The organism is Citrobacter sp. L55 (assembly GCF_002850715.1).
Taxonomy (GTDB): domain Bacteria; phylum Pseudomonadota; class Gammaproteobacteria; order Enterobacterales; family Enterobacteriaceae; genus Citrobacter; species Citrobacter braakii.
Window position 1 is genome coordinate 57,172 of the sequence record NZ_KZ559401.1, and the last position, 115,343, is coordinate 172,514.

Below are 115,343 nucleotides of genomic sequence, written 5' to 3' on the forward strand. Positions count from 1 at the left end.
GGCATATCACTCTGCGTTTTGACGGACTGAGTGAAGCGGAATTTCCCGGCACCGTACACGTTGCGGGCCCCGTACCGGACGGTATCGCACCGGGCTGTATTTTGAAGTTTATTGCTTAAGATTGAAGGAGATAAAGATGAATCAGGTTGCCGTTGTCATTGGTGGAGGCCAGACCCTGGGGGCATTCCTTTGCCGTGGGCTTGCGACAGAAGGGTACCGCGTCGCGGTGGTGGATATCCAAAGCGATAAAGCCGCCAACGTCGCGCAGGAAATTAACGCCGAGTTTGGCGAAGGCACCGCCTACGGTTTTGGCGCTGATGCCACCAGCGAACAAAGTGTGCTGGCGCTGTCGCGCGGAGTGGATGAAATATTTGGCCGCGTCGATCTGCTGGTTTACAGCGCGGGTATCGCAAAAGCCGCGTTTATCAGCGACTTTCAGCTTGGGGATTTCGATCGCTCGTTGCAGGTGAATCTGGTCGGCTACTTTCTCTGCGCACGGGAATTTTCACGCCTGATGATCCGCGATGGCGTCCAGGGACGCATTATCCAGATCAACTCCAAATCAGGGAAAGTGGGCAGTAAACACAACTCAGGCTATAGCGCGGCAAAATTTGGCGGCGTAGGTTTAACCCAGTCGCTGGCGCTGGATCTGGCAGAGTACGGGATCACCGTGCATTCACTGATGCTCGGCAATCTGCTGAAATCACCGATGTTTCAGTCATTATTACCGCAATATGCGACCAAGCTTGGCCTTAAGCCAGACGAAGTCGAGCAGTACTACATTGATAAGGTTCCGCTTAAGCGCGGCTGCGATTATCAGGACGTGCTGAACATGCTGCTGTTTTACGCCAGCCCGAAAGCCTCTTACTGCACCGGTCAGTCCATTAACGTGACCGGTGGTCAGGTGATGTTCTAAGAAACATGATTGCCCGGTGGCGCTGCGCTTACCGGGCCTACACACACCTGGTCGGATAAGGCACAGCCGCCATCCGGCAAAATCAAAGGAGCACATTATGGTTTCCGCACTGATTACCGTCGCCGCTATCGCCTGGTGCCTGCAACTGGCGCTCGGTGGCTGGCAAATATCCCGCTTTAACCGGGCGTTTGATCAACTCTGCCAGCGGGGTCGGGTTGGCGTAGGTCGTTCCGGTGGACGGTTTAAACCCCGCGTGGTGGTCGCCATCGCGCTGGATGAGCAGCAGCGGGTTACCGATTCGTTATTTATGAAAGGTCTTACTGTATTTGCCAGGCCCGGTAAAATTGCCACGATAATGGGCAAACATCTTGATGATTTACAGCCTGATGTGATCTTTCCCCATGATCCGTTAGCGCAGAATGCACTATCATTGGCGCTTAAACTGAAACATGGGTAATTTCGTTGTGAATGCTAATAGCTTGCGAAATTATCATTTTGCAACCTAATAAGTCAGGGTAATCACGCCTATGAAACCTCGTCAGCGACAGGCAGCCATATTGGAGCATCTGCAAAAGCAGGGAAAATGCTCGGTTGAAGAACTGGCCCACTACTTTGACACAACCGGCACGACCATTCGCAAAGACCTGGTCATTCTGGAGAATGCCGGAACCGTCATTCGTACCTATGGCGGCGTGGTATTAAATAAAGACGAATCCGACCCGCCAATCGATCACAAAACGCTAATCAATACGCATAAAAAAGAGCAGATTGCCGAAGCCGCCGTCCGTTTTATTCACGATGGCGACTCGATTATTCTGGATGCGGGCAGCACCGTATTGCAGATGGTGCCGATGCTCACCCGCTTTAGCAACATCACCGTCATGACCAACAGTCTGCACATTGTTAACGCCCTTTCAGAGCTGGACAACGAGCAAACTATCCTGATGCCCGGCGGGACCTTTCGCAAAAAATCTGCGTCATTTCACGGTCAGCTGGCAGAAAACGCCTTTGAGCAGTTCAGCTTTGATAAACTCTTCATGGGCACCGACGGCATTGACCTCAATGCCGGCGTGACCACCTTTAATGAGGTGTTTAGCGTCAGTAAAGCGATGTGCAATGCCGCTCGCGAAGTGATTCTGATGGCTGACTCGTCAAAATTTGGGCGCAAAAGCCCCAATGTTGTGTGCAGTCTGGAAAGCGTCGACAAGCTGATTACCGATGCGGGTATCGACCCAGCGTTTCGTCAGGCGCTGGAAGCAAAAGGGATTGAAGTGATCATAACCGGAGAAACCAATGAGTGATGCACTACTGAACGCGGGCCGTCAGACGTTAATGCTGGAGCTACAGGAAGCCAGCCGACTGCCTGAACGACTGGGCGATGATTTTGTCCGCGCCGCCAATACTATCATCCACTGCGAAGGCAAAGTGATTGTCTCCGGGATTGGCAAATCAGGCCATATTGGCAAAAAAATAGCCGCGACCCTCGCCAGTACCGGCACGCCCGCCTTTTTTGTGCATCCGGCTGAAGCGCTGCACGGCGACTTAGGGATGATTGAAAGCCGTGATGTCATGCTGTTTATTTCCTACTCCGGCGGCGCAAAAGAACTGGATCTCATCATTCCGCGCCTGGAAGACAAGTCCGTCGCTCTGCTGGCAATGACCGGAAAACCGACCTCACCGCTGGGTCTGGCAGCCAAAGCCGTGCTGGATATTTCCGTTGAGCGCGAAGCCTGTCCGATGCGCCTGGCACCGACTTCCAGTACCGTGAACACTCTGATGATGGGCGACGCGTTGGCAATCGCCGTGATGCAGGCGCGCGGCTTTAACGAAGAAGATTTTGCCCGCTCGCATCCGGCGGGTGCGCTGGGCGCTCGTCTGTTAAATAAAGTGCATCATCTGATGCGCCGTGACGATGCCATTCCGCAGGTGACGCTCACCACCAGCGTCATGGACGCGATGCTGGAACTAAGCCGTACGGGTCTTGGCCTGGTGGCAGTCTGCGACGACGAGTCGCTGGTGAAAGGCGTCTTTACCGACGGTGACCTGCGCCGCTGGCTGGTTGGCGGCGGAGCGCTCACCACTCAGGTTAGCGAAGCAATGACCCATAATGGCATTACGCTGCAGGCGCAGAGCCGCGCCATTGACGCCAAAGAGATCCTGATGAAGCGCAAAATCACTGCCGCACCGGTGGTTGATGAAAACGGTAAACTCACCGGTGCTATCAACCTGCAGGATTTCTATCAGGCAGGTATTATCTAATCCTTCAGCCCCAGACGTTTCGCCAGCCGGTGCAGGTTGGCGACGTCTGTTTCCAGCGCCCGCGCACTTGCCGCCCAACTGTGATTATTTTGCGCCAACGCCCGGCGGATCATCTCCCGCTGGAATGACTCCGTTGCCTCACGCAGGTTGCGATGCTGCGGGATCTCCGCAACAACCTCCGCCTGGGGAGCCGGGTTTTCATCCTGCAGGGCAAAATGCTGCGCCTCAAGCACCACTTCATCCCCTGCCCTGGTGGCCCTTGCCAGAACAACCGCCCGGTGAATAGCATGTTCCAGCTCGCGCACGTTCCCGGGCCAGCCATAATTCAACAGATGGCTACGTGCGCCGGGACTTAACACCACGCGGGAAAGTCCCAGCCGCAGCCGACATTGTTCGCAAAAATAACCGGCCAGCAGCACCACATCTTCGCCGCGTTCACGAAGGGGCGGTACGGAAAGGGGAAAGACGCTCAGACGGTGGAACAAATCCGCACGGAAATTCCCGGCCAGCACCTCTTCCCGTAAATCACGGTTCGTTGCCGCCAGCACCCGAACATCCACGCGCAGGCTGCGATCGTCACCCACACGCTGAATATCGCCGTACTGCAACACACGTAGCAACTTAGCCTGTAACGCCAGCGAGAGTTCGCCAATCTCATCGAGAAACAGCGTCCCATTGTCAGCCATTTCAAACTTACCGCTACGATTGCTGATAGCCCCGGTAAAGGCGCCTTTTACGTGACCAAACAGCTCACTTTCCGCTACGGTTTCCGGCAACGCCGCGCAGTTCAGATACACCAGCGGATTCACCGCGCGCGGCGAACCTTCATGGATAGCCTTAGCTACCAGCTCCTTCCCGGTCCCCGTTTCGCCGCTAATCAGTACGTTGAGATCGGATCCCGCCACAATCTCAATCTCTTTTTTCAACTGCAGCATATTGGGCGACAGGCCAATCATTTGGGTTTCAGTCACCTGCTCGAAGGCCGTCGACGGGCCCGGCAACATATTCTGGCTTTCCAGTTGTTCAATCAGCAGCGCATTGCTCAGCGCGCCCGCCGCCAGCGCGGCAATCAGCCTAAGTTCTTCATCGCTGAAAACATCGAATTGATCGGGCTCCATGCCATCCAGCGTTAACGCGCCAATCAGATTTTGACCGGCGAACAGCGGTAAGCCAATGCAGGCGTGTACCTTCAGGCTCTCCTGGCCCGGAATCAGCCCATCGTAAGGGTCTGGCAAATCGCTGTCAGCAGGGAAACGAACCACGTCCCCGGCGCGGGCAATCGCCTCCAGACGAGGATGCCCTTCCAGGGTAAAGCGCCTGCCGAGAACGTCCTGCGCCAGCCCATCGATCGCCAGCGGAATAAACTGTCGCGACTCATAGCGCAGCAATGCCGACGCGTCGCACTCCAACACCTGACGCAAGGTGGTTATCAGGCGTTGAAAACGGTCCTGATGTCCAATACCGCTTTGTAATTCAATGGCGATACCCGCCAGCACGTCTACGGAAAAACTCATGACGACCTCATTGTCATTTTGACAATTCATATTGTCATATTGACAATAAAATGAATAGTCATTTTGACTACCACCTTATAGGCATTAAAAAACAAACCCTTTAAAATCAACAAATAAAAAGTTGGCACGCAACCTGCAATAAGCAAAACATCTTTTTTAGAAAAACGCTGAATTAATTACTGAGGTTGCTATGTCTATTCTGGTTAAAAATAACATTCATTGGGTTGGCCAACGTGACTGGGAAGTTCGTGATTTCCACGGGACTGAATATAAAACGCTGCGCGGTAGCAGCTACAACAGCTATCTCATCCGTGAAGAAAAAAATGTCCTGATCGATACAGTAGACCACAAGTTTAGCCGTGAATTCGTGCAGAACCTGCGCAGTGAAATTGACCTGGCAGATATCGACTACATCATCATTAACCACGCGGAAGAGGACCATGCCGGTGCGCTGACTGAGCTGATGTCCTGCATCCCTGACACGCCAATTTACTGCACAGCCAACGCTATTGACTCTATCAACGGGCACCACCACCACCCGGAGTGGAACTTCAACGTGGTGAAAACCGGCGACTCGCTGGACATTGGCAACGCTAAGCAGCTGATCTTCGTTGAAACGCCGATGCTGCACTGGCCTGACAGCATGATGACCTACATGACCGGCGATGCGGTGCTGTTCAGTAACGACGCCTTCGGCCAGCACTACTGTGATGAACGTCTGTTTAACGACGAAGTTGACCAGACCGAACTGTTCGAACAGTGCCAGCGTTACTACGCCAACATCCTGACGCCGTTCAGCCGTCTGGTTACACCGAAAATCACTGAGATTCTCGGCTTCAACCTGCCGGTGGATATGATTGCCACTTCCCACGGCGTGGTATGGCGCGACAACCCGACACAAATCGTTGAAATGTATCTGAAATGGGCGGCTGACTATCAGGAAGACCGTATCACCATTTTCTACGACACCATGTCCAACAACACCCGCATGATGGCGGACGCCATTGCCCAGGGCATCAACGAAGTTGACCCGAACGTGGCGGTGAAAATCTTTAACGTCGCCCGTAGCGACAAAAACGAAGTCCTGACTAACGTCTTCCGCTCTAAAGGCGTGCTGGTTGGTACTTCAACGATGAATAACGTAATGATGCCAAAAATCGCCGGTCTGGTAGAAGAGATGACCGGCCTGCGTTTTCGTAACAAACGCGCCAGCGCCTTTGGTTCACACGGCTGGAGCGGCGGTGCGGTAGACCGTTTGTCCACACGCTTGCAGGATGCCGGTTTCGAGATGTCGCTGAGTCTGAAAGCGAAATGGCGTCCGGATCTGGACGCGCTGGAACTGTGTCGCCAGCATGGCCGTGAAATCGCACGTCAGTGGGCGCTTGCTCCGCTGCCGGAAACAATCGTCAAAACGGCAACCAAAGAGGAAGAGTGCGCCTGTGCCGCTGCGGCTACCGCTGATCTTGGTCCAAGCATGCAGTGCAGCGTATGCCAGTGGATTTACGACCCGGCAAAAGGTGAACCGCTGCAGGATGTCGCGCCGGGAACACCGTGGAGCGACGTGCCGGATAACTTCCTGTGCCCGGAATGTTCATTAGGTAAAGACGTCTTTGACGTACTGGCAACGGAGGCAAAATGAGCCGCGGAATTGTCATTATTGGTTCAGGCTTCGCCGCCCGCCAGTTAGTCAAAAATATCCGTAAGCAGGATGCAGATGTCCCGCTGACCCTGATTGCTGCAGACAGTATGGATGAGTACAACAAGCCCGATCTCAGCCATGTTATCAGTCAGTCGCAACGTGCAGACGACCTCACCCGCCAGTCGGCGGGGGAGTTTGCCGAACAGTTTAATTTGCGCCTCTTTCCGCACACCTGGGTAACCGACATCGATGCCGATGCTCACGTAGTGAAAAACCAGGAGCAACAGTGGCCATACGACAAACTGGTGCTGGCGACGGGAGCGTCGGCGTTCGTACCGCCGATTACCGGACGTGAGTTAATGTTCACATTGAACAGCCAACAAGAGTATCGCGCCTGTGAAACACAACTGCGTGACGCCCAACGGGTGCTGATTGTCGGCGGCGGCTTGATTGGCAGCGAGCTGGCGATGGATTTTTGTCGTGCTGGTAAAGCGGTGACGCTTATCGACAACGCCGCCAGCATTCTGGCTTCGCTGATGCCGCCAGAAGTAAGCAGTCGCTTACAGCATCGTTTGACCGATATGGGCGTACACCTGCTGCTGAAATCGCAGCTTCAGGGGCTGGAGAAAACGGAGTCGGGGATTCGCGCCACGCTCGATCGTAGCCGCAGCGTAGAAGTCGATGCGGTGATCGCCGCTACGGGTCTGCGCCCTGAAACCGCGCTGGCGCGTCGCGCCGGATTGAACATCAATCGCGGCGTCTGCGTCGACAGCTACCTGCAAACCAGCCACCCGGACATTTATGCTCTCGGCGACTGTGCGGAAATTAACAGTCAGGTACTCCCGTTCCTGCAACCGATTCAGCTGAGCGCCATGTATCTGGCGAAAAACCTGCTCGGCGGCAATGCACCATTGAAGTTGCCTGCCATGCTGGTAAAAGTCAAAACGCCGGAATTACCCTTGCATCTGGCTGGGGAAACCCAGCGCCGCGATCTGAACTGGCATATTGCCGCCGAAGTGCAAGGGATGGTGGCCAGAGGGATGAACGATGCAGGCCAGCTATGTGCCTTTGTCGTCAGCGAAGACCGCATGAAAGAGGCCTTTGCGCTGCTGAAAACGCTGCCCGTGTAAGTACAGGATACCGTTGCTTGATTTATTAACCTCACGCACATGGATGTGCGTTGCCACTTGTCGGTATGCCCCGACCTGTTGTTCTTGCCCCGCCAGTCCCGGGGCTTTTTTTATTTTTGCGCCAACGCCCGCGCCGCGGCAATCACGCCCTGCCCCAACGACAACCCGCCGTCGCCCGCCGGTAAACGCTGTGGGAACAGTAAGGTAAAATCATGCAGATAAAACGCCAGCCGGGCTGACAATAAGCGGTTATGCATCACACCTCCGCTGAATACCAGCGTCTTAATCCCCCGCTCTTCGGCCTGCAAACGCATCAGGGTAGCAAACCCACGCGCCAGCGCGTCGTGAAACGCCCACGCTCTTTCGGCAGGTTTGGCCTGCCAGGTCAGCCATTGCTGCCAAAAAACCGCTAAGTCCAGCTGATTGCCATCAAGCGGCACCGTGACAGGGTGCTCAACGCCAGCACATTGCGATGCCATCGCCTCCAGCGCGCAGGCTGCCTCACCTTCATAACTCAGCGATTCCGGCGCACATTGAAGCGCGGCGGCAACGGCATCAAACAGCCGTCCGCACGATGACGCCAGCGGCGCGTTAATCCCCCGCTCAATGGCGCGCGCCAGCACGTTCCAGTTTTGATGTTGCAGCACCGATGTTTCCGGGTAGCGCTGCCAGTCAGGAACAAAACGCAGGCACTGCGCGAGCAAATTGCGCCACGGCTGTTTTGCCGCCAGATCGCCCCCCGCCAGCGCTACCGCTGGCAAGCCGCCAAGGTGTTCGCATTCACGATAGTTGACCCGCAAACACTCTCCCCCCCACAGCGCGCTGTTTTCCCCCATGCCGATACCGTCTAACGTCAGAGCAATCACGTCGCCACCCTCGAGCGACCAGCGTGCTCGGCCAGACACGCAGCGGCATGCGCATGGTGATGCAGCACCGTTTCGGTTGGCAGATTCATTTCGCTGGCCCACTGACTGGAAACATAACCAGGGTGTGCATCATGCACGATACGCTGCGGCGTAAAGTCATAAATGTTTTGGATCAGGCGCAGCGCATCACGCCACTGCTGCTGAATGCCGTCATCGCTGAGATCGCCCAAATGCTGGCTAATAACCGCCTGTTCACCACGCACCAGGCAGAAGGTATTTTTCAGATCTGCGCCCAGGCAAAGCATCGGCGGCACGTCGTGAAATCCTGGCGGCAGCGCCACCGCATCCGGCACGTAACCCCGTGAACGACGCAGCATCTCGCCACTGTCGCGTACCACAGAGTCATCCATCCGCTGCACAATTTCGCGGTTATGCAACAGGAAACCATCGGCAATTTCGTGTAAATCTTCCAGCGCCTGCGCGTTGGTAATAGCGGGCGGTCTGCCGCTGAGATTGCCGGAGGTCATTACCAACGGACACTTCATCTCTTGTAAGAGCAAATGCTGCAACGGATTCGCTGGCAGCATGACGCCCACTTCCGTTAACCCTGGCGCAATGCCCTCGCTCAATGCTGCGATATAGCGTTTCTGCACCAACACGATCGGCGCGGCTGGGGTTGTCAGCAAACGATGAGCGGGTTCAGGCAGTCCGTCATCACCGGGCAGCATCACTGCCAGAGGTTTTGCCGGACGGTGTTTGCGCAGCCTGAGCAGCGCTACGGCGTCATCATTTTGTGCATCGCACACCAGATGAAACCCACCAATCCCTTTAACGGCCACAATACCGCCTGCTTTCAGGCGCGATACTGCCGCCTGCAACGCCTCTTCTTTCTCCGCCCGCTCACCCGCGCTAAACCATTCGAGGTGGGGACCGCATGCCGGACAGGCAACGGGCTGGGCATGGAAGCGACGGTCGTATGGATCACGATACTCTTTATCGCATTGCGCACAGAGTGGGAATGACGCCATCACGGTAAACGGGCGATCGTAGGGCATGGCGCGGATAATCGTAAAGCGCGGGCCACAGTGGGTGCAGTTGATAAAGGGATAACGATAGCGGCGTTCACCGGGGGTGTTCATTTCAACCAGACATTCGGGACAGGTCGCGGCATCCGGAACGATTTGCGTATTCATCGTGCCGCCAGCACTTTGCCGAATCGAGAAATCGGCAGGCGGCTGCGTCCAGGCGAACGGTTCGCTCTCAACGCTGTCAATGCGCGCCAGCGGCGGGCAGTGTTGATGCAACTGCGCAATAAACTCTGCCGGATCTTCCTGTATACGCACAACCACACCGTCACCGTCGTTACACACATCGCCATGTAGCTGTAACCGCTGCGCCAGTTGCCAGACGTAGGGGCGAAATCCGACGCCCTGTACCTTACCGCGAATACGCAGCTGTACGCCGGAGTGGTTGTTTATTGTCATGATGAATTCCCGCGGTATTGTATCCCTGAAATGTCCGTTTGCCGGATGGCGGCTTCGCCTTATCCGGCACGTATTTTACGCGGATTTTCAGATATCAGAACAGCAAAGATGCAGTGGAATCCAGCGCCGCGCGACGGCGTTTTTCAGCGCTCAGTTGCTCAAGCTTATTGCGATCCACATAAATCAGCGCGTGAGTCGGGCAGACTTCCATACAGGCAGGGCCGGCCTCACGATGGTGGCACAGGTCGCACTTATTGGCTTCGGCTTTTTCTGCCCGGACGTTCAGACCTGCCCCGCTGTTACGAACAACCGGACGCACGACCACTTCCATTGCGCCATAAGGGCAAGCCACAACGCAGGTTTTACACCCAATGCAGCGCTCCTGCATCACGTGGACAAAGCCTTTATCACGGCTGATTGCACCGTTCGGACAGACGTTAGCGCACGGCGCGTCTTCACACTGGCGGCACAGCGTCGCCGTGGAGACATTAACGCCTTTGATGACGTGAATGCGGGGTAAAAAGGTTTCAGGGGTCAGCGATGCGCAGTCCTGGTTATCCTGATGGGATACCACGCAGGCCACTTCACAGGTACGGCAACCAATGCATTTATTGGCGTCTGCAATGATGAAACGGTTCATCAATTTCTCCAGCAATGACAGATTATCTGCCGAAGCATTCATAAATCGTGCCAGAATTTAATTGACTGTTATTAAAGGTTTTTTATTTTGATGAATGCAGAGAAGCCGTGTCATCGTCACTAGTGACGATGACAAATGACAGCCGTCAGCGCAAAACGAGCGGCGCAACAGAGTCGCGTTGAATGAGTTCACCGGTGAAGGTTTTTGGCGGCGTAAACGCCCCGTCATCCAGCATAAAGATCAGGCGGCCTATCGTTTCCTGGATCATTTCCGTTACCGGGATTTTGACGCTGGAAAGCGCCGGAATAGTGTATGGCGCGATGGCGATATCGTCGAAGCCAATCACCGACACCTGAGCAGGGACGCGCACGCCATGCGCGTGCAACTGCTTTATCGCACCGATCGCCATATCATCATTGCTGGCCACCAGCGCGGTAAAATTGACCTGACGCGAAAGCAAAGTATCGACTCCCGCTGCGCCGCAGGCTGGCGTCCATTTCCCTTTAACAATCAAATCATTATTAAGCGGAATACCATGATGTGCCAGCGCGTCTTTATAGCCTGAAAGTCGCTCTACGCAGGTAGGCGAATCCATTGAGCCGGTAATAAAACCAATCTCTTTGTGGCCGCTGGCAATGAGTTGAGTAACGGCGTTAAAACTGGTTTGCTTTTGATCGCACCACACGCAGTGGCTGGTATTTTTTCGCAGCCGCCGATTAAGCACCATAATCGGCTGGGCGTGGGCGTCGATGATATCGTCTATCTCATCCACGCTAAGAAAACGCGGATAGATCATAATCGCGTCACAGCGCAGGTCGAGCAGGTACTGGATCGCCTGACGCTCTTCCTCTGCGCTGTGCTTACCGTCAGCCAGCAACAACTGGCGTCCCTTATCTTCCGCCATCCGCGCGGTATGAAACAGCAGTTCGCTGAAATAGACGCCGTGATAAAGGGTGTTAGTTACCACCAGACCCAGCGTCTGCGTAGTTTTCGCTGCCAGACTGCGTGCCAGCAAGTTAGGGCGGTAACCACTCTCTTCAATGGCCTGAAACACGCGGTCTTTGGTTTCCTGGCTGACATAACCATTCCCGGAAAGCACCCGGGAAACCGTCGCTTTTGACACCCCGGCACGCTTCGCTACCTCCAGCATCGTGGTCATATTACTCATCCCTTTTCTCTCAATGTGACGCAGTGTACTGCACCGTTTCGCCGCTGTCCTTGCTGCTAAATTGCAAACGCTGACATCTGGTGATCGGAGTCACAATTATAAAAAATGATCAAAATTAAAACTTGCCCATTACGTGTAATTTAAACATGATTTTGTGGAACCGGTTTCCTATCTGCGTTTCATCAACCCAGAAAAGCGACCAACGTAAACGGATAAAACATAACGTACTCTACTGATAAAACAGGATTAAATCCGATGTCCAAAAATTATGCAGCGCTGGCGCGCTCGGTTGTGACGGCTCTGGGAGGCGTGGACAACATCACAGCAGTGACCCACTGTATGACCCGTTTGCGTTTCGTTATCAAAGATGACTCGCAGGTCGACAGCACGACGCTGAAGACGCTCCCTGGCGTGCTCGGCGTGGTGCGCAGCGATAACCAGTGCCAGGTGATCATCGGCAACACCGTTTCGCAGGCGTATCGCGAGGTAGTCAGCCTGTTACCTGCCAATATGCAACCTGCAGAGCCGCAAACCAAACCTCGGCTGACGCTGAAGCGGATTGGCGCTGGGATCCTCGACGCGCTGATCGGCACAATGTCCCCGTTGATCCCGGCTATTATCGGCGGATCAATGCTCAAGCTGCTGGCAATGATCCTCGAAATGACCGGCGTGCTGGTGAAAGGATCGTCCACGCTCACTATTCTGACCGTAATCGGCGACGGCGCCTTCTTCTTCCTGCCACTGATGGTCGCCGCCTCAGCAGCCATAAAATTCAAAACCAACATGTCGCTGGCAATCGCCATCGCTGGCGTACTGGTGCATCCCAGCTTCATCGAACTGATGGCGAAGGCCGCGCAGGGTGAGCACGTTGAGTTTGCCCTGATCCCGGTGACGGCGGTGAAATACACCTACACGGTGATCCCGGCGCTGGTCATGACCTGGTGTCTGTCCTACATCGAACGCTGGGTCGATCGCATCACTCCGGCGGTAACCAAAAACTTCCTTAAACCGATGCTAATCGTGCTGATCGCCGCCCCACTCGCCATCGTCATCATTGGCCCGATCGGTATCTGGATCGGTAGTGCAATTTCAGCACTGGTTTATACCATTCACGGCTATCTCGGCTGGCTGTCGGTGGCCATTATGGGCGCATTGTGGCCGCTGCTGGTGATGACCGGTATGCACCGCGTCTTCACGCCAACCATTATTCAGACCATTGCCGAAACCGGAAAAGAAGGCATGGTGATGCCGTCAGAAATCGGCGCCAATTTGTCGCTGGGCGGTTCATCGCTGGCAGTGGCATGGAAAACCAAAAACCCGGAACTGCGTCAGACGGCGTTAGCGGCAGCCGCCTCGGCCATCATGGCAGGCATTTCCGAACCCGCGCTGTATGGCGTGGCGATCCGCCTGAAACGCCCACTGATTGCGAGTCTTATCAGCGGCTTTATCTGCGGTGCCGTTGCCGGAATGGCCGGACTGGCGAGCCACTCCATGGCGGCTCCAGGCTTGTTCACCAGCGTACAGTTTTTCGATCCAGCCAATCCGATGACCATCGTTTGGGTGTTTGGCGTGATGGCGCTGGCGGTCGTGCTTTCCTTTGTATTAACACTGCTCCTCGGCTTTGAAGATATTCCTGTCGAAGATGCAGCCGCGCAGGCCAGAAGCAACCAGGCCGCGCAACCAGGCAATATCAATAGAGCCAGCATTTGACTGGTATGAACTGAGGTTAACTATGTCTGTTTTTCCGCAAGGATTTTTATGGGGCGGCGCACTGGCCGCCAACCAGTCTGAAGGGGCATACCGGGAAGGCGGCAAAGGGCTGACCACCGTCGATATGATCCCCCACGGCACAAACCGCATGGCCGTCAAACTGGGTCAGGAAAAACGCTTTACGCTGCGGGATGACGAATTTTATCCCAGCCATCAGGCAATCGACTTTTATCATCGCTATAAAGAAGATATCGCGCTGATGGCGGAAATGGGGTTTACGGTTTTTCGTACTTCCATTGCCTGGAGCCGTCTCTACCCTAACGGCGACGAGCTGACGCCAAATGAAGAGGGTATCGCGTTTTACCGGGCCGTGTTTGCCGAGTGTAAAAAATACGGTATTGAGCCGTTAGTTACGCTGTGTCACTTCGATGTGCCGATGCATCTGGTCAGCGAGTATGGCTCCTGGCGTAACCGCAAAATGGTAGAGTTCTTTACCCGCTACGCCCGTACCTGCTTCGAGGCCTTTGACGGTCTGGTGAAGTACTGGCTAACGTTCAACGAAATCAACATTATGCTGCACAGCCCTTTTTCTGGCGCCGGACTGGTGTTTGAAGAAGGTGAAAATCAGGATCAGGTGAAATATCAGTCCGCCCACCACGAACTGATTGCCAGCGCCCTGGCAACTAAAATTGCCCATGAAATTAATCCGCAAAACCAGGTCGGCTGTATGCTGGCGGGCGGTAATTTTTATCCTTATTCCTGTAAACCGGAAGATGTGTGGACCGCACTGGAAAAAGACCGCGAAAACCTGTTCTTTATTGATGTGCAGGCGCGCGGGGCTTACCCCGCTTACTCTGCCCGTGTGTTTCGCGAAAAAGGCGTGGTGATAGAAAAAGCGGCGGGAGATGACGATATCCTGAAAAACACCGTCGATTTCGTCTCGTTTAGCTATTACGCATCGCGCTGCGCCTCCGCTGAAATGAATACTGGCAATACCAGCGCCGCTAACGTGGTGAAGTCGCTGCGTAATCCGTACATTGCCGCCAGCGAATGGGGCTGGGGCATCGACCCACTCGGTCTGCGCATCACCATGAATATGATGTATGACCGCTACCAGAAGCCGTTGTTTTTGGTGGAAAACGGGCTGGGGGCGAAAGATGAAATCGATGCTAACGGCGAAATCAATGACGACTATCGCATTAGCTATTTACGCGAGCACATTCGCGCCATGGCAGATGCTATTGAGGATGGCGTGCCGCTGCTGGGCTACACCACCTGGGGCTGTATCGATCTGGTTTCAGCCTCAACCGGTGAGATGAGCAAACGCTACGGTTTTGTGTATGTGGACCGCGATGACGCGGGCAACGGCACGTTAGCGCGTAAACGCAAAAAATCGTTCTGGTGGTATAAGAAAGTGATTGCGAGCAACGGGACCGATCTGGAATAACAATATTGCCGGATGACACTGCCATCCGGCAACACGTATTATTCAGAATATATATACCCGCTGTCTGTTATCATTTTTATTGTACAACTTTAGGATTTTGCAGCAGCGGCAAAGGCGCTTCGCCCAACGCGTGAACCTGACCAATAATTGTCGCGCTCCGGCCAATCTGTAATGACTCAACATTCGTACTATTATGGGAGCCAAACTGGAACTGAATCACGTTGTTCGTTTTATTATTTTCGTCTTTCAGGCTGACAAGATAAGAATAAGCATTGGAAATACCATTAATCTTACGAATATCAATGACCACGCCCCGCAGCTTCACCCACTCACCAAGATAGTCCTTATTGGCTTTAACAGGATTTAAGGTATAGGGCGCGACAAAATCAGCGACGGACAAGGTTGGCATTGACGCAGCTGATGACTCCCCCGGTTGAAATAATCGGTCTCCCGCAGAGAAGAACGCGTCAGCCGCCGTCTCGCACCCGCTAAGAAGAGAGGAAATAATAATTAAATTTACCAAACGAATACCTGAACGCATAAATAACTCCTGTATATTAATTTCCCATATATTCAAATTCTAAATAATTCGAGTATATAACCTCCCTGAACAACGCCGAAATATAATATAACTCCCGTATTAGTAAAAGAAGAGAATATTCTCCCCCCAGCTATTATCAACTTCTCATCTTTTTCATTATTTGCATTCTATTTTCTGGATCTGCCTTCCAGTTTCGGGTTTGCCCTCCCGCCTTTTTACTGGCATTTTATTCAGTAGTTTTCCATCGTTTTATTCGTAACAAGGGAGTGTTTATGTCTGGTAAAAATGGTAATGCCGAAGCGGTTATCAACAAGCCATTACGTCATTTTAAAGTCAGCTATGTCAGAGTACGGCATGAAGATCGCAAAACCGGTTTTACACGACGTATAAGCCGCCATGCTTCACTCACGATGAACGGAGACTGGCTGGAACAGGCGGGGTTCCCAACGGGCACGTCGGTAAAAGTATCGGTTACGCAGGGGAAATTAATTATTGAACAAGCAGGTGAATAGTCTGTTTCGAGGGTGTCGACGTTATCCGGATGGTGGTAATGCGACACACCATCCGGTATTCAGTGCCCTCAGGCTCAGGCTTCCGGTGCCTCTAATTCAGCGAACCCACCGTGTCCTTCCCACCCGGCTAATCGCTGATAGACGGTATCTACCGCATCTTTGATCGGCTGTGTCATCGGGTAGTAAAAACCGACAATATCCGGCTGGATACCAAGGAAAATCACCTCGCCAACGTCGTCTTTCAGCTGATCGACCAGGTAGTTCAGCGGCATGTTGTGGGTGGTCATCATGAACATCTCGGCAATATTATCAGGATCGATAATGCGGATTTCACCAGGATTTAGCCCCATATCGGTGGCATCCACAATCAACAGACGCTGCGGGCGCAACTCGCGGATGGCGACGATGTCGTTTTCCGGCGCGCTTCCGCCGTCGATGACAACCCATTGACCTTGAGGATTTGCAGCACACATTTCGGCCAACAGCGGCCCCGCGCCGTCATCGCCCATCATGCTGTTACCCACACATAATAAAACGTCAGTCACGATGTCTCCTCACCATCAGATAGATGGCGCTTTCCTGGTGGATATCGTGAAGCATGCTAAGCATCAGCTTGCTCCACTCCTGCTGCTGCGGGGTCTGCACGGCACGCGCATCATCGAACGCGCGCGCCAGCATTTGCACATGGTTGAAATCGATGACGATCTCGCCGTACTTCGGCACGCCCTCCATTTTCCGGCGGGCTTCACTGCCTTCGGCAAGCGTGGCAATCCACGCCAGATATTCATCCCACGGACAGGTTAACGCCGCTTCCAGGCAATCGATGATCCCAAGGTGGTGACCAATCGCCAGGCTGTAATAGACAACCTGCTGCGCCTCAGCGGGCGTTGCATCGTTCTCATCAATAAACTTACGGCTCAGTTGACTGAACACCACCGTTTCACTCATCGGATACGCGCCTCTTCGACAACATGATTAAGATGCGTGACGATCTCGGTCAGACGCGGATCGTTTTCCGCTTCCAGCCAGCGCGCCACCTGATGCTCGCCCTGCCCTAACTGCGTCATATAGTCATCAGCAATCTGGCGACCGTAGCGGTAGCCCGCCAGACGGCGTGCTTCACGATCCACCTTCACGCGCAGCGGCTGAACCATGTCCGGATGCAGAATTTCAGCCGGCTGTGCGTCCAGTTCACCTGGCGCACGCGCGTGAATTTTTTGTTCCAGCAGACCCAGCGCCATTGCAAAACCGTACAGCGTAGCCGCTGGCGTTGGCGGACAGCCAGGAATATACACATCCACCGGTACGATTTTATCCGTGCCGCCCCATACGCAGTATAAGTCGTGGAAGATACCGCCGCTGTTACCGCAGGCACCGTAAGAGATACAAATTTTCGGATCTGGCGCAGACTGCCAGGCGCGCAGCGCCGGAGAGCGCATGGCACGCGTTACCGCGCCGGTAAACAGCAGGATATCCGCATGGCGCGGTGATGGTACAACTTTGATACCAAAACGTTCGGCATCAAACAGCGGAGAAAGCGTAGCGAAGATTTCGATTTCACAGCCGTTGCAGCCGCCGCAGTCCACACGGTAAACGTACGCTGAACGCTTGATGCTTTTAAGCAGCGATGCTTTCATGCTGGCAATGGATTCATCCACCGTCATCGGTACCGGAATACCGTTGGCGTCACGTGGGCCTAATAAATTGCTCATCAGCTAGCCTCTTTCATATGGCGAGTCAGTTCAATACGGTCAGACGGCACCAGACATTTCTGGCGCTTACAATCCGGGCAGGTCTCAAAGCTTTCACGGTGGTTTTCCGCACGGCTGTCACCGTTGTGCTTAAGTAGCGCAATGGCGTAATCGATCTCTTTTTGTACCGCAAACGGGCGGTTACATACGCGGCAATTACACAGCGCAAAGCGGGACTGCTGCAGGAAATCCTCTTTCTTCCACACCGCCAGTTCATACTCCTGCGACAGCTTGATTGCCGCCGTCGGGCAGACTTCTTCGCAGCGGGCGCAGAAGATGCAACGACCGAGATTGAACTGCCACGCCAGCTCATGGGTGACCAGATCGGTTTCTACCGTCAGTGCATTCGACGGGCACGCATTCACACAGGCCGCACAGCCAATGCACTGCTGCGGATTGTGTTCCGGTTTGCCACGGAAGTTTTTATCGACCGCAATCGGCTCCAGCGGATACGACGACGTCGGCGCCCCGGTTTTGATGACTTTTTTGATAAAGGTAAACATGGCGATTCCTTATTTCAGCGGCGAGTTTTTACGCTCGATGCTGTAGCGCTCAAGTTCTTTGTACGGCACGACTTTGCTCTTCTTCTTACGCACATCGACCACAGTCATACGGTCGGTACAGGAGTAGCAAGGATCGAGGCTACCGATAATCAGCGGGGCATCGGAAACGGTGTTGCCACGCAGCATGTAGCGCAGCGTCGGCCAGTTGGCGTAAGTCGCCGCGCGACAGCGCCAGCGATACAGTTTCTGGTTGTCGCCAGTCATACTCCAGTGGATGTCATCCCCGCGCGGCGCTTCAGCAAAGCCCAGCGCAAAGCGGTGTGGAATGTAGGTGAAACCTTCCACAGCCAGCGGGCCGCCTGGCAGGTTGTCCAGACCAAAGTCGATCATATTCAGTGCGGTGTAGACTTCATTGATACGGACTTTCAGACGAGAAATAACGTCGCAACCCTGCTCACTGTGAACTTCCATCGGCAGCAGGCCATAGCCCACAAACGGGTGATCGGCGCGGGTGTCACGCGCATGGCCGCTGGCGCGTACCATCGGGCCGACGTTACTGAAGTCACGGGCAATCTCCGGATCCAGACGGCCAATACCTACGGTACGCTGTTCCATGTTCGGCGTGCTGAGCAGCATATCGACCAGTTCCTGCACGTCACGACGCATCTGCTGCGCCAGTTGACGGGTCTGGATCATATCCTCTTTCAGCAGATCACGACGAATACCGCCGATCAGGTTCAGACCGTAAGTTTTACGTGCCCCGGTGAGGATCTCCGCCATCTTCATGGAGGTTTCACGCACTCGGAAGAACTGCATAAAGCCGGAGTCAAAACCGGTAAAGTGACAGGCCAGGCCGAGGTTCAGCAGGTGCGAGTGCAGGCGTTCAACTTCCAGCAGAATGGCGCGGATCATCTGCGCACGTTCCGGCACGACGATGCCCATCGCGTTCTCGACGGAGGTGGTATAGGCAGTGCTGTGCGCAAAGCCGCAAATGCCGCACACGCGGTCGGACAAGAAGGTCACTTCGTTGTAACCCATGCGGGTTTCCGCCAGCTTCTCCATGCCGCGGTGGACATAGAACAGACGGTAGTCGGCGTCGATGATGTTCTCGCCGTCAACAAACAGACGGAAGTGACCGGGTTCATCAGAGGTGACGTGCAATGGGCCAATCGGCACCACGTTGTTTTTCTTGTCGCCCAGTTCGTTGATGAACTCGTAGGTTTCAGCATCGGTAGTCGGCGCGGGGCGCTGGCGATAATCCATGCTGTCTTTACGCAGCGGGTAGAGTTCGTCCGGCCAGTCATCCGGCAGTACCAGACGACGCTCATCGGGCAAACCAACCGGGATCAAACCGTACATATCGCGCACTTCGCGCTCGCCCCAGACCGCAGCAGGCACGCGCGGCGTGACGGACGGGAACTCCAGCTTATTGGCATCGACTTCAACACGGACGGTAATCCAGCACTTGGTACCCTGCTCCATCGACAGCACGTAGTACACAGCATAATGACCGCACAGCTGACGTTCGTCGTTACCAAACAGCACGGACAACCAGCCGCCCTGTTTGTAGTACAGGAACTCCACCACTTCCGGCAGGTAGTTCACCTTGACGGTGATCGTCAACTGATCTTTGGTCTGCCAGGCTTCATCCAGCACGACGCCCGGGAAGGCCTGGTGCAACGCCGCGAGATATTGTTGACCTAATTTTTCTTCAGACATGCTCAAACTCTCTTAAATCACGCCACCAGCAAGGAGACGAACGCTAAAAACGCAAACCCAAAACCGGCCCAGGTCACGCGTGAAGTGGCGCAAAAACGCAGACGCGCCATGCTGTTTTCGAACAGGGCGATGACCAGCACGCCGAGAACCAGTTTGACGACGGCAATCACCAGCGCCAGTAGCAGCCCACCCGAGGTGAAGGTTTCCATCTGTCCCCACGGCAGGAACACGCCAACGAACATTTGCAGAACGACCAGTTGCTTAAGGCTAATGCCCCATTTCAGCACCGCAAAACCGCTGCCGCTGTATTCGGTCAATGGACCTTCCTGCAGCTCCTGCTCTGCCTCTGCCAGATCGAACGGCAGTTTGCCCATTTCGATAAAGGTGGCGAAAGCACAGGCGCACAGCGCCAGAATCAACGGAATGCTGCGTGCAGCAGGCCAGTGATAAATGGTATCGGCGATATTGCTGATATGCGTTGAGCCAGCAACCTGCGCCGCTACCCACAGACCCAGCAGCAGGATAGGTTCAACCAGCACGCCGAGCATCGCTTCGCGGCTGGCGCCAATAGCGGTAAACGGGCTACCGGTATCCAGGCCCGCGATAGAGAAGAAGAAGCGAGCGATGGCGAACAGGTAAATTAAGGTGATCAGATCGCCCAGTTGCGGCAGCGGTGAGCCAACGGTCACTACCGGCAACGCGGTGGCGATAGTCAGCATCACACCCACCATCACAAACGGCGTCAGGCGGAAAACCCAACTGGAATCCGCAGGCGCAATGCTCTGACGGCCCAGCAGTTTGATAATGTCGCGGTATTCCTGCAAAATGCCCGGACCGCGGCGATTGTGCAAACGCGCACGTGCCACGCGGGTAATACCGGACAGCAGCGGCGCAACGGCAAACAGCACCAGCGCCTGAATTAACGGATATAAAACACTCATTCTCAGGCTCCTCGTGAAACCACAATCACCACCAGTACCGCCAGCTCAATCAGCGCCAGGCGACGGAACAGCACCGGTGCAGCCGCATTCTGCCAGCCCGGAACCAGTGATACCGGATTCAGCCATTTGCGCAGTTTGAGTACCGGAGCAAAGGCTTCTTTCACCGGCATGGCAAAACCGTGTGCGGTAATGACCATTGACTGCTCGTGATCGTAACCACACACCCATGCCGCACCGCGTGAACGCGATGGCAGACGGTTGCCTTTGAAAATCGCCATGATGATGAACGGCAGCAGCGGACATGCGATCAGCAGCAGCGTGATCATTGGCTGAGAAACGGTGGTGTTCGCGGTTTCCAGCGGCAGCGGAACGGCAGCGGAGATCATCGGCAGCAGCCACGGCGCAGCAACGCCCCCAATCACGCAGCAGATAGCCAACGCGACTACGCTAACGCCCATCAGAATTGGCGCGCAGCAGGCATTTTCAGCTTCCTTCGTGCGCGGTGCTCCAAGGAACGTAACGCCATAGACTTTCGCCATACACATCACCGCCAGCGCGCCGGTAATCGCCAGTCCTACCGCCAGCAACGGTCCTAACAGACGACCGACAAAAACACCGCTGTTGCCAAGCTTAAAGAAGGACTGGTAGATAACCCACTCACCGGCAAAACCGTTCAGCGGCGGCAGTGCGGCCATCGCCATCAGGCCAACCAGCATCGCCAGAGAGATAACCGGCATACGTTTACCGATACCGCCCAGTTTTTCGATATCACGATGACCGGTACGGAACCAGATGCTGCCTGCGCCCAGGAACAGAACGCTTTTGAACAGGCTGTGGTTTACCAGGTGGTACAGACCGCCGGTCAAACCCAGCGCAATCAGCGCAGGTTGATTCAGGGAAATTCCGGTTACGCCTGCGCCCAGACCCAGCAGAATAATGCCGATGTTTTCCAGCGTGTGGTATGCCAGCAGACGCTGAATGTTGTGTTCCATCAGCGCATACAGACCGCCGACAAACGCGGTGATCATTCCCAGCACCAGCAGCGTAATGCCCCACCACAGCGGCGCGTTACCGCCCAGCAGCGACAGGGAGAGAATACCCAGCAGACCCACCTTCATGACGACGGTAGAGAACAGCGCCGCAGCCGGTGCGCTGGCGTTGGCGTGTGCCTGCGGCACCCATCCGTGCAGCGGAATAATCCCGGCCAGCAGGCCAAAACCCGCCACGCCCAGCAGCCAGATATCAGACCCGAGCGGCAGCTCCTGTGCGCGCAGGTCAAGCAGGCGCAGCTCCAGGGTGCCGTAGCGTTGCCACACCAGGTAGCAGGCAATAGCCAGCAGTAGCGTGCCGACGCGGCCCAGCGCAAACCACAGTTTGCCCTCTTTGCTGCAGCCGGTGAGGAACACGGCACACAGCGCCATGATTTCCGCCATCACCACCAGCGTTCCGAGGTTGCTGGCAACCACCGCACATACCGCTGCGGCCATCAGCAGATTCACCAGCAGCCCGTTGGCTTTTACCTGCGGATGACGATGCCAGTCAATGTTGAACAGGCTGACAAACAGGCCGCACAGGCCCAGCGTAATCAGCCAGATAGCGTTCAACGGGGTAATTTGCACACTGTGACCAATAAATGGCATCACACCGCTTAAAGCCAGGGCATTAGTCAGTACGGTGAAACCCGCAGCCGCTGTACACAGGCTGCCAACCGCACCGCCAACCCCGGCAATCCAGCCGCTCAGCGGTTTGTGAAATGAAAACAGAAATGCCAGAACCGCAGCCGCCGTAAACCAAGCTACGCCGCTGTTAATCAGTGAAATTGCGCTCATTTTGCATCCCCACTCTGAGCCTGCTGAAACAAGGTGAGATCGCCGAAGTCGGTATTAAAAGTCAGCTCACGCTTACGTTTGCTGGCGCGGGCAATATCCACGTTACTCACCAGGTGCAGGGCTTTGGTCGGGCACATGCGTACGCAGGCCGGACCAAGCTCGTCAAAACTGCACAGATCGCATTTCACCGCGATGGCACGAATACCCGGAACCCAGTCCAGCAACGTGCTCACGCGGGCAGGCGCTGGCGGAGCCGGAGGCGCTTTTGGCGTATTGGCGTTTGCCGGGATATGCAGCGGACGGCTACCGGAAAACTCAATCGCGCCAAACGGACAGGCGATCCCGCACAGTTTGCAGCTTACACACAGGCTTTCATTCAGCTGCACGGCACCATCAACGCGATTAATCGCATTAACCGGACAAACGGTGGCGCAAGGCGCATCTTCGCAATGGTGGCAAAGCTGCGGGGCGGATTCTTTTTCATTTAACATCACTTTCAGGCGCGGCATTGACTGCAGGCCATGCTGGCGATGTGTCTCTGAGCAGGCGGCTTCACAGGTGTGGCAGCCGATGCAAAGAGTGGAGTCAGCAATTACAAAACGATTCACCAGGCATTCCTCAGGTGATAGTCATTTTTGACGAAAACATGTCTGGAAAATGTCATTTCGACATTTTTCGACATGCCCATTCCCTAAACGTCGTGACGCAGTATGAAAGTGCATCATGACAAAAGTGGGCAGCACCCAAGGCTTAAGCCGGGCTATGTCCCTCAATCAGCTGGCTTAAATTCACCGGCATATTGTTCTCAACCGCGGTATAGAGGCTGTCGTAGACGGTGGCGATTTTTTCGAGATAGTGTTCCAGCACCTGCTCGCGATCGCGGTTGCTGATACGCTCATCAACCTTACCGTCGATGGTCAACTCAGCCTGTGCAATCAGTTGCTTATCATCACCGTCTTTCGTTTCAACGTAGTACTCGATGGTGTGGCTGTTAAAGCCGTCCGCCAGCGTGACGTAGATAGTGAAGTGTTCAAAAAGGACGAAGCAGAGATCCTTGTCCGGTGCGCAGCTCATTGCATGATGCAAACGCGCTTTTGACAGGGTGATCCCCTGAACCAGCGAGTTGCAGTAAATACGCCACTGGTCCTGTAGGCGACGATGCCGTTCAGCGATGTAATCGGCTTTTTCGCTTATTTCCCAAATAGTCATGTCAGGTTACCCGTTTAGCAGAGATGAACAGCTTTAAGCACATTTCATGCCAAAATTAAAAACCTTAATTTTCATATAGATAAAAAATCAAAGAGCGGTGACGACATGTCATTTCGTCATCGTCGTCATTGTCACGATCGAAAAAATTCAAGCTGGCATGTTTATTGCTTTTAATACGGCAACTTCATAGGAGGCGGTATGCACGAAATAACCCTCTGCCAACGGGCACTGGAATTGATTGAACAACAGGCCACGCAATACGGTGCTCAACGAGTAACTGGGGTCTGGCTCAAAATTGGCGCATTTTCTTGCGTAGAAACCAGCGCTCTCGCCTTTTGTTTTGATCTGGTATGCCGCGGGACCCTTGCAGAAGGTTGTAAACTCCACCTCGAAGAACAAGAAGCCGAATGTTGGTGCGAATCTTGTCAGCAATACGTCACCTTACTGACGCAACGCGTGCGCAGATGTCCGCAATGCAACAGCGATATGCTGAGAATTGTGGCCGATGACGGCTTACAGATTCGACGTATTGAAATAGATGAAACTCCAGCGTCAGATGCCGACGCCTAAGCGTCATCATCCGGCAACTGAAGTATCGCAAGTAATAAGATCAGGAGTGAGCGATGTGTACGACATGTGGTTGCGCTGAAGGCAACCTTTATATAGAGGGTGATGAGCATAATCCCCACTCGGCGTTTCGCAGCGCGCCATTTGCCCCGGCGGCTCGTCCGGCGCTGAATATTACCGGGGTGAAGACCTCCAGTTTCACACCGAGCCAGACCGAAGAAGGCGATTTGCATTACGGTCACGGTGAAGCAGGCACCCACGCGCCAGGCATGAGTCAGCGCCGGATGCTGGAAGTGGAAATTGACGTGCTGGATAAAAACAACCGTCTGGCCGAGCGCAACCGTGCCCGCTTTGCTGCCCGTCAACATCTGGTATTAAACCTTGTCTCAAGCCCAGGCTCCGGTAAAACCACGCTGCTGACCGAAACGCTGATGAAGCTCAAAGACAGCGTGCCTTGCGCCGTCATTGAAGGCGACCAGCAGACGGTTAACGATGCCGCCCGTATTCGCGCCACAGGTACGCCCGCCATCCAGGTCAACACCGGTAAAGGTTGCCACCTTGACGCACAAATGATTGCTGACGCCGCGCCACGTTTGCCGCTTGAAGACAACGGCATCCTGTTCATTGAAAACGTCGGGAACCTGGTTTGCCCGGCCAGCTTCGACCTCGGCGAACGCCATAAAGTGGCGGTGCTTTCCGTCACCGAAGGCGAAGACAAGCCGCTGAAATACCCGCATATGTTTGCCGCCGCGTCGCTGATGCTGCTCAACAAAGTAGACCTACTGCCGTACCTCAATTTTGACGTAGAAAAGTGCATCGCCAGCGCCCGGGAAGTGAACCCGGAAATTGAGATTATCCTGATTTCCGCCACCAGTGGCGAAGGCATGGACCAATGGCTCTCCTGGCTGGAGACGCAGCGATGTGCATAGGTGTTCCGGGTCAAATCCGCACCATTGATGGCAACCAGGCCAAAGTCGACGTTTGCGGTATTCAGCGCGACGTCGACCTGACGCTGGTCGGAAGCTGCGATGAACACGGTCAACCCCGTCTGGGCCAGTGGGTACTGGTCCACGTCGGCTTTGCCATGAGCATCATTAATGAAGCTGAAGCGCGCGACACGCTCGACGCGCTGCAAAACATGTTTGACGTTGAGCCGGATGTCGGCGCGTTGTTGTATGGCGAGGAAAAATAATGCGTTTTGTTGACGAATACCGCGCACCAGAACAGGTGATGCAGTTGATAGAGCACCTGTGTGAACGTGCCGCACACCTCCCCTACACTGCTGAACGTCCGCTGCGCATCATGGAAGTGTGTGGTGGTCATACCCACGCTATCTTCAAGTTCGGTCTCGACCAATTGCTGCCTGACAACGTCGAGTTTATTCATGGCCCGGGCTGCCCGGTTTGCGTTCTGCCGATGGGCAGAATCGACAGCTGTGTGGAAATCGCCAGCCATCCGGAAGTGATTTTTTGCACCTTTGGCGATGCGATGCGCGTTCCGGGTAAACAAGGTTCTTTGCTACAAGCCAAAGCGCGCGGCGCGGATATCCGCATCGTCTATTCACCGATGGATGCGCTGAAGCTGGCGCAGGAAAACCCAACGCGTAAGGTTGTGTTCTTTGGCCTGGGTTTTGAAACCACAATGCCAACCACCGCCATCACCCTTCAGCAGGCAAAACAGCGTGACGTGCAGAACTTTTACTTTTTCTGCCAGCACATCACGCTTATCCCTACGCTGCGCAGCCTGCTGGAACAGCCGGACAACGGCATCGACGCCTTCTTAGCGCCGGGCCATGTCAGCATGGTGATTGGCACCGATGCCTATAATTTCATTGCTTCAGATTTCCATCGTCCGTTGGTGGTCGCCGGTTTCGAACCGCTCGATCTGCTGCAGGGCGTGGTGATGTTGATTGAACAGAAGATTGCCGCGCATAGCCAGGTTGAAAACCAGTATCGCCGCGTGGTGCCGGACGCCGGTAACCTGCTAGCGCAACAGGCCATCGCCGAAGTGTTCTGCGTCAATGGCGATAGCGAATGGCGAGGTCTGGGCGTCATTGAATCCTCTGGCGTTCACCTGACGCCAGACTATCAGCGCTTTGATGCCGAAGCGCATTTCCAGCCAGCGCCGCAGCAGGTGTATGACGATCCGCGCGCGCGTTGCGGCGAGGTATTGACCGGCAGATGCAAACCGCATCAGTGCCCGCTATTTGGCAAAACCTGTAACCCGGAGACCGCGTTTGGCGCCCTGATGGTCTCCTCAGAAGGCGCATGTGCCGCCTGGTATCAGTATCGTCAGCAGGAGTGTGAAGCATGAACAGCGTACAACTCGCCCACGGTAGCGGCGGTCAGGCTATGCAGCAGTTGATCAACAGTCTGTTTATGGAGGCTTTTGCTAATCCGTGGCTGGCGGAACAAGAAGATCAGGCCCGTCTGGATCTGGCGCAACTGGTCGCAGAAGGCGATCGTCTGGCGTTTTCAACCGACAGCTATGTTATCGATCCGTTGTTCTTCCCGGGTGGCAATATCGGCAAGCTGGCCATCTGCGGTACGGCTAACGACGTGGCGGTCAGCGGCGCGATCCCTCGCTACCTCTCCTGCGGTTTTATCCTCGAAGAGGGTTTGCCGATGGAGACGTTGAAAACCGTCGTCAACAGTATGGCGGCGACCGCGCGTGAAGCGGGCATCGCCATCGTGACCGGCGATACCAAAGTCGTGCAGCGCGGCGCTGCAGACAAGCTGTTCATCAACACGGCCGGAATGGGGGCGATCCCCGCCAACATTCACTGGGGCGCACAGACCCTCGGCCCAGGCGATGTGCTGCTGGTCAGCGGTACGCTTGGCGATCACGGCGCAACTATCCTTAACCTGCGCGAACAGCTGGGTCTTGATGGCGAACTGGTCAGCGACTGCGCGGTATTGACACCGCTTATCCAGACGCTGCGTGATATTCCCGGCGTGAAGGCGCTGCGTGACGCGACCCGTGGCGGCGTAAATGCGGTAACGCATGAATTTGCCGCCTCATGCGGGTTTGGTATTGAGCTGTCTGAAGCGGCCCTGCCCGTGAAGCCCGCGGTGCGTGGCGTTTGCGAACTGCTGGGTCTGGATGCGCTTAACTTTGCTAACGAAGGCAAGCTGGTGATTGCCGTTGAGCGTCAGGCTGCTGAAACGGTGCTTGCCGCGCTGCGCGCACATCCGTTAGGACGCGATGCCGCAATGATTGGTGAAGTGGTAGAACGCAAAGGTGTGCGTCTTGCCGGACTCTACGGCGTGAAACGCACTCTCGATTTACCACACGCCGAACCATTACCTCGTATATGCTAACAGCCGGTTGGCAGCAAGCTGTAGGCCGGGTAAGACGCATTTGCGTCGACATCCGGCCTTAACGCTGCAATATCACCTGATGGCGTTTTGCCGATCGGGTCTACGGTTCGTGTAGCAGGACCAGTCCGGCAATAATTTACGACTTATACCTATAATTCATTTACCGTTTTCGCACCGTTCTGCGGTGCTTTTCCTGGAAAAGCAATATGTCGTATACACCGATGAGTGACCTCGGACAGCAAGGCCTGTTCGATATTACTCGTACATTATTACAGCAGCCCGACCTGCCGTCTCTCAGCGAGGCGCTTTCGCAACTGGTCAAGCGTTCAGCGCTGGCCGACTGCGCGGCTATTGTCTTATGGCAGGCACAAACGCAGCGTGCGCGTTATTTTGCGACGCGTGAAAATGGTAACCCCATCGATTATGAAGACGAAACGGTGCTGGCGCATGGCCCGGTACGCCGTATTTTGTCTCGCCCCGATGCGCTGCACTGCAACTATCACGAGTTTAACGAAACCTGGCCACAGCTGGCCTCTGGCGGGCTGTATTCTAAATTTGGTCACTACTGCCTGCTGCCGCTGGCGGCAGATGGACGAATCTTTGGCGGTTGCGAATTTATCCGTAACGAAGACCAACCGTGGAGTGAAAAAGAGTACAACCGGCTGCAGACCTTCACCCAAATAGTCGGCGTCGTTGCTGAACAAATTCAAAGCCGGGTCAGCAACAATGTCGATTACGATCTCCTGTGCCGTGAGCGTGATAACTTTCGCATCCTGGTCGCCATCACCAATGCTGTGCTCTCCCGCCTGGATATTGATGAGCTGGTCAGCGAAGTCGCTAAAGAGATCCATCACTACTTCGACATTGATGCCATCAGCATCGTATTACGCAGCGATCGCAAAAACAAGCTCAGCATTTATTCCACTCACTATCTGGATGAACATCATCCGGCACACGAACAAAGTGAAGTGGACGAAGCCGGTACGCTCTCTGAACGGGTCTTCAAAAGCAAAGAGATGCTGCTGATTAACCTGAGCGAACGCGATACCCTGGCCCCTTACGAAAGAATGTTGTTCGAAACCTGGGGCAACCAGCTACAGACTCTGTGCCTGCTGCCGCTGATGTCCGGCAATAATATGCTCGGCGTACTTAAGCTGGCGCAATGTGAAGAGAAAGTATTCACCACCGCCAATCTCAAACTGCTGCGCCAAATCGCAGAACGCGTGGCGATCGCCGTGGATAACGCTCTCGCCTACCAGGAGATCCACCGCCTGAAGGAGCGGCTGGTCGATGAAAACCTGGCGCTGACTGAACAACTCAACAACGTGGAGAGTGAGTTCGGAGAAATCATTGGCCGCAGCGAAGCGATGTACAGCGTACTCAAACAGGTCGAAATGGTGGCGCAAAGCGACAGCACTGTCCTGATTCTTGGTGAAACCGGGACGGGTAAGGAGCTGATTGCACGAGCAATTCACAACCTGAGCGGACGTAACGCCCGTCGGATGGTGAAAATGAACTGCGCGGCAATGCCTGCCGGATTGCTGGAAAGCGATCTGTTTGGCCATGAGCGTGGCGCATTTACCGGGGCCAGCACGCAGCGGATTGGACGCTTTGAACTGGCGGACAAAAGTTCGTTATTTCTCGATGAAGTTGGCGACATGCCGCTGGAGCTTCAGCCCAAGCTGCTGCGCGTTCTGCAGGAGCAGGAGTTTGAACGTCTGGGCAGCAATAAGCTGATCCTGACCGACGTTCGCTTGATCGCTGCCACTAACCGCGATCTGAAAAAGATGGTCGCCGATCGCGAGTTTCGTAACGATCTCTACTATCGACTGAACGTCTTCCCGATCCATCTGCCGCCGCTGCGCGAGCGCCCGGAAGATATTCCGCTGCTGGTGAAAGCCTTCACCTTCAAAATTGCCCGCCGGATGGGGCGCAATATCGACAGCATTCCCGCCGAAGCCCTGCGTACGCTGAGCAACATGGAATGGCCGGGTAACGTGCGCGAGCTGGAAAACGTCGTAGAACGCGCGGTTCTGCTCACCCGGGGCAACGTGCTGCAACTGTCCTTGCCGGATGTAATCGCTATGGCGCCGTCTACGCCGCCGGTGGCGACCGAAGTCGCGCAGGATGGCGAAGATGAATACCAGCTGATAATGCGCGTTCTGAAAGAAACCAATGGCGTTGTCGCCGGTCCTAAAGGCGCGGCACAAAGACTGGGGTTGAAACGCACAACGTTACTCTCGCGCATGAAGCGCCTGGGCATTGATAAGGACGCACTGGTTTAACGGATTATTGCCCGATAGCGCTACGCTTATCGGGCCTACGCCACTGGTGCGTTTGTCTTTGTCGGCCGGATAAGGCGCAGCCGCCATCCGGCATAGAATTGCTAAATCACTTCTTCCGCTGGTATTTCTCGGGTAACTCCGGCACCGGACGTTTGTCATCAATCAGATGACGCACGGTCAGGATCGGATGACGCCAGAGCATTCTGGGTCCAGCCCAACGCATAATTTGCTTCATCTCTTCGCGTTTAGCGGGCTGGTAACAGTGCACCGGACACTGTTTGCAGGCCGGTTTTTCCTCACCAAATACGCATTTATCCAGGCGCTTTTGCGCATAGGCAAACAACGCATCGTAATGCCCCGGTTCATCTGAAGCCTGCGGACACTGGCTCTCATACAGCGAGATCATTCTCTGGATCGTCATTTTCTCACGTGCAATACGTTTGCCGGACATGATGCCTCCACAATTAAGTTGCATAAATAATACACCTTAACTAAGCGCAGGACTATTACCTGGCGGTGATACATTCCTTAGCACCCTACGCAAATAAGAATTATTTTCATTTGTTTATGCCATGTGCTATATAACATAGCAAAGGCTATATTCGATGATAAATTAACCACTTTGTTGTGAGGGATACTATGCCGCATCTGCCCCATCTAAAGTCATTTCTCCTTGCCAGCGTGTTAACGGCGCTTACGCTGTCACCTGCCTGGGCGAAAGAAAAGTTCAAAGTGATAACCACCTTTACGGTGATTGCCGATATGGCAAGCAACGTGGCAGGTGACGCGGCGGACGTCAGTTCCATCACCAAACCCGGGGCAGAAATTCACGAATATCAACCCACTCCGGGAGATATTAAACGGGCGCAGGGCGCACAGCTTATTCTCTCCAACGGCCTTAACCTCGAACTATGGTTTGCCCGCTTCTATCAAAATTTGTCCGGCGTACCGGAGGTCATGGTTTCAAACGGCGTGCAGCCAATGGGTATCAGCGAAGGGCCGTACAACGGCAAACCGAATCCGCATGCCTGGATGTCAGCGGAGAACGCGCTTATCTACGTGGATAACATTCGCGATGCGCTGATGAAATACGATCCCGACCATGCCGCAACCTACCAGAAAAATGCGGAGAATTATAAAGCGAAAATCCAGCAGACTCTGGCGCCACTGCATGCAGAACTGGCGAAGCTCCCTGCTGATAAACGCTGGCTGGTCACCAGCGAAGGCGCATTCTCTTACCTCGCGCGTGATAACGGCCTGAAAGAGCTGTATCTATGGCCGATCAATGCCGATCAGCAAGGCACGCCCAAGCAGGTACGCAAAGTGATCGATGCGATCAGAAAACATCAAATCCCTACCGTATTTAGCGAAAGCACCGTGTCCGACAAACCTGCGCGTCAGGTCGCCCGCGAGTCTGGCGCGTATTACGGCGGCGTGCTGTATGTCGATTCGCTCAGCGCTGCCGATGGTCCGGTACCGACCTATCTGGATTTACTGCGCGTGACGACAGAAACCATCGTCAGCGGCATCAACGACGGGTTAAGGAGCCAAAAATGAGTCAATCTGCGATTACCGTGAATCAGGTTACGGTGACGTATCGCAACGGCCACACCGCGCTGCGGGATGCCACTTTTCAGGTTCCGGGCGGCTCAATTGCCGCTCTGGTCGGCGTAAACGGTTCGGGAAAATCAACGCTTTTTAAAGCGCTGATGGGTTTTGTCCGGTTGGCGAAAGGGGAAATATCTATTCTGCAACAACCGGTTAATAAGGCGCTCAAACAGAATCTTATCGCCTATGTCCCCCAGTCAGAAGAGGTGGACTGGTCGTTTCCGGTACTGGTGGAAGATGTAGTGATGATGGGCCGCTTTGGCCATATGGGGTGGCTGCGTCGACCAAAACAGATCGACCACGACTGCGTGGATGCGGCGCTGGCGCGGGTAGATATGCTGGACTATCGCCATCGCCAGATAGGTGAACTGTCCGGCGGGCAGAAAAAACGCGTTTTTCTGGCAAGAGCCATCGCACAGGACGGGCAGGTTATTTTACTGGATGAACCCTTCACCGGCGTGGATGTGAAAACCGAGGCCCGGATCATCGATCTGCTGCGTGAACTGCGTGATGAAGGCCGGACTATGCTGGTCTCTACCCATAATCTGGGATCCGTCACCGAATTTTGCGATTACACGGTGATGATTAAGGGCACGGTGCTGGCAAGTGGGCCAACCGAAACCACGTTTACCCACGAGAATCTCGAGCTGGCATTCAGCGGCGTTCTGCGTCACGTCGCGCTGAGCGGCGGTGAACAACACGTGATTACCGATGATGAACGTCCGTTTATTTCGCGACGCGCGGCAAGCGAGGGGGAGTAATCATGAACTGGCTGACGGAGCCGTTTGGCTACCAGTACATGCTCAACGCCATGTGGGTTTCGGCGATGGTCGGCGGCCTGTGCGCATTTCTCTCCTGCTATCTGATGCTTAAAGGCTGGTCGCTGATTGGCGATGCACTGTCGCACTCGATCGTTCCAGGCGTAGCCGGAGCCTATATGTTAGGGCTTCCCTTCGCGCTGGGCGCATTTCTTTCCGGTGGACTGGCGGCGGGCAGCATGCTGTTTCTCAATCAGCGTTCACGCCTGAAGGAAGATGCCATTATCGGGCTGATTTTTTCGTCCTTTTTCGGTATAGGGCTGTTTATGGTGTCGCTTAATCCGATGTCGGTGAACATCCAGACCATTATTCTGGGTAACATCCTGGCGATTGCGCCGGAAGATATCCTGCAACTGGCGATCATCGGCGTGGTTTCGCTGACCATTCTGTTTTTGAAGTGGAAAGATCTGATGGTGGTCTTTTTTGATGAAAACCACGCGCGGTCTATCGGTCTGAATCCGGGTCGGCTGAAGCTGTTGTTTTTTACGCTGCTCTCCGTTTCCACGATCGCCGCACTGCAAACCGTCGGCGCCTTTCTGGTGATTTGCCTGGTGGTTACGCCCGGTGCGACGGCCTGGCTGCTGACCGATCGTTTTCCTCGCCTGCTCACCATCGCCGTGGCGCTCGGCAGCCTGACCAGCTTTTTCGGCGCCTGGCTAAGCTACTGGCTGGACGGTGCAACCGGCGGAATTATCGTCGTTCTGCAAACGCTGCTGTTCCTGCTGGCATTTGTCTTCGCACCAAAACACGGTCTGCTGGCAAATCGCCGCCGCGCCCGTCTGGTGAACAAGGAGCAAGTATGATCTTAACAACGCTGCTGGAACCTTTTCAGTTTAGCTTTATGGTTAATGCGCTGGTCATCTCTACCATCGTCGCTGTGCCCTGCGCGCTGTTGTCGGTATTTTTAGTACTCAAAGGCTGGGCGTTGATGGGCGATGCCATGAGTCATGCCGTTTTCCCAGGGATTGTACTGGCGTGGATTGCGGGCATTCCGCTGGCAATTGGCGCGTTTATCGCCGGTCTGTTCTGCGCGGTGGCGACCGGATACCTCGACGATAACAGCCGCATTAAGCGCGACACCATCATGGGTATTGTTTTCTCCGGGATGTTTGGTGCGGGTCTGGTGCTGTACGTCTCTATCCAGTCAGAAGTCCATCTCGATCATATTCTGTTCGGCGACATGCTGGGCGTATCTTTAAGCGATATCATGCAAACCGCGGTTATTACTCTGGGGATCGCGCTTATCATCGGACTTAAATGGAAAGATTTGCTGCTGCATGCGTTCGACCCACATCAGGCAAAGGCCAGTGGGCTTAACACCGCACTGCTGCATTACGGCCTGTTGTGCATGATCGCCCTGACGATTGTCGCCACGCTAAAATCGGTAGGGATTATTTTGTCAATTTCATTACTGATTGCACCTGGCGCCATCGCGATTTTAATGACGCGGAAATTTTCCCACGCCTTATGGCTGGCGGTGGCGATGTCGGTCATTACCTCATTTATGGGCGTGTACCTGTCATTTTTCATCGACAGCGCGCCGGCTCCCACCATCGTCGTACTATTTTCCCTGCTGTTTGTGATTACCTTTATTTATGCAACCCTGCGCGATAGGCGTTTAGAGAATCAGCTTCAGCTGCAGGATCCGTAAATTATTGGTCAGCTAATGTTCTTGATATTAATATAGCCTCCGCCAGGAGGTTATATTATCGGCAGATTACAGCATCGTGATGATACGTTTAAATAAACGGATTATAGATTACTCTAACGTGAACAACGGTTGTGGCTTGCCAATGTGGTATCCCTGTAACCACCCGACATTCATGTGTTCCAGGTGCATCTGGATTTCGGCACTTTCAACAAACTCGGCGACAACCTGCATACCTTTCATTGCCGCAACCCGGCAGAAAGATTCGATGATATAGCGACTAACCTCACATTTTATAATCCCACGAACGAAAGACCCATCAATCTTCAAAATATCTGCTTCAATGTTCATCAGGCGTTCATAGCTTGCAAACCCGGCACCGAAGTCATCAATCGCGATCCGACATCCCAATTGACGTAGTAAGCGTAGTGTATCCGCCGTGTGTTCTTTATCTGACAGGGTATCAGCCTCGGTTATCTCAAAAATAATCCGTTGCGGAATCACCACATATTCCTGCAACAACGCAGTTATCTTTGCAACGATACCTGAACGACATAGCGTCACTGGCGCCAGGTTAATGGAAAAACAACTCAGCGGATGGTAGCGCATGTACTTCAGGGTGTTCTCAATAACCCAAAGATCGATATCGGGTGCTAACCCTGTGTCGCGTGCAACCGACAGAAAATGGTCAGGGGAAAGAAATTCCCCGTGCTCATTGAGCATGCGGATCAATATCTCATGATAGGATTCATCACCACGAGTACTGACGATAGGCTGGGCCAGCAGGACAAAGGTATTGTGATCCAACGCGTTTTGCAGTGCAGCGCGAACATCCGTTGTATCGGTAGTAGGGTTGCCAAACAGTCGGCTATGCTGTGCCTCAAGGTTTTCCGGCCTGCCGTTGGTCATTGGCGATATGACTTTTGTTATTATTGGAGGGAACATCATATTCATATCAAATTAATAAATAAATACTAATTTATAGATAAAAATGGACATTCCGCGTAGCTGGCATCAGCGGTGAAGAAAAAGACAAAAACCAACATACTGATAATCAACAAAAATCACAAACCCAGTTTTTTCATTATCATTTCAGCTGAGTGCAAAAAAACACGTCAGATGCTTTTAATGTTAACTTTAACATACAAAAAAAGAGAGTTTCCCTCGCTTCATAATTATTTTTCCGTCACTCACTAACTCCTGCAATACTTTGTGGATAGCACTGCGTGAGATATGATTTCGAGCGAGAATGAATGTATACACAGATGTGTTTTCACGCATCTCAGGCTCCATCGACCAAATATATTTCAGGTGTTCAATAATCAATTCACGGATAGTGCGATGCGATTGCAATTTTTCTCGTTGAAAATAGCGTTGCAGATGTAGCGTTAAAATATCAAATGCATGTTTCCAAAGATTCTTTGCAGTGAACAAAAGTTCGGCATTGGGTGCACTCATTGCCCACATTTCACAATCGGTATCACAACGTAAATAGTGTCCGGCAACTTCCGTACGCATTTGTGGCAAGCCGAGGATGGCCGGTGCAGATATACTTACCATCACTAAATCATTTTCCACACGATGAACAGAGACGGCCCCTTTCTCCAGAAACAAGATATTTCCATCACTCTTCAGATCAATACGCTGGCGTTTTTTGCGTAAGGACAGCCAGGCATTATCTGACTTTTTCATTTCATCACCAACAAGCACTACAGCATTTTCAATATCTTTCTGGAACATGGGACTCTCTACCGCAAATTATGGCTTTGTCAAAACGAGGGTGGAATTTTACTCAACACGAAAAATAAATGTCAGCTCACCAACAAGCTGACATTTATTCCCATCTACATCTACCACCGGCATTCCCTGGTGCCGTTGACGCGTTCAGACTCATGCTGTTTTCGCGTGGTGGCGCCAGGCAGTATATGACGCTGTCCATAAAGAATTAATGGCAATCATCTTTGTCGTTGTTATTTCATCTTTCTGTTCTTTTCAATGTAGCCAAAAAGATACAATACATTGATTTATATATAGTTTATTTTCATTAAAAAGTTATCATTGTTGTTATATTATGATACGAAATTGAAACACTTCGCGGTTCTCGCTGCAGGGTCGGGTCCATACTGGTGGTCTTTATGGACTAAGTGGTATCATGACTCGCCAACCGCCTGGCGCACCAGCAAGAGTAGAAACATCATGTCTGAGACTGGCAATGTCAGTTATCTGATTGAAAAAATAATAATATTTACGCCAGCTACACAATCTCTGGCGCGGATAGATCAACCCAATCAGCGGATAAAACTCAAACACTCGGCGTCATTATGTCTTTTATTACTTATTCAACATCGCGGGCAAGTGGTTTCCCAAAACGAACTACTGGAATTCGGCTGGGGTAAAAATCACCGCCAGGTGAGCTTCAACGCCTTTTATCAAAGCATTCTCTCTTTGCGCAAAAGTTTGCTGCAGCTGGAACTGGAGCAACCGCTTATCACCACGATCCCCCGCAAAGGGCTGATCATCCAGGAAGAGTTCAATATTCAGGTGATTGAAACTCCGGAGGAGAGCGTATCTTTTACAGCAGAACCTTTAGTGCCGGATGTCGCCATAGAAGAACTGTCAGATGACACAGCGCGCCAACCTTTGATAACCACTGCTGAAATGGTCATACTTGCCATTACCCTGATAATTTGTGTGCTTATAATGTATCCGTGGCAAACCAGTGATAACTATTTCTCCGGCTATATCACCGCAGACAACGCCCCCACTGACTGTCAGTATTATTTTAATAATGATGCCAGTAATTTCTCCCGACATACGGCATTTATCAACAAAAATCCTAGGCTGTGTCAGAGCCATAAATTTATCTATATCACCACCTACCCTGAATCCAAGAAATTATCCGTGCTTGTATGTCGCTCACCGATGAAAAACAGGCAGGAAAACGCCTGTCAGTCGGTTTATTACCCACGGTATGATAGCTAATGAATTTTTATTCCCGAACGCCCCGCATCCAGACAGGTATTATCCTGTTGCTTTGTTTTGCTGCGCTAATTGTTACCGCCGTCTACCGGTACAGTAAAAACAATGGTCAGTTACATAATCTGACCTGTCGGTCTGCCATCGAGATTGTACGCAATACAAGCTCATTCCGAGGGATCATTGATATCAAAACCGGCGGCAGCAAAGGTATTGTGAATATTGATGGCATTATCAAAGATGCCGAAAATAATGAGCAGACCGTGCAACGCATGGTACTTTTTACACAATCCAGCTACGGCTCAAGCCCGGTTTGGATTTCGCAGAAAATCCAAATATCCAATCGCGAAACAGCACCCGCCAGTCTCATTCAGGAACTCCTCCCCGACTTCTTCCTGACCAACACCAGCGTATCCAACGTCGATTTTTTTGCGCTGAATAGAGAGACGTATTTGATTACCAAAGAGGGGATCCCCTATCTGTACTGCCAGAATTATGCGTTGCCGGAAAATGAATAATCAATAAGCGAAGATTAAATAAGAGCAAAAACGATTTGAAAGAGTCACTTGATACGGACTTCACGAACCACACGCCAGTGATGCCTTGGTGTGTTAATGCTGATTAATAAAGATTATTTTCTCTCATAATATAAAAACCCTATTCTAACCTACACTACCATAACTCACTGATTATGCGAACATTGTTACCCTGCTCGTCCAGCGTTATAACTCTCTGGTTTTCCAATAATCCCTTCCCTCTCTGACCGCCGGTAATAAATGTCACCGACAGTTGTATATTGATGCAACGATGATTTTATAGCTCGGGCGACTTTTCAGGCGCAGAGTTAGCGGCGAAATTTGACGGTGTGCCAAGCTGATATTCTGCAATGCGGCACAATCATCCGGTCAGACAGGTATTGAGCATGTTCATAACCCGATTGATTGCCCTGCCCGGGAGTCCACTTTAGCCCAGGGCCGACACAGTAATTGTATCTAACACGTTTATTTTATTAAGCTTTTGATAACAATTAGTTAATTAATTTATTCATTCGCCTATTCCTCTGTTCTGCAAAAACGTCATTTGCAGCTTTTGTCCATCATCTAACCAGTAATTACTTTCTTAACGCTAGCCTCTTCATCCCCTCGCTCATGATATAAATTTATAAAAAACATTAAAAATAGCGTTTTAATCTTAAAAAAATAATTTAATCGATATTTACATTTACCAAATATGCAAACAATGGTCTTATATTCCAACCTTACAGCGTGACGCGAAATGTTGTTCTGCAACCGAATGCGCCACTCCAGAGAAGGTGAAATGAATCATCAACATCTGTTCAGATGCCAGGGATGATGTAGCGCGAACCAGGGAGCAGGGAAAAAGTTTCACGCTACTGACAAAAGTAAATTTGATTATGAAAATGGGATATACACAAATGTTTAACAAAACATTCATCGTAGCGGCATTGATGGTTTCCGGCTCTGCATTTGCAGCTGAATCAACCGGCGTAGCGGGTGGCACTATTACCTTTAACGGTTCAGTGTCCGATACCACCTGTAACGTGGTGACCAATAACGGTTCAGACTTCACGGTAAACCTTTCCCCTATTGCTGTGGGTGATATGGGCACCACCGCCGGTGTTGTTAAAACCAACGCCAAAGACTTCACCATGAATCTGAAAAACTGCTCTGCGGCATCGGACGAAGCTAAAACGCTTAAAATCACTTTCAGCAGCAGCAACCTGTCGGATGACGCTAAATACCTGAAAAACTACAGCGACAATGGCGCCGAGGGTGTGGGTATTGCGCTAACCAAAGACGGTAACACTGCCGTACCGTTTGATACCGCTTTCGATACTGGTCTGAGTTCCGCTGACGCTGCCACCGAAGATGGCGTCACACTGACCATGTATGCCAACTACTACAACTACGGTGGCGCGGCCGTAACAACCGGTAAAGTAGTTACTGACGCAACTTATTCCTTCAGCTACGACTAACTCATTCAGCCGGGGTCTCCCCGGCTCTCCTCTACGACATTATGAAAACTCTGATATTTTTTCTTGCGGCTACGTTCATTTCCATGAATGCCAGCGCAAGCGTTGTGATCAACGAAACGCGTGTTATTTATCCGGCCAGCGCCAAATTTGTGTCGGTGCAACTGGTAAACGACAGCGAACAAACCCATCTGGTGCAGTCCTGGATTGACGAGGGCGATGCTTCCGCCGCGCCGGAGAAAGTCAAAGTGCCGTTTTCTCTGCTGCCTCCGGTCGTAAAAATGAGCGGACACGCCGGACAGGCTCTGAAAATCTCGGCGATGAACACCCATTCGCTGCCAAAAGACCGCGAAAGTGTGTTCTGGCTTAACGTTCTGGATGTCCCTCCCGTCCCTGAAGGGAGTGGAGATAGCTACCTACAAGTGGCCATTCGCAATCGTATAAAACTGTTCTATCGTCCGGATCAACTGAGCGATCTCGACAGCAGCGTGGCGGAGAAAATTACCGTTTCGACTTCTGGCGGTCACACCTGCCTGAAGAATAATTCGCCATATTACATGACCATCCCTCAGGTCGTGACATGGCAGGGGGGCGAGCTAAAGCAAAGCCGAAAAGATAATTTACTGGCTGAGACTGCGTTTATACCGCCGTTTGGCTGCGCGCTGGTATCCAGCAAAATTCAGTCCGGTGGGCAATATCGCCTTACCTGGCTTGATGATTATGGCGCAAAGAGATTCAGCACTATCCACTGATATCCCAGATAAATGACTCCAGGTTCAATTCTGATGAAAAACAGTTCTCTGTTTCGTATAAGTTTGCTAGTTCACTCTGTCAGCCTCGCGATATTTTCATACGGCGCGTTGGCGGAGGATTTTAATAGCAGCCTGCTGGTAGGTAATTCAGCAGATATGGACTGGAGTAATTCTCGGCTGGTTATGACGCCGGGGGCTTATGATTTGGATGTTTATGTGAATAACGTCTGGCGCGGGAAATTTAATATTTCCGTCGCTAATGACGATAAAGGTACTCTGCTTATTAATAAAGACGACGCATCTCTACTGGATATTCAGGGGCTGGATGATATTGTAAATAAAAGCACCGCTGAAAAGCTCGACGTTAATACCCTGCTACACGGAGGGAAAAGCGCCCTGATACCCGGCACACTGCGTCTGGATTTAGAAGTACCTCAGGCTTTCGTAAAAGAATATAGCCGTAACTGGGTGTCACCGCAAAAATGGGATCAGGGAATTAATGGCCTGTATACCAATTACAATTTCAACTATTACAATTTTCACGGCCTGCAGAATGGCTATAGTGACAGCGATAATCTGTATTTATCGCTGAACAGCGGACTAAACCTGTATGGCTGGCATTTTCTCGATAGCTCATCGTGGATGCGCTACAGCGCAATGAACAAAGGTAGCTGGATAAATACCACGCGTTTTGTTGAAAAACCAATTGCGGCAATCGATTCGGTACTGCGCATTGGTCGAAGCTATACGACGTCTGATTATTTTGACACGGTCCGTTTTCGTGGGGTGACACTGAATAAAAGTCGTCAGATGTTACCGGACAGCGAAAACGTTTATATGCCGGTGATCGAAGGTGTTGCAACCAGTTCAGCGGTGGTCAGTATCTCCCAGGATGGTCATATCATCCACCAGATCAATGTCCCGCCAGGTCCCTTTGCCATCCGCGATCTGATGCCAACCGGCTCACGCAGCGATTTATCCGTCGAGGTAAAAAACACTGGCGGCAACATTGAGCACTTCATTGTGCCATTCTCCTCGATCCCGGATATGCAGCGCCCCGGCAGCAGCGACTATCAGATTAACGTCGGGGCTGTGGACATGCGCAACGTCGACGATAGCAGCCATTTTACCCAGGTGAGCTATTCACGTGGGGTGAATAACTACCTCACCGCGTCAGCGGGCGGGATCTGGAGCCAGGATTATCAGTCTCTGCTTCTGGGAGGAGCGGTTTCCGTCCCCTACGCTGGGTCACTCTCGGCTTCCGTGGAGGAGTCGCAGTATCGTCTGCCTGGCGAGAGCCGTCGCCACGGAGAAAAATACGCGCTGTCCTGGAGTAAATACTTCCCGACCCGCACCAATATTCGCTGGCTTCGTATTATTACCGTACTCAGGATTACGCTTCTTTTAGCGATTATATCCTGACCAAATCCAATATTAAGGATTATGGCGGAACGGGCACCTCAACGATCAACAGCAAACAAGCCTTTAGCGCCAATATTAATCAGCCGCTGGGGGAACAATTTGGAAGACTGTCACTTTCAGCCTACTGGCGCGATTACTGGCGCGGTCAGAAAAGTAGCCGTCAGTACAACCTGACCTGGAGCAATGCCAGTCACGGCATCAACTACTCGGTTTCGCTGCGCCGCTCGGAGGTTACGCAGTCCTATTACGACTATGAAACCAATTATGAAGGCGACCTGGTGAGCGCGTTGCGTTCACGCGGTAAGACGGAAAACAACCTCTATTTTTCTGTCACGATACCGATGTCGATATTCGGCAGCGGCGGCAGCCTGTCTTCTCATGCCAGCGTGCAGAACGGCAAATATTCCTCTTCTGACGTCAGCATGAGCGGGAATATGCATGATGTTGACTACAGCCTGATGCTGAGCCACGACAGTGACAACGATTCGCGGGCAGCCGATCTCTACACCAGCTGGAAAAATGACTATACCAGCATGAACAGCGGCGCGACCCTGGCCCGTGAATATCGCCAGCTAAGCTTGGGTGCCAGCGGCAATCTGCTGGCATGGAAGGGTGGGCTGCTGGCGTCTCCTCATAACGGACGTAATTTTGTCATTATTGAAGCGCCAGGAGTGGTGAACGCGGTCGTTAACGGCGATACCTCCGCACACACCAACAGCAAAGGTATCGCCCTCATCACCAGCGCGACACCGTACCGACAGAATAATTTCCATCTGGAGCAGGATGGAACCCAAAAAAGCGACGTCGACCTTGAAGGTAATTTACTCAATGTGGCGCCGTACGAAGGCAGTATCAGCTGGCTGAAGTACAAAACTGACACGCGCAGACTCTTCACTTTTGATGTGCAAACCGCGGAAGGGGGTCAGTTACCGTTTGGCGCGGTTGTCAGCGGTGCCGGGAATGAAGAAGTCGGCTATGTCGCACAGGGGAGTCAGATTTTTATTAAGTCAGAGACGCTTCCCGCCAGCCTGAAAGTGAATATCAGCAAAGGCAAAACTAAAAAATTCTGCACTATTTCCCAGCCTGCAGAGCATGCTGAAAATATTTGTCGCTAACTCAGTTTACTCAGCTAACAGAATCAATCATGAAAAAACTATTTTATCTTATGGTTACGGCCATAATACTGACTGCACTCCCAATATTATCTGCACAAGCACAGTCGCAGGCTCAGTCTCGCGGTGTAACAGGCGATACCTGCCGTAATTCCGGCATACTTTTTACCAGCGTCGCAGAATCGGATAAGTCGCTAAATCTTTCATCGGCTTTCGTGAATTCAAACGTCGTTGAATATTCCTATACCACCAGTTGGTCGGGTAGTATGACCTGTACTTACGGGAATATTGGGATCGGTGGTCTGGCGCAAGACCACTTATATTATTTTACCGGTTTCAACGGTTCTCCTGTTTATTTGAATTTCAACAGTGCGGATGGTGAAAGTAGCTACTGGATAAAATTAACGGCCACCATTAGTGGCGATACCAAAGTGACTGTCAGCGGTATCGTGGGCATTCACTCTCTGTCATATCAGACACAATATACGCTGCGGGCGGAATTAATGTCGGCTCCGCCTGTGGGCATGGAAAGCTATACCAAAACCACAACCAGCGGCGCACTGTCGGTCATACCTGCGGTGATGAGCGGTACCGGAAGCGGCTCCAGCTCACCGTTCCTTTCCAGCAAAACATATGCTTATCGCGCCTGGTCCAATATGATGTCTGAAACCGCACGCAAAAGCTGGAATACCGATTATTTTATTGCTTATGAGAAGCTGACGATTCAGTTTGAGCCAAAAGAAACAACCTGCAATATGACGCGGGACATGAGCGTGAAATTACCCCCTGCTCCGTTTAGCGTCCTGAAAAAAAATGGAAAGGCAGCTGGTGCCGATTTCACGATCCCGCTGAAGTGCGGCAACCTGGCCGGAATTAAAACGTCTACCCGCAATGTTAAGGCCTGGTTATCCAGCAATGATTTAGTCAGTTCTGATACCAGCTACCAGATAATGGTCAACGATGAAACCACGGCGGGAGGGGTAGGTATTGCCATTCGTAGCCGGATGTTTATGGGTGACTATGATGAGGTGCAAATATCCAGTAGCAATAATATGGAACATGCCTCACAAATATTAGATATCGCTAAAGATGATGATATAAGCAATACGCAATACATTTATCTTCATGCTTATTACAAAGTTTATAACGCATCAGCATTATCAACCGGTAGCGTGGTGGCGACTGCGCAGATAATGTTTGGCTACGATTAACCCCCCTATTTTACTGTGGCCCAGACGGGCTACAGTAAGTTTTTAATTTAATTCTCTTAAAGGATTTTATGAAAATATCTGTTCAAACCGTGCTTGATCTTCTGCACAGCATTATGCACCCGCTTTCTCCTGAACTGGTGCATCATTTGCAACGCACGGGTCTCATTTGCTGGTATCTCGGGAATCGAGCAGGTTTTGACAGTGCAGCCATCAATAACGCCTGGCTTGCGGGTATGTTGCACAATATCGGGGCGCTGAGCAAAGTGCATCCCTTCAGTGGCGCCCATGGTAAAGCCTTTATTGAAGAGCATGGACGACTTGGCGCCTCAATGATGTCCGGCGTACGTTTTTTACAGCCAGTGACCGTAATTCTTGAAACGCGCCACGCGGATGCCTTGGGTTACACGCAGAATACAATGCTAAATACCTGGCATCTGGTGCATCTGGCCGATGAGTTTGAGCTGTGGCTGCGCGGGATTGAAGGTGACTATGTGGCCCAACGGCATAATATTGTTTCCGGTTTTCTGGCCAGTAGCCCACTATGGCCATCGTGCCTGGTCGAGGCGCTACAGGATGCCAGCCATGAGGATGGTTTCTGGTTTCGCCTGAGTTCGCCCTCATTACAACAGGTGCTGCGCGTTATCAGCCCGCTCAATGATGTGGTGCTGGATCACCATGATTTTCTGGAGGTCTGCCTGCTGATTTCGAATATCGTCGATAAATACAGCAGCTTTACGCAGAGTCACAGTACCAGCGTGGCTCACGTGGCGGCGAAGCTTGCGGAGCTGTACGGCTGCGATCGCTACACCCAGGATAAAATCCGCATCGCGGGGTACCTGCACGATATTGGCAAGCTGGGTATTCCACTGGAAATCCTCGAGAAGCAGGGGAAGCTGGAGCCGGACGAGTACGCGCAAATGAAGCGCCACAGCTATAAGACGCTGGAGATGCTACATCCCATTGAGGAGCTGGGTGAAATCGTACACTGGGCGGCAAGACATCATGAACGCCTCGACGGCAGCGGCTATCCTTTTCGCCTGGGCGCGGCTGCGCTGGATATCCCTTCGCGTATTATTGCTGTGGCTGATGTTTTCACCGCGATGACCGAGAACCGCCCCTATCGTCAGGGGATGTCCAGCGAAAACGCATTGATTATTCTGGAGGAAGAGGCGTCAAATTTTCGTCTGGATCGGGACATTGTCGATCTGCTAAGCCATAATATTGCAGTGCTCAGACCTTTGGTTGCGATGTACTAAGCCAGGCATAACCCGAAATCGCAGCCGCGCAGAATGCATATTGTATAAATTTACCGAAAGAAAACGCGAATGAAATATTTGATAGCCAATAGAGTCATTTACGATAGCGAGAGCGGGGAACTTGTGGTCAAGGAACCCGGAAACGAGCAAAGTAAAAGGCTAACAAATACCGCTAACCGTATTCTTTCGTTACTGATTGCGTCGCCAGGCCGGGTACTTGAACGCGATTATCTTCTGGATAAAGTCTGGGAGGAAGCGGGCCATCCGGGTTCCAGTTCATCGCTGAGCCAGTACATTAGTATCCTCAGAAAAACATTAACATCCTTAATATTCATTGAGGAAATTATTGTAGCCGTACCCAAGGTGGGCTTTTACTTCTCACCAGAAATCGCCGTTGAACTGCAGAATGATGAAGAAATGGTGAGTACCACACCTCTTCCGGTATCCCTGCGTAAGGCGGCAACGAAGGATAAAAAAAACCTCTGGCTGATTGCGGCTATCGCGTTTTTGCTGCTGGCCAACCTTTGGATACTCAGCCAGAAACAGGGTTCACCGCGTTTTGCAGCCGAATACAGTATTGGTGAAATCGGGAACTGCAAATTTACTGCCTATGAAGATTTATCGGAGGAAGTTGACCCTCAGGTCATGAATATTATCCGTCAGCTACAGCCTGAACTTGAGCTAAAGTGCGCCCGGAAACCCGCGCAGATTATGGTTTATTTTCAACCCAGTGTTCTTTACGGTAGTCATGGTCGGTTTTTCTACTCTTATTGTCCAACAGATAAGGCAACAGCAAAAATTGTCTATTGTGAGAACCATTATGCTTTTAACTGGAAATTAAAATGAAGCTGATGACAACCTTAGTGCTGGCAGTGGTCGCGTTGATTTGTCTGTTAACATGGCAACTAAGCCTGCGATCGGGTGTTTATTTTGACAAACGCTGCTTTGCGAATATCACCTATGTTGACGCTTCGGATCACGCTCTCTTATTCAAAGGAAATATCACGTTTGAATTTAACAAGAACGAAACGGGCGTATTTAATCTTTCCGGCAACATTGACTATCAGGGGCGTCAATATCGATTGTCGCGTTATATAACATTTACCTATCATAACGTCAGTGGCAACCAGTATCGTATGAATACGACGACAAAAGATATCATGGCTCACGATAATGTGCCGGAAGACATTACCCTGCTGACAACAAAAATATTTGGGATGGAAGGGGAATACGTTATCTCCTTAGACAAAAAAGACAATAACTATATTACGATTGCAAATACCTTATCACCCTTAATGAACTGTGTGATTCAATAACAGGGATAGTGTTATACATTCACTATGAAAAGAAATAATTGTGTCAATTGTGAAGAGTGCGGTTTTGCAGAACTGTGCTCCGCCTATCTGTTCAGGCAGAAAGATCCATTGTTTATCCGCAATCTGGAGACAAAAAAGAAGATTGCCAGAGGTGAATATATTTATCGTCGGGGAGAGAAAATAGACGAGCTGTATGCCCTACGTAGCGGGGCCGCTAAGGTTTACGATGCGCGCGGGCAACTGATGGGGATCGTTTTGCCAGGACAGGTGATGGGCGTGGAGGAGCTGCACATCGGGTACAGTCAGCAGGATATTCAAGCCGCAACGGAAATAGAAGTTTGCGTACTGAGAAGCGATCATTTCTACGAAATGAGCCAGCTGATGCCAGGGTTTACAGATTTTATTGTCAGGATCCTGTCACGTTCGGCGCAGGAAAAACAGCAATTTATTTCAGTATTGACCAAAAGTGATACCTTGCAGAAGGTTCAATATTTCCTGCAACTGTTGTCTCGCACTTATAAAGAGTATGGCTTTGAGCATCTCAACCTTGAGTTACCGATCAGTAAGAAAGAACTGGCCCAGGTTCTGGGCATTTCGATATCCACCTTGTCGCGTGCCCTGGATAGCCTGAAGGATCAGGGGATTATTTCCATGCTAAATAAAAAAGAGATAACGCTAATGGTGTCAGACAAAAAATAGCGTCTGAATGAGGATGTTCTTGTAATTTCTTAGTTTCATCTCAAAAAATCAGTAAATCATTTATTGTCCAGTGTATCACTTTGAGGAAAGCACCGGACTCATTTTTCTTAAAAACAAAGAGTTAAGGTTTTTCCCAATGTCGTTTGTCGTATTCTCTGATGATATTTTTTTTACCCGGTCTGCGGGAGGGCTGATGCCAATAGATAGCCTGCGCGAAGAGAACTTATGTATTATTGATATTGAATCTTTCTTCAGCTTGCATGATATTAAACATCGTGTTTGCAATGAACTGACCGACGGCTATTCTATCATTTTTGTAAAAGGCCGTGGAATGTTATCAAAGGTGCTTTCATCACTGGAGGGTATCTCCAGAACCGCCTCTGTAACGGAGTTTATCCGGTATATTAATGAAGGCCGAAGATATACTGTCTATCATATACTCACCATAATTGATTCTTTGCGGGAGCTACGTAACCTTACCCATACCGAGATTTCCGTAGCCTGTGCGTTACGCCGACAAATAAATATTACTGCCACATCCCAACTTCTGCACTGCTCAACGAAAGCAGTGTATCAGCGGGTATCAGCCTTGGCTCAGAAAATGAACCTCAGATACGGTACCCAAATCCAGTATTTCTTGTACCGCGAATATACTATTGAGGAACTCCAGCAGATAAATTGCATGAAACATCGTCCTGATACCGGTGTATTCCAGAATAATGGATCGACCCCACATCTGTAAGCAGATTCGATCCTCACGACGAGGCCTGTCTAATGGCCTCCGGACTGAGGTATCGCCCCGGTTGTCGTACAGGTTGAATCACCACAGATTTAACAGACACCTCAGAGTCATTTATGGACTTATCTTTGTCGCCAGGCTTCATCATTTCTACCGCTTTAAACGAAAGTAGCTTTCCCTCTTGTTTTCCTGCCATAAAGACTCCGTTATCATGCACCTTATGCAATCATGAACATCAAGGTAGGTTACTCTGTATATGCCCATATTTTACCCAGGTATAGGTTGGCAAGGCACACTTTAACCCACCTTTAAATGTAGGATTTCATGATATTCGATGAGACAACGTGAAACTTAATGATAACCAAAAAATCACTAACTCATTAAAAATTAAGAAAATGGACATCATAAACCAATGAGTACAATAGAAAACTTAGACTCCCACACCCCCATGATGCAGCAGTATCTCAAGCTGAAAGCTCAGCACCCGGAAATACTGCTGTTTTACCGCATGGGCGACTTTTACGAACTGTTTTATGACGATGCGAAACGCGCGTCTCAGCTGCTTGATATATCCCTGACCAAACGCGGCGCATCTGCAGGCGAGCCAATCCCGATGGCAGGCATTCCTCATCATGCGGTAGAAAACTACCTCGCCAAGCTGGTCAATCAGGGTGAGTCCGTTGCTATTTGTGAACAGATCGGCGATCCGGCAACCAGCAAAGGCCCGGTTGAGCGCAAAGTGGTACGTATTGTCACACCAGGCACCATCAGTGATGAAGCGTTGTTGCAGGAACGCCAGGACAACCTGCTGGCCGCCATCTGGCAAGACAGTAAAGGGTACGGCTACGCTACGCTGGATATCAGCTCCGGGCGTTTTCGTGTCAGTGAACCCGCTGACCGCGAAACCATGGCCGCGGAATTGCAGCGCACCAACCCCGCTGAATTGCTGTATGCCGAGGATTTTGCCGAAACCTCGCTGATAGAGGGACGTCGCGGCCTGCGTCGTCGTCCGCTGTGGGAATTTGAAATTGATACCGCCCGTCAGCAGTTGAATCTGCAGTTCGGCACGCGGGATCTGATTGGCTTTGGCGTGGAAAACGCCCCACGCGGGTTATGCGCTGCCGGCTGTCTGCTGCAATACGTAAAAGATACCCAGCGCACCTCGCTGCCGCATATTCGTTCCATCACTATGGAGCGTCAGCAGGACAGCATCATTATGGACGCCGCCACACGCCGCAATCTGGAAATCACCCAGAACCTGGCGGGCGGGGTGGAAAACACGCTGGCTTCAGTACTCGACTGCACCGTGACACCGATGGGTAGCCGTATGCTCAAGCGCTGGCTGCATATGCCGGTCCGCGACACAAAAATCCTCACCGAGCGCCAACAGACTATCGGCGCACTGCAGGATACTACCAGCGAATTACAACCCGTGCTGCGTCAGGTAGGCGATCTGGAACGTATTCTGGCGCGTCTGGCCCTGCGTACTGCGCGCCCGCGCGATCTGGCCCGTATGCGTCATGCCTTCCAGCAATTACCCGAACTGCGCGCGCAACTGGAAAACGTAGACAGCGCCCCCGTGCAGATGTTGCGCGAGAAAATGGGTGAGTTTACTGAGCTGCGTGAACTGTTGGAGCGTGCCGTCGTGGAAGCTCCGCCAGTGCTCGTACGTGACGGCGGCGTCATTGCCCCAGGCTACAATGAAGAGCTTGATGAATGGCGAGAGCTGGCTGATGGCGCCACGGACTACCTCGACAGACTGGAAATCCGCGAACGCGAACGCACCGGTCTGGACACGCTGAAAGTAGGATTTAACGCCGTGCACGGCTACTACATTCAGATCAGCCGTGGGCAAAGTCATCTGGCGCCAATTAACTACGTACGCCGCCAGACATTGAAAAACGCCGAACGCTACATTATTCCGGAACTGAAAGAGTACGAAGACAAAGTTCTGACCTCAAAAGGCAAAGCGCTGGCGCTGGAAAAACAGCTGTATGACGAACTGTTCGACATGCTGCTGCCACACCTGGCTGATTTGCAACAGAGCGCCAGCGCGCTGGCGGAGTTGGACGTGCTGGTCAACCTCGCGGAGCGTGCTTATACCCTAAATTACACCTGTCCGATCTTCACCGATAAACCCGGCATTCGTATTACCGAGGGACGTCATCCGGTGGTTGAACAGGTGCTGACCGAGCCGTTTATCGCCAACCCGCTTAACCTCTCGCCTCAGCGACGGATGCTGATCATCACCGGCCCAAACATGGGGGGTAAAAGTACCTATATGCGCCAGACTGCGTTGATTGCGCTACTGGCCTATATCGGTAGCTACGTTCCGGCACAGAAAGTCGAGATCGGGCCTATCGATCGTATCTTTACCCGCGTGGGCGCGGCGGATGATCTGGCATCGGGTCGTTCCACCTTCATGGTAGAAATGACCGAAACCGCCAACATTCTGCATAACGCCACCGAGAACAGTCTGGTGCTGATGGATGAGATTGGACGCGGCACCTCCACCTACGACGGCCTGTCGCTGGCATGGGCATGCGCAGAAAATCTGGCAAATAAAATCAAAGCATTAACTTTATTTGCGACCCACTACTTCGAACTGACGCAGTTACCGGAGAAGATGGAGGGCGTCGCTAATGTGCATCTGGATGCGTTAGAGCACGGCGATACCATCGCCTTCATGCACAGCGTGCAGGATGGCGCGGCGAGCAAGAGCTATGGTCTGGCAGTCGCTGCCCTGGCTGGCGTACCGAAAGAGGTGATCAAGCGTGCGCGGCAAAAACTGCGCGAACTGGAAAGCATCGCGCCAAATGTTGCCGCAACCCAGGTCGACGGCACGCAGATGTCGCTGCTGTCAGTACCGGAAGAAACGTCACCCGCCGTTGATGCGCTGGAAAATCTCGACCCGGATTCACTAACGCCTCGCCAGGCGCTGGAGTGGATCTACCGGTTGAAAAGTCTGGTGTAGCAAAAAGAGCCCGATAGCGGTAGCCCTAAAGAAAAAGGCCAGTCCCAATGAGACTGGCCTTTCTTGATAGAACTTGTGCTTACTCGCGGAAAAGCGCTTCGATATTCAGTCCCTGAGTCTGCAGAATTTCACGCAGACGACGCAGACCTTCAACCTGAATCTGGCGAACACGTTCACGAGTGAGACCAATTTCACGGCCCACATCTTCCAGTGTCGCAGCTTCGTACCCCAGCAGACCAAAACGACGTGCCAGCACTTCACGCTGCTTGGCGTTCAGTTCGAACAGCCATTTGACGATGCTCTGTTTCATATCATCGTCTTGCGTGGTGTCTTCCGGACCGTTTTCCTTTTCATCGGCCAGAATATCCAGCAACGCTTTTTCGGAATCGCCACCCAGCGGGGTGTCTACCGAGGTAATGCGCTCGTTGAGTCGGAGCATACGGCTGACGTCATCAACCGGTTTATCCAGTTGTTCAGCAATCTCTTCTGCACTCGGTTCGTGGTCCAGTTTATGCGACAACTCACGCGCGGTACGCAGATAGACGTTCAGCTCTTTTACAATGTGAATCGGCAGTCGGATCGTACGGGTTTGGTTCATAATCGCCCGTTCGATCGTCTGGCGGATCCACCAGGTTGCGTATGTTGAGAAGCGGAACCCACGTTCCGGGTCAAACTTCTCGACGGCACGGATAAGCCCTAAATTGCCCTCTTCAATCAGGTCCAGCAATGCCAGACCACGATTGCCATAACGACGAGCAATTTTCACCACCAGACGCAGGTTACTTTCAATCATGCGACGGCGAGATGCGACATCTCCACGCAGTGCGCGACGCGCAAAATAAACTTCTTCTTCGGCTGTTAACAGTGGTGAATAACCAATCTCACCAAGGTAAAGCTGAGTCGCGTCCAACACACGCTGTGTGGCCCCCTGCGATAACAGCTCTTCTTCAGCCAGGTCGTTATCACTGGGTTCCTCTTCACTCAAGGCTTTTTCATCAAAAGCCTCTACTCCGTTCTCATCAAATTCCGCATCTTCATTTAAATCATGAACTTTCAGCGTATTCTGACTCATAAAGGTGGCTCCTACCCGTGATCCCTAACGGAACTAGCACGTGAAAGCCTGGTTCCGCCTAATTATCGCTGCGGTAAATAGCGCAGCGGGTTTACGGATTTCCCCTTGTAACGAATTTCAAAATGCAAGCGTGTTGAACTGGTTCCGGTGCTACCCATGGTAGCTATTTTCTGCCCCGCCTTGATTTCTTGTTGTTCCCGGACCAGCATTGTATCGTTATGGGCGTAGGCGCTCAGGTAATCATCGTTATGTTTGATGATAATAAGATTACCGTAACCACGCAGCGCATTACCGGCATAGACGACGCGTCCATCTGCGGTCGCGACAATAGCCTGTCCTTTGCTGCCTGCAATGTCGATCCCTTTATTGCCACCTTCGGTAGCTGCAAAGTTTTCGATCACTTTGCCGTCAGTCGGCCAGCGCCATGTAGAGATTGGCGAGCTAGTCGACGTTGAGCTTGCAGTTGATTCGGTTGTGCTAACTGCTGGAGCCGTTACAGGCGCTGTGACCACAGTCCCAGCAGGCTTGTTGTTCGGCAACATTTTGTTAGCACTTTGTTCACCTGAATCCTCAGAATACGTAATTGTTGGTTTCGAAGCAACAGCAACGGTGGAATTTTGTGCAGGGTTGGTCACAACTCCTTGCTGTGCTGCATCCGCCTGGGTGATGGCATTGCCACCGGTAATCGGTGCACCAGACGCGTTGCCCACTTGCAGAGTTTGACCGACATTCAGGCCATACGGGGCCGGAACGTTATTGCGTTGTGCGAGGTCACGGAAATCGTTCCCGGTGATCCAGGCAATATAGAAAAGGGTATCGCCTTTCTTAACAGTATAGGTACTGCCGCCCGTGTAGCTACCTTTCGGAATATTCCCATACTTACGATTGTATACAATACGACCGTTTTCCATCTGCACAGGCTGTTGAGCAACAGGCTGGATTTGCGTTGGCTGTGTGGTTGGTTGCTGCACCGACTGGATCTGTGGCGTCTGCTGTACGGTCGACGTCGAGCCCATTTTGGGTGGAGGCGTAATCAGCATGCCAGAACTGGTGTTCGTTGATGCACTACCGTTAACCGAGCTGACCGGCGCTGGTGGATTCGAGGTGTTTGAACAACCTGCCAGCCATAGTGAAACCAGTGACAATGCCGCAATGCGGCGAACGGTAAATTTGTGGCTTCCCGCGCTCATTTATCCCCCAGGAAAATTGGTTAAAACCAGTGACGTAATCACCGTGCAAGGCCCCGTCACAATACGCTTACTCTTTCGAGAATAACCAGGAAAACTCCAGGTATTCAGCAGCGCTATCTACGCAAGCTCCCCTTTCACTAAGGGAACGAAACGTACGGCCTCCACGGTATCGATAATAAATTCGCCTCCCCGACGACGCACCCGCTTCAGAAACTGGTGCTCATCGCCCACGGGTAAGACGAGAATGCCGCCCTCATCCAGTTGCATCATCAATGCGGTCGGGATCTCGGGCGGCGCTGCCGTTACAATGATAGCGTCAAACGGAGCTCGCGCCTGCCAGCCTTGCCATCCATCACCATGACGGGTCGAAACATTATGTAAATCAAGCTGCTTCAGGCGGCGACGCGCCTGCCATTGCAAACCTTTAATGCGCTCAACGGAGCACACATGATGCACCAGGTGCGCCAGAATCGCCGTCTGGTAGCCAGAGCCAGTACCAATTTCCAGCACCCGAGACTGCGGCGTTAGCTCAAGCAGTTCGGTCATTCGCGCAACCATATAAGGCTGCGAAATTGTCTGCCCCTGACCAATCGGCAGGGCAATATTGTCCCAGGCCTTATGTTCAAACGCCTCATCAATGAATTTTTCACGCGGCACGGCGGCGAGCGCATCGAGGACAAGCTCATCTCTGATGCCCTGCGCACGTAATTGTTCAAGAAGAGTGTGTACGCGTCTGCTTACCATTGCGTGTCGACTCCCACGCTGTCTAACCAGTCAGAAACCACTTCATGCGCGCCGTATGCGGTTAAATCGACATGCAGCGGCGTGATAGAAACATAGCCTTCATCGACGGCGGCAAAATCCGTATCCGGCCCGGCGTCGCACTTTTCACCCGGTGGCCCGATCCAGTACAGCGTATTACCGCGTGGGTCCTGCTGTGGAATAACCTGATCCGCCGGATGGCGACTGCCGCAGCGCGTGACGCGAATACCTTTAATCTGATCCAGTGGTAAATCCGGCACGTTGATATTCAAAATGCGACCGGTGCGCAGCGGTTCACGACTCAGCGCCCGTAAGATACGACAGGTTACTGCGGCAGCAGTCTCGTAGTGTTTATGGCCATCGAGTGAAACAGCCAGCGCCGGGAACCCCAGATGACGACCTTCCATTGCCGCCGCAACGGTACCGGAATAGATAACATCATCACCCAGATTAGGACCCGCATTAATACCAGAAACGACAATGTCCGGACGCGGACGCATTAATGCGTTCACGCCCAGATAGACGCAGTCGGTGGGCGTACCCATTTGTACGGCGATATCGCCGTTATCATAGGTAAAGGTGCGAAGTGAGGATTCCAGCGTCAGCGAGTTAGACGCGCCACTGCGGTTACGATCCGGGGCAACCACCTGTACGTCAGCAAACTCACGCAGCGCTTTCGCCAGCGTTTGTATACCGGGTGCGTGGACCCCATCATCGTTACTCAGCAATATACGCATAATCACCCATTGTGTTAATAAGTTCCCTTACAACACTGGTGGCGAAGCTACCTGCCGGTAGCCAAAAGCGTAACTCGACGGTTACGTCATCCCACCAGTTCCAGCTTAATTGTTGTGGATACAGCAACATAGCGCGACGCGACGCGTCGACTTTCTCGCGCAATAACAGAGACTGCAGCGCGGTTTCATCAGCAACAGCGGCTTTTTCAAACACCAGTGCGTCGCGCTGAGTTCCCCACTCACCGCTGCCCGGTAATGCCGCTGTGATCATCAATTCTTTCTCATCGACGCGACGCTGTAATTCAGTGTGTTCTTCCTGTGTGGCGACAAACCAGCTTCCGCGTCCGGATAATTGTAGCGCATCGCCGTCAACAACTTGATTAAAGTCTGTTTTTTTCAAGCGTTCACTGACTATCTGATTAAACAACGCGCTACGGGCCGCCGACAACCAAAAACTGCGTTTATTGCGATCGCGCACCGGCGCATCGCTTTGTGCCCAGCGCAGCGCCCCTTGCAGGTTGCTACCGCCGATACCAAAACGCTGAGCGCCAAAATAGTTCGGTACGCCGCGTTCGCTAATCGCCTGCAAACGCGCTTCAACGTCATTTCGCTCGCTCACTTCACGCAACACCAGCGTAAATTCGTTGCCTTTCAGCGCCCCTAAACGCAGCTTACGCTTGTGGCGCGCGTACTCCAGAACTTTACAGCCTTCGAGCTCAAATTTGCTTAGATCAGGCATTGCATTGCCCGGTACACGCGCGCACAGCCACTGTTCCGTGACCGCATGCTTATCTTTCTGCCCGGCAAAGCTCACTTCACGGGCGTGAATTTTCAGGAATTTCGCCAGCGCGTCAGCCACAAAACGGGTGTTACAACCGTTTTTCAGGATGCGCACCAAAACATGCTCGCCTTCGCCATCCGGTTCGAAGCCTAAATCTTCGACGACAACAAAGTCTTCCGGATTCGCTTTCAGGACGCCATGGCCCAGTGGTTTGCCATGGAGATACGTCAGATCGTCAAACACAGTCATTTCGGTGCCTTAATGAGTAACGCCACCGCTTCACAGGCAATCCCTTCCCCACGCCCGGTAAAACCGAGTTTTTCCGTGGTGGTCGCTTTCACGTTAACATCATCCATATGGCAGCCGAGATCTTCGGCAATAAACACGCGCATTTGCGGAATGTGCGGCAGCATCTTCGGCGCCTGAGCAATAATTGTCACATCCACATTACCAAGCGTATAGCCTTTGGCCTGAATACGCCGCCAGGCTTCTCGCAATAATTCACGACTATCGGCACCTTTAAAGGTCGGGTCGGTGTCAGGGAAGAGTTTACCGATATCCCCCAGCGCAGCCGCGCCCAGCAGAGCATCAGTTAGCGCGTGTAACGCCACATCGCCATCAGAATGCGCCAGCAATCCTTTTTCATACGGGATGCGCACACCACCAATGATAATTGGGCCTTCTCCGCCAAAAGCGTGTACGTCGAAACCGTGTCCAATTCGCATTATGTCTTCTCCTGGTGGGTAGTCCGGGTCAGATAAAATTCGGCCAGCGCCAAATCCTCTGGACGCGTTACTTTAATATTATCAGCCCGTCCTTCAACGAGCTGAGGGTGTAAGCCGCAATATTCCAGCGCCGAGGCCTCATCCGTAATGGTTGCGCCTTCGTGGAGCGCACGGGTCAGGCAGTCGTGTAACAGCTCGCGAGGGAAAAACTGCGGTGTCAACGCGTGCCATAAATCGGTGCGATCGACCGTATGGGCAATGTCTGTTCGGCCCGGCTCCGCGCGCTTCATCGTGTCACGTACTGGTGCCGCCAGGATCCCGCCGGTGCGGCTGGTCTCACTGATTGCCAGCAAACGGGCTAAATCATCCTGGTGCAGACACGGACGCGCGGCGTCATGCACCAGTACCCAACTGGCCTCACCTGCGGCTTGCAAACCTGCAAGGACAGAATCGGCACGCTCGTTGCCGCCATCCACTACGGTAATTTGCGGATGCGCGGCGAGTGGAAGTTGGGCAAAGCGGCTGTCGCCTGGGCTGATAGCGATAACGACTCGCGTCACCCGGGGATGAGCCAGCAGCGCATCAACCGAGTGTTCAAGAATGGTTTTATTGCCAATAGAGAGGTACTGCTTAGGACACTCTGTTTGCATTCGGCGGCCAAACCCGGCAGCCGGCACCACGGCGCAAACGTCCAATAAAGTGGCTGCCATGTTAAATCCCTGGACGGTTTATCGATTATTTTGCCCTGCAGTCTGAGCGCGTTTAGACGCGTCAGGCACCAGACGATAAAAAGTTTCGCCCGGCTTAGTCATACTGAGTTCGTTGCGCGCGCGCTCCTCAATAGCCTCTTGTCCGCCATTGAGATCGTCAATTTCGGCAAAGAGCTGATCGTTACGTGCTTTAAGTTTCGCGTTCGTAGCTTGCTGCGCAGCAACATCATCGTTGACGCGACTATAGTCATGTATGCCGTTCTTACCGAACCACAGCGAATACTGCAGCCAGACCAATAAAGCCAGCAACAGCAGCGTTAGTTTACCCATCCTGCCCCCTGAAAAACGGCATTAACATCCCATAACTTCCGCAGACAACTTTACATCAACGGTCGGGAATGCCGCGACAACGCGGGCAAATGTACCACATTTGCCCGTTGTTACGTATACCCCGTGTAAGGAGAACATAATCTCATTGTTGGTTACGGTTTGAATTATGACCAGAGAGTGAACAACATCAGCGATTGTTAAAAAAAGGCGTTTGCCTAACCCAACAACCACAGAAATAGCGCGCCAAACATCGCCCCAACCACCAGTAGGGTGCAGGTAATGCTCAGCAGCAACAGCCCCTTCAATAGGGAGTGCAGCGCAATACCCGCGACAATCGCCACGGGCAGCAATGCGAGGAAAAAGGGCCAGGTATAAATGAAGAAAAAGAGTGTGTTAGGGCCATAAATCAGAAACGGAATCCCCAGCGCCAACAGCCACGCGATAAAACCGACCAGAGCACCCGGTAGTGACCAGGTGGTTTCATCGTCGGCGGCGAAGGTATCTGACTCTGTAATAGTAATGTTATGGCTGTTACGCATATCTAATCCTGTGACCGTGACTGACCGGGCATACAAGCTCGGGTGTCTCAGGATCTGATAATATCTTCCTGCCTCAGCAGGTCTAATAATTGGGGTACCAAATTTGTTACCAATTGTTCACCATCAAGGTGAATCTCTGGCGATTCAGGCGCTTCGTATACCGAATCAATTCCGGTGAAATTGCGCAACTCACCCGCCCGCGCTTTTTTATACAGCCCTTTTGGATCGCGTAATTCGCACGTTGCCAGCGGCGTGTCGACAAAAACCTCAATAAAACGCCCTTCGCCAACGCGTTCACGGACCATTTTGCGTTCGGCGCGATGCGGAGAGATAAAGGCGGTCAACACCACAAGGCCCGCGTCCACCATCAGGTTAGCCACCTCGCCAACCCGACGAATATTCTCCTTACGATCGGCATCGCTAAACCCAAGATCGCTGCACAGGCCGTGGCGCACGTTATCGCCATCCAACAAATAGGTACTCACTCCCAGCTTGTGCAACGCCTCTTCCAGCGCCCCTGCTACCGTTGATTTACCGGAACCAGACAGCCCGGTAAACCACAGCACAACACCACGATGACCGTGGCGTTGTTCCCGCTGTTGCGGTGTAACAGGATGGGCATGCCAGACGACGTTTTCGTCATGCAGCGCCATTATTTTCCTCCCAGCAGATCGCGCGCGCCCCAGTGCGGGAAATGGCGACGCACTAACGCATTAAGCTCCAGCTCAAACGCGCTGAACTGAGAAGCCGCGGTGTGCTCCTGGACGATTGGCTCACGTACCAGCCCCGCGCCAACGGTAACGTTGGTCAGGCGGTCAATGATAATCAGCCCGCCCGTAACCGGATTCTGCTGATAGGTATCCAGCACCAGCGGCTCATCAAAAGTCAGATTAACCAGACCGATGCCGTTTAGCGGCAACGCTTCAACATCACGTTGGGTCAGGTTATTAATATCAATCTGGTACTGCACGTTATCAACGCGTGCGCGGGTCTTCTTACCGGCGACTTTGATGTCGTAGCTCTGTCCAGGCGACAACGGTTGTTCCGCCATCCACACCACATCAACTGCAGCGCTTTGTACCGCAGGTAACGCTTCACCGGCATCAAGCAGCAGGTCACCCCGGCTGATATCGATCTCATCTTTCAATACCAGGGTGATCGCTTCACCCGCATGCGCTTCCTGTAAATCGCCATCAAAGGTTACGATTCGCGCCACGCTCGACTCAACGCCGGATGGCAGTACTTTGACGCGTTGCCCTACCTTCACACTACCGGAGGCCAGCGTCCCGGCATAACCACGAAAATCCAGATTCGGTCGGTTCACATACTGCACCGGGAAGCGCATCGGCTGAGTATCAACTATGCGTTGGATCTCAACGGTTTCCAGTACTTCCAGTAGCGTCGGACCGCTGTACCACGACATGCTGGCGCTTTGTGAAGCCACGTTGTCGCCTTCCAGCGCAGAGAGCGGCACAAACCGGATATCCAGGTTGCCCGGCAACTGTTCAGCAAAAGTAAGATAGTCTTCGCGAATGCGGTTAAATGTCTCTTCGCTAAAGTTCACCAGATCCATTTTGTTGATCGCCACCACCAGGTGTTTGATCCCAAGTAGCGTGGAGATAAAGCTGTGACGACGGGTCTGATCCAGCACGCCTTTACGCGCATCGATCAGCAGGATCGCCAGGTCGCAAGTCGACGCACCGGTCGCCATGTTGCGGGTGTACTGCTCATGGCCGGGAGTATCCGCAATAATAAATTTCCGCTTCTCGGTAGAGAAATAACGGTAAGCCACGTCGATGGTGATGCCCTGCTCGCGCTCGGCTTGCAAGCCGTCAACCAATAACGCCAGATCGAGCTTTTCGCCCTGAGTACCGTGACGTTTACTGTCGTTGTGCAGCGATGAAAGCTGGTCTTCATAAATCTGACGCGTGTCGTGCAGCAGGCGACCAATCAGGGTGCTTTTCCCGTCATCCACGCTACCGCAGGTTAAAAAACGCAGCAGGCTTTTGTATTGCTGGGCGACCATCCAGGCTTCAACGCCGCCTTCATTAGCAATTTGTTGTGCAAGTGTCGTGTTCATGGCGGCTCCTTAGAAATACCCCTGACGTTTCTTCAGCTCCATGGAGCCCGCCTGGTCGCGGTCAATCACGCGGCCCTGACGTTCACTGGTGGTTGAGACCAGCATCTCTTCGATGATTTCAGGCAGCGTCTGCGCATTCGACTCCACCGCGCCTGTTAACGGCCAGCAGCCGAGCGTACGGAAACGCACCATGCGTTTTTTAATCACTTCACCCGGTTGCAGATCGATTCTGTCGTCATCAATCATCATCAGCATGCCGTCGCGTTCCAGCACCGGACGCTCCGCCGCCAGGTACAGCGGCACGATATCGATATTTTCCAGCCAGATGTACTGCCAGATATCCTGTTCAGTCCAGTTGGAGAGCGGGAATACGCGAATGCTTTCGCCTTTGTTAATCTGTCCGTTGTAGTTATGCCACAGTTCCGGACGCTGATTTTTAGGGTCCCAGCGATGAAAACGATCGCGGAAAGAATAAATGCGCTCCTTGGCACGCGATTTCTCTTCGTCACGACGAGCGCCACCGAACGCGGCGTCGAAACCGTATTTGTTCAACGCCTGCTTCAACCCTTCGGTTTTCATAATATCGGTATGCTTGGCGCTACCGTGAACAAACGGGTTGATGCCCATCGCCACCCCTTCCGGGTTTTTATGCACCAGCAGTTCACAACCGTAGGCTTTCGCCGTGCGGTCACGAAACTCGTACATCTCGCTAAATTTCCAGCCGGTATCAACGTGCAGCAGAGGGAACGGCAACGTGCCAGGATAAAACGCTTTGCGCGCCAGATGCAGCATTACGCTGGAATCTTTTCCGATGGAATACATCATCACCGGATTCGAAAACTCGGCGGCCACCTCACGAATAATATGGATGCTTTCCGCTTCCAGTTGCCGCAGGTGGGTAAGTCGTTTTTGATCCATAACCGTTCCTATGTAATGCCGTTATTTTGCTAACGATGCTCAGATAACCTGACTATAGGGAGGGCAAGAGGGCGAATGAAATTACGAATTGGAATGAGTAGTTCCTCAAAGGAATAACGATCCGGAAAAGCAAATATCAAAAAGTGCTTAAGCTACCGAATTTAGGGCATTTAGGAGCAAATGAAATTGTTTTACCTCGATCACGGTTTCATACTAGCGGCTAAAAATTTCTGCTTGGTATTTAAGGACTCATTATGTTTTCCGCAACGCGCCCCCTTCTTGCAATCCTGGCGCTCGGCGCGTGCTTTATCCTTCCCGCACAGGCAACATCTTCCAAACCTGGAGATATCGCAAATACCCAGGCTCGATATATCGCAACGTTTTTCCCAGGCCGAGTAACGGGCTCTCCGGCAGAAATGTTGTCTGCTGATTATATTCGTCAGCAATTTCAGCAGATGGGCTACAGCAGTGATATTCGAACGTTTAATAGCCGTTATGTTTATACCGCCAAAAATAACCGTAAAAACTGGCATAACGTCACGGGGAGTACCGTTATTGCCGCACACGAGGGTAAAGCGCCACAACAGATTATTATCATGGCGCACCTCGACACCTACGCCGCACAGAGCGACGCTGATTCCGATGCCAATCTGGGTGGATTGACCCTGCAAGGTATTGATGACAACGCCGCAGGGCTTGGCGTGATGCTGGAACTGGCGGAAAAACTCAAAGACGTGCCGACGCAGTACGGCATTCGATTTATCGCCACCAGCGGCGAGGAAGAAGGCAAACTGGGCGCGGAGAACATCCTGAAGCGAATGAGCGCCGCCGAGAAGAAAAATACGCTGCTGGTTATCAACCTCGATAACCTGATCGTCGGCGATAAGCTCTATTTCAATAGCGGTAAGAAAACCCCGGAAGCGGTGCGAAAATTGACGCGTGACCGGGCGCTGGCCATCGCGCACAGCCGCGGTATCGTAGCCAGCACCAATCCGGGACTGAACAAAAACTATCCGAAAGGTACTGGATGTTGTAACGATGCAGAGGTCTTCGACGATACGGGCATTGCCGTGCTCTCCGTTGAAGCAACCAACTGGAGTCTGGGCAAGAAAGATGGCTATCAACAGCGCGCCAAAAGCGCCTCGTTCCCGGCAGGCAACAGCTGGCACGATGTGCGACTGGATAACCAGCAGCATATCGATAAAGCCTTACCGGGCAGGATAGAGCACCGTAGCCGCGACGTGGTACGCATTATGCTCCCACTGGTGAAAGAACTGGCAAAGGCGGGAAAATCCTCGTAACCCATCCAGCCCCATAATATTTCTGCTTTCAAAGTGGATTATCCCCGCTGGCGCGGGGAACACCATTCTACGTGAGCACCGCAACGCAGGATTAGCGGTTTATCCCCGCTGGCGCGGGGAACACTCTAAAACTATATCACTGATCTAAAAGGGATTATAGCCGTAGAAAAATTCCACCAAATTTTCCACATTATTCAAGAACTATAACCCATTGATTTTACGAAGGATGGAATGACACTAACCTTAATCCATCGAGTTCCACCGCCATGCGCCTGTTTTCACCCCATGTTTGAAAATCAAAACCAGACTCATTATTCACCGCCCAAGCCATAACAACATTCCCTTCGTCTGCCAGGGTAGTGACCTGATGCCAGATCATTTCTCGCACCTTACGTGAGGTATCGCCAACGTAAACACCTGCGCGAACTTCTAATAACCAGACAGCCAGACGACCGCGCAAACGAGCAGGAATATTTTCGGTGACAACAACAAGCATACTCATGCGCTACCCCCTGTGACCTGCATCGCCCAATGAAACAGGCTCAGGGATCGCCGGAGGCTGGGCATCTGCAAAAGGTTTAGGGATTTCAACCTCCCCGGCAGCCAGCACTTCTTCAATCAATGGGATGATCCGCGCCAGCGTTTTCTGGCTGCGGAATATATCCCGACAGGCCAGACGAACCTCTTTATCTGGACTGACTGGCGCACGGGCAGCAATCTCGAAAGCAACCGGAACAACACCATCAAATTTGACGATATCAGCAATGTCATACACAAAAGAGAGCGGCTTACCGGAATGCACAAAACCAATAGCAGGTGCGTAACCTGCGGCTAATACCGCGGCTTCGGTAATACCATAAAGGCAGGATGTGGCAGCACTAATACACTGATTAACCGTGTCGCCCTTTCCCCAGTCTTTAGGATCGTAACGTCGACCATGCCACTTCACACCGTAGCGCTCTGCCAGCAGAGCATAGCTCTGGCGTACCCGCGCGCCTTCGATGCCGCGGAGTTGTTCAACGGAGCGACGGCTGGGAGCAGGCTCACCAAAACGCAATTCGAACATTTTACGCACTACTTTCAGCCGGAGTTCTTCATCCAGCGCCAGCTTTGCCTGATACAACAGTCTGTCTGAACGCGCGCCTCCCGGCTGTCCGCAGGCGTAAAGTCGTACACCTGCTTCACCAACCCATACCAGTAAGGTACCTGTGGTTGCCGCCAGTCGCACCGCGGCATGAGAAACGCGCGTGCCTGGCTCCAGCATAATGCAGGCTATCGATCCCACCGGAATATGCGTTCGTATTCCCGTTTTGTCGATCAGCACGAACGCACCGTCGATCACATCAATCTGCCCGTATTGCAGAAAGATCATTGAGGTACGATCTTTCATTGGGATGGGGCTCAGCGGTAGCCAATTCATTGTTCCCCTCGCCGAATCAACATCAGACCGCAGCCTAGCGCTTTGCTTTTACCAAACCCATTCCTGAGAGCGTGAGAGAAACGCGTCACATCGTCTACCCGTAACAGTCCCGCAAAATCAACGCTGCCAAAACTGATAGGGCGTTCCCCGGTCAGTCGACTGAAACGTTGTTGCTGGTAACTCACCACGTAATCCTGCTTATCAGGAAGCATGAAACCATGCTGTTCCCCCTGACGGCGTAGCCAGTTATTCGCCGCGATGATTTGCAGTGGCCAGTGTTGTTCAGCAGGTATCCCTTTCTGCTTTGCCTGGTATTTGGCATCCATCATCACGTCGCTACGCTTACCGGATCGGGTGATAACGGGGTTCGCGCGTAGCGAAAAATACAGAAACATGCCTTTTGTCAGATGTGGCTGAAACGGTTTACTCTCTACGGCAAAAATATTATGCCCATCCAGAGGTGGAACATCCGACTGCACATAAAAACGCTCACCCCGTTCTGCAGACTCATGGCGAAACAGAAAACGGCGTTCATCCTGATGAGAAAAAAGCTGCCAAAGCCATTGATGACTGGCATAGGGGCTGGCGCTCTGCCACTTCTGCATCATTTCAGGCGTTAGCTTGCCGAGGTCCAGCGTTACGCGTGACAGAAACATTATTTTTCCTCCCTGAGCTGGCCTGCAAACTGACTACGCGTAGTAAACTGCCAGCGTACTTTACTGAGTGGCTGATCGCTTCTCTGAACGGAAATAGCAGGCACAACGCCCTGCGGCTCGCCTTCCCAATAGCAAAGATCGGACGCGGTAGTGATTGCCGCCAGTTCCGGGCAAATCAACGCCTGCTCTGCCTGGTAAAAAACGTGGGCCAACGTTCCGTCCAGTATCAGCGGCGCCAGCGGCAGGGCTGGAGGACAAGATTTTCGCCCCAGATACAGAGGAAATACAGGCTCCTCCAGCGCAGCTGCCAGTTTTTCCAAAACTATCGGTGCCCCTTCAGTTTCCTTAACAGCAATATGAAACAGCGCATCGCACCGATATTCGCGGGTGGTGATCATCGGATTGTTGAGATCTTCCTGCCCCAGAACCAGCTCATCACGCCGAGTGAAATAAATGCGCTTTGTGTTCTCTTTTGGTACTTCGACAGTGTGATAGTCACGCAGCCATTGCTCGCGGGAAGAAAACGGTCGTATGGCAAAATGGTAGTGTCGGTTAAACTCATCCAGATGAGCAGCCTCACGCCGGATACCACAGGCGGCAGCAAGCAATCCCAATAATGCTGAACGACTGGGCACAGCGTTGCTGTGCCTCACCTCGCCCACGGCGGCTTCGCCCCAGGACATCAACGGCGCGTAAAGTTGAAAAACAAGATAGCGGGACATCGCAACTCCTTACTGGCTGACAAACTCCAGCAGTTCCTGGAGCGAACCTTCGCCCGATTCCACATTCATCTCGTAGTGGCGCTCCCCCTCACGTGACCCGTAAGCGCGTTCAAACTTCTGCCGCTGCTCTTTCAGGCGTTGAATGGCCTGTGTCTGCTGATCTTCTCCACGAACAGGATTAAAGAAAGCGACTGAAAGCGCGCGAGGCTGCTGGCGTCCCATTTCCACCAGTGCGTAAGATGCGTAAGCACGCGAGGCAAAGCTGTTCTGATTTCCGGTTGGCGAGACGGTGAGCGCCGTTTCGGCCAGCGCCTTAAGGGTTCGCGCGACCAGGGCTTTATCACCATTGAGGTTTTCCAGTAACAGGTCGCGACTGATGCAAATATAAGAATAGAATAACGCAGAGGCGAAGCCCTTCTCACCCATATGCGCCGACCCGGCGTCATCCTCTTTACGGTTCAGATCGTCCACTGCCGTAAAGAAATCCTCTTCAACCGTAACGGCGCTGACGCCAAGAGCATGAGCCACCTGGCAAGCGGCTTCAACGTTAAACGCCGGGCTGGACGCCAGCATGCGACCAAACAGCGCGATATCAACGCCGCTGGCAGTTTCACGTAACAGCTTCAGCTCGCTCACTTCCGGTTCACGTTTATCCGCAATCAGCGTTTCAACCAGTTGGTTTATATGCCGGTATTCATCCGGACTGATATGCACCAGTTGTTCGATATTCAGGTTCTCTTCCGCCTTCGCATTTTTATCGGCTTTTAATTTGCCGAACTGGCTGGCTATTTTTCCAGCGGCGGAAAGCGCCATCTTTTCTGCAACTCCACCAGCCAGCAGATGTTTATAAATCTCACTGCCCAGACGGCGAGTACGGGTGCCAATATGTCCACTAAGAGCGCTTTCAAAAACTTCCGAGGTACGCCATGCGCGCTTGAGACTTTGTGAGGAGACCCGAAGACGCTCTACCCCGCCCATAATGGCGGTTTTCGGACGTCCGGTATCATCACGGTTCAGGTTAGCGGGGGCGTAAGCCGTCAGAATATGCAATTGAATAAATGTCGTCATGAGTGAAATCCTTTTTATTTGTTCCTGGGAGATTTTTCGCCAGCCTGCAGATATTCACTGGCCCAGCGTACGGAGAGGCGCTTAAAAGGGTTACTTTCAGCCGCCAGATGTGCTTCTTTCGCCTGCCATTCACGCATCCATAAGAAAACCCCGTCAGCCAGCGACACAAGGTTAACGCCCTGGTCACCGCGCAGTTTTACCGCACGAATCAGTTGACTGGAGAGTTCCGCCGGGGTTCTGACCGCCAACAGGCGATCGAAACGCTGACGTGAAAGGCAGGGGCCGCTTTTAATCTCTTCACCAAGCTGGCGGGCGAAAGAGCCGGTGGCGTTGTCGTGATGGGCATGGGCCGCAATGCCTGTAAAAATGGCTAATGCCAGTTTGTCGCTGGCCTGCTTTTCTACGTCCGTCAGCGCACGGTTCAGATGATGAAAAGCCTGGCTGGTGAGCGCCCCATACGGTAAAACCGCATGACGCAGCTCTGCTCGCCAGGCCCGACCATTGCCTGTAAAAGCAGCATCGACGCTATTGCGTTCCTGCAAACTCCGAAACCAACGGCGAATAATGCCAGGCGCACCGTCGATAATAATCAGCTCTTTTCCGGTGTTAGTTTCAAACATTCGCCTGCTCCTTATGTTCCATAGCGAGCTCCTTCAGTGTTTTCAGGCTGGTGAGTTTTTTGACATTCTTGATAAGACTGAGCCGGGCAGACAAAATTCGTTGCAAATCAGCCGTATTATCGGGGTTGGTAAAAGCGCTCTGGTCGAATATTTGTAGCAACCCGCGTTGCAGGTTCTCTCCCCACTCCCGCAGCGCGGCGCGCGCCTGAGGCTGAAGAGAAGAAGGATGTTGGCTTAACGTCTGCCATAGCTGACGAAATCCTGGCTCGGTCTGCTGCCAGAAGGCGATATCCACCATACTGAAATCCCCTTTCGCCTTTTTAGGGCTCCCGAACCAGGCCTGTTTAAGCGCCTGAACGAGGAGAGGTCGAACGGAGATCGCCAGTTCGAGTGCAATTGAAAGCAGGTCTTTAAAGCTTTCCGCTTCATCGGCAAATAGCGCGATCAGAGGTAAACGATGCTCATACCAACAGCGCGCCTTGGCTTTATCCATATCAAAACCAAAGCACCATAATCCGGTAGCTCCCGGCTCTGGATTCTCGAGCACAACGCGTGCAGGGATCGTGCAATTCAGTTTATCTTCCGTCTTCATCGCCAGCCCCAGCCAGTCTTTATAGACCAGACCACCAGGTTGTCCCTTGAGCGCCAGCATCGGTGACGCCGCGTCTTTCAGCGCTTTTCGATACGGTGAAAGCGGGTGAACCCAGCCGTCATACTGCACGCCGTAGTTTTTGCTGCGGATCTGGCTGAGCAATGCAGGATGAGGCTCACCGCACAAATCACACTCGCCGCTTTGCGTATGGCTGAAATCAATTTCCAGCCGTCGCGGCATGCCCCAATAGGCCTGGAGCGGATGTGCATTTTCGGGCGTCACCCTATTTTTTGACGTTTCACTACTGCGGGTTGCGGCCAGCCACGGGAAAATCAGAGCCAGTTGCTCATCCTGCCATTGCAGCTGCCCAGGCATAACATTCAGCCAAAGTTTGCGCCAAAGCGGCTCATTTGGCTGAACTGGCATTAACAGCGTCGTCAGCGGTCCACCGCCGCGCATGCTGGTACGCCCCCCGGCTCCGTCCTCAGGGGAGTTGGTCTGAACGGTATAAAGCGCCATCACTGCACAGTGCGGGCAAAAATGCCGATAAATGCGACGTTTTACGAAGTGATCTTTATTTAACTTAACAGTGTTGCCGCCGGGAGCATCAATCAATAACCTGGCGATTGCGCTGTTTTTAACATCCAGCCCGGAAAAATCCTGCAAAAAAGCGGGTTTCTGTGGGCCAAACTGCATGGCAACCGCCACGCGTTCCAGCGCTTTTTGCCAGCGGTCCGGATCGATACCATCTTCCCAGATATCCTCCCACTGTTCTTCATCCTCCGGCGCGAATACCGTTTGTAGCAGGCCAATCAATAACTGATATGCCGCCCCCTGAAAATCTGCGCGCGGCCACGCCAGTTCGATAATGTCATTATCAGCCAGCTCGCCTGGCGAAATTTTTCGCCGCTGCCCCTGCCTGTCGATAACCGGCAGCCAGGGCTCCGTGATAAGTGAAAACATGATTCCTCCTGAAATAAATTACTGCAAATGCTGGCTCGATAACCCCCACGCCTTGCTATAAACTGCCGACGCGTCCCCCTCTGTAAGTAACAGCACCTGTGCATTCGGGTTGTGAATTTCGTGGCGAAAATGTTCGAGTTCTTCCCCCTGCAAACACGGCGCGTTCGCAGCAATTTTCTGCCATAGCGTTTCCCGCAATGAGAGGCGACTTTGTTGCCAGGAAAACGGTTCCAGCCGGGCGTAGGATTGCAGCGATCCTCCCTCTGCCCGCCAGGCAAGAAACAAATCGACGGTGGGCTCGCTTAATCGGGTGGAAAGTTCCACGTCGTCACTCCATCCCGCCATGCTTGCGGTACGGTGATAGCCAGTTTCCCAATCCAGAATGTTTTGCTTTGCGGCAGCCTTCACACTGAGATCTTTGCCGTAAACGTTATCCTCCTGAGCTTGCAGGCCAACGGGCGCGGCTATCCATGCTTCGTATACGCTTTCCACCAGTTCGCGCGCATCTTCCGGCATGCGAATCTCCCCTTTATCGCGCAATATTGCCTGTGTCCGCCACAGGCAAGCGTGGTCTTCGTAGACATAGCCTGTACCTTTGAGATGTTCACCCAGCCAGCCACTTTCCGCTTCCGGTTGCCACTCCGGCGCCAGAATGTGCAACGCTGGAGACAGACGACCATCTGGCATCTGCCCGGTTAGCGCCCCGTGTCGATCGCGAATATGGCGCTGTAAACGTCCTGCGCGCTGAATCAATAAATCGACCGGGGCCAGGTCGCTAATCATGACGTCGATATCCAGATCCAAACTCTGTTCCACAACCTGTGTTGCGATCAGCACATTGCCGCGCCGCAACGTTGGTGTGCTTGATTTTCCGAACCATTCCAGCGCCCGATTTTCTATTGCCATACGATCGATAAATGCAAAACGACTGTGGAACAACAGCAGGTTTTCTGGTGGAACAAGCCCGCTATCCAGCAACTGGCGATAGACGGTAATCGCGTCATCCACCGTGTTACGGATCCAGCAGATGCATTGCCCGCTTTCAACGGTGCGGAGGATCAGTTCGCGGGCGCTGTCCGGATCGTTGAGCCACTGCACCGCAACGCGACGAGCCACTTCAGGACGCGTGGGAATATAGCGTTCAGATACCCCCTGCGAACTGAGATGCGAAAGCCAGGGATAGCCTGCATTTTGATCGGCAATAACGGGAGCACCGTTAATACCGCGCTGGAAAGCATTCAGTAACGTATGGCGTAAAGACGAGGGCAGCGTGGCGCTCAGGATGATGACGCTACCGCCCTGAGCCGCATGAAAGGTCAGTAGCCCTTCCAGCAGACGCACCATATAGCTGTCATAAGCATGTACTTCGTCCAAAAGCAGGATCTTGCGATACAGCCCGAGCAAACGTAGAGACTGATGACGAAATGGCATGGCGGCCATTAATGCCTGATCGAGAGTTCCGACCCCCACCTCAGCCAGCAGCGATTTCTTGCGTGAATCAGCAAACCAGATATTGCAGGTACTGCTGGCAGCCTGTTCATCCGGTATATAGGCAGATTGTCCGGCATTCCGCGATGACCACAGGGAATGCGTGAAGGCCTCCGACATGCCGCTTGAGCCATGCGCCAGCACCAGCGACGGGCGTTGCTCTGCTACAAATAACGCGCGATAAGCCGTTGCCAGCCGTTGAAACATGGCGTTTGAGGTTGCCATAGTCGGCAGTCCAACGTACAGGCTGTCACCTTTCCCCTGAGCCATTAACCGCTGGGTGAGGATCAGCGCCGCTTCCGTTTTGCCTGCACCGGTCACATCCTCCAGTACAAAAAGTTGTGGGCCTTCGGCTGAAATCGCTATGTCCATAGCGCTTTGCTGAAGCGGCGTTAAGTGCTGAATAAACGGGAACAGATCGGCCGGATTACGGTGGGTATCTACCGAAGAAAGCTGAGGAAGTTGCGCCAGCGCGTGCGTGGCCTGTGCTAAGGCCCTCTGCCAGTACGCGCTATCTGGCATAACGGTACTGACCAGTGGAAAATCATGTTGGTTCGATCCCATCCAGTCCGCAAGCGTTGTCAGTCCAGCCAGCAGCCAGCTTTGTTGACAGAGTTTTTTACGCCAGATTTTGTCGCAAAACCGGTCGGGGAAATCAGTGACATTGAGGAGAGAAGAGAGCGCCGCCATCCATTCTTCGGCAGCCACTTTGTCTTCGGGGGTAAAAGCAACGCTTCCTTTGACATCCTTTAATGGCGGAACACCATGATGACCGGTGACGACGTTGAGCCAGATATCCAGCGTTCTTTCACTTTCGCGTGTTAACGCAGGTAACGCATTGGGCCATGCTTTTCTCAACCCCTGCCAGAACCAGTATCCCAGCGAGTCGTGTCGTTCAGGATAGCCAATCCCGCTGATACCGGGCACCAAATCCGGGTAAGACGTCTTATTGAGCTGCTGAAAACCCCGCGCGAATTTCCCTATATCGTGGAGCCCCAGTATCCAGGCAAACCAGCGCGCAGCCTCTTCCCGGGAGAAACCTAATTCGGCAAAGATATCTGCCGCATGAAAGCGATTGCACATCACCATTTGCCAACCGCAGGCCGCCACATCCAGACAGTGATAGGGCAGCAAATGGTATGCATCCCCCTGGTCGTGAATATTTTCCTTTTTACTGGTTTTTCCCCAGTAAGCAAAATAAGGTGCGTAATTAGCCATTTATTAATAACAAGTCCGAATCCAAATATATTAAGAGAATTACAGACTAAGAAATAATATCGGTGATCAGAATCACACCTTAACGCGCAAAATAAAGTATTTATGCAAGATAATAATAAATATGAATAAGATGAATTATATAAATAAGCACCAGAAATATTTCCCTCTATTTTCCGGTGCTGATGAGACGATCACCCTTCGTGCAATCCGCACTCGCGCTTCAATCCGAAGAACCGCGTCTCTTCTTCCGCCATACCCGGCTCCCATTTGCGGGTGGTATGGGTATCACCAACTGACAGATAGCCCTGATCCCACAGTGGATGGTATTTCAGGCCGTGCTTTTGCAGATACTGGTAAACGGTACGGTTGTCCCAGTCGATGATCGGCAGCACTTTAAACACGCCGCGCTGGATAGCCAGCACCGGCAAATGCGCCCGGCTGCCCGACTGCTCGCGGCGCAGACCCGCAAACCAGGTTTGCGCGTTCAGTTCTTTCAGCGCCCGGTTCATCGGCTCGACCTTGTTGATCTCATTGTATTTCTCAATGCCTTCAACGCCCTGCTCCCACAGTTTGCCGTAGCGCGCTTCCTGCCAGGCCGCGCTCTCCTTCGCCCGGTAGACTTGCAGATTAAGCTTGAGCTTGTCCGTTAACTCATCAATAAACTGGTAGGTTTCCGGGAACAAATAGCCGGTATCGGTGAGGATCACCGGGATATCCGGGTGAATCTGATTCACCAGGTGCAGGCTTACTGCCGCCTGGATACCAAAGCTTGATGACAGTACATATTCACCAGGCAGGTTTTCCAGCGCCCACGCCACGCGCCCTTCGGCGTCCAGCTTTTCGAGCTGTGCGTTGGTTTCCGCCAGCGCCAGAATGCGGTCGACTTTTGGCAGGTCATTAAGGGCCTTTAGATCGAGTACGGACATAATTACCTCTCGTGGTTACTCCCAGAAATCCCGGGCGGGATCGAGCACCGGGCGAATGATGCCCGCACGCACCGTAAAATCACCGAAGCCTTCACCCGCTTCGCGCTCTTTCGCCCAGCGACCAACCAGTTCGTCAACGGAGTCGAGAATTTCCGATTCCGTAATATTTTCGCGATACATACGCGGAATGCGCGTGCCCATGCGGTTACCGCCAAGGTGTACGTTGTAGCGCCCCGGGGCTTTACCCACCAGGCCCAGTTCCGCCAGCATCGCGCGGCCGCAGCCGTTCGGGCAGCCTGTAACGCGCATCACGATATGCTCGTCAGGAATGCCGTGTTTTTCGAGAATAGCTTCCACTTTATCAGTGAACGATGGCAGGAAACGTTCGGCCTCCGCCATCGCCAGCGGACAGGTCGGGAACGACACGCAGGCCATCGAGTTTTCACGCTGCGGCTTCACCGCATTCATCAATCCGTGATCGCGCGCCAGCTTGTCGATCTTCGCTTTTTGGCTTTCCGGCACACCAGCAATGATCAGGTTCTGGTTGGCGGTGATGCGGAAATCCCCTTTGTGGATCTTCGCGATCTCCAGCAGGCCGGTTTTCAGCGGACGGCCCGGATAATCCAGGATACGGCCGTTTTCAATAAACAGCGTCAGGTGCCAGTTATTGTCGATCCCTTTTACCCAACCAATACGATCGCCGCGACCGGTGAACTCGTACGGGCGGATCGGCTCAAATTTAATACCCGCGCGACGCTCCACTTCCTCTTTGAACGTGTCGATACCAACGCGTTCAAGCGTGTATTTGGTTTTGGCGTTTTTACGATCGGTACGATTACCCCAGTCGCGCTGCGTTGTCACCACAGCTTCTGCTACCGCCAGGGTGTGCTCCAGCGGCAGATAGCCGAACTCGCTCGCGGTGCGGGCGTAGGTTTTCTTATTGCCGTGCTCAATCGACAAACCACCGCCGACCAGCAGGTTAAAGCCCACCAGCTTGCCGTTTTCGGCAATCGCCACGAAGTTCATATCGTTGGCGTGCAGATCGATGTCGTTCTGCGGCGGGATTACGACCGTGGTTTTAAACTTACGCGGCAGATAGGTTTGACCGAGGATCGGCTCTTCGTCGGTGGTCGCTACCTTCTCCTGATCCAGCCAAATTTCTGCATAGGCGCGAGTACGCGGCAGCAGATGTTCGGAGATCTTCTTCGCCCATTCATAGGCTTGGGCGTGCAGCTCGGACTCGTACGGGTTAGAGGTACACAGAACGTTACGGTTCATGTCGTTGGCGGTCGCCAGCGCGTCCAGCCCGACCGAATGCAGCATCTGGTGTACCGGCTTAACGTTCTTCTTCAGAATGCCGTGAAACTGGAAGGTCTGACGGTTGGTCAGACGAATGCTGCCATAAATCGTGTTGTCATGGGCGAACGTGTCGATCGCCTGCCACTGTTTGGTGGTGATCACCCCACCCGGCAGACGGCAGCGCAGCAGCATCGCATGACGCGGCTCCAGCTTTTGCTCGGCTCGTTCGGCGCGGATATCGCGGTCATCCTGTTGGTACATTCCGTGAAAACGGATCAGCAGGAAGTTGTCGCCTTTGAAGCCGCCGGTCAGGCCGTCGTTTAAATCTTCGGCAATCGTACCGCGCAGATAGTTGCTTTCCAGCTTCATACGCTCAGCGTCGGACAGCTTGCCTTCGACCACCAATGGTCCTGGGTATTTTTCGCTCATTAGTAGACATCTCGCTGATAACGGCGCTCAATGCGCAGCTCACTTAAAAATTCATCCGCCGCTTCGATATCCATAGAACCGAATTCGGCAATCACTTCCAACAAAGCCTGCTCAACGTCTTTCGCCATGCGATTGGCGTCGCCGCAGACATAAATGTGGGCACCGTCGTTTATCCAGCGCCACAGTTCCGCACCTTGTTGGCGCAGTTTATCTTGTACGTAGACTTTTTCTTTTTGATCGCGCGACCAGGCGAGATCGATGCGGCTCAGTACGCCCTCTTTGACGTAACGCTGCCATTCCACCTGGTACAGGAAATCTTCGGTAAAGTGTGGATTGCCAAAAAACAGCCAGTTTTTGCCTTCGGCTCCGTCAGCAGCACGCTGCTGTATAAATGCACGGAACGGCGCAATCCCCGTGCCTGGTCCAATCATAATCACCGGTGTCTGCGGGTTAGCCGGCAGGCGGAAGTTATCGTTGTGTTCGATGAACACGCGCACTTCGCCCTCTTCTTCCACGCGATCTGCGAGGAAACTGGACGCGCCACCAGCACGGGCACGACCTTCAATGTCATAACGCACCACGCCCACGGTGACGTGCACTTCGCTTTCCACTTCCGCCAGGGAAGAGGCAATAGAATACAAACGCGGCGTCAGCGGGCGCAGAAGATCAACCAACGTTTGGGCGTCCAGTTGCGCTGGGGAGAAGCGCACCATATCGACGATTGGCGTGGTTGCGGCGTAATGCTGCAATTGCGCTTTGTCGCCCACCAGCGGCAGCAGAGAGTCGCTACGGGTTAAAGTGGCGTAGTTCTCGACGATATTGCCGGTGTTAACCGTCAGCTCGAATGCCACTGCAGCGCTTCGGTGAGCGACAGGGTTTTGCCGTCAACCGTGACCGGCTCATCTCCTTTCAGCCACAGCAATTCAACCAGCTCTTTGACCAGCTCAGGATCGTTCTGATACCAGACTCCTAAGGCATCGCCCGGCTGGTAGCGCAGGCCGGAATCGCCGAGATCGATTTCAATATGGCGCACATCTTTTTCCGAGTCGCGACCGGTGATTTTCTGATTCACCGCAAGCGACGCCGTCAGCGGCGCTTCTTTGGTGTACGGACTGGTGTGTACTTCGTTTACCGCACCGCTCGCAGCAACTTGCACAGACGATGCCGCAGGCGCACGCGCTTTCAGGACATCAACCAGACGGGCACGCCATTCGGCAGCTGCGCCCTGGTATTCGACGTCGGCATCCACGCGGTCAAGCAAACGTTCTCCGCCCAGCTCAGCCAGTTTTGCATCGAAGTCTTTTCCTGACTGACAGAAAAACTCGTAAGAAGTGTCACCAAGACCAAACACGGCAAAAGCGGTGTTATCGAGCTTCGGCGCTTTTTTCGAGAACAGGAATTTATGCAACGCTACGGCTTCTTCCGCCGGTTCACCTTCCCCTTGCGTCGACGCCACTACGATCAGCAATTTCTCATTGGCGATTTGTTTGAATTTATAGTCGCCAGCATTGGTGAGAGTGACGTTGAGCTTTGCAGCGATCAGATCATCGCGCAGAGCTTCCGCCACACGACGCGCATTACCGGTTTGCGAGGCGGAGATAAGCGTAATGCCAGGCATTTCAGCAGCAGGCGCAGGAGTCGCCGCATTGCTGCCTGGCTGCTGATTCAGCACGCCCCAAAAATAGCCAGAAACCCACGCAAGCTGTGCGGGAGTGAAATCGGTCGTGGCCGCCTGAAGGCGTGCCAGTTGCTCCGGGTTTAGCGGTAGCAGAGCGGAAGGTGGGGCCTGTGTCGTCATGCGTTGTCATGTTCCAGTAAGCAAAGCGGATTTCAGCAATAAAACCCAAACTGAAGATAAGGTTAACGGCGGGGATAGTAACAATTAAAGAAGGGATAGAAATAACAAATAACCAAATGAACTAACCTGTTTTAGTTATAGTTATTAACAGCAAAACAGATTGGATAACCATATGATATATCAATAATTATTAAATATTACCATCATGAATAGGTCGTTCTGATACTCAGCGCCCTTTTAACTAATGATAAAATTCGCTCTTTACGGTACCCTACGGCGGTTTTTCGCATTCTTGAGAGTAAAAAATGTCCACCACCTTGTTTAAAGATTTCACCTTCGAAGCCGCTCACCGCCTGCCGCATGTACCGGAAGGGCATAAGTGTGGCCGCCTGCATGGTCACTCATTTATGGTGCGTCTTGAAATTACCGGTGAAGTCGATCCGCATACCGGTTGGATCATGGATTTTTCTGAGTTAAAAGCCGCGTTTAAGCCAACTTACAACAGACTCGATCACTACTATCTGAACGATATTCCTGGCTTAGAAAACCCAACCAGTGAAGTTCTGGCCAAATGGATTTGGGATCAGGTAAAACCGGTTGTCCCTCTGCTGAGTGCCGTAATGGTGAAAGAGACCTGCACAGCAGGCTGCGTGTATCGCGGGGAATGATTGTATCGTCTGTGGCGACGGTCAATTTTCCTTAACTAACACTCTGTTAGGGTTATGTGCTCTGGATATCTGGAGCACAACATGTCTGACGATTTCGATATTATTATTATCGGTGCAGGGATAGCGGGCACCGCTTGTGCTTTACGCTGCGTGCGAGCAGGACTGTCAGTTTTGCTTATTGAACGCGGCGAGCTTCCCGGCAGTAAAAACCTTTCCGGCGGGCGTCTGTATACTCACGCGCTCGGTGAACTTCTTCCCCACTTCCAACATTCAGCCCCACTTGAACGCCGAATTACCCAGGAAAATCTCTCGCTGTTAACTCGCGATGGCGCAACGACGTACTCCAGCCTGCAACCTGATGGAGACTCATGGAGCCTGCTGCGCGCCCGCTTCGACCCGTGGTTTGTCGCCCAGGCCGAGGACGAAGGCGTACAGTTTATCAGCGGTGTGACGGTCGAGGCGCTCCATATCGAAGAGGGCAGAGTCTGCGGCGTTATTGCCGATAACGAGACGCTGCGCGCCCGTTATGTGGTACTGGCGGAAGGGGCAAACAGCGTACTGGCCGAGCGCTACGGATTCCTGCCGCGTCCCTCGACAACCGCAATGGCATTAGGCATTAAAGAGACTTTGGCGCTGGATAAATCGTTACTTGAGGAACGTTTCCGCTTATCCAATGACGAAGGCGCGGCAATGCTGTTCAGTGGCAATATTTGTGGCGAACTTCCCGGCGGCGCGTTTCTCTATACCAATCAGGAGACGCTCTCTCTGGGCGTGGTTTGTCCGCTCTCCTCTTTGGCACAAAGCGATGTCCCGGCGGCTGAACTGCTGGAGCGGCTCAAGACGCATCCGGCGTTACATCCGCTGCTCAGAGGCAGCGAAACGCTGGAATATGGTGCGCATCTGGTTCCAGAAGGCGGGTTGCACAGCCTGCCCGTACAATATGCAGGAGAAGGCTGGCTGCTGGTGGGCGATGCGCTGCGCAGCTGTGTGAATACCGGTTTGTCCGTTCGCGGCATGGATATGGCGCTCATTGGTGCTCAGGCTGCGGCGCAAACATTGATTAACGCCTGCCGGAAACGCGAGCCGCAAAATCTGTTTCCGGCTTATCACCACGACATCCAGCACAGCCTGCTGTGGGACGTTCTGCAACGTTACCGGGATGTTCCGGCGTTGCTCCAGCGCCCCGGATGGTATCGTCAATGGCCCATGCTGATGGAGGCTATTTCCCATGAAATCTGGCATCAGGGCGACCGCCCGGTAGCCCCGCTGCGCCAGATTGTCTGGCGTCAGTTTCGTCGTCACGGCCTGCGTCATCTGGCAGGCGATATCATCAGGAGCTTACGATGTCTGTAGCCCGTAACGTCTGGCGTCCCGCCGACATTTCACATATTGTTCCTGCGACCGTTGTTGACAGCGAAACGGCACAACGGCTGATCGCATCCTGCCCCGCCGGACTGTTTTCTCTTACGGCGGAAGGTGAGCTACGGGTCAACTTTCGCGGCTGCCTGGAGTGCGGCACCTGTCGACTGCTGTGTGATGAAAAAACGCTGCAACAGTGGCGCTACCCCGCGTCCGGCTTTGGCATCACTTACCGATTTGGATAATTTAATAGGATAATTTATGCCCCTGTTACACCTGCTCCGCCAGAATCCGGTCATTGCCGCGGTGAAAGACAACGCCAGTCTGCAATTAGCCATCGATTCCGAATGCCAGTTCATCTCTGTTTTGTACGGCAATATCTGCACCATCAGCCATATCGTGAAGAAGATTAAAACTGCCGGTAAATACGCATTTATCCACGTTGATCTGCTGGAGGGCGCGTCTAATAAAGAGGTGGTGATCCAGTTTCTGAAGCTGGTCACCGAGGCCGACGGCATCATCAGTACCAAAGCGTCGATGCTGAAAGCGGCGCGGGCAGAGGGCTTTTTCTGTATTCATCGCCTGTTTATCGTCGACTCTATCTCTTTTCACAACATTGATAAGCAGGTCGCACAGTCGAACCCGGACTGTATTGAAATCCTGCCGGGATGCATGCCAAAAGTGCTGGGATGGGTGACGGAAAAAATACGCCAGCCGTTGATTGCCGGTGGTCTGGTTTGCGATGAAGAGGACGCTCGCAATGCGATGAAAGCTGGTGTAGCAGCACTTTCAACTACCAACACCGACGTCTGGACGTTAGCGAAAAAGCTGCATTAACCCGAGGTGCCGGATAGCGGTGTAAACACCTGATCCGGCCTGCCCCTGAATTAATTTTCTGCGATGGCTGCCAACGCCTCCAGCACCGGCAGCCAGTCATCCACAATCCCGACATCCGCCTGTGAAAAGACCGGCGCTCTGGCGTCACTGTTTATCGCCACGACGAACCGGCTCTGACGAATCCCGGCCATTAGCGCCGCCGCGCCGGACGCTCCCGCCACAATGCAGACATCCGGCGCAAGCAGATGACCTGAGATGCCAATCACGCGCTCAGCATCAAAGCCGCCATTCATCACCCGTGCACGGCTGTATCCCACTTCGGCACCAAACTCCTTACCAAGAGCGGTAATTTTTTCGGCATCGGCGTCACTTCTTCCCTGCCCTACCACCAGCACACGCCCGGCCTGCAACAAAGGATGAGCTGTAACACGGTCGATGCTTTCTACGCTATCCAGCCAGCCCGGAGGTGTGGTGGGGGCAATCCGGCGCTCCACCATTGCTGGCAGCACGTTGCCCGACGCGCTCGTTTCCGGTTGTCGCACCAGTGAAAGGCACAAGGGACGCGCGGTGATTTGCAGCGTAGCCGTCAGCGCATTCCCCCAGTGGGATTTCGTCACCAGCCCCTGTTGCGCATCCAGCGTCTGCACCTGGCAAACGCTGCCGCCATGCAGACGCCAGGCCAGCCGCGTCGCAAGCTCATCCCCCAGCGCACCCGCCGGAAAAATCAGGATGTCGGCTGGCGTCAGCAACCACTGCGCCGCCAGCGCGTCCAGCACCTGCTCCGCCACGTCCGGCATCGGGTCGAGCGTCCAGCGTTCCAGTTCTGCTGCATTAAGCGCGTTCCCTGCGATCCAGCCCCCCATTGCAGCGCATTCACCCGATTCCGTAATCACAACGATCTTCATGGCTGCATCCTCTGGCGCAAATAATCATTCCACAATATCCGCGCTTTTTCCTGCGCTGTCGCGCCGTCGATAATCGTGGCGCTGCGCCGCTGCGCCGGTCGCGCCAGCTTCTGACATTGCACGTTCTGAGTTTCATCACTGGACGCTGGCTGACGTAAAATTGTCGCTTTTGCCGCCGCCAGACGCTGACGCATTCCGGGGACGGGAAGCGCAACTTCACCACATTGCCTGACGGCAATTACAGCCGGAAGCCGCACCCGGCAGCGGCGTAACCCAGTCGCTGTTCGATGCTCGACAACAACAAAAGGCGGCGTCAGCGTAAAACGTTCCACCTGGGTAAAGCAGGGCCAGGCCAACATTTCAGCCATCAAAAATGGCGTTTGCCCGTTCTGCCCTTCGCTACTCTGACAGCCAGTGATAATCAAATCCGCGCCGTGATGACGCTGCCAGTCAGTTATTTGCCGGGCAATGAATTCCGGCGCAAAGCGCAGATCCGCCGTCGTTTCCAGCAACACCGGCTTATCAAAACCCAGCGCGGCAAAATAGCGCAACCAATGAATAGCACGCTCATCGCTAATGCTTAGCGCGGTTAACGTCATATCACAACCTTCACGACGTTGCGCCAGCAGTAATGCCGCAGCCGCCTGCTCATCGGCACCAGGAGAACAGCGCAGCAGCGCGGTGTCCGGGCCCCGGGTATCTTCCGTCGCCGCCAGCCAGTCTTTTTCCGCCAACATGCCGGAGTCTGGTTCGGCCTTAAACGCGAACAGAATGTTCATTTGCTCCTCCCTGTCTTTTCTCCACGCTTCCGGCCGCCACCAGCGGCAATGCCTTCGTTTCCGGTGCCCATAGCCATGTCACCACAAATCCAATGAGGAGCACGCCAGCCAGCAGCAGCAGCGTGACCTGCATCCCCCATTGCGCCAGCGTCCAGGGCAGCAGGCCGGTGCTGATTGCTGCGCCCAATCTGCTCATCGACGTCGCAAAACCCACGCCCAGCGAACGGATATCCGTCGGGAAGCTTTCAGCAGGCAGGATCCCTACCAGATTACTGACCGCAGAAATTGTGGTGCTGAACAGGACAAAAAGCAGCAGCGTCAACGAGCTACCAGATGGCAGACAAGCCATCACCACCAGCGTGGCAGCCAACAGAAAAAAACTCCCAAGCAGAAACCGGCGGTGCGCCAGCAGATGTGTTAATACCAGCCCCAGCAGTGCGCCAACGATTAACAACGCATTCAGCAGCAGGCTGGCGGTGAGCGCATCCTCCAGGCCGAGGGTCCCGGCAATGGTAGGCAGCCAGGTGTAGATAACAAACCACGGGATCACCAGACAAACAAAAAACACGCTGTTAAACGCGGTTCGCCGCCAGTAGAGGGGGGAAAAGAGCGTTTTGATATGTTTCCCGGACGCCGCAGAAACCTCGTCGCCGAGCAATACGTGCGCCCCAAAATATCGGTGAACAATAGCGTGGGCTTCCGCGAAACGCCCCTGGCGCAGCAGCCAGCGAGGCGATTCCGGCGTCCCCCAGCGAAGCAGGGTAATCAATAGTGCGGGCAGCGCCGCCGATGCCAGCAGCCAGCGCCAGGCATCCGGGCTTTCGGTAATAAAATAGTGCCCCGCCAGGCTTGCCAGCACATAGCCGATGGTCCATACCACGCTAAAAGCCCCCAGCAACACTCCCCGATGTCGTCGTGGAGAAAATTCGGCCAACAGAGTGTGCCCTACGGAATAATCGCCTCCCAGCCCAATCCCAATCAGAATACGTAACACAATGAGCTGCTCTGGCGAAGTGGCGAAAAGCTGTAAAAAAGAGGCGATGGTGATCAGCACAAAGCTGAAAGTGAAGATCTTCTGTCGACCAATGTGGTCTGAAATCCAGCCCAACACCAGACTACCGAGAAACAACCCGAGCAGCGCCGAGCCGCCAATCATCCCGGCCATAAACGGTGTGAGCTGCATGGCAGGTGTTAACTGAATAATGGCATAGCCGACAACGCCAAGAACATAGCCGTCGGTAAGGTGAGCACCAAAGGTCAAGGCGGCAATACGACAGTGAAAACCGTTAAGCGGTAAATCGTCCATTCGCACCGGTGAAGTGTTCATTTCTACCCCTGTCCGGTAAAATTGTGGCTTCCCGATCAGGAAGCCAGCTGATGTTTATTTCTCAATCGGGTAGATCGTTCCCGTGTTCATAATGCCGTTTGGATCAAACTGACGTTTCAGACCTTCCAGCAGCGGCCACGCGCTGCCATGTTCCAGCTTGCTCCAGTGAACACGATGCTTGCCGATGCCGTGGTGATGCACCATTGAGCCGCCAAGACGGATCGTCTCTTCGCAAATAATCTTGTTAAGCGGGTTGTGGTACTTATCAATCTCCTCTTCCGGCTTGCAGTCCACCACGTTGTAGTCATACACAAAGTACATGTTGGTACCGTTGATATAACTATGGGAAGAGTGACCGCCCAGCATGGTGATATCATCCGCGTGTGGGAATTCAGTGCGGATACGATGGATCACGTTTTCGTAAATTTGATGGATGCAGCTCCAACTGCCGGAAACTTCCGTCGTAAAGCCCATATTGCCGGTTTTCAGGATCTGTACGCGTTCAGCAGCCACTTTTTCCGGGCCCCAGTTCAGATGGTTAAACCAGCTCTCAATCAGCTTGCTGTCCACACGCTTACACTGTGGATAACGCGCGACGATCTCCGCAATGCCCTCGCCAGTGGCTTGCGCCATTCGCGGATTGCCCTCAGCCATGAAGATCAGCACGCATTTCCCGTCAGCAAAATGAGTGAAGTGCTGGGTGCCATCCTCGGCGTCATACAGGCGTGCAATCGAAGGACGGTAGCCTTCCACCATCACTTCACGCAGGATATCGAAACCGATTTTCATATCGTCCAGAATGTAGCCGTAAAAAAGGTTATTTTCCGGCGTGAACTTGAAGATTTTCACTGTTACTTCAGTGATATAGCACAGTGCGCCTTCGTTCCCTATAATGATGTGGCGAATGTCCGGCCCGGCAGCCCGGCGTGGCACGTTCTTGATGCGGGTTACCGTGCCGTCCGGCAGCACCGCCTCCAGCCCCACGACCATATCTTCAATGGCACCGTAAAGAGTGGAGAACTGCCCGATGCTGCGGGTTGCAACCAGGCCGCCCATCTGCGCCAGCGGCTTAGACTGCGGCGAATGCCCGGTGGTATATCCTTTTTCGCGCAATGCATTTTCCAGAATCTCAAGCGGCACGCCGCATTGAGCGGTCGCCTGCATATTTTCGATATCCATGCTCAGGATCTGGTTCATCCCTGCCCCGTCCAGCACCACGGAGTCTTTAACCACCGTTTCCAGCCCCCCTTCCGTCGCGGATGCGCCGGTACGCGGAACTCCATTGATTTTATGGTGATTCATAAACGCCAGAACGCGGGAAACCTGCTCTGTCGAACCGAGTTTTACCACTGCCGCCGGAATGGGTAGTGTATAAATACCGTGAATGTCGGCATATTTACGAAAGCGGTCAATACTGTTTTTCTTTAATACCGTTTCATCGGTAATTACGCGTTCGGACCCAACAATTTCTTTTAACTGGTCAACAATCGCTTCGCGAGATAAAGGCATAGCTATTCCTTCCTGATAATTAGCAGAACAATTAATAATACAGAAACTATAGGTAGATATTAGCGAACTAAATAACCGCCATCGACGACCAGTAAATGACCGTTAACATAATTAGAAGCCTGACTGGCAAGGAATATCGCAGCCCCCATTAAATCCTGGGTATCGCCCCAACGATTAGCCGGGATATGATCCAATACGCGCTGATTCGTTTCCGGATTGCTGCGCGTAGCCAGCGTAATATCCGTTGCATAATATCCCGGTGCGATACCGTTAACCTGAATATTATATTGCCCCAATTCATCGCAATACGCCTTGGTAAAACCGGCAAGCGCATGTTTTGTCGCTGAATAAGCCGGAGACCACTGTCCGCCAAGATAAGAGAACAAAGAACAGATATTTATAATTTTACCGCTGTTTTGCGGAATCATAATTTTTGCCGCTTCGTAGCTCAGTTCAAACGCCGCCGTCAGGTTGACGTCAATCATCGGATCCCAGTCCGCACGACCAAAGTCCAGTACCTTATTCAGCTTACAAATTCCGGCATTGTTCACCAGAATATCAACGGTGCCAAAACGCTCGCAGCAGGCGGCAATAATCTTCTGCGGGGCACCTTTCTCGGTGATATCCACCTGCATGAATTCAACTTCAACACCCTGTTTCTCAATGATTTCTTTCGTTTCACCGTTATCTTTTACAAAACTTGGGATAAACAGATTCGCCCCGGCTTTCGCCAGCGCCATCGCAAAAGCCTGACCCAGACCGCTGTTGCCACCCGTTACGATCGCCGTTTTCCCTTTCAGGGAGAAAAAATTCATTGAGAATGCATTGAGAGATTCGATTGACATAGCTGGCTCCAAATTCCTTTAGGCAAAAAAAAAGAAAGGCAACTTCCCCCGCTAGAGGGAAGTCACCTTTCTCATTATCTCTGGTAACTGGAATGAATTTTTAGCATAACGAGAAATTATCTAACGTGATCAAAATCACAGATGTTTTGTTCATTCTGTATTGATGACTAAAAACAAGAAGCGTGATTATTCTCACACTATAACCCACACTTCCATGTTATTTCTAAGCGCAATTACTAGAGACCTGAGAAAAGTAATCCACCTGAAAGGGCGGTTTACTTTTCTCTTTTTTTTGTCTGCATAAAATGAGAGCCCGATATGCAACAATCCTCATATCGCCGTTGGATAACACTCGCCATTATTAGTTTCAGTGGTGGCGTTAGTTTTGATTTAGCCTATTTACGTTATATCTATCAAATTCCCATGGCAAAATTCATGGGGTTTAGCAATACCGAAATTGGATTAATAATGAGTACCTTTGGCGTTGCCGCTATTATTCTGTATGCGCCCAGCGGCGTTATTGCCGATAAATTCTCCCATCGCAAAATGATCACCTCAGCCATGATAATTACCGGCTTGCTCGGTCTGCTGATGATGACCTATCCACCGCTGTGGGTCATGCTCTGTATTCAGGTCGCATTTGCCATCACGACAATCCTGATGCTGTGGTCGGTATCAATTAAAGCCGCCTCGCTGCTGGGGGATCACAGTGAACAAGGGAAAATCATGGGCTGGATGGAAGGCCTGCGCGGCGTCGGCGTCATGTCGCTGGCGGTATTTACCATGTGGGTCTTTTCTCGCTTCGCACCGGACGACAGCAACAGCCTGAAGGCCGTGATCCTGATTTATAGCGTGGTTTACATCCTGTTGGGAATTTTGTGCTGGTTCTTCGTGAACGATGGCAACAGCCGCAGCCACGGTGCGAAAGAGGATAAGCAGCCGTTTCAGCTCAAAGATATCATCGCCGTGTTGCGTATCAGCACCACCTGGTATTGCAGCATGGTTATTTTTGGCGTCTTTACGATCTACGCCATTCTCAGCTACTCCACCAACTATCTGACTGAAATGTACGGCATGTCGCTGGTCGCGGCGAGCTACATGGGGATCGTCATCAACAAGATCTTCCGGGCTATCTGTGGGCCACTGGGCGGCATCATCACCACCTACAGCAAAATTAAGTCGCCAACGCGCGTGGTGCAACTGCTTTCAATTGTCGGCGCCGCTGCGCTGATTGCCCTGCTGGTGACGAACTCAAATCCGCAGTCCGTAGTTATGGGGATCGGCCTGATTCTGCTGCTGGGCTTCACCTGCTACGCCTCGCGCGGGCTTTACTGGGCCTGTCCCGGCGAGGCCAGAACCCCTTCTTACATCATGGGAACCACCGTAGGGATCTGCTCGGTGATCGGTTTTCTGCCCGACGTGTTCGTCTATCCGATTGTCGGCCACTGGCAGGATACGCTCCCGGCGGCACAAGCCTATCGCAATATGTGGCTGATGGGACTGGCGGCGCTGTGCATGGTCATCCTCTTCACGTTCTTATTGTTTCGCAAAATTCGCACCAACAACGCCGAACCGGAAAAGATAACCTCACTGGCCGCAGAAACCTCCGGCGAGTGAAGATGGAAAATTAAAGGAGAATGACAATGTCAAAGAAATACATCATTGGAATTGATGGCGGAAGTCAGAGTACCAAGGTAGTGATGTACGATCTGGAAGGTAACGTGGTGTGTGAAGGAAAAGGTCTCCTGCAACCGATGTTTACTCCCGACGCCGATACGGCAGAGCATCCGGACGACGATTTATGGGCTTCATTGTGTTTTGCTGGCAAAGACTTAATGAGCCAGTTCGCGGGAGATCCAAAAAACATTGTCGGGATTGGTTTGGGCTCCATTCGCTGCTGTCGCGCATTGCTCAAAGCAGACGGCACGCCCGCTGCGCCATTGATCAGCTGGCAGGACGCGCGCGTCACCCGCCCCTATGAGCACGCCAATCCTGATGTGGCTTACGTCACCTCATTTTCAGGTTATTTGTCACATCGCTTAACCGGTGAATTTAAAGACAATATCGCCAACTACTTTGGTCAGTGGCCGGTGGATTACAAAACCTGGACATGGAGCGACGACCCGGAGGTGGTGAAGAAATTCAATATCCCGCGCAGGATGCTGTTCGAGGTGCAGATGCCGGGAACCGTGCTCGGGCACCTGACGGATGCAGCGGCGAAAGCGACCAGCTTCCCGGCAAGATTACCGGTGGTTTGCACCACCAGCGACAAACCGGTAGAGGCCCTGGGCGCAGGATTGCTGGACGACGAAACCGCGGTTATCTCATTAGGCACCTATATCGCCCTGATGATGAACGGCAAAGCCCTGCCCAAAGATCCCGTCGCTTATTGGCCAATTATGTCTTCGATTCCGCAAACGTTGCTATACGAAGGCTATGGCATTCGCAAAGGGATGTGGACGGTCAGTTGGCTGCGGGACATGTTGGGGGAATCACTAATCCAGGATGCGAAAGCGCAGGATCTGTCGCCGGAAGATTTGCTGAACAAGAAAGCGGCCAGCGTACCACCCGGTTGCAATGGCCTGATGACCGTCCTGGACTGGCTGACCAACCCGTGGGAACCGTTCAAACGTGGGATCATGATTGGCTTTGACTCCAGCATGGACTACGCCTGGATTTACCGCTCTATTCTGGAGAGCGTTGCGCTGACGCTGAAAAACAATTACGACAATATGTGTAACGAAATGAATCACTTCGCTAAACAAGTGATCATTACGGGCGGCGGTTCAAACAGCGATCTATTCATGCAAATCTTTGCCGACGTGTTCAATCTTCCCGCAAGACGGAATGCCATTAACGGTTGCGCCAGCCTGGGCGCGGCCATTAACACGGCGGTAGGGCTTGGTCTCTATCCGAACTATGAGACCGCAATTGAAAAAATGGTACGGGTGAAAGATGTATTCACACCAATAGAAAGCAATGCCAGACGCTATGACGCGCTGAACAAAGGGATTTTCCGCGATTTAACCCAGCACACCGATGTGATCCTGAAAAAGTCGTATGAAGTACTGCATGGCGGCCTGAATAACGTCAATTCGATTCAGAGCTGGTCTAACGCATAAGGTTGTCCGGCCTGCATGTAGCACTCAATGCAGGCCGATAACCCCATTATCATCAGGCAATATTCAGATATTTATGGGTCTGCATCGACAGACGCCAGTTCCGCGCAATACAGGTATCAATACACAAACGCGTGGCATCTTCTTTCTGGCTGATTGGCTGTAAGGCGATGATACGCGGTTTGTCGTCGCTCAACGTAGCCAGCAGTTCATCCAGCGCTTCAATATCGCGAACGCGACCAACCGGATGTTTGATTTCATTCGCACGCTCCAGCGCCTGCGACAGCACATCATAACCGCCGCGCATATTCACCTTCGGCGATACGGTCACCCAGGTATTCGGCGTACAGCGCACTTCGTGGGTACCGCTGGTTTCAATCTGGCAGCTAAAGCCGTTCTTTTCCAGCAGGTCTGTCAGCGGCATCAGGTCATGAATACAGGGCTCGCCACCGGTTATCACCACGTGACGGGCGGTATAGCCCTGACGCACAATGACCGCCAGCAGATCCTCGCTGCTCGCCGCGCCCCATTTATCGCTCTCTTTGGTCTTAGCCAGGATGCTGTACAGGGAAACTTCCCGATCCTCAAGCTTATCCCAGGTGTGTTTGGTATCGCACCAGGCACAGCCAACCGGGCATCCCTGTAAACGAATAAAAATGGCGGGGACGCCGGTAAAGTAACCCTCACCTTGCAGGGTCTGGAACATCTCGTTAATCGGGTACTGCATAGCGCTCTCAATATGGGGATAAACGATAATTATCGCAGATCCCCGCCAAAGTATCATGCCCCATCGATGCTTTACGCGGCGATCGCCGCGGCAAAGCGTGCCGTAATCTGCTGCGGACGCGTGATAGCCCCTCCAACCACCACGGTATGGGCACCTAATGCCAGGCAACGTGCAGCACGTTCCGGGGTATCGACGTTTCCTTCCGCCACGACCGGTATGCTGACCGCAGCCAACACCTCACGTAAAAAACTGCAGTCGTTTTCCGCCAGCACATGCCCGACAGTGTCAGCGGTATAGCCGTAGAGCGTAGTGCCCACGCAGTCAAACCCCAGACGCTCGGCGGTCACCGCCTCGTCTACAGTGGCGATATCCGCCATCAGCAGTACGGACGGGTAGCGAGCGTGGACCTGTGCGACCAGTTCTTCCAGCGTTTGCCCACCAGGGCGCGGGCGCGCTGTCGCGTCCAGAGCAATAATTTCCGGCTCAACGGTCATCAACTCATCCACTTCCTGCAAGGTGGCCGTGATAAACACATCACTACCCGGATAATCGCGCTTGATAATCCCAATCACCGGCAGTGAGACGATCTCTTTGATAGCGCGAATATCCACCACGCTGTTCGCACGGATACCTACCGCACCGCCCTGTGCTGCCGCCAACGCCATACGCGACATAATAAATGGACTGTGCAGAGGCTCATTTTCCAGCGCCTGACAGGAGACGATTAATTTACCTTTCAGGCAATCCAGTACAGTTTTCATTACGATAAGATCTCTTCGACTTCGTTTTTAATGATGGTGACATGCGGGCCATAAATCACCTGAACACCTTTACCGCGAATAATAACGCCACGTGCTCCGGTCGCTTTCAGCGCCGCTTCATCTACCTTGCTGCTCTCTTTCACCGTCACGCGTAAGCGTGTGGCGCAACAGTCCACCTCTTCCAGATTCTCTTTGCCTCCCAGCCCAGAGATGACTGCCGCTGCGCGTTCACTTTGAGGCAGACCGGATTCAATTGGGGTTACGTTTTCACGCCCAGGTGTCAGCCAGCCAAAGCGGTTAATCAAATAGCGGAAGGTAAAGTAGTAAAGGAAGAACCACGGTATCCCCACCATGGGAACGTACATCCAGTTGGTTTTAGCTTCCCCTTGTAAGACGCCGAAGAGGAGGAAATCGATAAGCCCACCCGAAAAAGTTTGCCCAATAGTGATATGTAAAATATGAGCCATCATAAACGCCAGGCCATCGAAGAAGGCGTGAATGACATATAACACGGGAGCCACAAAGAGGAAGGAGAACTCGATAGGCTCAGTGATCCCCGTCAGGAAAGAGGTCAGGGCTGCCGACAACAGCAGGCCGGCGACAAGCTTTCTGTTCTCCGGCTTGGCAGTGTGGTACATCGCCAGGCATGCGCCAAGCAGGCCAAACATCATGGTAATGAATCGCCCGGACATAAAGCGCGAGGTGCCCGCATAGAACTGCTGCGTATTCGGATCGGCAAGTTGGGCAAAGAAAATCCGCTGCGTACCTTCAACCAACTGGCCGTTGACGATTTCGCTACCGCCAAGCGCCGTCGTCCAGAACGGCAAATAAAAGATATGGTGTAAACCCAGTGGGCCAAGCATACGCAGGATGAAGCCGTACAACAGTGTCCCCAGATAACCCGTCGCATCCACCAGACCACCCAGCCCAAAAATGAGTTTCTGGAAATGCGGCCAAACCACTGTCATGACAGCCCCCACGACAATCGCGGCAAGGGAGCTAATAATCGGTACAAAGCGCGAACCGCTGAAGAAACCAAGGAACTGAGGTAGTGAGACTTTATTGAAACGGCTATGCAGCGCGCAGGTGACAAGACCAATAACCACCCCACCAAACACGCCCGTTTCCAGCGTCTGAATACCCAGCGTCATCCCCTGGCCAACGGCACCCGGGTTCTCGTGCGCCAGTGTCCCGTTGAGGGTCAATAAGGCATTGATAGTGGCATTCATCACCAAAAATGCCAGCAATGCCGCCAGCCCGGCGGTACCTTTATCCGTTTTCGCCAGTCCTACAGCGACACCCACTGCGAACAACACCGAAAGATTGGCAAACACAATAGAACCGGCGCTGGTCATGATTGTGAAGATTGCCTGCAACCAGTCGACATCCAAAAACGGATAAGCCGTCAATGTGTTTGGATTCGACAGTGCGCCGCCAATCCCTAACAACAGTCCCGCGGCGGGCAATACCGCAATCGGCAGCATGAAGGATTTGCCGAAGCGCTGCGCTTTTTCAAACCATGCACCCGATGAGGCGCCGCTAAACATTTGCATCATTTTTTCATCTCCCCAATCAGTGATGAAAATTTTTACCATAATTATTTTTATAAATGAAAATTATCATCAAAAACCAGGAAGCCGATCATACTTTTTTTAAAATGACTGGCATCTCTCCCCTGCTTTCCGCCACACTATCAGCAGAGAAACGCATTAAGGATTTTGCATGTCAGAAAATGAAAACCTGCTGCTGAGATTGCGCCAGAGCGTTGACGGATATAGCCGAACACAACAGAAGCTGGGAGAGTTTGTGCTTAGCGATCCGGCAAAAGTTGTCTACCTGACGATTACCGAACTGGCGCGTGAAAGCGACACCAGCGAAGCTAGCGTCACACGGCTGTGCCGTACGCTGGGGTGTAAGGGCTATAACGAGTTCAAAATGGCGCTGGCACTCGATCTCCAGCAAGAACAGCCGGTAGAGCACAGCGGGGATGAAATTGACAATGTGGTCAATGAATCCGTGCAAGCACTGCAGGACACCGCAAAATTACTCGACAGAGCATTACTTGAAGCAGCCGCTCTTGCGCTGCATCAGGCGCAGTCGGTACAGATTTATGGCGTAGCGGCCAGCGCCATTCTGGGGGAGTATTTACATTACAAACTCCTGCGCTTGGGCAAACCCGCACAAATGTTCAGCGATATGCATCGCGCAGCCATGAACGCCACAACGCTAAGCAAAGACACGCTCGTGGTGGCGATTTCCAGCTCAGGCTCCACGCGCGATCTGCTGCATGTCGTTAAACTGGCGCGTAAGCAAGGCGCGCGCGTACTGGCGTTGAGTAATACGCCGCGCAGTCCGTTGGCTTCGCTGAGTGATATTCAACTGGTCGCAGCCAAACCAGAAGGTCCGTTGAGTGCTGGTGCGCTAAACGCCAAGGTGGGAGTGATGCTGTTGGTAGAACTGCTCACCACGTCACTGATTGCTCTGGATGAAAAGTACAGTGATGTGAGCCAGAAAACCGCCAGTGCGACCTTACCGCTACTGCTTTAGTTTAGCGGCATAAAAAAACCCGCCGCAGCGGGTTTTTACGTTAAGAGTTAAAGAACAGGATTACGCCTGACCTTTGATCTCTTTGCGACCGTTATACGGCGCTTGTTCACCCAGAGCTTCTTCGATACGAATCAGCTGGTTGTACTTAGCAACGCGATCAGAACGGCTCATAGAACCGGTTTTGATCTGGCCTGCAGCGGTACCAACAGCCAGGTCAGCGATGGTAGCGTCTTCAGTTTCGCCAGAACGGTGAGAGATGACAGCGGTGTAGCCAGCGTCTTTCGCCATTTTGATCGCAGCCAGAGTTTCGGTCAGAGAACCGATCTGGTTGAATTTGATCAGGATGGAGTTAACGATGCCTTTTTCGATGCCTTCTTTCAGGATCTTGGTGTTGGTTACGAACAGATCGTCACCAACCAGCTGGATTTTGTCGCCCAGAACTTTAGTCTGGTATGCGAAACCGTCCCAGTCAGACTCGTCCAGACCATCTTCGATGGACACGATCGGGTACTGTTTGGTCAGTTCTTCCAGGAAGTGGGTGAATTCTTCGGAGGTGAATGCTTTGTTGCCTTCGCCAGCCAGAACGTATTTACCGTCTTTGTAGAATTCAGAAGCTGCACAGTCCATCGCCAGGGTGATGTCTTTGCCCAGCTCGTAGCCAGCTGCTTTAACCGCTTCAGCGATTACAGCCAGAGCTTCAGCGTTGGAACCCAGGTTCGGCGCGTAGCCGCCTTCGTCACCCACTGCAGTGTTCATACCTTTAGCTTTCAGAACTTTAGCCAGGTTATGGAACACTTCAGAACCCATCCGTACGGCTTCTTTCAGGGTTTTAGCGCCAACCGGCTGAATCATGAACTCCTGGATGTCAACGTTGTTGTCAGCGTGCTCACCACCGTTGATGATGTTCATCATCGGAACCGGCATGGAGTATTTGCCCGGAGTACCGTTCAGTTCAGCGATGTGTGCATACAGCGGCAGGCCTTTAGCAGCAGCTGCTGCTTTGGCGTTCGCCAGGGACACAGCCAGGATGGCGTTTGCACCGAAGTTGGATTTGTTTTCAGTACCGTCCAGATCGATCATGATCTTGTCGATGCCAGCCTGATCTTTAGCATCTTTACCCAGCAGAGCCTGAGCAATTGGGCCGTTAACAGCTGCAACAGCTTTCAGTACGCCTTTACCCATGAAACGGGATTTGTCGCCGTCGCGCAGTTCCAGTGCTTCGCGGGAACCAGTAGAAGCACCTGACGGAGCTGCTGCCATACCAACGAAACCACCTTCCAGGTGTACTTCGGCTTCAACAGTCGGGTTACCACGGGAGTCGATGATTTCACGACCGATGATTTTAACGATTTTGGACATTAGATTTTCCTCAGTACAAGTTAAACTAAAACTCCAGACAAACAATGCACCCGGATGGGTGCATTGCCGTTCTAACTTTTTTACTTCTTACTTCGCCTGACGCTTCTGATGTTCACTGGCGGCTTTCACAAAGCCGGCAAACAGCGGGTGCCCATCACGTGGCGTGGAAGTAAATTCCGGGTGGAACTGACAGGCCACGAACCACGGATGATTCGGTACCTCAATGATCTCGACCAACTGATCATCACCGGAACGGCCTGCAATACGCAGACCCGCAGCTTCAATCTGTTTCAACAGCATATTGTTGACTTCGTAACGGTGGCGATGGCGTTCAACAATTGTCGGCGCGCCGTACAACTGACGAACCAGGCTATCGTCGCTCAACTGACACTGCTGGGCGCCAAGGCGCATTGTGCCGCCCAGATCGCTCTTCTCGGTACGGACTTCAACGTTGCCGTCTTCATCGCGCCATTCGGTAATCAGGGCCACCACCGGGTACTTACAGTCTGGCACAAATTCCGTGGAGTTGGCGTTATCCATACCCACTACGTTACGTGCAAACTCAATCAACGCAACCTGCATACCCAGGCAAATACCCAGATAAGGAACATTGTTTTCACGCGCAAAGCGCGCTGTCGCGATCTTACCTTCAACACCACGGTAGCCGAAGCCGCCAGGGATCAGGATTGCATCAAGACCTTTCAGGATCTCAACGCCGCGCGTTTCGACATCTTGCGAATCGATCAGCTTAATGTTGACGGTGACACGATTCTTCAGACCACCGTGCTTCAATGCTTCGATAACTGACTTATAGGCATCCGGCAGTTCAATATACTTGCCGACCATACCGATAGTCACTTCGCCTGCCGGATTCGCTTCTTCGTAGATAACCTGTTCCCATTCTGACAGATTAGCTTCCGGACAGTTCAAGCTGAATCGTTTACAAATATAATCGTCAAGGCCCTGGGATTTCAACAGGCCTGGAATTTTATAGATGGAATCGACATCTTTCATTGAAATAACGGCTTTTTCTGGCACGTTACAGAACAATGCAATTTTTGCACGTTCGTTGGCCGGAACCGCGCGATCGGAACGACAGATCAGAATGTCAGGCTGAATACCGATAGACAGCAACTCTTTTACCGAGTGCTGAGTCGGTTTAGTTTTGACTTCACCGGCAGCGGCCAGGTAAGGAACCAGAGTCAGGTGCATGAACAGCGCGTGTTCACGACCGATATCTACCGCTAATTGGCGAATCGCTTCCAGGAATGGCAGGGATTCGATATCACCGACCGTACCGCCGATTTCAACCAGAACGACATCATGACCTTCGCCACCGGCAAGGACACGCTCTTTAATCGCGTTGGTGATGTGCGGGATAACCTGTACGGTTGCACCCAGATAGTCGCCACGGCGCTCTTTGCGCAGGACATCGGAGTAAATTCGACCGGTAGTGAAGTTATTGCGGCGAGTCATTTTGGTACGAATGAAACGCTCATAGTGACCCAGGTCCAGGTCGGTTTCAGCGCCGTCTTCAGTAACGAACACTTCCCCGTGTTGGATTGGACTCATAGTACCTGGATCGACGTTGATATACGGATCCAGTTTCATCATGGTCACGTTGAGGCCACGAGCCTCAAGAATGGCTGCCAGGGAGGCTGCGGCAATGCCTTTACCCAGAGAGGATACGACCCCGCCGGTCACAAAAATATAGTTCGTTGTCATGCTGGACCTGAGAAGTTAGGGTGAAACGATGGAATTACCAAGACGGGAAAGTAGTATACCCGAACATGACGAGCGCCACAAACTTTCATTATTCCTCCTCTTCACCAGGCTCACATAAACATCGGGAGTGAGAAAATAGCCCCTTTGGGGTAAATGTTTTTGACGTAAATCAAGCGCTTGTTATTTAAAAAATCACACAAATCGCCCTTGACCGACGAAATCCCTTAGAGATCAATTTCCTGCCGTTTTACCTGTTGCCAGACTTCTTCCATAGTTTCCAGATCAACACCAGTCATTTCCAGACCCCGGGCCGCAACAATTCGCTCAACCTCACGAAAACGGCGCTCAAATTTCTCGTTCGCTTTTTGCAATGCGGTCTCTGCTTTAGTGCCTAAATGCCGAGCCATATTGACCGTCGCAAACAGCAGGTCGCCCATTTCCTCCTCCAGTTTAGCCTGGTCGACAACAGCCTGCTTCGCCTCAAACATGACTTCATCGATCTCTTCGTAAACCTTGTCGACAACCGGTCCTAATGTTTTCCAGTCGAAGCCAACATTAGAGCAGCGTTTCTGGATTTTTTGGGCGCGCATTAACGCCGGTAAACTACGGGGAATATCGTCGAGCGCGGAATGCTGCGCCTTCTGGGCGCGTTCTTCGCTTTTGATTTGCTCCCAGCGGGTCAATACCTCAGTGCTGTTACTGGCAGAAACATCAGCAAAAACATGTGGGTGGCGACGCTCAAGCTTATCGCTGATGGCGGCGCAAATATCATTGAAATCGAAACGTCCTTCTTCCTGCGCCATCTGGGCGTAAAACACCACCTGGAACAGCAAGTCACCCAGCTCTCCACGCAGGTCGTCGAAGTCTTCCCGCGCAATTGCGTCCAGCACTTCATAGGTTTCTTCGAGGGTGTAAGGGGCAATAGTGGCGAATGTCTGCTCTTTGTCCCAGGGACAACCGTTTTCCGGGTCGCGCAGGCGCTGCATAATACCGAGCAGTCGGTCGATTTGGTTCATTGGAATATCCTGAAATTTCAATACGCGAAGCCCGATAAGATGACAGCCGATATCCGGCAACATGGCAATGCCTGATGGCAACGCTAACGCGCCTCACCAGGCATGCAAACTTATCTGGCCTATTAAATAATTAATTACCGTGCAGACGACGTGCGTCGATCACATCCGGCACCTGGTTCAACTTGCCGAGCACGCGTCCGAGCACCTGCAAGTTATAGATTTCGATGGTCATATCGATGGTAGCCAGCTGCTGTTTGGTATCACTCCGGCTGGCAACCCCCAGCACGTTCACCTTCTCGTTGGCAAGAATCGTGGTGATATCACGTAATAAGCCGCTGCGATCGTTAGCCTGGACGCGAACCACCAGCGAATATCCTGCCGAGTAGCTTTCACCCCAAACCGCATCAACAATACGTTCCGGCGCATGGGAGCGCAGCTCGGTCAACTGTTCGCAATCCGCCCGGTGCACGGAAATACCGCGGCCCTGAGTGATAAACCCGACAATTTCATCGCCTGGAATCGGCTGGCAGCAGCGCGCGATGTGGTGCATCAGGTTACCCACCCCTTCCACCACCACGCGACCGTCGTCTTTACGGCGACTCTGCGGCGCCTGCGTTTTCTGCTGAAGCTGTTTCAGCGCGGCGGCATCCTGTTCGGCTGCGCTTGGCTTATTAAACTGCGCCTGCAGGAAGTTCACCATCTGGTTGAGGCGAATGTCCCCCCCACCAATCGCCGCCAGCAGCTCATCCAGCTCATTGAAGCTGTAGCGCGGCAGCAGGTGCTTTTCCGCTTCTTTCAGGCTAATGCCTAAATGCGCCAGCTCATCGTCGAGGATCTGGCGGCCAGCAAGGATGTTTTTGTCGCGGTCCTGTTTACGGAACCAGGCGTGGATCTTCGAACGCCCCCGACTGGTGGTGACATAGCCGAGGTTAGGGTTCAACCAGTCGCGGCTTGGGTTGGGCTGTTTCTGGGTGATAATTTCAATTTGATCGCCCATCTGCAGCTGGTAGGTAAACGGTACGATGCGCCCGCCAATTTTCGCGCCAATGCAACGATGCCCCACATCACTGTGAATATGATAAGCAAAATCGAGCGGTGTGGAGCCCGCAGGTAAGTCCACAACGTCGCCTTTTGGCGTAAAGACGTACACTCGGTCATCAAAGACCTGGCTACGGACTTCATCCAGCATTTCGCCAGAGTCCGCCATCTCTTCCTGCCAGGCGATCAGCTTACGCAGCCATGCAATACGATCTTCATGACCAGAACGCGCCACGCCGGAAGCAGTGCCCTCTTTGTACTTCCAGTGTGCCGCAACGCCCAGTTCGGCATCTTCGTGCATCTGTTTCGTACGGATCTGAATTTCAATGGTTTTCCCACCCGGTCCCAGCACAACAGTATGAATTGACTGATAGCCGTTGGGTTTCGGGTTAGCAACATAGTCATCGAACTCATCCGGCAGATGGCGATAGTGAGTATGCACTATCCCGAGCGCGGCATAGCAGTCCTGTAAACGCTCCGCCACGATACGCACCGCGCGCACGTCGAAAAGTTCATCGAAGGCCAGCTGCTTTTTCTGCATTTTGCGCCAGATGCTGTAGATGTGTTTCGGACGTCCGTACACTTCGGCTTTGACGCCTTCCGTTTTCATTTCTGAGCGCAAATGACCGACGAACTCATCAATGTAATGCTCGCGATCGATGCGACGTTCGTGCAGCAACTTGGCAATACGTTTGTATTCAGCCGGGTGCAGGTAACGGAAGCAGTAATCTTCCAGTTCCCATTTTAATTGCCCGATACCCAAACGGTTGGCAAGCGGCGCATAGATATTGGTGCACTCTTTTGCCGCCAGAACGCGTTCATCTTCCGGTGCGTCCTTCACTTCACGCAGATGTGCAATTCGTTCGGCCAGCTTGATGACCACACAGCGGAAATCGTCCACCATAGCCAGCAGCATGCGGCGAACGTTATCGACCTGTTCGGATGAGACTGAATCGGTATGAGTGGCCTTAAGCTGGCGTATTGCCGCCATATCCCGCACGCCGTGGATAAGATGAACAATGGATTTGCCCACGCTCTCGCGCAGGATGTCTTCACTGACCACGTTGGCATCTGCCAGAGGGAACAGCATTGCTGCGCGCAGCGTGTCGATATCCATGCTCAACATGGAGAGTATTTCAACCATCTCCACGCCACGCCATAACAGCAGATCCGCATCCGGATGCCCCTGTGTCTGCTGCTGGCAGTACGCCCAGGTTTCGGCTAAGCGTTCACACGACTGCTGGCTGGAGATCCCCAGACTCGCGATCCATTTCTTTGGATCAAACTCACCAGCTTTATTTATATGTGCACTTCTTACCGCAACCATTGTCCTCTCCTTAAGGGGCCTGGCCTGTCGAAGTCGACAAGCCATACCCATTGTCTTTCACGCTGCATTACCACCCGAAATCCAATGGGTACAAAATTTATTACATACGCTCAAACAGGACCATTGATTCCAGGTGTCCAGTGTGCGGGAACATATCAAGCATCGCCAGTCGCCGTATGGCATATCCCGCGTTGAGCAAAGCGTCGCTGTCACGAGCCAGCGTTGCCGGGTTACAGGATACATAAACAACGCGTATAGGTTCTAATTTTATAATATGTTGCATCACACCTGCAGCCCCCGCACGCGCAGGATCGAGCAATACTTTGTCGAATCCGTTTTTCGCCCACGGCTGCCGGGTAACATCTTCCTCAAGGTTTTCATGAAAGAATGTCACATTGTGTAATCCGTTATTCAGCGCGTTTTCCCGGCCTTTTTCCACCAGCGCCGGTACCCCTTCCACCCCCACCACGTTTGCAGCCCGGGTTGCCAACGGCAGGGTAAAATTACCCATTCCACAGAACAGATCGAGTACGCGATCTTCAGGTTGCACATCAAGCCATTCGAGCGCACGGGCCACCATTTGTTGGTTTACCCCTTCATTGACCTGAATAAAATCACGCGGGCTGAAGGTTAACCGTAGTCCATTTGAGTCATACCAGGGCGACTCTTCTGATATTGATTCCAGTATCTCGCTTTGCGGGGCCAGAAACAAAGACAGCCCCTGAGAATGCGAAAAGCATTCCAGTTTTTCTTTATCCTGAACACTTAATGGCGCCGTGTGGCGCAAAATCATCAGGGTTCCGCTCCCCGCCTGCACCAGCTCGACATGACCAAGATGGCGTAACCCTTGCAGACTTTCCAGACACGCCCGGATGTGGGGCAAGAGCGCTTCAAGCTGGGGCACCAAAATAGGGCATTGTTTGACATCGATAATGTCGCTGGATGCGGATTTGCGAAACCCCATCTGCAATTTTTGTTCTTTTGGCCGATAGTTCAGGCTCAACCTGACGCGACGACGATAGCCCCACGGGGTATCAGCTATAACATCCGACACTTCACATTTCATTAAACGCGACAACGCCGCGCTTTTGCTACGCTGCTGCAACGAGATGCTGGCATGCTGCTGCTGGCAGCCGCCGCACACGCCAAAATGCGGGCAACGTGGCACTTCACGCTGCGGACTGTCGTTTAAACGTCGTTTTACTTGCGCGCGGGCGAACTGTTTTTTATCTTCGGTAATCACCACCTCGGCGCTTTCCTGAGGTAGCAATTCCGGTATAAACAACGCCTTTCCGTTATGGCGAGCAACGCCCTGGCCGAAAGGATCAAGGTCATTGACGGTAACGGTTATGATCTGACGCGTCGTCACGCGTCGTTTTGCAGAGTAGAATTGCGCCATCGACGAGATATATCTCTATTTAACAGTGTGACCCTAATTGTCCCATAACGGAACTCCATGACCAACTACAGCCTGCGCGCACGCATGATGATTCTGATCCTGGCCCCGACCGTCCTGATTGGTTTGCTGCTCAGTATCTTTTTTGTTGTGCATCGCTATAACGACTTGCAGCGTCAACTGGAAGATGCTGGCGCCAGCATCATTGAGCCACTCGCGGTCTCCAGCGAATATGGCATGAATCTGCAAAACAGAGAATCCATCGGCCAACTTATCAGCGTGCTGCATCGTCGCCATTCCGATATCGTGCGGGCAATTTCTGTCTATGACGAGAATAACCGGCTGTTTGTCACATCCAATTTTCATCTCGATCCGTCTGAAATGCAGCTGGCAACCGGTTCACCATTTCCCCGAAAGCTGAGCGTCACCCGGCTCGGGGATATCATGATCCTGCGAACGCCAATTATATCGGAAAGCTATTCGCCGGATGAATCTGCCGTCAGCGACGCCAAAAATACGGAAAATATGCTGGGGTATGTGGCGCTTGAGCTGGACCTCAAGTCAGTAAGATTGCAGCAGTATAAAGAGATCTTTATCTCCAGCGTAATGATGCTGTTTTGTATCGGTATTGCGTTAATTTTTGGCTGGCGTCTGATGCGCGACGTGACTGGCCCGATTCGCAATATGGTGAATACCGTTGACCGAATACGTAGAGGCCAACTCGACAGCCGCGTCGAAGGTTTCATGTTGGGCGAGCTGGATATGCTCAAAAATGGCATCAATTCGATGGCGATGTCACTTGCGGCCTACCATGAAGAGATGCAGCACAACATCGACCAGGCCACCTCTGACCTGCGCGAAACGTTGGAGCAGATGGAAATCCAGAACGTCGAACTGGATCTGGCGAAGAAACGCGCCCAGGAAGCGGCGCGTATTAAGTCTGAGTTTCTGGCTAACATGTCGCATGAGCTGCGTACGCCGCTGAATGGCGTGATTGGCTTCACCCGCCTGACGCTTAAAACCGAGCTCAACACGACGCAGCGCGATCACCTGAATACGATTGAACGCTCGGCCAACAATCTGTTGGCCATCATCAATGACGTGCTCGACTTCTCCAAACTTGAGGCGGGCAAACTGATTCTGGAAAGCATCCCATTCCCGCTACGTAGCACGCTGGATGACGTCGTCACGCTGTTAGCGCACTCATCCCATGATAAAGGGCTTGAGCTGACGCTAAATATTAAGAATGACGTGCCGGACAACGTCATCGGGGACCCGCTGCGCTTACAGCAGGTAATCACTAATCTGGTTGGCAATGCCATCAAATTTACCGAAGGCGGCAATATCGACATTCTGGTCGAGAAACGCGCCCTCAGTAACACGAAAGTGCAAATTGAAGTGCAAATCCGCGATACCGGAATTGGCATCCCTGAGCGCGATCAGTCACGCCTGTTCCAGGCCTTCCGCCAGGCCGATGCCAGCATTTCCCGCCGCCACGGCGGGACAGGACTGGGCCTGGTCATTACGCAAAAGCTGGTCAATGAAATGGGCGGGGATATCTCCTTCCACAGCCAGCCGAACCGGGGCTCCACTTTCTGGTTCCATATCAGCCTCGATCTCAACCCTAACGTTCTCGTGGATCGCTCAACCACGCACTGTCTGGCCGGAAAGCGGCTGGCCTACGTTGAACCTAACGCCACAGCCGCGCAATGCACGTTAGATATCTTGAGTGAAACGCCGCTAGAGGTGATTTACAGCCCTTCATTCTCCGGGCTGCCGAAGGATCATTACGATATTCTGCTGCTTGGCATACCGGTCACTTTACGCGAACCGCTCACTATGCAGCATGAGCGGCTGGCAAGCGCAGCGGCGATGACCGACTTTTTGTTACTGGCTCTGCCTTGCCATGCGCAGATCAACGCTGAGAAATTAAAGCAGGGCGGCGCGGCGGCGTGCCTGTTGAAACCTCTTACCTCAACCCGCTTACTGCCAGCGTTGACAGAGTATTGTCAACTGAACCACAGCGCGGCTCCGCTACTGTTAGACGAGAGCAAAATTGCGATGACCGTCATGGCGGTGGACGACAACCCGGCGAACCTCAAGCTGATTGGCGCACTGCTGGAAGATAAAGTGCAGCACGTCGTGCTCTGCGACAGCGGACATCAGGCAGTGGATCGCGCCAAACAGATGCAGTTTGATCTCATCCTGATGGATATTCAGATGCCAGACATGGACGGTATTCGCGCCTGCGAACTGATCCACCAGCTTCCTCATCAACAACAGACGCCGGTCATTGCGGTCACCGCGCATGCCATGGCCGGGCAAAAAGAGAAGCTGCTCAGCGCCGGTATGAACGATTACCTGGCGAAGCCTATCGAAGAAGATAAGCTGCATAATCTGCTGTTACGCTACAAACCCGGCGCGAGCTCATCGCTGAGGGCGCTCGCTGTTGAACCGGTCGTCAATCCGAATACCACACTCGACTGGCAACTGGCGTTAAGGCAAGCCGCCGGTAAAAACGATCTGGCGCGGGATATGCTGCAAATGCTGCTCGATTTTCTGCCCGAAGTGCGTAACAAAATTGAAGAACAGCTGGTAGGTGAAAACCCTGAAGGACTGGTGGATATGATCCATAAACTGCATGGCAGTTGCGGTTATAGCGGCGTTCCCCGCATGAAAAACCTGTGTCAGCTGATTGAGCAGCAATTACGTAGCGGGAGCAAAGAAGAAGACCTGGAGCCTGAGTTTTTAGAGCTTCTGGATGAAATGGATAACGTTGCGCGCGAAGCGAAGAAGTTGTTAGGGTAAAGATCTGATTGCCGGATGACGACGCTCACGCGTCTTATCCGGCAATCATGCCACATCATTCAACGTAATTGCTGACCCGCTTTCAGGGTCGCGGCCACGTTTCGCGCCGTCATTCGCACGTTCTCACTCGCGTTCTTCAGCGCCTCATCTAGTGTGCAAACGGTATAGATAACGCTAAAAACCGCATCCAGCCCATGCTCATGTACAACACCGACATCAGCTGTCAGGCTGCCAGCAATGCCGATAACCGGTTTGTTGTAACGCTTTGCCACCTTCGCCACGCCAACCGGAACCTTACCGTGAATGGTCTGGCTGTCGATACGTCCTTCACCCGTGACCACTAAATCCGCATCCGCAACGCAGTCGTCGAGGTGTAACGCATCCGTCACGACCTCAATACCGCAGCGTAACTGCGCACCGCAAAACGCATACAGTGCCGCCCCCATACCACCAGCCGCGCCACCACCCGCCAGTTCCAGCACGTTGACGTCCAGATCGCGGGCAATGAGTTGCGCATAATGCGTGAGCGCCCGATCAAGACGAAGAATCATCTCCGGCGTCGCCCCCTTTTGCGGACCGAAGACCGCAGAGGCCCCCTCTTCACCGGTCAACGGATTAGTCACATCGCAGGCCACTTCAATACGGCACGCGGCAAGACGCGGGTCTAGCTGAGAAATATCAATCCGGGCGAGTGATTCAAGGCCAGTCCCGCCATGAGCAATATCGTTATTTTGCGCATCCAGTAATTTTGCTCCCAGCGCTTGCACCATCCCGGCACCGCCATCATTGGTGGCGCTGCCGCCAATGCCGATAATGATATGTTCAACGCCCGCATCCAGCGCATGACGGATTAGCTCCCCGGTTCCCCAGGAGGTCGTTTTCAGCGGATCGCGTAAACCTGCGGGAACCTGCTCCAGTCCGCTGGCGGCCGCCATTTCGATAAACGCCGAACGCTCATCCCCGGATAAACCATAAAATGCCTGAATCGTTTTACCCAGAGGGCCGGTAACATCAACATGCACAAGGTGGCCTTGCGTTGCGGCAACCATCGCTTCGACCGTGCCCTCACCGCCATCCGCGACCGGGATCTTCACGTAATTCGCCTCAGGCCAGATCTCACGAAATCCCAGCTCAATAGCCGTTGCCACTTCAAGCGCACTCAAACTTTCCTTATAGGAATCCGGTGCGATTACTATTTTCATAAAGCATCCTTACGCATGTTGACTGTGTTAAGCATACACCAGGAGAAAAACCGCCCCTTTGTGGGAGCGGTCCCAGTTCGCTTAGCGTACCATGCACGGACGCTTATTATCAAACGTCCAGTTCGGGATCAGATACTGCATTCCCATGGCATCATCGCGCGCTCCAAGTCCATGTTGCTGATACAGCTCGTGAGCTTTCATAACCTGATCCATATCCAGCTCCACGCCCAGACCCGGCTTCGCCGGTACCTGCACCATGCCGCCTTTGATTTCAAACGGCTCTTTGGTCAGGCGTTGATTGCCTTCCTGCCAGATCCAGTGGGTATCGATAGCGGTAATTTTGCCCGGCGCCGCCGCCGCTACATGAGTAAACATCGCCAGCGAAATATCAAAGTGGTTGTTAGAGTGCGAGCCCCAGGTCAGCCCAAACTCATGACACATCTGCGCAACGCGGACAGAACCCTGCATAGTCCAGAAGTGCGGATCCGCCAGCGGGATATCCACGGACTGCAACGACAGCGTATGTCCCATCTGACGCCAGTCGGTGGCGATCATATTAGTGGCGGTCGGCAGACCGGTAGCACGACGGAATTCCGCCATGACTTCACGGCCTGAGAACCCCTGCTCGGCACCGCACGGATCTTCCGCATAAGCCAGTGATCCTTTCAGGTATTTACCAATTTTAATCGCTTCATTCAGCGACCACGCACCATTGGGATCGAGCGTGACGCGTGCCTGTGGAAAGCGTTTCGCCAGCGCCACAATAGATTCCGCTTCTTCTTCCCCGGCCAACACCCCGCCTTTCAGTTTGAAATCGTTGAAACCATATTTCTCATATGCGGCTTCCGCCAGGCGCACCACTGCATCCGGGGTCATCGCCTCTTCATGACGCAGGCGATACCAGTCGCACTTCTCATCCGGCTGGCTCTGATACGGCAGCGGCGTCGCGTTACGGTTACCGACGAAGAACAGGTAACCCAGCATTTCAACTTCGCTACGCTGCTGACCGTCGCCCAGCAGAGATGCGACGTTAACGCCCAGATGCTGACCCAGCAGATCCAACATGGCCGCTTCGATCCCGGTAACCACATGAATAGTGGTACGTAAATCGAAGGTCTGCAAACCACGGCCACCGGCATCACGATCGGCAAAGGTATTGCGGACCGCATTCAGTACGTTTTTGTATTCACCTAACGTTTTGCCCACCACCAGCGGAATGGCATCTTCCAGGGTCTGACGAATTTTTTCGCCGCCGGGAATCTCACCCACGCCGGTATGACCGGAGTTATCTTTGATAATCACAATATTACGCGTGAAGAACGGGGCATGTGCGCCGCTCAGATTCATCAGCATGCTGTCATGGCCCGCAACCGGGATCACCTGCATCGCGGTTACGACTGGGGTAGTAAATTGTGCGCTCATAATTAAGTCCTTATTCAAAATTAGTGGCGGCCGAAAACGGGACGTTTACGGTCAAAAGTCCATCCAGGGATCAGATACTGCATCGGGCCTGCGTCATTACGCGCGCCGCCGGGCAGCGCTTTATAGGCTTCATGCGCTTTCTGTACCTGATCCCAGTCCAGTTCCACGCCCAGGCCGGGCGCGTCGGGTACCGCAATTTTTCCGTGTTTAATCTCCAGCGGATTTTTGGTCAGGCGGCAATCGCCCTCCTGCCAGATCCAGTGGGTGTCGATCGCCGTTGGGTTGCCCGGCGCAGCGGCACCGACGTGGGTGAACATCGCCAGGGAAATATCAAAATGATTGTTAGAGTGGCAGCCCCAGGTCAGTCCCCAGTCATCGCATAGCTGTGCCACGCGTACCGCGCCGGAAAGGGTCCAGAAGTGCGGATCGGCCAGTGGAATATCTACCGAGTTGAGCATCACCGCATGGCCCATCTCACGCCAGTTGGTGGCTATCATATTCGTTGCTACCGGCAGACCGGTTGCACGGCGGAACTCGGCCATCACTTCGCGGCCAGAAAAGCCCTGTTCTGCGCCGCACGGATCTTCGGCGTAAGTCAGAACATCGTTCAGCCCTTTACACAAGGAGATAGCTTCATCCAGTAGCCAGGCACCGTTAGGGTCGACCGTAATACGCGCATCCGGGAAACATTGTTTCAACGCGCGAGCGGTGTCGATTTCCTGCTCGCCAGGCAGCACACCGCCTTTGAGTTTGAAATCTTTAAAGCCGTAGCGATCCTGCGAAGCCTGAGCCAGACGCACCACCGCCTCACTGTTCATCGCCTGCTGGTGACGCAGGTGATACCACTCATGGTTACCCGGCGTGCTGTCCAGATACGGCAGATCGGTTTTGCTGCGATCTCCCACGTAGAACAGATAGCCGAGCACGGTGACCGCATCGCGCTGCTTGCCTGGCCCTAACAGTTCGCAGACCGGCACGTTCAGCGCCTTGCCCAGCAGGTCGAGCAGTGCGGCTTCCAGCGCGGCCACCGCATTAACCCGCAGTTCAAAGGTCCAGGCACCTTTACCAAAGGTGTCAAAATCAGCGGCCTGGTTGCCTTTATGCACCTGCTGAACCACTTTATTCAGGCGCGCGACTTCCTGGCCCAACACTTGTGGAATCGCGTCCACCAGCGTCTGATAAATCACTTCGCCGCCCGGTGCTTCACCGACGCCGGTATTTCCGGCGTTATCGGTGAGCACGACGATATTGCGGGTAAAGTATGCGTTATGCGCCCCGCCAATATTGAGCAGCATGCTGTCATGACCGGCCACCGGGATGACCTTCATATCGGTAATAATGGGACTCGATTGTGTTGTCATCATCATTGCCCTGCGACAGGTTTCAGTTCGATACGTTTAATATCACCCACCAGCACCAGATAGCTCACTACAGCAATCAGCGCATGCACCCCGACGTAAATCAACGCACCGTTAAACGAGCCAGTGGTACCTACGATGTAGCCGATAGCAATTGGCGTAACGATACCGGAGATGTTGCCAAACATATTGAACAGACCGCCGCTCAAACCGCTGATCTCTTTTGGCGCAGTATCGGCCATCACCGCCCATCCCAACGCACCGATGCCTTTGCCGAAGAAGGCCAGCGCCATAAAGCCGATGATCATCCACTCCACGTTGACGTAGTTACAGAACACCATCACCATCGACAACAGCATACCCAGTACGATTGGCGTTTTACGGGCGATATTCAGCGAACCGGTACGGCGCATCAGCCAGTCGGAAATAATGCCGCCGAGCACGCCGCCTGCGAATCCGCAAATGGCCGGGACCGAGGCAACAAAACCGGCTTTCAAAATCGACATACCGCGTGCCTGTACCAGATAAACCGGGAACCAGGTGATAAAGAAGTAGGTCAGCGCATTTATGCAGTATTGGCCGATATAAATACCGATCATCATTCGTGAGCCCAGCAGTTGCTTGATCTGCCCCCACTTCACGCTGAACGGCACTTTGGCTTTGGCTGCCGCCTGATCCATATTGATCAGCGCTCCGCCTTCGGCAATGTAGTCCAGCTCTTTTTGGTTTACGCCCGGATGCTGGTTCGGTTCATGAATCACCTTCAGCCAGATAAAACTGATAACAATCCCGAGACCGCCCATAAAGAAGAACACATGCGACCAACCCACTTCGTGGGTCAACCAGCCCATGATTGGCGCGAAGATTACGGTGGCAAAGTACTGCGCCGAGTTAAAAATAGCGACCGCCGTGCCCCTTTCCTGCGCCGGGAACCACGCCGCCACAATACGACTGTTGCCAGGGAAGGATGGCGCTTCGGCTAACCCCACGAGGAAGCGCAGGGTAAACAGCGCAACGATAATGCCGAAGCCGCTGAAGATATCGACGAAGCCCTGCAGCAGGGTAAACATGGACCAGATAAAAATGGACCAGAAGTAAACACGTTTTGAACCGAAGCGGTCGAGCAGCCAGCCGCCGGGGATCTGACCGATAACATAGGCCCATGAAAAAGCGGAGAATACATACCCCATCCCTACCGCATCCAGACCAATATCTTTGGCCATCTCCGAGCCGGCGATGGATAAGGTGGCGCGATCGCCGTAGTTGAAGGATGTGACGATAAACAGCATCACCACTATCCAGTAGCGAGCGTTAGTGCGTTTTTCCGCGCTGCTCGCCGCCTGACTTAATGAACTCATTGTTGCACTCCTGAATCTTGGCTTTCGCCAGTTCATTCTGTACAGCACCTGTAGGGTGATCAGAATGAGAGGTTAGTGTGTGGCAGTTTTGGTACAGCTCAGGGCCGTTTTATTCTGACTCGCTGCCTTTTCGGGAACTGACGGGAAAAGTATATGAAGGAGTGCCTCTTACCCTCACCGTGCAAAAACACAACATTGCGGGAGGTGAATGAGGTTGTTTATGGCATAAGCCTAAGGGAATGGAAGATGCTTCACGAAATTGGCGTTTGGTGGGTGATTTGTTGCCGGGTAGCAATGCCTTACCCGGCCTACGATCCAAAAGAGAGTAACAGGCCCGTGCAAGCAAAGTGCTGCCGGGCGAAAGGTTATTTAAGCAAGGTTCCCCAGTTTTCTACCCAGGGATTGGATTCGCTTCCGGTTCAGGATGCTCGCTGGCGTCAATCAGCAGCATTTCCCCTACACGTTGGGCGCTTTGTTCCTGCAACAGTGCATCGAACTGCTTGCCGCCATTGCAGAAATTAACATAGCTACTGTCACCCAGCGCAATTACCCCGTAATGCAGATTTGGCTGGAAACCGAGATTATCTTTGATCCCCTGAAACAGCGGCACGATGCTATCCGGCAGATCGCCCTGTCCGGTCGTTGAGGTCACCACCAGCACATATTTTTCCTGATATGCCTGCCAGTCGCTGAGCTCGGGATCTTCGAACACCGTGGCTTTATGACCCTGCGCCGTCAAAATAGCTTCGGCCTCTTCGGCAACCAGCAACGCGTTTCCGTACATCGTGCCGACAAAAATTCCAATTTCCGCCATAACCGTAATCTCCTGGGACTTAAGAATCTATCTGCTCATCCTGACCTGACAGCCCGCTGAACTCAACCCTTTCATTCTCAGGGAGAAGTCCACGCCAGCCAAACTGTGATAGCGCCTGCATCCAGACATCATCCAGCCCGGCGCGAATAACCAGCGGTTCGCCGGTAAAAGGATGAGTCAGCGCAAGCTGGCTGGCATGAAGCATCAAACGCTGACAGCCAAAGTGCTCAGCGGCGCTGCGGTTTTGCCGCAAATCACCGTGCTTACTGTCGCCGATAATTGGATGGCGTAAGTGCGCCAGATGGCGTCTGAGCTGGTGTTTTCGACCGGTTTTAGGATCCAGTTCCACCAATCCGTAACGGGTCGTCGGATAACGTCCGGTCGCTACCGGCATCTCAACCGTCGCCAAACCGCGATAATGGGTGACGGCAGGCTGCGGGCCTTTATCATCACGGGCAAATTTATCGGCGATCTTATCCAGTTCTTCGACCAGCGGGTAATCCAGCACGGCATCATCCATCAGCCAACCACGCACAATCGCATGATAGCGTTTCTGAATTTGATGATGTTCAAATTGCTGGGACAGCAACCGCCCGGCTTCGCTGGACAGCCCCATCAGCAGTACTCCAGAAGTCGGTCTGTCGAGTCGGTGGGCGGTAAAAACGTGCTGACCAATCTGGTCGCGTACCGTTTGCATCACCACCACTTTCTCATCCCGGTCGAGCCAACTGCGGTGAACCAACCAGCCCGAAGGTTTATTAACTGCGACCAGCCATTCGTCCTGATACAGAATCTCCAGCATCAGGCGTTATCACTTGTAAACAGTGCATCCAATTCCTGCAATGCCGTCAGCAGAATTTCGCGTTGCGGGTGATCGGCTGCCAACGCCATTTCGTAATACGGTGCGACGGCAAAAGCCTGCGGAAGCGGCTGAGCGTTATCAATCAGCGTATGCATGCGGGGAATCAATACCCATTGCAGCCACTCAACCGGCTCCATGGTATCCATACAAAAAGGCTGCGTGCTGGTAAACAGATGCTCTGCAGGCTCATCCAACCGCCAGTGATTATGTTCACGCAGTAGTGCTTCAAGCGCGTGTAACTGCTGGCGCACACGGTCATGAGTCGTCATGAAATTAACCTCAATGATGAAAAATCTGGCGCGAAGAATAGCACTAGTGAAGGGAAATAAAAAAAGGGAGCACTGTAAAAACAGTGCTCCCGGTTCGTTTCGCAGCGTTCCAGCTACTTTTAGTGCTCCCTGCTCATCCGTGACAACTTTTCCTGTGGTCTTGCGACCTTGTTCATCCTGAACTAGTGCATCCTGCTCACATCACCCCGATGTGAAAACTTCATCCTGAAGTGTCCTGGCCATCCTGACCCGCCGAACATCCTGACCGGCTCTCATTCTCCATCCTGGAGGTGTCCCTTAACGCATCCAGCGCTTTCCGCTTTGCTTCATCCTGAAGCCTGTCCTTGTTGCACCGTCCTAGTGTGTCCTGCCGAAGAGCCATCATCCTGATGTTCTCTTCGTTGTGCGACTCCTTGTCGACAGATATAGAATCGCCTGTTTCGCCTTGTCTTACAAGATGCTTACAGACACTCCCTTAAGATTATTTTCGTATGAAAGTTAACAATAAAACATTAACTTTATGAATAATAAGGAATAATTATTTTATCCGTTCATTAAGTCTTTACTTATTACCTGGCAATGTCCTACAGGGTTTGTAAGAGATCTCTCACAATGTTCAGGGCAATCTGGATTACAGAACTGGCTTAAGCTGAGTGAGAAATTCCGCAAGTGAGTCCGCCAGCACCGTTCGTTTACGGGTTCCCAGCGTTTCTTTGCACACTTCACCGGAGAGATTGCACACCGAAATGACGTCAAGCTCATTGTCCTGGGTGGCAATAAAAAGCGTAGGCGACAGCTTGAGGCGCTTTTGCGTAACCAGGTGACCAATCAGGTTTTCCTGAACGCGCCTGAAGTCGTCTTCGCTCCAGGTTTGCAGCAGCGTTAGTTTTTCATCCGCAAACTGCGCGTGCATGTCCCCAGCAAACTGGGTGGTGTAAAAAGCGTGAACGGCTGGTTGTATCACGATATCAAAGGCGCGTTCAACCGCATTGAGGTTTTTTTCGCCGACAAAAGGCTGAGGTTGCCAGAATACCGCATCGTCTGTGGAAGAAATGATGCACGGAGAAGGTACGCCATACAGCTCTTCGCTGAGGGGCCAGCTGTTGTTTTTTTCGTACCATGCGTCGCAATAACGTGTCGTAAAGGCTGTCAACGCCTGCGCTGTCAATTCGTCCACTGATTTCTCTCTTCACAAAAGCCAGGATACACTTGTCGCATAGTGTATCTGGTTTATGACGGTGAAACATGTCCTCTTATGAAAATCATCAGGCGCTTGACGGCCTGACTCTTGGTAAATCAACAGATTACCGTGACAATTACGATGCCAGCCTGCTGCAGGGCGTTCCACGCAGCCTGAACCGCGACCCGCTGGATTTACAGGCCGATAATCTGCCTTTTCACGGTGCCGATATCTGGACGCTATATGAACTGTCTTGGCTGAATGCCAACGGTTTACCGCAGGTAGCGGTCGGTCATGTAGAACTGGATTACACCAGCGTAAATCTGATCGAATCGAAAAGCTTTAAGCTTTACCTGAACAGTTTTAACCAGACGCGTTTTGATTCCTGGGATGCGGTACGCCAGACGCTGGAAAACGATCTGCGCGCTTGTGCTCAGGGTGATGTCAGCGTAGCGCTGTACCGTCTTGACGAACTGGAAGGACAACCGATAGCCCACTTTAACGGCACCTGTATCGACAATCAGGATATCGTCATCGATAACTACCAGTTCAGCACAGAGTATCTGGAAAATGCCGTTGGCGGTGAAAAAGCGGTGGAAGAGACGCTGGTCAGCCATCTGCTGAAGTCTAACTGCTTGATCACCCACCAGCCGGACTGGGGCTCCATACAGATTCAGTATCGCGGACGAAAAATCGATCGCGAGAAGCTGCTGCGTTATCTGGTCTCCTTCCGTCACCATAATGAGTTTCACGAGCAGTGCGTGGAACGCATTTTCAATGACATTCTGCGCTTCTGCCAGCCGGAGAAACTGAGCGTTTACGCACGCTACACGCGACGTGGCGGCCTGGACATTAACCCATGGCGCACCAACACCGATTTCACCCCTGCAACGGGGCGCCTGGTACGTCAGTAATCTTTTTTCTCAATTTTGCGTGCCGGATTCCGCGCGCAAGGTTGTGAAAGGTCATAAGCCAGGGCTATTGTAATCAACAGGGAATGACGTGTTGCGTCCCATAAGGAGTTTACTTGATTACACATATTAGCCCGCTTGGCTCAATGGACATGTTGTCGCAGCTGGAAGTCGATATGCTTAAACGCACGGCCAGCAGCGACCTGTATCAACTGTTTCGTAACTGTTCGCTTGCCGTTCTGAACTCCGGCAGTTTGACCGACAACAGCAAAGAGCTGCTGTCACGCTTTGAAAGTTTCGACATTAACGTGCTGCGCCGCGAACGGGGCGTAAAGCTGGAACTGATCAACCCGCCTGAAGATGCGTTTGTTGATGGACGCATTATTCGCGCACTGCAGGCCAACCTGTTTGCTGTGCTGCGCGACATTCTGTTCGTCAATGGCCAGATCCATAACGCCGGTCGCTTTCAGCATCTGGATCTTGAAAGCTCGGTGCATATTACCAACCTGGTATTCTCGATCCTGCGCAATGCCCGGGCGCTACACGTGGGTGAAGCGCCGAACATGGTCGTCTGCTGGGGGGGTCACTCAATCAACGAAAATGAGTACCTGTACGCCCGTCGCGTTGGTACCCAATTGGGCCTGCGCGAACTGAACATCTGTACCGGCTGTGGTCCGGGGGCGATGGAAGCGCCAATGAAAGGCGCTGCGGTCGGTCACGCCCAGCAACGATACAAAGACAGCCGCTTTATCGGTATGACCGAACCGTCAATCATTGCCGCTGAGCCGCCTAACCCGCTGGTTAACGAACTGATAATCATGCCGGACATTGAAAAACGTCTGGAAGCGTTCGTGCGTATCGCCCACGGTATAATCATCTTCCCAGGCGGCGTAGGGACAGCAGAAGAGCTGCTGTATCTGCTGGGGATCCTGATGAACCCAGCCAACAAAGATCAGGTTTTACCGCTGATCCTGACTGGACCAAAAGAGAGCGCCGATTACTTCCGCGTGCTGGACGAATTTATCGTGCACACACTGGGGGAAGATGCGCGTCGCCACTATCGCATTATCATAGACGATGCAGCAGAAGTGGCTCGTCTGATGAAAAAAGCGATGCCGCTGGTGAAAGAGAACCGCCGTGACACCGGTGATGCCTACAGCTTTAACTGGTCGATTCGTATTGCACCTGATTTGCAGATGCCGTTCGAGCCGTCCCATGAAAACATGGCTAACCTGAAGCTGTACCCGGATCAACCCGTGGAAGTACTGGCGGCAGACCTGCGCCGTGCGTTCTCGGGGATTGTAGCCGGTAACGTGAAGGAAGTCGGGATCCGCGCCATCGAAGAGTTTGGCCCGTACAAAATCCACGGTGACCGCGAAATGATGCGCCGCATGGACGATCTCCTGCAGGGCTTTGTTGCACAGCATCGTATGAAGTTACCAGGCTCCGCGTATATCCCTTGCTACGAGATTTGCGCCTAACCTCCAACAGCCGCCAGCAGACGCTATCGCGGTGACAGTTTTGTCCATATCAAAGCCGGGTTTGGCGCATCAGCCTCCCGGCTTTTTTTAGTGATACCAGTCACATAGCTCAGACGATCATATAAATACCGATGATGTTTCATTAAAAATAGCGCGCTACGCAAACGATTACCTTTAAAACCCAACCGTGATTTATCTTAGGAAATTATTATTAGTCGCCAAAATCCTCTAAAAACAACAGTTTTTACAGCGTAACGCTCGTATCTTCGCGCCTTCGCTTTCATGATATATGTCGTTAATGTTAGCCTTCGCGCCCGTAAATTCGCTTTGACTATTTTTTAACAGATTAATGGTCCAAATTTATCCACATAAAAGGTGGATTATTGCATTTGGGATCGCGATCACTGATACATTCATTACTAAAATGTATCTTTCCGCCCGCAAATTATTACGGCGAAAAATTATATAAAAAATCGCTCAACGAATTTCGATTTACAGTCGGGTATTTTCTCATTGGATTGATCCCAAACCCGACTTTTTAAGCTTCCTCCAGGAGAAATAGATGGAAAACACTCAAACCAGCACTATCGTTACGGGCCAGACCCGCAGCGCATGGCGCAAGACAGATACCATGTGGATGCTGGGCCTTTACGGCACGGCGATTGGCGCGGGTGTATTGTTCCTGCCGATTAACGCAGGCGTAGGCGGTATGATTCCGCTGATCATCATGGCGATCCTTGCTTTCCCAATGACCTTCTTTGCACACCGCGGCCTGACTCGCTTCGTGCTGTCCGGTAAAAATCCGGGTGAAGACATTACTGAAGTTGTAGAAGAACACTTTGGTGTAGGCGCAGGTAAACTGATTACCCTGCTCTACTTCTTCGCTATCTACCCAATTCTGTTGGTCTACAGCGTAGCAATCACCAACACCGTCGAAAGCTTTCTGACCCACCAGCTGGCAATTACGCCGCCGCCGCGCGCAATCCTGTCTCTGATCCTGATTGTCGGCATGATGACCATCGTGCGTTTCGGTGAGCAGATGATCGTGAAGGCGATGAGCATCCTGGTATTCCCGTTTGTTGCCGCCCTGATGCTGCTGGCGCTGTACCTGATCCCTCAGTGGAGCGGTGCAGTTCTGGAAACCCTGTCCTTTGACTCTGCAGCAACCACCGGCAACGGACTGCTGTTGACCCTGTGGCTGGCAATTCCGGTAATGGTGTTCTCCTTCAACCACTCACCAATCATCTCCTCCTTCGCCGTGGCGAAGCGTGAAGAATACGGTGATGAAGCTGAGAAGAAATGCTCTAAGATTCTGGCATTCGCTCACATCATGATGGTGCTGACCGTTATGTTCTTCGTCTTCAGCTGCGTATTTAGCCTGACCCCAGCGGATCTGGCTGCAGCGAAAGAGCAGAACATCTCTATCCTGTCTTACCTGGCAAACCACTTTAACGCGCCGATCATTGCCTGGATGGCACCGATCATCGCGATTATCGCTATCACCAAATCCTTCCTCGGCCACTACCTGGGCGCACGTGAAGGTTTCAACGGTATGGTGATTAAGTCTCTGCGCGGCAAAGGCAAAACCATCGAAATCAACAAACTGAACAAAATCACTGCGCTGTTCATGCTGGTAACCACCTGGATTGTGGCGACGCTGAACCCAAGTATCCTCGGTATGATTGAAACCCTGGGTGGCCCAATCATCGCGATGATTCTGTTCCTGATGCCGATGTATGCAATTCAGAAAGTACCGGCAATGCGTAAATACAGCGGCCATATCAGCAACGTCTTCGTTGTGATTATGGGCCTGATCGCTATCTCCGCTATTTTCTACTCTCTGTTCAGTTAATTCCCCTGCGCCGCTCCTCGGGGCGGCGCACCTCGATACACAATGGACGCCTCATGATTAGCGTATTCGATATTTTCAAAATCGGCATTGGCCCTTCCAGCTCCCACACTGTTGGCCCGATGAAAGCAGGCAAACAATTCACGGATGACCTGATTGCACGCGGAATTCTCACTGACGTAACCCGCGTAGTGGTTGATGTCTATGGCTCTTTGTCTCTGACGGGGAAAGGTCACCATACCGACATCGCTATTATTATGGGCCTGGCGGGTAATCTGCCGGATACCGTAGACATTGATGCCATCCCGGCCTTTATCCAGGATGTGAATACTCATGGACGTTTGCTGCTGGCGGACGGTCAACATGAGGTCGAGTTCCCGGTCGACAAGTGCATGAATTTCCATGCGGACAATCTGTCTCTGCACGAAAACGGGATGCGTATTACCGCACTGGCGGGCGAAAAAGCCATTTATAGCCAGACTTACTATTCCATTGGCGGTGGGTTCATCGTTGATGAAGAACATTTTGGTTTACCGAACAACTCTCCGGTAAACGTGCCGTATCCGTATAAATCTGCGGCTGATTTGCAACGTCATTGCCAGGAAACCGGCCTGTCGCTTTCCGGTCTGATGATGCAAAACGAACTGGCGCTGCACAGCAAAGAAGAGCTGGAACAACACTTCGCCAACGTCTGGGACGTCATGCGCAGCGGGATTGAGCGCGGCATCACCACCGAAGGTGTATTGCCGGGCAAACTGCGCGTTCCACGTCGCGCGGCGGCGCTGCGTCGTATGCTGGTCAGCAGCGACAAAACCACCACTGATCCGATGGCGGTTGTTGACTGGATCAACATGTTCGCGCTGGCCGTGAACGAAGAAAACGCTGCCGGTGGACGCGTGGTTACGGCGCCAACTAATGGCGCATGCGGGATTGTTCCTGCCGTGCTGGCGTACTACGACAAGTTTATCCGCGAAGTGAATGCTAACTCGCTGGCACGCTACATGCTGGTCGCGAGCGCCATTGGTTCACTGTACAAGATGAACGCCTCTATCTCTGGCGCCGAAGTGGGCTGTCAGGGTGAAGTCGGCGTTGCCTGCTCCATGGCTGCGGCCGGTCTGGCTGAACTGCTGGGCGGTAGCCCAACGCAGGTGTGCATCGCGGCGGAAATCGGTATGGAACATAACCTGGGTCTGACCTGCGATCCGGTTGCCGGCCAGGTGCAGGTACCGTGCATTGAGCGTAACGCCATTGCTTCGGTTAAAGCAGTGAACGCCGCACGTATGGCGCTGCGCCGTACCAGCGAACCGCGCGTGTGCCTTGATAAAGTCATCGAGACCATGTACGAAACCGGTAAAGACATGAACGCCAAATACCGTGAAACATCTCGCGGCGGTCTGGCGATGAAGATTGTCACCTGCGATTAAGTCCCACCACGTTTCAGGATCTGTAGGCCGGATGAGGCGCTCGCTGCCATCCGGCCTACAGATAACGCTATTTCGCAACACTCGCCTCCCCTCGCCGTGAATGTTACCCTACAAACTTATTTGTTAGGGAGAACACCGTGGCCGTCCACCTGCTCATTGTCGATGCACTGAATCTTATCCGCCGCATTCACGCCGTACAGGGCTCACCCTGCGTAGAGACGTGCCAGCACGCGCTCGATCAGCTGATTGTGCACAGTCAGCCTACGCACGCCGTGGCGGTATTCGATGATGAAGCGCGCAACAGCGGCTGGCGTCACCAACGGTTGCCTGACTACAAAGCAGG

The 115,343-nt window shown here is 52.8% G+C and carries 104 protein-coding genes and 5 pseudogenes (2 of these 109 only partly in view); 48 read left to right on the top strand and 61 right to left on the bottom strand.

From position 1 onward, the window contains the following. From srlB to gutQ, 5 genes are all read left to right on the top strand, one after another. On the top strand, positions 1-119 hold the final stretch of the coding sequence (gene srlB / locus B9P82_RS07715; RefSeq protein WP_016157310.1) for a PTS glucitol/sorbitol transporter subunit IIA. The gene continues 244 nt to the left of window position 1, outside the view; the window shows 119 of its 363 coding nt (coding positions 245-363); its start codon lies beyond the left edge, outside the window; its stop codon occupies positions 117-119. Between the two features lie 17 nt (positions 120-136). Continuing rightward, positions 137-916, top strand: coding sequence for a sorbitol-6-phosphate dehydrogenase (srlD, locus tag B9P82_RS07720; RefSeq protein WP_003037345.1), 780 nt, complete (start codon positions 137-139; stop codon positions 914-916). Between the two features lie 97 nt (positions 917-1,013). Continuing rightward, on the top strand, positions 1,014-1,373 hold the full coding sequence (gene gutM, locus B9P82_RS07725; protein ID WP_016154172.1) for a transcriptional regulator GutM: 360 nt from the start codon (positions 1,014-1,016) through the stop codon (positions 1,371-1,373). Positions 1,374-1,443: 70 nt separating this feature from the next. Next, positions 1,444-2,217: a glucitol operon DNA-binding transcriptional repressor SrlR gene (locus B9P82_RS07730; protein ID WP_003037350.1), complete on the top strand. Its 774-nt coding sequence runs from the start codon at positions 1,444-1,446 to the stop codon at positions 2,215-2,217. Continuing rightward, the gene (gene gutQ, locus B9P82_RS07735) at positions 2,210-3,175 is read left to right on the top strand and encodes an arabinose-5-phosphate isomerase GutQ (protein ID WP_016157311.1); all 966 of its coding nucleotides are present in this window, start codon (positions 2,210-2,212) and stop codon (positions 3,173-3,175) included. The genes B9P82_RS07730 and gutQ overlap by 8 nt, the downstream gene beginning before the upstream one ends. On the opposite strand, the gene norR is transcribed toward gutQ, so the two are convergent. Beyond that, positions 3,172-4,689: a nitric oxide reductase transcriptional regulator NorR gene (gene norR / locus B9P82_RS07740; protein ID WP_049268541.1), complete on the bottom strand. Its 1,518-nt coding sequence runs from the start codon at positions 4,687-4,689 to the stop codon at positions 3,172-3,174. The two genes, gutQ and norR, sit on opposite strands and share 4 nt — an antisense overlap. Positions 4,690-4,879: 190 nt before the next feature. Between norR and norV the strand changes: the two genes are divergently transcribed. Both norV and norW read left to right on the top strand, forming a co-directional pair. Further along, entirely contained in the window at positions 4,880-6,328 is a 1,449-nt protein-coding gene (gene norV, locus B9P82_RS07745; protein WP_049268540.1) for an anaerobic nitric oxide reductase flavorubredoxin, read from the top strand. Then, entirely contained in the window at positions 6,325-7,458 is a 1,134-nt protein-coding gene (norW, locus tag B9P82_RS07750) for an NADH:flavorubredoxin reductase NorW (RefSeq protein ID WP_049268539.1), read from the top strand. Before norV ends, norW begins: the two co-directional genes overlap by 4 nt. Positions 7,459-7,568: 110 nt before the next feature. Here the strand turns inward: norW and hypF are convergent. The 3 genes and pseudogenes from hypF to B9P82_RS07765 all read right to left on the bottom strand — a co-directional run bounded on the left by hypF (position 7,569) and on the right by B9P82_RS07765 (position 11,607). Further along, a pseudogene (gene hypF, locus B9P82_RS07755) lies at positions 7,569-9,808 on the bottom strand (carbamoyltransferase HypF). 94 nt (positions 9,809-9,902) lie between these two features. After that, positions 9,903-10,448 (bottom strand): electron transport protein HydN, encoded by a 546-nt coding sequence (gene hydN, locus B9P82_RS07760; protein ID WP_003037366.1) that lies wholly within the window; start codon positions 10,446-10,448, stop codon positions 9,903-9,905. A gap of 145 nt (positions 10,449-10,593) precedes the next feature. After that, positions 10,594-11,607 (bottom strand): LacI family DNA-binding transcriptional regulator, encoded by a 1,014-nt coding sequence (locus B9P82_RS07765; RefSeq protein ID WP_049268537.1) that lies wholly within the window; start codon positions 11,605-11,607, stop codon positions 10,594-10,596. 264 nt (positions 11,608-11,871) lie between these two features. On the opposite strand from B9P82_RS07765, the gene ascF reads away from it, so the two are divergent. Next, a complete protein-coding gene (gene ascF, locus B9P82_RS07770; RefSeq protein ID WP_049268536.1) occupies positions 11,872-13,326 on the top strand; it encodes a PTS cellobiose/arbutin/salicin transporter subunit IIBC in 1,455 nt (484 codons plus the stop codon). 22 nt (positions 13,327-13,348) lie between these two features. Further along, on the top strand, positions 13,349-14,773 hold the full coding sequence (locus B9P82_RS07775) for a 6-phospho-beta-glucosidase (protein ID WP_016154180.1): 1,425 nt from the start codon (positions 13,349-13,351) through the stop codon (positions 14,771-14,773). 76 nt (positions 14,774-14,849) lie between these two features. Here the strand turns inward: B9P82_RS07775 and B9P82_RS07780 are convergent, their stop codons facing one another. Then, positions 14,850-15,314 (bottom strand): OB-fold putative lipoprotein, encoded by a 465-nt coding sequence (locus B9P82_RS07780; RefSeq protein ID WP_049282636.1) that lies wholly within the window; start codon positions 15,312-15,314, stop codon positions 14,850-14,852. Positions 15,315-15,586: 272 nt separating this feature from the next. Between B9P82_RS07780 and B9P82_RS07785 the strand changes: the two genes are divergently transcribed. Continuing rightward, the gene (locus B9P82_RS07785; protein ID WP_016154182.1) at positions 15,587-15,826 is read left to right on the top strand and encodes a SymE family type I addiction module toxin; all 240 of its coding nucleotides are present in this window, start codon (positions 15,587-15,589) and stop codon (positions 15,824-15,826) included. Positions 15,827-15,900: 74 nt separating this feature from the next. Here B9P82_RS07785 and hycI read toward each other — a convergent pair whose 3' ends face one another. The 9 genes from hycI to hycA all read right to left on the bottom strand — a co-directional run bounded on the left by hycI (position 15,901) and on the right by hycA (position 23,778). Next, entirely contained in the window at positions 15,901-16,371 is a 471-nt protein-coding gene (hycI, locus tag B9P82_RS07790; RefSeq protein ID WP_101700156.1) for a hydrogenase maturation peptidase HycI, read from the bottom strand. Beyond that, entirely contained in the window at positions 16,364-16,774 is a 411-nt protein-coding gene (locus B9P82_RS07795) for a formate hydrogenlyase maturation HycH family protein (protein WP_003037385.1), read from the bottom strand. The genes hycI and B9P82_RS07795 overlap by 8 nt, the downstream gene beginning before the upstream one ends. After that, the gene (hycG, locus tag B9P82_RS07800; RefSeq protein ID WP_016154184.1) at positions 16,771-17,538 is read right to left on the bottom strand and encodes a formate hydrogenlyase subunit HycG; all 768 of its coding nucleotides are present in this window, start codon (positions 17,536-17,538) and stop codon (positions 16,771-16,773) included. The genes B9P82_RS07795 and hycG overlap by 4 nt, the downstream gene beginning before the upstream one ends. Beyond that, complete coding sequence (gene hycF / locus B9P82_RS07805; protein ID WP_016154185.1) at positions 17,538-18,080, bottom strand: formate hydrogenlyase subunit HycF; 543 nt, start codon at positions 18,078-18,080, stop codon at positions 17,538-17,540. The genes hycG and hycF overlap by 1 nt, the downstream gene beginning before the upstream one ends. A gap of 9 nt (positions 18,081-18,089) precedes the next feature. Then, complete coding sequence (gene hycE / locus B9P82_RS07810; protein WP_016154186.1) at positions 18,090-19,799, bottom strand: formate hydrogenlyase subunit HycE; 1,710 nt, start codon at positions 19,797-19,799, stop codon at positions 18,090-18,092. A 17-nt stretch (positions 19,800-19,816) separates the two neighbouring features. Further along, complete coding sequence (locus B9P82_RS07815; protein WP_101700157.1) at positions 19,817-20,740, bottom strand: respiratory chain complex I subunit 1 family protein; 924 nt, start codon at positions 20,738-20,740, stop codon at positions 19,817-19,819. 2 nt (positions 20,741-20,742) lie between these two features. Next, a complete protein-coding gene (gene hycC, locus B9P82_RS07820; protein WP_101700158.1) occupies positions 20,743-22,569 on the bottom strand; it encodes a formate hydrogenlyase subunit 3 in 1,827 nt (608 codons plus the stop codon). Then, entirely contained in the window at positions 22,566-23,177 is a 612-nt protein-coding gene (hycB, locus tag B9P82_RS07825) for a formate hydrogenlyase subunit HycB (protein WP_016154189.1), read from the bottom strand. The genes hycC and hycB overlap by 4 nt, the downstream gene beginning before the upstream one ends. Before the next feature lie 142 nt (positions 23,178-23,319). Then, positions 23,320-23,778, bottom strand: a complete 459-nt coding sequence (hycA, locus tag B9P82_RS07830; RefSeq protein ID WP_016154190.1) for a formate hydrogenlyase regulator HycA — start codon at positions 23,776-23,778, stop codon at positions 23,320-23,322. A 198-nt stretch (positions 23,779-23,976) separates the two neighbouring features. Between hycA and hypA the strand changes: the two genes are divergently transcribed. The 6 genes from hypA to flhA all read left to right on the top strand — a co-directional run bounded on the left by hypA (position 23,977) and on the right by flhA (position 29,950). After that, positions 23,977-24,348: a hydrogenase maturation nickel metallochaperone HypA gene (gene hypA, locus B9P82_RS07835; protein WP_019077546.1), complete on the top strand. Its 372-nt coding sequence runs from the start codon at positions 23,977-23,979 to the stop codon at positions 24,346-24,348. A gap of 53 nt (positions 24,349-24,401) precedes the next feature. Next, on the top strand, positions 24,402-25,274 hold the full coding sequence (gene hypB / locus B9P82_RS07840; protein WP_016154192.1) for a hydrogenase nickel incorporation protein HypB: 873 nt from the start codon (positions 24,402-24,404) through the stop codon (positions 25,272-25,274). Next, positions 25,265-25,537 (top strand): hydrogenase 3 maturation protein HypC, encoded by a 273-nt coding sequence (gene hypC, locus B9P82_RS07845; protein ID WP_003037411.1) that lies wholly within the window; start codon positions 25,265-25,267, stop codon positions 25,535-25,537. Before hypB ends, hypC begins: the two co-directional genes overlap by 10 nt. Next, positions 25,537-26,658, top strand: a complete 1,122-nt coding sequence (gene hypD, locus B9P82_RS07850; RefSeq protein ID WP_019077547.1) for a hydrogenase formation protein HypD — start codon at positions 25,537-25,539, stop codon at positions 26,656-26,658. Before hypC ends, hypD begins: the two co-directional genes overlap by 1 nt. Continuing rightward, complete coding sequence (hypE, locus tag B9P82_RS07855; protein ID WP_016157324.1) at positions 26,655-27,665, top strand: hydrogenase maturation carbamoyl dehydratase HypE; 1,011 nt, start codon at positions 26,655-26,657, stop codon at positions 27,663-27,665. The genes hypD and hypE overlap by 4 nt, the downstream gene beginning before the upstream one ends. A 206-nt stretch (positions 27,666-27,871) precedes the next feature. Next, entirely contained in the window at positions 27,872-29,950 is a 2,079-nt protein-coding gene (gene flhA / locus B9P82_RS07860) for a formate hydrogenlyase transcriptional activator FlhA (RefSeq protein ID WP_101700159.1), read from the top strand. Between the two features lie 106 nt (positions 29,951-30,056). Here flhA and B9P82_RS07865 read toward each other — a convergent pair whose 3' ends face one another. Beyond that, positions 30,057-30,401 (bottom strand): nitrous oxide-stimulated promoter family protein, encoded by a 345-nt coding sequence (locus B9P82_RS07865; protein WP_003825888.1) that lies wholly within the window; start codon positions 30,399-30,401, stop codon positions 30,057-30,059. A 188-nt stretch (positions 30,402-30,589) separates the two neighbouring features. On the opposite strand from B9P82_RS07865, the gene B9P82_RS07870 reads away from it, so the two are divergent. From B9P82_RS07870 to sitD, 4 genes are read left to right on the top strand one after another with little or no spacing between them, the layout of a single operon-like run. Then, a complete protein-coding gene (locus tag B9P82_RS07870; protein ID WP_019077550.1) occupies positions 30,590-31,507 on the top strand; it encodes a metal ABC transporter substrate-binding protein in 918 nt (305 codons plus the stop codon). Continuing rightward, positions 31,504-32,319 (top strand): iron/manganese ABC transporter ATP-binding protein SitB, encoded by an 816-nt coding sequence (gene sitB / locus B9P82_RS07875; protein ID WP_019077551.1) that lies wholly within the window; start codon positions 31,504-31,506, stop codon positions 32,317-32,319. Before B9P82_RS07870 ends, sitB begins: the two co-directional genes overlap by 4 nt. Positions 32,320-32,321: 2 nt before the next feature. Then, positions 32,322-33,179 carry an iron/manganese ABC transporter permease subunit SitC gene (gene sitC, locus B9P82_RS07880; protein WP_016154199.1) on the top strand — a complete coding sequence of 286 codons (858 nt, stop codon included), beginning with the start codon at positions 32,322-32,324 and terminating at the stop codon, positions 33,177-33,179. Continuing rightward, entirely contained in the window at positions 33,176-34,027 is an 852-nt protein-coding gene (gene sitD / locus B9P82_RS07885; protein WP_016154200.1) for an iron/manganese ABC transporter permease subunit SitD, read from the top strand. Before sitC ends, sitD begins: the two co-directional genes overlap by 4 nt. A gap of 108 nt (positions 34,028-34,135) precedes the next feature. Here sitD and B9P82_RS07890 read toward each other — a convergent pair whose 3' ends face one another. Continuing rightward, a complete protein-coding gene (locus tag B9P82_RS07890) occupies positions 34,136-34,933 on the bottom strand; it encodes an EAL domain-containing protein (protein WP_019077553.1) in 798 nt (265 codons plus the stop codon). A 228-nt stretch (positions 34,934-35,161) separates the two neighbouring features. Then, the gene (locus B9P82_RS07895; RefSeq protein ID WP_016154202.1) at positions 35,162-35,764 is read right to left on the bottom strand and encodes a helix-turn-helix domain-containing protein; all 603 of its coding nucleotides are present in this window, start codon (positions 35,762-35,764) and stop codon (positions 35,162-35,164) included. A 456-nt stretch (positions 35,765-36,220) separates the two neighbouring features. On the opposite strand from B9P82_RS07895, the gene B9P82_RS07900 reads away from it, so the two are divergent. From B9P82_RS07900 to mutS, 13 genes and pseudogenes are all read left to right on the top strand, one after another. Next, positions 36,221-37,006 (top strand): winged helix-turn-helix domain-containing protein, encoded by a 786-nt coding sequence (locus tag B9P82_RS07900; protein WP_075847531.1) that lies wholly within the window; start codon positions 36,221-36,223, stop codon positions 37,004-37,006. Next, positions 37,006-37,518, top strand: a complete 513-nt coding sequence (locus tag B9P82_RS07905) for a hypothetical protein (protein WP_016154204.1) — start codon at positions 37,006-37,008, stop codon at positions 37,516-37,518. The genes B9P82_RS07900 and B9P82_RS07905 overlap by 1 nt, the downstream gene beginning before the upstream one ends. 917 nt (positions 37,519-38,435) lie before the next feature. Then, a complete protein-coding gene (locus B9P82_RS07910) occupies positions 38,436-38,996 on the top strand; it encodes a fimbrial protein (protein ID WP_047414269.1) in 561 nt (186 codons plus the stop codon). Between the two features lie 83 nt (positions 38,997-39,079). After that, positions 39,080-39,745: a fimbrial biogenesis chaperone gene (locus B9P82_RS07915; RefSeq protein ID WP_223952813.1), complete on the top strand. Its 666-nt coding sequence runs from the start codon at positions 39,080-39,082 to the stop codon at positions 39,743-39,745. Positions 39,746-39,901: 156 nt separating this feature from the next. Next, a pseudogene (locus B9P82_RS07920) lies at positions 39,902-41,964 on the top strand (fimbria/pilus outer membrane usher protein); the annotation flags it as partial. Between the two features lie 105 nt (positions 41,965-42,069). Beyond that, the gene (locus B9P82_RS28855) at positions 42,070-42,282 is read left to right on the top strand and encodes a FimD/PapC C-terminal domain-containing protein (RefSeq protein WP_246842118.1); all 213 of its coding nucleotides are present in this window, start codon (positions 42,070-42,072) and stop codon (positions 42,280-42,282) included. 29 nt (positions 42,283-42,311) lie between these two features. Then, complete coding sequence (locus B9P82_RS07925) at positions 42,312-43,490, top strand: fimbrial protein (protein WP_047414273.1); 1,179 nt, start codon at positions 42,312-42,314, stop codon at positions 43,488-43,490. Positions 43,491-43,558: 68 nt separating this feature from the next. Further along, a complete protein-coding gene (locus B9P82_RS07930; protein ID WP_101700160.1) occupies positions 43,559-44,746 on the top strand; it encodes an HD-GYP domain-containing protein in 1,188 nt (395 codons plus the stop codon). A gap of 69 nt (positions 44,747-44,815) precedes the next feature. Next, positions 44,816-45,592 (top strand): winged helix-turn-helix domain-containing protein, encoded by a 777-nt coding sequence (locus B9P82_RS07935; RefSeq protein ID WP_047414277.1) that lies wholly within the window; start codon positions 44,816-44,818, stop codon positions 45,590-45,592. Continuing rightward, positions 45,589-46,062: a hypothetical protein gene (locus tag B9P82_RS07940; RefSeq protein WP_047414279.1), complete on the top strand. Its 474-nt coding sequence runs from the start codon at positions 45,589-45,591 to the stop codon at positions 46,060-46,062. The genes B9P82_RS07935 and B9P82_RS07940 overlap by 4 nt, the downstream gene beginning before the upstream one ends. A gap of 24 nt (positions 46,063-46,086) precedes the next feature. Beyond that, the gene (locus B9P82_RS07945; RefSeq protein ID WP_047414281.1) at positions 46,087-46,761 is read left to right on the top strand and encodes a Crp/Fnr family transcriptional regulator; all 675 of its coding nucleotides are present in this window, start codon (positions 46,087-46,089) and stop codon (positions 46,759-46,761) included. Between the two features lie 136 nt (positions 46,762-46,897). Continuing rightward, positions 46,898-47,503 (top strand): hypothetical protein, encoded by a 606-nt coding sequence (locus B9P82_RS07950; protein ID WP_047414282.1) that lies wholly within the window; start codon positions 46,898-46,900, stop codon positions 47,501-47,503. A 409-nt stretch (positions 47,504-47,912) separates the two neighbouring features. After that, the gene (gene mutS, locus B9P82_RS07960; protein WP_101700161.1) at positions 47,913-50,474 is read left to right on the top strand and encodes a DNA mismatch repair protein MutS; all 2,562 of its coding nucleotides are present in this window, start codon (positions 47,913-47,915) and stop codon (positions 50,472-50,474) included. A 79-nt stretch (positions 50,475-50,553) separates the two neighbouring features. On the opposite strand, the gene rpoS is transcribed toward mutS, so the two are convergent. Together rpoS and nlpD are read right to left on the bottom strand one after the other, a co-directional pair. Beyond that, complete coding sequence (gene rpoS / locus B9P82_RS07965; protein WP_000081498.1) at positions 50,554-51,546, bottom strand: RNA polymerase sigma factor RpoS; 993 nt, start codon at positions 51,544-51,546, stop codon at positions 50,554-50,556. A gap of 62 nt (positions 51,547-51,608) precedes the next feature. Next, positions 51,609-52,691 carry a murein hydrolase activator NlpD gene (nlpD, locus tag B9P82_RS07970; protein ID WP_230330220.1) on the bottom strand — a complete coding sequence of 361 codons (1,083 nt, stop codon included), beginning with the start codon at positions 52,689-52,691 and terminating at the stop codon, positions 51,609-51,611. Here nlpD and B9P82_RS28860 point away from each other — a divergent pair. Beyond that, positions 52,594-52,821 (top strand): hypothetical protein, encoded by a 228-nt coding sequence (locus B9P82_RS28860; protein ID WP_223870215.1) that lies wholly within the window; start codon positions 52,594-52,596, stop codon positions 52,819-52,821. The two genes, nlpD and B9P82_RS28860, sit on opposite strands and share 98 nt — an antisense overlap. Positions 52,822-52,853: 32 nt before the next feature. Here B9P82_RS28860 and B9P82_RS07975 read toward each other — a convergent pair whose 3' ends face one another. From B9P82_RS07975 to cysD, 10 genes are all read right to left on the bottom strand, one after another. Further along, positions 52,854-53,480: a protein-L-isoaspartate(D-aspartate) O-methyltransferase gene (locus B9P82_RS07975; RefSeq protein ID WP_003034172.1), complete on the bottom strand. Its 627-nt coding sequence runs from the start codon at positions 53,478-53,480 to the stop codon at positions 52,854-52,856. Continuing rightward, positions 53,474-54,235, bottom strand: a complete 762-nt coding sequence (gene surE / locus B9P82_RS07980; protein ID WP_016157332.1) for a 5'/3'-nucleotidase SurE — start codon at positions 54,233-54,235, stop codon at positions 53,474-53,476. The genes B9P82_RS07975 and surE overlap by 7 nt, the downstream gene beginning before the upstream one ends. After that, positions 54,216-55,265 (bottom strand): tRNA pseudouridine(13) synthase TruD, encoded by a 1,050-nt coding sequence (gene truD / locus B9P82_RS07985; RefSeq protein WP_101700162.1) that lies wholly within the window; start codon positions 55,263-55,265, stop codon positions 54,216-54,218. The genes surE and truD overlap by 20 nt, the downstream gene beginning before the upstream one ends. Then, complete coding sequence (gene ispF / locus B9P82_RS07990) at positions 55,262-55,741, bottom strand: 2-C-methyl-D-erythritol 2,4-cyclodiphosphate synthase (RefSeq protein ID WP_016154209.1); 480 nt, start codon at positions 55,739-55,741, stop codon at positions 55,262-55,264. The genes truD and ispF overlap by 4 nt, the downstream gene beginning before the upstream one ends. Beyond that, entirely contained in the window at positions 55,741-56,451 is a 711-nt protein-coding gene (gene ispD / locus B9P82_RS07995) for a 2-C-methyl-D-erythritol 4-phosphate cytidylyltransferase (RefSeq protein ID WP_016154210.1), read from the bottom strand. Before ispD ends, ispF begins: the two co-directional genes overlap by 1 nt. Positions 56,452-56,469: 18 nt before the next feature. Beyond that, positions 56,470-56,781, bottom strand: a complete 312-nt coding sequence (gene ftsB / locus B9P82_RS08000) for a cell division protein FtsB (protein ID WP_003034163.1) — start codon at positions 56,779-56,781, stop codon at positions 56,470-56,472. A 215-nt stretch (positions 56,782-56,996) separates the two neighbouring features. Continuing rightward, positions 56,997-57,320: a DUF3561 family protein gene (locus B9P82_RS08005; RefSeq protein WP_101700163.1), complete on the bottom strand. Its 324-nt coding sequence runs from the start codon at positions 57,318-57,320 to the stop codon at positions 56,997-56,999. A gap of 47 nt (positions 57,321-57,367) precedes the next feature. Then, the gene (gene cysC / locus B9P82_RS08010; protein WP_019077557.1) at positions 57,368-57,973 is read right to left on the bottom strand and encodes an adenylyl-sulfate kinase; all 606 of its coding nucleotides are present in this window, start codon (positions 57,971-57,973) and stop codon (positions 57,368-57,370) included. After that, the gene (cysN, locus tag B9P82_RS08015; RefSeq protein ID WP_101700164.1) at positions 57,973-59,400 is read right to left on the bottom strand and encodes a sulfate adenylyltransferase subunit CysN; all 1,428 of its coding nucleotides are present in this window, start codon (positions 59,398-59,400) and stop codon (positions 57,973-57,975) included. The genes cysC and cysN overlap by 1 nt, the downstream gene beginning before the upstream one ends. Before the next feature lie 9 nt (positions 59,401-59,409). Then, positions 59,410-60,318, bottom strand: coding sequence for a sulfate adenylyltransferase subunit CysD (cysD, locus tag B9P82_RS08020; RefSeq protein WP_003034152.1), 909 nt, complete (start codon positions 60,316-60,318; stop codon positions 59,410-59,412). A gap of 254 nt (positions 60,319-60,572) precedes the next feature. On the opposite strand from cysD, the gene B9P82_RS08025 reads away from it, so the two are divergent. After that, positions 60,573-61,619 (top strand): aminopeptidase, encoded by a 1,047-nt coding sequence (locus B9P82_RS08025; protein ID WP_101700165.1) that lies wholly within the window; start codon positions 60,573-60,575, stop codon positions 61,617-61,619. 217 nt (positions 61,620-61,836) lie between these two features. Here the strand turns inward: B9P82_RS08025 and cas2e are convergent, their stop codons facing one another. From cas2e to cysJ, 11 genes and pseudogenes are all read right to left on the bottom strand, one after another. Further along, complete coding sequence (cas2e, locus tag B9P82_RS08030; protein WP_049268526.1) at positions 61,837-62,121, bottom strand: type I-E CRISPR-associated endoribonuclease Cas2e; 285 nt, start codon at positions 62,119-62,121, stop codon at positions 61,837-61,839. Between the two features lie 3 nt (positions 62,122-62,124). Then, a complete protein-coding gene (cas1e, locus tag B9P82_RS08035; RefSeq protein WP_101700166.1) occupies positions 62,125-63,039 on the bottom strand; it encodes a type I-E CRISPR-associated endonuclease Cas1e in 915 nt (304 codons plus the stop codon). After that, complete coding sequence (gene cas6e, locus B9P82_RS08040; protein ID WP_049268523.1) at positions 63,036-63,695, bottom strand: type I-E CRISPR-associated protein Cas6/Cse3/CasE; 660 nt, start codon at positions 63,693-63,695, stop codon at positions 63,036-63,038. The genes cas1e and cas6e overlap by 4 nt, the downstream gene beginning before the upstream one ends. Next, positions 63,695-64,417 carry a type I-E CRISPR-associated protein Cas5/CasD gene (gene cas5e, locus B9P82_RS08045; protein ID WP_049268522.1) on the bottom strand — a complete coding sequence of 241 codons (723 nt, stop codon included), beginning with the start codon at positions 64,415-64,417 and terminating at the stop codon, positions 63,695-63,697. Before cas5e ends, cas6e begins: the two co-directional genes overlap by 1 nt. 9 nt (positions 64,418-64,426) lie before the next feature. After that, positions 64,427-65,485 carry a type I-E CRISPR-associated protein Cas7/Cse4/CasC gene (gene cas7e, locus B9P82_RS08050; protein ID WP_049268521.1) on the bottom strand — a complete coding sequence of 353 codons (1,059 nt, stop codon included), beginning with the start codon at positions 65,483-65,485 and terminating at the stop codon, positions 64,427-64,429. A 14-nt stretch (positions 65,486-65,499) separates the two neighbouring features. Beyond that, positions 65,500-66,105, bottom strand: coding sequence for a type I-E CRISPR-associated protein Cse2/CasB (casB, locus tag B9P82_RS08055; RefSeq protein ID WP_053090388.1), 606 nt, complete (start codon positions 66,103-66,105; stop codon positions 65,500-65,502). After that, positions 66,098-67,660, bottom strand: a complete 1,563-nt coding sequence (gene casA, locus B9P82_RS08060) for a type I-E CRISPR-associated protein Cse1/CasA (RefSeq protein ID WP_101700167.1) — start codon at positions 67,658-67,660, stop codon at positions 66,098-66,100. The genes casB and casA overlap by 8 nt, the downstream gene beginning before the upstream one ends. Positions 67,661-67,678: 18 nt before the next feature. Next, complete coding sequence (locus tag B9P82_RS08065) at positions 67,679-70,366, bottom strand: CRISPR-associated helicase/endonuclease Cas3 (protein ID WP_101700168.1); 2,688 nt, start codon at positions 70,364-70,366, stop codon at positions 67,679-67,681. A 191-nt stretch (positions 70,367-70,557) separates the two neighbouring features. Then, complete coding sequence (cysH, locus tag B9P82_RS08070) at positions 70,558-71,292, bottom strand: phosphoadenosine phosphosulfate reductase (RefSeq protein WP_101700169.1); 735 nt, start codon at positions 71,290-71,292, stop codon at positions 70,558-70,560. 15 nt (positions 71,293-71,307) lie between these two features. After that, positions 71,308-73,020: an assimilatory sulfite reductase (NADPH) hemoprotein subunit gene (gene cysI / locus B9P82_RS08075; protein WP_101700170.1), complete on the bottom strand. Its 1,713-nt coding sequence runs from the start codon at positions 73,018-73,020 to the stop codon at positions 71,308-71,310. After that, positions 73,020-74,818: pseudogene (gene cysJ, locus B9P82_RS08080) on the bottom strand (NADPH-dependent assimilatory sulfite reductase flavoprotein subunit). Before cysJ ends, cysI begins: the two are co-directional and overlap by 1 nt. Positions 74,819-75,123: 305 nt before the next feature. Here cysJ and queD point away from each other — a divergent pair. The 4 genes from queD (at position 75,124) to B9P82_RS08100 (ending at position 77,682) form a co-directional block, all read left to right on the top strand. After that, entirely contained in the window at positions 75,124-75,486 is a 363-nt protein-coding gene (queD, locus tag B9P82_RS08085; RefSeq protein WP_016154218.1) for a 6-carboxytetrahydropterin synthase QueD, read from the top strand. A gap of 81 nt (positions 75,487-75,567) precedes the next feature. Continuing rightward, the gene (locus B9P82_RS08090; protein WP_101700171.1) at positions 75,568-76,839 is read left to right on the top strand and encodes an FAD-dependent oxidoreductase; all 1,272 of its coding nucleotides are present in this window, start codon (positions 75,568-75,570) and stop codon (positions 76,837-76,839) included. Next, a complete protein-coding gene (locus tag B9P82_RS08095; RefSeq protein WP_016154220.1) occupies positions 76,830-77,090 on the top strand; it encodes a ferredoxin family protein in 261 nt (86 codons plus the stop codon). The genes B9P82_RS08090 and B9P82_RS08095 overlap by 10 nt, the downstream gene beginning before the upstream one ends. A 16-nt stretch (positions 77,091-77,106) precedes the next feature. After that, on the top strand, positions 77,107-77,682 hold the full coding sequence (locus B9P82_RS08100) for a glycerol-3-phosphate responsive antiterminator (RefSeq protein ID WP_016154221.1): 576 nt from the start codon (positions 77,107-77,109) through the stop codon (positions 77,680-77,682). 50 nt (positions 77,683-77,732) lie between these two features. Here B9P82_RS08100 and B9P82_RS08105 read toward each other — a convergent pair whose 3' ends face one another. The 5 genes and pseudogenes from B9P82_RS08105 to B9P82_RS08125 form a co-directional block, all read right to left on the bottom strand. Then, complete coding sequence (locus B9P82_RS08105) at positions 77,733-78,587, bottom strand: electron transfer flavoprotein subunit alpha/FixB family protein (RefSeq protein ID WP_101700172.1); 855 nt, start codon at positions 78,585-78,587, stop codon at positions 77,733-77,735. Beyond that, entirely contained in the window at positions 78,584-79,366 is a 783-nt protein-coding gene (locus tag B9P82_RS08110; protein ID WP_101700173.1) for an adenine nucleotide alpha hydrolase family protein, read from the bottom strand. The genes B9P82_RS08105 and B9P82_RS08110 overlap by 4 nt, the downstream gene beginning before the upstream one ends. Then, positions 79,344-80,702: pseudogene (locus tag B9P82_RS08115) on the bottom strand (MFS transporter); the annotation flags it as partial. The pseudogene B9P82_RS08115 and the gene B9P82_RS08110, both read right to left, overlap by 23 nt. 45 nt (positions 80,703-80,747) lie before the next feature. After that, a complete protein-coding gene (locus B9P82_RS08120) occupies positions 80,748-82,202 on the bottom strand; it encodes an FAD-binding oxidoreductase (RefSeq protein WP_101700175.1) in 1,455 nt (484 codons plus the stop codon). A 59-nt stretch (positions 82,203-82,261) separates the two neighbouring features. Further along, on the bottom strand, positions 82,262-83,047 hold the full coding sequence (locus B9P82_RS08125) for an SDR family oxidoreductase (RefSeq protein ID WP_016154226.1): 786 nt from the start codon (positions 83,045-83,047) through the stop codon (positions 82,262-82,264). A gap of 318 nt (positions 83,048-83,365) precedes the next feature. Between B9P82_RS08125 and B9P82_RS08130 the strand changes: the two genes are divergently transcribed. Together B9P82_RS08130 and B9P82_RS08135 are read left to right on the top strand one after the other, a co-directional pair. Next, positions 83,366-84,664, top strand: coding sequence for an MFS transporter (locus B9P82_RS08130; RefSeq protein ID WP_016157344.1), 1,299 nt, complete (start codon positions 83,366-83,368; stop codon positions 84,662-84,664). 26 nt (positions 84,665-84,690) lie between these two features. Next, positions 84,691-86,169, top strand: coding sequence for an FGGY-family carbohydrate kinase (locus B9P82_RS08135; RefSeq protein WP_101700176.1), 1,479 nt, complete (start codon positions 84,691-84,693; stop codon positions 86,167-86,169). 52 nt (positions 86,170-86,221) lie between these two features. Here B9P82_RS08135 and queE read toward each other — a convergent pair whose 3' ends face one another. The 3 genes from queE to B9P82_RS08150 all read right to left on the bottom strand — a co-directional run bounded on the left by queE (position 86,222) and on the right by B9P82_RS08150 (position 89,210). Next, the gene (queE, locus tag B9P82_RS08140; RefSeq protein WP_016154229.1) at positions 86,222-86,893 is read right to left on the bottom strand and encodes a 7-carboxy-7-deazaguanine synthase QueE; all 672 of its coding nucleotides are present in this window, start codon (positions 86,891-86,893) and stop codon (positions 86,222-86,224) included. Positions 86,894-86,964: 71 nt separating this feature from the next. After that, positions 86,965-87,654 carry an N-acetylmannosamine-6-phosphate 2-epimerase gene (locus B9P82_RS08145; protein ID WP_101700177.1) on the bottom strand — a complete coding sequence of 230 codons (690 nt, stop codon included), beginning with the start codon at positions 87,652-87,654 and terminating at the stop codon, positions 86,965-86,967. Further along, positions 87,654-89,210, bottom strand: coding sequence for a maltose/glucose-specific PTS transporter subunit IIC (locus tag B9P82_RS08150; protein WP_016157348.1), 1,557 nt, complete (start codon positions 89,208-89,210; stop codon positions 87,654-87,656). Before B9P82_RS08150 ends, B9P82_RS08145 begins: the two co-directional genes overlap by 1 nt. Positions 89,211-89,376: 166 nt before the next feature. On the opposite strand from B9P82_RS08150, the gene B9P82_RS08155 reads away from it, so the two are divergent. Then, positions 89,377-90,201 (top strand): MurR/RpiR family transcriptional regulator, encoded by an 825-nt coding sequence (locus B9P82_RS08155; RefSeq protein WP_049040365.1) that lies wholly within the window; start codon positions 89,377-89,379, stop codon positions 90,199-90,201. A gap of 60 nt (positions 90,202-90,261) precedes the next feature. On the opposite strand, the gene eno is transcribed toward B9P82_RS08155, so the two are convergent. From eno to rlmD, 5 genes are all read right to left on the bottom strand, one after another. Continuing rightward, positions 90,262-91,560, bottom strand: a complete 1,299-nt coding sequence (eno, locus tag B9P82_RS08160; RefSeq protein WP_003034129.1) for a phosphopyruvate hydratase — start codon at positions 91,558-91,560, stop codon at positions 90,262-90,264. An 87-nt stretch (positions 91,561-91,647) separates the two neighbouring features. Next, positions 91,648-93,285, bottom strand: a complete 1,638-nt coding sequence (gene pyrG, locus B9P82_RS08165) for a glutamine hydrolyzing CTP synthase (RefSeq protein WP_016154233.1) — start codon at positions 93,283-93,285, stop codon at positions 91,648-91,650. A gap of 224 nt (positions 93,286-93,509) precedes the next feature. Further along, entirely contained in the window at positions 93,510-94,301 is a 792-nt protein-coding gene (mazG, locus tag B9P82_RS08170; protein ID WP_016154234.1) for a nucleoside triphosphate pyrophosphohydrolase, read from the bottom strand. Between the two features lie 130 nt (positions 94,302-94,431). Beyond that, entirely contained in the window at positions 94,432-96,666 is a 2,235-nt protein-coding gene (relA, locus tag B9P82_RS08175; RefSeq protein ID WP_016154235.1) for a GTP diphosphokinase, read from the bottom strand. A 100-nt stretch (positions 96,667-96,766) separates the two neighbouring features. Next, positions 96,767-98,065 carry a 23S rRNA (uracil(1939)-C(5))-methyltransferase RlmD gene (rlmD, locus tag B9P82_RS08180; RefSeq protein WP_101700178.1) on the bottom strand — a complete coding sequence of 433 codons (1,299 nt, stop codon included), beginning with the start codon at positions 98,063-98,065 and terminating at the stop codon, positions 96,767-96,769. Positions 98,066-98,122: 57 nt separating this feature from the next. Here rlmD and barA point away from each other — a divergent pair, with 57 nt between their 5' ends. Further along, positions 98,123-100,870, top strand: coding sequence for a two-component sensor histidine kinase BarA (barA, locus tag B9P82_RS08185; RefSeq protein ID WP_046276146.1), 2,748 nt, complete (start codon positions 98,123-98,125; stop codon positions 100,868-100,870). Between the two features lie 59 nt (positions 100,871-100,929). On the opposite strand, the gene B9P82_RS08190 is transcribed toward barA, so the two are convergent. From B9P82_RS08190 to syd, 8 genes and pseudogenes are all read right to left on the bottom strand, one after another. After that, complete coding sequence (locus tag B9P82_RS08190; RefSeq protein ID WP_016154238.1) at positions 100,930-102,072, bottom strand: glycerate kinase; 1,143 nt, start codon at positions 102,070-102,072, stop codon at positions 100,930-100,932. 81 nt (positions 102,073-102,153) lie between these two features. Continuing rightward, positions 102,154-103,494 carry a glucarate dehydratase gene (gudD, locus tag B9P82_RS08195; RefSeq protein WP_016154239.1) on the bottom strand — a complete coding sequence of 447 codons (1,341 nt, stop codon included), beginning with the start codon at positions 103,492-103,494 and terminating at the stop codon, positions 102,154-102,156. 20 nt (positions 103,495-103,514) lie between these two features. Then, entirely contained in the window at positions 103,515-104,855 is a 1,341-nt protein-coding gene (locus B9P82_RS08200) for an enolase C-terminal domain-like protein (RefSeq protein ID WP_029139643.1), read from the bottom strand. Positions 104,856-104,857: 2 nt separating this feature from the next. Next, the gene (gudP, locus tag B9P82_RS08205; RefSeq protein WP_016154241.1) at positions 104,858-106,210 is read right to left on the bottom strand and encodes a galactarate/glucarate/glycerate transporter GudP; all 1,353 of its coding nucleotides are present in this window, start codon (positions 106,208-106,210) and stop codon (positions 104,858-104,860) included. A gap of 365 nt (positions 106,211-106,575) precedes the next feature. Beyond that, positions 106,576-107,024 (bottom strand): annotated as a pseudogene (locus tag B9P82_RS08210) (flavodoxin). A 19-nt stretch (positions 107,025-107,043) separates the two neighbouring features. Next, positions 107,044-107,826 carry a tRNA pseudouridine(65) synthase TruC gene (gene truC, locus B9P82_RS08215; protein WP_003825671.1) on the bottom strand — a complete coding sequence of 261 codons (783 nt, stop codon included), beginning with the start codon at positions 107,824-107,826 and terminating at the stop codon, positions 107,044-107,046. Next, on the bottom strand, positions 107,826-108,155 hold the full coding sequence (locus B9P82_RS08220; RefSeq protein WP_016154244.1) for a YqcC family protein: 330 nt from the start codon (positions 108,153-108,155) through the stop codon (positions 107,826-107,828). Before B9P82_RS08220 ends, truC begins: the two co-directional genes overlap by 1 nt. A 631-nt stretch (positions 108,156-108,786) precedes the next feature. Beyond that, positions 108,787-109,332 (bottom strand): SecY-interacting protein, encoded by a 546-nt coding sequence (gene syd, locus B9P82_RS08225; RefSeq protein WP_016157357.1) that lies wholly within the window; start codon positions 109,330-109,332, stop codon positions 108,787-108,789. Positions 109,333-109,400: 68 nt separating this feature from the next. On the opposite strand from syd, the gene queF reads away from it, so the two are divergent. The 5 genes from queF to xni form a co-directional block, all read left to right on the top strand. Further along, positions 109,401-110,249, top strand: a complete 849-nt coding sequence (queF, locus tag B9P82_RS08230) for an NADPH-dependent 7-cyano-7-deazaguanine reductase QueF (RefSeq protein WP_016154246.1) — start codon at positions 109,401-109,403, stop codon at positions 110,247-110,249. Positions 110,250-110,362: 113 nt separating this feature from the next. Then, positions 110,363-111,727, top strand: coding sequence for a nucleotide 5'-monophosphate nucleosidase PpnN (ppnN, locus tag B9P82_RS08235; protein ID WP_003840366.1), 1,365 nt, complete (start codon positions 110,363-110,365; stop codon positions 111,725-111,727). 562 nt (positions 111,728-112,289) lie between these two features. Further along, the gene (locus B9P82_RS08240) at positions 112,290-113,579 is read left to right on the top strand and encodes an HAAAP family serine/threonine permease (RefSeq protein WP_016154247.1); all 1,290 of its coding nucleotides are present in this window, start codon (positions 112,290-112,292) and stop codon (positions 113,577-113,579) included. A gap of 53 nt (positions 113,580-113,632) precedes the next feature. Further along, positions 113,633-115,000, top strand: a complete 1,368-nt coding sequence (locus tag B9P82_RS08245; protein ID WP_019077586.1) for an L-serine ammonia-lyase — start codon at positions 113,633-113,635, stop codon at positions 114,998-115,000. Between the two features lie 137 nt (positions 115,001-115,137). Further along, positions 115,138-115,343, top strand: the beginning of a protein-coding gene (xni, locus tag B9P82_RS08250; RefSeq protein ID WP_019077587.1) for a flap endonuclease Xni. It continues 550 nt past the right edge of the window; only the first 206 of its 756 coding nucleotides appear in the window; its start codon is at positions 115,138-115,140; the stop codon falls past the right edge of the window.

Excerpts from the sequence above, each read along its gene's own strand:
- cysH (WP_101700169.1), bottom strand. The coding sequence starts at position 71,292 with ATGTCCGTACTCGATCTAAAGGCCCTTAATGACCTGCCAAAAGTCGAC.
- B9P82_RS08125 (WP_016154226.1), bottom strand. The coding sequence starts at position 83,047 with ATGTCAATCGAATCTCTCAATGCATTCTCAATGAATTTTTTCTCCCTG.
- mutS (WP_101700161.1), top strand. The coding sequence starts at position 47,913 with ATGAGTACAATAGAAAACTTAGACTCCCACACCCCCATGATGCAGCAG.
- hypE (WP_016157324.1), top strand. The coding sequence starts at position 26,655 with ATGAACAGCGTACAACTCGCCCACGGTAGCGGCGGTCAGGCTATGCAG.
- cysD (WP_003034152.1), bottom strand. The coding sequence starts at position 60,318 with ATGGATCAAAAACGACTTACCCACCTGCGGCAACTGGAAGCGGAAAGC.
- B9P82_RS07975 (WP_003034172.1), bottom strand. The coding sequence starts at position 53,480 with ATGGTAAGCAGACGCGTACACACTCTTCTTGAACAATTACGTGCGCAG.
- B9P82_RS07935 (WP_047414277.1), top strand. The coding sequence starts at position 44,816 with ATGAAATATTTGATAGCCAATAGAGTCATTTACGATAGCGAGAGCGGG.
- B9P82_RS07890 (WP_019077553.1), bottom strand. The coding sequence starts at position 34,933 with ATGACCAACGGCAGGCCGGAAAACCTTGAGGCACAGCATAGCCGACTG.
- B9P82_RS07930 (WP_101700160.1), top strand. The coding sequence starts at position 43,559 with ATGAAAATATCTGTTCAAACCGTGCTTGATCTTCTGCACAGCATTATG.
- sitC (WP_016154199.1), top strand. The coding sequence starts at position 32,322 with ATGAACTGGCTGACGGAGCCGTTTGGCTACCAGTACATGCTCAACGCC.
- B9P82_RS07940 (WP_047414279.1), top strand. The coding sequence starts at position 45,589 with ATGAAGCTGATGACAACCTTAGTGCTGGCAGTGGTCGCGTTGATTTGT.
- casA (WP_101700167.1), bottom strand. The coding sequence starts at position 67,660 with ATGTTTTCACTTATCACGGAGCCCTGGCTGCCGGTTATCGACAGGCAG.
- cas7e (WP_049268521.1), bottom strand. The coding sequence starts at position 65,485 with ATGACGACATTTATTCAATTGCATATTCTGACGGCTTACGCCCCCGCT.
- B9P82_RS08240 (WP_016154247.1), top strand. The coding sequence starts at position 112,290 with ATGGAAAACACTCAAACCAGCACTATCGTTACGGGCCAGACCCGCAGC.
- srlD (WP_003037345.1), top strand. The coding sequence starts at position 137 with ATGAATCAGGTTGCCGTTGTCATTGGTGGAGGCCAGACCCTGGGGGCA.
- B9P82_RS07905 (WP_016154204.1), top strand. The coding sequence starts at position 37,006 with ATGAATTTTTATTCCCGAACGCCCCGCATCCAGACAGGTATTATCCTG.
- hypD (WP_019077547.1), top strand. The coding sequence starts at position 25,537 with ATGCGTTTTGTTGACGAATACCGCGCACCAGAACAGGTGATGCAGTTG.
- hycG (WP_016154184.1), bottom strand. The coding sequence starts at position 17,538 with ATGAGCAATTTATTAGGCCCACGTGACGCCAACGGTATTCCGGTACCG.
- sitD (WP_016154200.1), top strand. The coding sequence starts at position 33,176 with ATGATCTTAACAACGCTGCTGGAACCTTTTCAGTTTAGCTTTATGGTT.
- sitB (WP_019077551.1), top strand. The coding sequence starts at position 31,504 with ATGAGTCAATCTGCGATTACCGTGAATCAGGTTACGGTGACGTATCGC.
- relA (WP_016154235.1), bottom strand. The coding sequence starts at position 96,666 with ATGGTTGCGGTAAGAAGTGCACATATAAATAAAGCTGGTGAGTTTGAT.
- hypA (WP_019077546.1), top strand. The coding sequence starts at position 23,977 with ATGCACGAAATAACCCTCTGCCAACGGGCACTGGAATTGATTGAACAA.
- B9P82_RS08150 (WP_016157348.1), bottom strand. The coding sequence starts at position 89,210 with ATGATGCAAATGTTTAGCGGCGCCTCATCGGGTGCATGGTTTGAAAAA.
- cysN (WP_101700164.1), bottom strand. The coding sequence starts at position 59,400 with ATGAACACGACACTTGCACAACAAATTGCTAATGAAGGCGGCGTTGAA.
- B9P82_RS07775 (WP_016154180.1), top strand. The coding sequence starts at position 13,349 with ATGTCTGTTTTTCCGCAAGGATTTTTATGGGGCGGCGCACTGGCCGCC.
- B9P82_RS08120 (WP_101700175.1), bottom strand. The coding sequence starts at position 82,202 with ATGCCTTTATCTCGCGAAGCGATTGTTGACCAGTTAAAAGAAATTGTT.
- B9P82_RS07895 (WP_016154202.1), bottom strand. The coding sequence starts at position 35,764 with ATGTTCCAGAAAGATATTGAAAATGCTGTAGTGCTTGTTGGTGATGAA.
- hypB (WP_016154192.1), top strand. The coding sequence starts at position 24,402 with ATGTGTACGACATGTGGTTGCGCTGAAGGCAACCTTTATATAGAGGGT.
- queD (WP_016154218.1), top strand. The coding sequence starts at position 75,124 with ATGTCCACCACCTTGTTTAAAGATTTCACCTTCGAAGCCGCTCACCGC.
- cas1e (WP_101700166.1), bottom strand. The coding sequence starts at position 63,039 with ATGAATTGGCTACCGCTGAGCCCCATCCCAATGAAAGATCGTACCTCA.
- B9P82_RS08190 (WP_016154238.1), bottom strand. The coding sequence starts at position 102,072 with ATGAAAATAGTAATCGCACCGGATTCCTATAAGGAAAGTTTGAGTGCG.
- pyrG (WP_016154233.1), bottom strand. The coding sequence starts at position 93,285 with ATGACAACGAACTATATTTTTGTGACCGGCGGGGTCGTATCCTCTCTG.
- B9P82_RS08145 (WP_101700177.1), bottom strand. The coding sequence starts at position 87,654 with ATGAAAACTGTACTGGATTGCCTGAAAGGTAAATTAATCGTCTCCTGT.
- hycE (WP_016154186.1), bottom strand. The coding sequence starts at position 19,799 with ATGTCTGAAGAAAAATTAGGTCAACAATATCTCGCGGCGTTGCACCAG.
- flhA (WP_101700159.1), top strand. The coding sequence starts at position 27,872 with ATGTCGTATACACCGATGAGTGACCTCGGACAGCAAGGCCTGTTCGAT.
- B9P82_RS08065 (WP_101700168.1), bottom strand. The coding sequence starts at position 70,366 with ATGGCTAATTACGCACCTTATTTTGCTTACTGGGGAAAAACCAGTAAA.
- B9P82_RS08200 (WP_029139643.1), bottom strand. The coding sequence starts at position 104,855 with ATGACAACACAATCGAGTCCCATTATTACCGATATGAAGGTCATCCCG.
- B9P82_RS08220 (WP_016154244.1), bottom strand. The coding sequence starts at position 108,155 with ATGACGACTCATGACCGTGTGCGCCAGCAGTTACACGCGCTTGAAGCA.
- cysC (WP_019077557.1), bottom strand. The coding sequence starts at position 57,973 with ATGGCGCTGCATGACGAAAACGTCGTCTGGCATGCCCATCCTGTTACA.
- gudP (WP_016154241.1), bottom strand. The coding sequence starts at position 106,210 with ATGAGTTCATTAAGTCAGGCGGCGAGCAGCGCGGAAAAACGCACTAAC.
- hypC (WP_003037411.1), top strand. The coding sequence starts at position 25,265 with ATGTGCATAGGTGTTCCGGGTCAAATCCGCACCATTGATGGCAACCAG.
- cysI (WP_101700170.1), bottom strand. The coding sequence starts at position 73,020 with ATGAGCGAAAAATACCCAGGACCATTGGTGGTCGAAGGCAAGCTGTCC.
- mazG (WP_016154234.1), bottom strand. The coding sequence starts at position 94,301 with ATGAACCAAATCGACCGACTGCTCGGTATTATGCAGCGCCTGCGCGAC.
- gutQ (WP_016157311.1), top strand. The coding sequence starts at position 2,210 with ATGAGTGATGCACTACTGAACGCGGGCCGTCAGACGTTAATGCTGGAG.
- B9P82_RS08105 (WP_101700172.1), bottom strand. The coding sequence starts at position 78,587 with ATGAAGATCGTTGTGATTACGGAATCGGGTGAATGCGCTGCAATGGGG.
- hycA (WP_016154190.1), bottom strand. The coding sequence starts at position 23,778 with ATGACTATTTGGGAAATAAGCGAAAAAGCCGATTACATCGCTGAACGG.
- B9P82_RS07765 (WP_049268537.1), bottom strand. The coding sequence starts at position 11,607 with ATGACCACGATGCTGGAGGTAGCGAAGCGTGCCGGGGTGTCAAAAGCG.
- B9P82_RS07900 (WP_075847531.1), top strand. The coding sequence starts at position 36,221 with ATGTCTGAGACTGGCAATGTCAGTTATCTGATTGAAAAAATAATAATA.
- ascF (WP_049268536.1), top strand. The coding sequence starts at position 11,872 with ATGTCCAAAAATTATGCAGCGCTGGCGCGCTCGGTTGTGACGGCTCTG.
- rpoS (WP_000081498.1), bottom strand. The coding sequence starts at position 51,546 with ATGAGTCAGAATACGCTGAAAGTTCATGATTTAAATGAAGATGCGGAA.
- truD (WP_101700162.1), bottom strand. The coding sequence starts at position 55,265 with ATGACTGTGTTTGACGATCTGACGTATCTCCATGGCAAACCACTGGGC.
- queE (WP_016154229.1), bottom strand. The coding sequence starts at position 86,893 with ATGCAGTACCCGATTAACGAGATGTTCCAGACCCTGCAAGGTGAGGGT.
- hycC (WP_101700158.1), bottom strand. The coding sequence starts at position 22,569 with ATGAGCGCAATTTCACTGATTAACAGCGGCGTAGCTTGGTTTACGGCG.
- B9P82_RS07910 (WP_047414269.1), top strand. The coding sequence starts at position 38,436 with ATGTTTAACAAAACATTCATCGTAGCGGCATTGATGGTTTCCGGCTCT.
- B9P82_RS08110 (WP_101700173.1), bottom strand. The coding sequence starts at position 79,366 with ATGAACATTCTGTTCGCGTTTAAGGCCGAACCAGACTCCGGCATGTTG.
- B9P82_RS07925 (WP_047414273.1), top strand. The coding sequence starts at position 42,312 with ATGAAAAAACTATTTTATCTTATGGTTACGGCCATAATACTGACTGCA.
- B9P82_RS07915 (WP_223952813.1), top strand. The coding sequence starts at position 39,080 with ATGAATGCCAGCGCAAGCGTTGTGATCAACGAAACGCGTGTTATTTAT.
- B9P82_RS07865 (WP_003825888.1), bottom strand. The coding sequence starts at position 30,401 with ATGTCCGGCAAACGTATTGCACGTGAGAAAATGACGATCCAGAGAATG.
- B9P82_RS08090 (WP_101700171.1), top strand. The coding sequence starts at position 75,568 with ATGTCTGACGATTTCGATATTATTATTATCGGTGCAGGGATAGCGGGC.
- B9P82_RS07950 (WP_047414282.1), top strand. The coding sequence starts at position 46,898 with ATGTCGTTTGTCGTATTCTCTGATGATATTTTTTTTACCCGGTCTGCG.
- cas2e (WP_049268526.1), bottom strand. The coding sequence starts at position 62,121 with ATGAGTATGCTTGTTGTTGTCACCGAAAATATTCCTGCTCGTTTGCGC.
- surE (WP_016157332.1), bottom strand. The coding sequence starts at position 54,235 with ATGCGTATATTGCTGAGTAACGATGATGGGGTCCACGCACCCGGTATA.
- barA (WP_046276146.1), top strand. The coding sequence starts at position 98,123 with ATGACCAACTACAGCCTGCGCGCACGCATGATGATTCTGATCCTGGCC.
- norR (WP_049268541.1), bottom strand. The coding sequence starts at position 4,689 with ATGAGTTTTTCCGTAGACGTGCTGGCGGGTATCGCCATTGAATTACAA.
- B9P82_RS07730 (WP_003037350.1), top strand. The coding sequence starts at position 1,444 with ATGAAACCTCGTCAGCGACAGGCAGCCATATTGGAGCATCTGCAAAAG.
- B9P82_RS07870 (WP_019077550.1), top strand. The coding sequence starts at position 30,590 with ATGCCGCATCTGCCCCATCTAAAGTCATTTCTCCTTGCCAGCGTGTTA.
- cas5e (WP_049268522.1), bottom strand. The coding sequence starts at position 64,417 with ATGTCCCGCTATCTTGTTTTTCAACTTTACGCGCCGTTGATGTCCTGG.
- B9P82_RS07815 (WP_101700157.1), bottom strand. The coding sequence starts at position 20,740 with ATGAGTGTTTTATATCCGTTAATTCAGGCGCTGGTGCTGTTTGCCGTT.
- hydN (WP_003037366.1), bottom strand. The coding sequence starts at position 10,448 with ATGAACCGTTTCATCATTGCAGACGCCAATAAATGCATTGGTTGCCGT.
- B9P82_RS08025 (WP_101700165.1), top strand. The coding sequence starts at position 60,573 with ATGTTTTCCGCAACGCGCCCCCTTCTTGCAATCCTGGCGCTCGGCGCG.
- B9P82_RS08095 (WP_016154220.1), top strand. The coding sequence starts at position 76,830 with ATGTCTGTAGCCCGTAACGTCTGGCGTCCCGCCGACATTTCACATATT.
- ispF (WP_016154209.1), bottom strand. The coding sequence starts at position 55,741 with ATGCGAATTGGACACGGTTTCGACGTACACGCTTTTGGCGGAGAAGGC.
- B9P82_RS08005 (WP_101700163.1), bottom strand. The coding sequence starts at position 57,320 with ATGCGTAACAGCCATAACATTACTATTACAGAGTCAGATACCTTCGCC.
- gutM (WP_016154172.1), top strand. The coding sequence starts at position 1,014 with ATGGTTTCCGCACTGATTACCGTCGCCGCTATCGCCTGGTGCCTGCAA.
- hycF (WP_016154185.1), bottom strand. The coding sequence starts at position 18,080 with ATGTTTACCTTTATCAAAAAAGTCATCAAAACCGGGGCGCCGACGTCG.
- truC (WP_003825671.1), bottom strand. The coding sequence starts at position 107,826 with ATGCTGGAGATTCTGTATCAGGACGAATGGCTGGTCGCAGTTAATAAA.
- ftsB (WP_003034163.1), bottom strand. The coding sequence starts at position 56,781 with ATGGGTAAACTAACGCTGCTGTTGCTGGCTTTATTGGTCTGGCTGCAG.
- B9P82_RS08135 (WP_101700176.1), top strand. The coding sequence starts at position 84,691 with ATGTCAAAGAAATACATCATTGGAATTGATGGCGGAAGTCAGAGTACC.
- gudD (WP_016154239.1), bottom strand. The coding sequence starts at position 103,494 with ATGAGCGCACAATTTACTACCCCAGTCGTAACCGCGATGCAGGTGATC.
- B9P82_RS08100 (WP_016154221.1), top strand. The coding sequence starts at position 77,107 with ATGCCCCTGTTACACCTGCTCCGCCAGAATCCGGTCATTGCCGCGGTG.
- norV (WP_049268540.1), top strand. The coding sequence starts at position 4,880 with ATGTCTATTCTGGTTAAAAATAACATTCATTGGGTTGGCCAACGTGAC.
- B9P82_RS07780 (WP_049282636.1), bottom strand. The coding sequence starts at position 15,314 with ATGCGTTCAGGTATTCGTTTGGTAAATTTAATTATTATTTCCTCTCTT.
- cas6e (WP_049268523.1), bottom strand. The coding sequence starts at position 63,695 with ATGTTTCTGTCACGCGTAACGCTGGACCTCGGCAAGCTAACGCCTGAA.
- B9P82_RS07795 (WP_003037385.1), bottom strand. The coding sequence starts at position 16,774 with ATGAGTGAAACGGTGGTGTTCAGTCAACTGAGCCGTAAGTTTATTGAT.
- B9P82_RS07945 (WP_047414281.1), top strand. The coding sequence starts at position 46,087 with ATGAAAAGAAATAATTGTGTCAATTGTGAAGAGTGCGGTTTTGCAGAA.
- eno (WP_003034129.1), bottom strand. The coding sequence starts at position 91,560 with ATGTCCAAAATCGTTAAAATCATCGGTCGTGAAATCATCGACTCCCGT.
- rlmD (WP_101700178.1), bottom strand. The coding sequence starts at position 98,065 with ATGGCGCAATTCTACTCTGCAAAACGACGCGTGACGACGCGTCAGATC.
- B9P82_RS08245 (WP_019077586.1), top strand. The coding sequence starts at position 113,633 with ATGATTAGCGTATTCGATATTTTCAAAATCGGCATTGGCCCTTCCAGC.
- casB (WP_053090388.1), bottom strand. The coding sequence starts at position 66,105 with ATGTTTGAAACTAACACCGGAAAAGAGCTGATTATTATCGACGGTGCG.
- norW (WP_049268539.1), top strand. The coding sequence starts at position 6,325 with ATGAGCCGCGGAATTGTCATTATTGGTTCAGGCTTCGCCGCCCGCCAG.
- B9P82_RS08130 (WP_016157344.1), top strand. The coding sequence starts at position 83,366 with ATGCAACAATCCTCATATCGCCGTTGGATAACACTCGCCATTATTAGT.
- B9P82_RS07785 (WP_016154182.1), top strand. The coding sequence starts at position 15,587 with ATGTCTGGTAAAAATGGTAATGCCGAAGCGGTTATCAACAAGCCATTA.
- queF (WP_016154246.1), top strand. The coding sequence starts at position 109,401 with ATGTCCTCTTATGAAAATCATCAGGCGCTTGACGGCCTGACTCTTGGT.
- B9P82_RS08155 (WP_049040365.1), top strand. The coding sequence starts at position 89,377 with ATGTCAGAAAATGAAAACCTGCTGCTGAGATTGCGCCAGAGCGTTGAC.
- ispD (WP_016154210.1), bottom strand. The coding sequence starts at position 56,451 with ATGGCAGCCACTTTATTGGACGTTTGCGCCGTGGTGCCGGCTGCCGGG.